Origin of the sequence: Streptomyces coelicoflavus, assembly GCF_003112555.1 — a bacterium.
Taxonomy (GTDB): domain Bacteria; phylum Actinomycetota; class Actinomycetes; order Streptomycetales; family Streptomycetaceae; genus Streptomyces; species Streptomyces coelicoflavus.
Genome location: NZ_BEWB01000016.1, coordinates 1 through 110,956 on the forward strand (window position 1 = coordinate 1; position 110,956 = coordinate 110,956).

110 protein-coding genes and 4 pseudogenes (1 of these 114 cut by a window edge) are annotated in these 110,956 nt (G+C 71.3%); 64 read left to right on the top strand and 50 right to left on the bottom strand.

All coding sequences use genetic code 11. From position 1 onward, the window contains the following. The first annotated feature begins 110 nt into the window (after positions 1-110). The 3 genes from Sco07f_RS32960 (at position 111) to Sco07f_RS32970 (ending at position 3,256) form a co-directional block, all read left to right on the top strand. Positions 111-692 (top strand): 2'-5' RNA ligase family protein, encoded by a 582-nt coding sequence (locus tag Sco07f_RS32960; RefSeq protein ID WP_007446233.1) that lies wholly within the window; start codon positions 111-113, stop codon positions 690-692. Between the two features lie 168 nt (positions 693-860). After that, complete coding sequence (locus tag Sco07f_RS32965) at positions 861-2,618, top strand: lysyl oxidase family protein (RefSeq protein ID WP_108990004.1); 1,758 nt, start codon at positions 861-863, stop codon at positions 2,616-2,618. Between the two features lie 119 nt (positions 2,619-2,737). After that, a complete protein-coding gene (locus Sco07f_RS32970; RefSeq protein WP_369695803.1) occupies positions 2,738-3,256 on the top strand; it encodes a hypothetical protein in 519 nt (172 codons plus the stop codon). 213 nt (positions 3,257-3,469) lie between these two features. On the opposite strand, the gene Sco07f_RS32975 is transcribed toward Sco07f_RS32970, so the two are convergent. Continuing rightward, on the bottom strand, positions 3,470-4,324 hold the full coding sequence (locus Sco07f_RS32975; protein WP_108990005.1) for an NAD(P)H-binding protein: 855 nt from the start codon (positions 4,322-4,324) through the stop codon (positions 3,470-3,472). 159 nt (positions 4,325-4,483) lie between these two features. Here Sco07f_RS32975 and Sco07f_RS32980 point away from each other — a divergent pair, with 159 nt between their 5' ends. Then, positions 4,484-5,101: a TetR/AcrR family transcriptional regulator gene (locus tag Sco07f_RS32980; protein WP_218030754.1), complete on the top strand. Its 618-nt coding sequence runs from the start codon at positions 4,484-4,486 to the stop codon at positions 5,099-5,101. Between the two features lie 795 nt (positions 5,102-5,896). Here Sco07f_RS32980 and Sco07f_RS39860 read toward each other — a convergent pair. After that, on the bottom strand, positions 5,897-6,184 hold the full coding sequence (locus Sco07f_RS39860) for a DUF6355 family natural product biosynthesis protein (protein WP_007388475.1): 288 nt from the start codon (positions 6,182-6,184) through the stop codon (positions 5,897-5,899). Between the two features lie 416 nt (positions 6,185-6,600). On the opposite strand from Sco07f_RS39860, the gene Sco07f_RS32990 reads away from it, so the two are divergent. The 4 genes from Sco07f_RS32990 to Sco07f_RS33010 all read left to right on the top strand — a co-directional run bounded on the left by Sco07f_RS32990 (position 6,601) and on the right by Sco07f_RS33010 (position 9,329). Further along, on the top strand, positions 6,601-7,149 hold the full coding sequence (locus tag Sco07f_RS32990; RefSeq protein ID WP_108990128.1) for an EF-hand domain-containing protein: 549 nt from the start codon (positions 6,601-6,603) through the stop codon (positions 7,147-7,149). A gap of 100 nt (positions 7,150-7,249) precedes the next feature. Further along, a complete protein-coding gene (locus Sco07f_RS32995) occupies positions 7,250-7,687 on the top strand; it encodes an OsmC family protein (protein ID WP_087793127.1) in 438 nt (145 codons plus the stop codon). Between the two features lie 289 nt (positions 7,688-7,976). Beyond that, entirely contained in the window at positions 7,977-8,291 is a 315-nt protein-coding gene (locus Sco07f_RS33005; RefSeq protein WP_087792572.1) for a YrhK family protein, read from the top strand. A 126-nt stretch (positions 8,292-8,417) separates the two neighbouring features. Then, positions 8,418-9,329: an SDR family oxidoreductase gene (locus Sco07f_RS33010; RefSeq protein WP_108990008.1), complete on the top strand. Its 912-nt coding sequence runs from the start codon at positions 8,418-8,420 to the stop codon at positions 9,327-9,329. Between the two features lie 135 nt (positions 9,330-9,464). Here the strand turns inward: Sco07f_RS33010 and Sco07f_RS33015 are convergent, their stop codons facing one another. From Sco07f_RS33015 to Sco07f_RS33035, 4 genes are all read right to left on the bottom strand, one after another. Beyond that, positions 9,465-9,737 carry a hypothetical protein gene (locus tag Sco07f_RS33015; protein ID WP_159107007.1) on the bottom strand — a complete coding sequence of 91 codons (273 nt, stop codon included), beginning with the start codon at positions 9,735-9,737 and terminating at the stop codon, positions 9,465-9,467. Positions 9,738-10,172: 435 nt separating this feature from the next. Further along, positions 10,173-10,457: an MGMT family protein gene (locus Sco07f_RS33025; protein ID WP_087792575.1), complete on the bottom strand. Its 285-nt coding sequence runs from the start codon at positions 10,455-10,457 to the stop codon at positions 10,173-10,175. After that, positions 10,454-10,996 carry a DUF488 domain-containing protein gene (locus Sco07f_RS33030; protein WP_108990011.1) on the bottom strand — a complete coding sequence of 181 codons (543 nt, stop codon included), beginning with the start codon at positions 10,994-10,996 and terminating at the stop codon, positions 10,454-10,456. Before Sco07f_RS33030 ends, Sco07f_RS33025 begins: the two co-directional genes overlap by 4 nt. A gap of 7 nt (positions 10,997-11,003) precedes the next feature. After that, positions 11,004-11,213, bottom strand: coding sequence for a hypervirulence associated TUDOR domain-containing protein (locus Sco07f_RS33035; protein ID WP_007388479.1), 210 nt, complete (start codon positions 11,211-11,213; stop codon positions 11,004-11,006). A 434-nt stretch (positions 11,214-11,647) separates the two neighbouring features. On the opposite strand from Sco07f_RS33035, the gene Sco07f_RS33040 reads away from it, so the two are divergent. The 3 genes from Sco07f_RS33040 to Sco07f_RS33050 all read left to right on the top strand — a co-directional run bounded on the left by Sco07f_RS33040 (position 11,648) and on the right by Sco07f_RS33050 (position 14,042). Beyond that, entirely contained in the window at positions 11,648-12,394 is a 747-nt protein-coding gene (locus Sco07f_RS33040) for an SAM-dependent methyltransferase (RefSeq protein ID WP_108990012.1), read from the top strand. Between the two features lie 187 nt (positions 12,395-12,581). Continuing rightward, entirely contained in the window at positions 12,582-13,280 is a 699-nt protein-coding gene (locus Sco07f_RS33045; RefSeq protein ID WP_108990013.1) for a DUF2249 domain-containing protein, read from the top strand. A 51-nt stretch (positions 13,281-13,331) separates the two neighbouring features. After that, positions 13,332-14,042 carry a helix-turn-helix transcriptional regulator gene (locus Sco07f_RS33050; protein WP_108990014.1) on the top strand — a complete coding sequence of 237 codons (711 nt, stop codon included), beginning with the start codon at positions 13,332-13,334 and terminating at the stop codon, positions 14,040-14,042. A 63-nt stretch (positions 14,043-14,105) separates the two neighbouring features. On the opposite strand, the gene Sco07f_RS33055 is transcribed toward Sco07f_RS33050, so the two are convergent. Next, positions 14,106-15,308, bottom strand: a complete 1,203-nt coding sequence (locus tag Sco07f_RS33055) for a PP2C family protein-serine/threonine phosphatase (protein WP_108990015.1) — start codon at positions 15,306-15,308, stop codon at positions 14,106-14,108. A 198-nt stretch (positions 15,309-15,506) separates the two neighbouring features. On the opposite strand from Sco07f_RS33055, the pseudogene Sco07f_RS40875 reads away from it, so the two are divergent. Together Sco07f_RS40875 and Sco07f_RS33065 are read left to right on the top strand one after the other, a co-directional pair. Next, a pseudogene (locus tag Sco07f_RS40875) lies at positions 15,507-15,853 on the top strand (DNA-binding protein); the annotation flags it as partial. Between the two features lie 28 nt (positions 15,854-15,881). Next, positions 15,882-16,490: a hypothetical protein gene (locus Sco07f_RS33065; protein ID WP_108990016.1), complete on the top strand. Its 609-nt coding sequence runs from the start codon at positions 15,882-15,884 to the stop codon at positions 16,488-16,490. 45 nt (positions 16,491-16,535) lie between these two features. Here Sco07f_RS33065 and Sco07f_RS33070 read toward each other — a convergent pair whose 3' ends face one another. The 3 genes from Sco07f_RS33070 to Sco07f_RS33080 form a co-directional block, all read right to left on the bottom strand. Then, on the bottom strand, positions 16,536-17,969 hold the full coding sequence (locus Sco07f_RS33070) for an amidase (RefSeq protein ID WP_108990017.1): 1,434 nt from the start codon (positions 17,967-17,969) through the stop codon (positions 16,536-16,538). A gap of 354 nt (positions 17,970-18,323) precedes the next feature. Next, the gene (locus tag Sco07f_RS33075; RefSeq protein WP_369695805.1) at positions 18,324-19,292 is read right to left on the bottom strand and encodes a tetratricopeptide repeat protein; all 969 of its coding nucleotides are present in this window, start codon (positions 19,290-19,292) and stop codon (positions 18,324-18,326) included. A gap of 81 nt (positions 19,293-19,373) precedes the next feature. Continuing rightward, complete coding sequence (locus Sco07f_RS33080) at positions 19,374-20,177, bottom strand: helix-turn-helix domain-containing protein (protein WP_108990019.1); 804 nt, start codon at positions 20,175-20,177, stop codon at positions 19,374-19,376. Positions 20,178-20,298: 121 nt separating this feature from the next. Here Sco07f_RS33080 and Sco07f_RS33085 point away from each other — a divergent pair, with 121 nt between their 5' ends. Continuing rightward, a complete protein-coding gene (locus Sco07f_RS33085; RefSeq protein WP_108990020.1) occupies positions 20,299-20,721 on the top strand; it encodes a hypothetical protein in 423 nt (140 codons plus the stop codon). A 57-nt stretch (positions 20,722-20,778) separates the two neighbouring features. On the opposite strand, the gene Sco07f_RS33090 is transcribed toward Sco07f_RS33085, so the two are convergent. Continuing rightward, a complete protein-coding gene (locus Sco07f_RS33090) occupies positions 20,779-21,567 on the bottom strand; it encodes a class I SAM-dependent methyltransferase (RefSeq protein ID WP_108990021.1) in 789 nt (262 codons plus the stop codon). Between the two features lie 281 nt (positions 21,568-21,848). After that, on the bottom strand, positions 21,849-23,405 hold the full coding sequence (locus Sco07f_RS33100; protein WP_108990023.1) for an FMN-binding glutamate synthase family protein: 1,557 nt from the start codon (positions 23,403-23,405) through the stop codon (positions 21,849-21,851). Between the two features lie 631 nt (positions 23,406-24,036). Between Sco07f_RS33100 and Sco07f_RS33105 the strand changes: the two genes are divergently transcribed. After that, positions 24,037-24,765 (top strand): SDR family oxidoreductase, encoded by a 729-nt coding sequence (locus tag Sco07f_RS33105; RefSeq protein ID WP_108990024.1) that lies wholly within the window; start codon positions 24,037-24,039, stop codon positions 24,763-24,765. A gap of 84 nt (positions 24,766-24,849) precedes the next feature. Here the strand turns inward: Sco07f_RS33105 and Sco07f_RS33110 are convergent, their stop codons facing one another. Both Sco07f_RS33110 and Sco07f_RS33115 read right to left on the bottom strand, forming a co-directional pair. Next, the gene (locus Sco07f_RS33110; protein ID WP_244942187.1) at positions 24,850-25,491 is read right to left on the bottom strand and encodes a fumarylacetoacetate hydrolase family protein; all 642 of its coding nucleotides are present in this window, start codon (positions 25,489-25,491) and stop codon (positions 24,850-24,852) included. A gap of 68 nt (positions 25,492-25,559) precedes the next feature. Next, complete coding sequence (locus Sco07f_RS33115; protein ID WP_007388486.1) at positions 25,560-25,931, bottom strand: winged helix-turn-helix transcriptional regulator; 372 nt, start codon at positions 25,929-25,931, stop codon at positions 25,560-25,562. Positions 25,932-26,008: 77 nt separating this feature from the next. Here Sco07f_RS33115 and Sco07f_RS33120 point away from each other — a divergent pair, with 77 nt between their 5' ends. Both Sco07f_RS33120 and Sco07f_RS33125 read left to right on the top strand, forming a co-directional pair. After that, entirely contained in the window at positions 26,009-26,419 is a 411-nt protein-coding gene (locus Sco07f_RS33120) for a Rid family hydrolase (protein ID WP_108990026.1), read from the top strand. A 182-nt stretch (positions 26,420-26,601) separates the two neighbouring features. After that, positions 26,602-27,558, top strand: coding sequence for a nitrilase-related carbon-nitrogen hydrolase (locus tag Sco07f_RS33125; protein ID WP_007388517.1), 957 nt, complete (start codon positions 26,602-26,604; stop codon positions 27,556-27,558). 71 nt (positions 27,559-27,629) lie between these two features. Here the strand turns inward: Sco07f_RS33125 and Sco07f_RS33130 are convergent, their stop codons facing one another. Next, positions 27,630-28,847: an MFS transporter gene (locus tag Sco07f_RS33130; protein WP_108990027.1), complete on the bottom strand. Its 1,218-nt coding sequence runs from the start codon at positions 28,845-28,847 to the stop codon at positions 27,630-27,632. A 54-nt stretch (positions 28,848-28,901) separates the two neighbouring features. Here Sco07f_RS33130 and Sco07f_RS33135 point away from each other — a divergent pair, with 54 nt between their 5' ends. Next, positions 28,902-29,645, top strand: coding sequence for an AraC family transcriptional regulator (locus Sco07f_RS33135; RefSeq protein WP_087792591.1), 744 nt, complete (start codon positions 28,902-28,904; stop codon positions 29,643-29,645). A 63-nt stretch (positions 29,646-29,708) separates the two neighbouring features. On the opposite strand, the gene Sco07f_RS33140 is transcribed toward Sco07f_RS33135, so the two are convergent. The 3 genes from Sco07f_RS33140 to Sco07f_RS33150 form a co-directional block, all read right to left on the bottom strand. Beyond that, entirely contained in the window at positions 29,709-31,217 is a 1,509-nt protein-coding gene (locus Sco07f_RS33140) for an FG-GAP repeat protein (RefSeq protein ID WP_108990028.1), read from the bottom strand. Between the two features lie 355 nt (positions 31,218-31,572). Continuing rightward, on the bottom strand, positions 31,573-32,844 hold the full coding sequence (locus Sco07f_RS33145) for an alpha-L-fucosidase (RefSeq protein WP_108990029.1): 1,272 nt from the start codon (positions 32,842-32,844) through the stop codon (positions 31,573-31,575). A gap of 177 nt (positions 32,845-33,021) precedes the next feature. Next, a complete protein-coding gene (locus tag Sco07f_RS33150; RefSeq protein ID WP_108990030.1) occupies positions 33,022-33,759 on the bottom strand; it encodes an HAD family hydrolase in 738 nt (245 codons plus the stop codon). A 503-nt stretch (positions 33,760-34,262) separates the two neighbouring features. On the opposite strand from Sco07f_RS33150, the gene Sco07f_RS33155 reads away from it, so the two are divergent. After that, complete coding sequence (locus tag Sco07f_RS33155) at positions 34,263-34,889, top strand: ScbR family autoregulator-binding transcription factor (protein WP_174855454.1); 627 nt, start codon at positions 34,263-34,265, stop codon at positions 34,887-34,889. Positions 34,890-34,898: 9 nt separating this feature from the next. Here Sco07f_RS33155 and Sco07f_RS33160 read toward each other — a convergent pair whose 3' ends face one another. Beyond that, complete coding sequence (locus Sco07f_RS33160) at positions 34,899-35,747, bottom strand: helix-turn-helix transcriptional regulator (protein ID WP_108990032.1); 849 nt, start codon at positions 35,745-35,747, stop codon at positions 34,899-34,901. 136 nt (positions 35,748-35,883) lie between these two features. Here Sco07f_RS33160 and Sco07f_RS33165 point away from each other — a divergent pair, with 136 nt between their 5' ends. After that, positions 35,884-36,738 (top strand): NAD-dependent epimerase/dehydratase family protein, encoded by an 855-nt coding sequence (locus tag Sco07f_RS33165; RefSeq protein WP_108990033.1) that lies wholly within the window; start codon positions 35,884-35,886, stop codon positions 36,736-36,738. A 128-nt stretch (positions 36,739-36,866) separates the two neighbouring features. On the opposite strand, the gene Sco07f_RS33170 is transcribed toward Sco07f_RS33165, so the two are convergent. Beyond that, positions 36,867-37,769, bottom strand: a complete 903-nt coding sequence (locus Sco07f_RS33170; RefSeq protein ID WP_108990034.1) for an aldo/keto reductase family oxidoreductase — start codon at positions 37,767-37,769, stop codon at positions 36,867-36,869. A gap of 92 nt (positions 37,770-37,861) precedes the next feature. Here Sco07f_RS33170 and Sco07f_RS33175 point away from each other — a divergent pair, with 92 nt between their 5' ends. The 3 genes from Sco07f_RS33175 (at position 37,862) to Sco07f_RS33185 (ending at position 41,921) form a co-directional block, all read left to right on the top strand. Continuing rightward, positions 37,862-38,725 (top strand): LysR family transcriptional regulator, encoded by an 864-nt coding sequence (locus Sco07f_RS33175; protein ID WP_108990035.1) that lies wholly within the window; start codon positions 37,862-37,864, stop codon positions 38,723-38,725. A 460-nt stretch (positions 38,726-39,185) separates the two neighbouring features. Continuing rightward, positions 39,186-40,496 carry a phytase gene (locus Sco07f_RS33180; protein ID WP_108990036.1) on the top strand — a complete coding sequence of 437 codons (1,311 nt, stop codon included), beginning with the start codon at positions 39,186-39,188 and terminating at the stop codon, positions 40,494-40,496. Positions 40,497-40,688: 192 nt separating this feature from the next. After that, complete coding sequence (locus Sco07f_RS33185; RefSeq protein WP_167468297.1) at positions 40,689-41,921, top strand: phospholipase D-like domain-containing protein; 1,233 nt, start codon at positions 40,689-40,691, stop codon at positions 41,919-41,921. 360 nt (positions 41,922-42,281) lie between these two features. On the opposite strand, the gene Sco07f_RS33190 is transcribed toward Sco07f_RS33185, so the two are convergent. Next, a complete protein-coding gene (locus Sco07f_RS33190) occupies positions 42,282-43,805 on the bottom strand; it encodes a glycoside hydrolase family 43 protein (protein ID WP_167468299.1) in 1,524 nt (507 codons plus the stop codon). A gap of 409 nt (positions 43,806-44,214) precedes the next feature. Next, entirely contained in the window at positions 44,215-44,511 is a 297-nt protein-coding gene (locus Sco07f_RS33200; RefSeq protein WP_159107008.1) for a hypothetical protein, read from the bottom strand. Between the two features lie 328 nt (positions 44,512-44,839). On the opposite strand from Sco07f_RS33200, the gene Sco07f_RS33205 reads away from it, so the two are divergent. Both Sco07f_RS33205 and xynA read left to right on the top strand, forming a co-directional pair. Further along, positions 44,840-45,217, top strand: a complete 378-nt coding sequence (locus tag Sco07f_RS33205; RefSeq protein WP_007388525.1) for a hypothetical protein — start codon at positions 44,840-44,842, stop codon at positions 45,215-45,217. Positions 45,218-45,767: 550 nt separating this feature from the next. Further along, entirely contained in the window at positions 45,768-46,493 is a 726-nt protein-coding gene (gene xynA / locus Sco07f_RS33210) for an endo-1,4-beta-xylanase XynA (RefSeq protein ID WP_087792604.1), read from the top strand. 230 nt (positions 46,494-46,723) lie between these two features. Here the strand turns inward: xynA and Sco07f_RS33215 are convergent, their stop codons facing one another. Continuing rightward, on the bottom strand, positions 46,724-47,584 hold the full coding sequence (locus Sco07f_RS33215; protein ID WP_108990038.1) for an enoyl-CoA hydratase/isomerase family protein: 861 nt from the start codon (positions 47,582-47,584) through the stop codon (positions 46,724-46,726). A gap of 152 nt (positions 47,585-47,736) precedes the next feature. Between Sco07f_RS33215 and Sco07f_RS33220 the strand changes: the two genes are divergently transcribed. Beyond that, positions 47,737-48,336 carry a TetR family transcriptional regulator gene (locus Sco07f_RS33220; RefSeq protein ID WP_108990039.1) on the top strand — a complete coding sequence of 200 codons (600 nt, stop codon included), beginning with the start codon at positions 47,737-47,739 and terminating at the stop codon, positions 48,334-48,336. Between the two features lie 72 nt (positions 48,337-48,408). Here the strand turns inward: Sco07f_RS33220 and Sco07f_RS33225 are convergent, their stop codons facing one another. Beyond that, complete coding sequence (locus tag Sco07f_RS33225) at positions 48,409-49,677, bottom strand: MFS transporter (protein WP_218030755.1); 1,269 nt, start codon at positions 49,675-49,677, stop codon at positions 48,409-48,411. Between Sco07f_RS33225 and Sco07f_RS33230 the strand changes: the two genes are divergently transcribed. Continuing rightward, positions 49,676-50,131: a winged helix-turn-helix transcriptional regulator gene (locus Sco07f_RS33230; RefSeq protein ID WP_007388528.1), complete on the top strand. Its 456-nt coding sequence runs from the start codon at positions 49,676-49,678 to the stop codon at positions 50,129-50,131. The genes Sco07f_RS33225 and Sco07f_RS33230 overlap by 2 nt on opposite strands. A gap of 107 nt (positions 50,132-50,238) precedes the next feature. Here the strand turns inward: Sco07f_RS33230 and Sco07f_RS33235 are convergent, their stop codons facing one another. The 3 genes from Sco07f_RS33235 to Sco07f_RS33245 form a co-directional block, all read right to left on the bottom strand. Next, the gene (locus Sco07f_RS33235) at positions 50,239-50,967 is read right to left on the bottom strand and encodes a response regulator transcription factor (RefSeq protein ID WP_108990041.1); all 729 of its coding nucleotides are present in this window, start codon (positions 50,965-50,967) and stop codon (positions 50,239-50,241) included. Continuing rightward, on the bottom strand, positions 50,964-52,211 hold the full coding sequence (locus Sco07f_RS33240) for a sensor histidine kinase (protein WP_054099988.1): 1,248 nt from the start codon (positions 52,209-52,211) through the stop codon (positions 50,964-50,966). The genes Sco07f_RS33235 and Sco07f_RS33240 overlap by 4 nt, the downstream gene beginning before the upstream one ends. A 96-nt stretch (positions 52,212-52,307) precedes the next feature. After that, the gene (locus Sco07f_RS33245; RefSeq protein WP_108990042.1) at positions 52,308-54,521 is read right to left on the bottom strand and encodes an MMPL family transporter; all 2,214 of its coding nucleotides are present in this window, start codon (positions 54,519-54,521) and stop codon (positions 52,308-52,310) included. Positions 54,522-54,764: 243 nt separating this feature from the next. Between Sco07f_RS33245 and Sco07f_RS41370 the strand changes: the two are divergent. From Sco07f_RS41370 to Sco07f_RS40885, 3 genes and pseudogenes are all read left to right on the top strand, one after another. After that, positions 54,765-55,323 (top strand): annotated as a pseudogene (locus Sco07f_RS41370) (transposase). Between the two features lie 10 nt (positions 55,324-55,333). Beyond that, complete coding sequence (locus Sco07f_RS33255; RefSeq protein ID WP_159107009.1) at positions 55,334-55,663, top strand: hypothetical protein; 330 nt, start codon at positions 55,334-55,336, stop codon at positions 55,661-55,663. A gap of 168 nt (positions 55,664-55,831) precedes the next feature. Beyond that, positions 55,832-56,491, top strand: coding sequence for a DUF6461 domain-containing protein (locus tag Sco07f_RS40885; protein ID WP_244942188.1), 660 nt, complete (start codon positions 55,832-55,834; stop codon positions 56,489-56,491). A gap of 109 nt (positions 56,492-56,600) precedes the next feature. On the opposite strand, the gene Sco07f_RS33265 is transcribed toward Sco07f_RS40885, so the two are convergent. Both Sco07f_RS33265 and Sco07f_RS33270 read right to left on the bottom strand, forming a co-directional pair. Then, positions 56,601-57,530, bottom strand: coding sequence for an alpha/beta fold hydrolase (locus Sco07f_RS33265; RefSeq protein WP_108990044.1), 930 nt, complete (start codon positions 57,528-57,530; stop codon positions 56,601-56,603). A 298-nt stretch (positions 57,531-57,828) separates the two neighbouring features. Next, positions 57,829-58,554 carry an SDR family NAD(P)-dependent oxidoreductase gene (locus Sco07f_RS33270; RefSeq protein WP_108990045.1) on the bottom strand — a complete coding sequence of 242 codons (726 nt, stop codon included), beginning with the start codon at positions 58,552-58,554 and terminating at the stop codon, positions 57,829-57,831. A gap of 141 nt (positions 58,555-58,695) precedes the next feature. Between Sco07f_RS33270 and Sco07f_RS33275 the strand changes: the two genes are divergently transcribed. Beyond that, on the top strand, positions 58,696-59,637 hold the full coding sequence (locus tag Sco07f_RS33275) for a helix-turn-helix domain-containing protein (protein ID WP_054099981.1): 942 nt from the start codon (positions 58,696-58,698) through the stop codon (positions 59,635-59,637). Between the two features lie 144 nt (positions 59,638-59,781). After that, positions 59,782-60,159 (top strand): DUF6009 family protein, encoded by a 378-nt coding sequence (locus Sco07f_RS40890; RefSeq protein WP_244942189.1) that lies wholly within the window; start codon positions 59,782-59,784, stop codon positions 60,157-60,159. 157 nt (positions 60,160-60,316) lie between these two features. Here Sco07f_RS40890 and Sco07f_RS33285 read toward each other — a convergent pair whose 3' ends face one another. Further along, positions 60,317-61,219: a LysR family transcriptional regulator gene (locus Sco07f_RS33285; protein WP_108990046.1), complete on the bottom strand. Its 903-nt coding sequence runs from the start codon at positions 61,217-61,219 to the stop codon at positions 60,317-60,319. Between the two features lie 179 nt (positions 61,220-61,398). On the opposite strand from Sco07f_RS33285, the gene Sco07f_RS33290 reads away from it, so the two are divergent. Together Sco07f_RS33290 and Sco07f_RS39865 are read left to right on the top strand one after the other, a co-directional pair. Next, the gene (locus tag Sco07f_RS33290; protein WP_108990047.1) at positions 61,399-62,496 is read left to right on the top strand and encodes a YeiH family protein; all 1,098 of its coding nucleotides are present in this window, start codon (positions 61,399-61,401) and stop codon (positions 62,494-62,496) included. Between the two features lie 265 nt (positions 62,497-62,761). Continuing rightward, complete coding sequence (locus tag Sco07f_RS39865; protein WP_159107010.1) at positions 62,762-62,926, top strand: hypothetical protein; 165 nt, start codon at positions 62,762-62,764, stop codon at positions 62,924-62,926. A gap of 309 nt (positions 62,927-63,235) precedes the next feature. On the opposite strand, the gene Sco07f_RS33295 is transcribed toward Sco07f_RS39865, so the two are convergent. Then, entirely contained in the window at positions 63,236-63,802 is a 567-nt protein-coding gene (locus tag Sco07f_RS33295) for a sigma-70 family RNA polymerase sigma factor (RefSeq protein WP_007446105.1), read from the bottom strand. Positions 63,803-63,954: 152 nt separating this feature from the next. Between Sco07f_RS33295 and Sco07f_RS33300 the strand changes: the two genes are divergently transcribed. Further along, positions 63,955-64,860 carry a LysR family transcriptional regulator gene (locus Sco07f_RS33300; RefSeq protein ID WP_007446095.1) on the top strand — a complete coding sequence of 302 codons (906 nt, stop codon included), beginning with the start codon at positions 63,955-63,957 and terminating at the stop codon, positions 64,858-64,860. Between the two features lie 123 nt (positions 64,861-64,983). On the opposite strand, the gene cuyB is transcribed toward Sco07f_RS33300, so the two are convergent. After that, a complete protein-coding gene (gene cuyB, locus Sco07f_RS33305) occupies positions 64,984-65,721 on the bottom strand; it encodes a cysteate racemase (RefSeq protein ID WP_244942190.1) in 738 nt (245 codons plus the stop codon). Continuing rightward, a complete protein-coding gene (cuyA, locus tag Sco07f_RS33310) occupies positions 65,718-66,725 on the bottom strand; it encodes a D-cysteate sulfo-lyase (RefSeq protein WP_108990048.1) in 1,008 nt (335 codons plus the stop codon). Before cuyA ends, cuyB begins: the two co-directional genes overlap by 4 nt. A 186-nt stretch (positions 66,726-66,911) precedes the next feature. Here cuyA and Sco07f_RS33315 point away from each other — a divergent pair, with 186 nt between their 5' ends. The 6 genes from Sco07f_RS33315 (at position 66,912) to Sco07f_RS33340 (ending at position 72,775) form a co-directional block, all read left to right on the top strand. Then, positions 66,912-68,213: a dicarboxylate/amino acid:cation symporter gene (locus Sco07f_RS33315; RefSeq protein WP_108990049.1), complete on the top strand. Its 1,302-nt coding sequence runs from the start codon at positions 66,912-66,914 to the stop codon at positions 68,211-68,213. 311 nt (positions 68,214-68,524) lie between these two features. Beyond that, the gene (locus Sco07f_RS33320; protein WP_244942191.1) at positions 68,525-69,106 is read left to right on the top strand and encodes a sigma-70 family RNA polymerase sigma factor; all 582 of its coding nucleotides are present in this window, start codon (positions 68,525-68,527) and stop codon (positions 69,104-69,106) included. Then, on the top strand, positions 69,091-69,795 hold the full coding sequence (locus Sco07f_RS33325; RefSeq protein ID WP_007446092.1) for a hypothetical protein: 705 nt from the start codon (positions 69,091-69,093) through the stop codon (positions 69,793-69,795). The genes Sco07f_RS33320 and Sco07f_RS33325 overlap by 16 nt, the downstream gene beginning before the upstream one ends. Positions 69,796-69,929: 134 nt before the next feature. After that, positions 69,930-71,477 carry a YncE family protein gene (locus Sco07f_RS33330; RefSeq protein ID WP_108990050.1) on the top strand — a complete coding sequence of 516 codons (1,548 nt, stop codon included), beginning with the start codon at positions 69,930-69,932 and terminating at the stop codon, positions 71,475-71,477. A 41-nt stretch (positions 71,478-71,518) separates the two neighbouring features. Then, positions 71,519-72,262 (top strand): DUF1775 domain-containing protein, encoded by a 744-nt coding sequence (locus Sco07f_RS33335; protein WP_108990051.1) that lies wholly within the window; start codon positions 71,519-71,521, stop codon positions 72,260-72,262. A 63-nt stretch (positions 72,263-72,325) separates the two neighbouring features. Next, on the top strand, positions 72,326-72,775 hold the full coding sequence (locus Sco07f_RS33340) for an ATP-binding protein (RefSeq protein ID WP_108990052.1): 450 nt from the start codon (positions 72,326-72,328) through the stop codon (positions 72,773-72,775). A 22-nt stretch (positions 72,776-72,797) separates the two neighbouring features. Here Sco07f_RS33340 and Sco07f_RS33345 read toward each other — a convergent pair whose 3' ends face one another. Then, a complete protein-coding gene (locus tag Sco07f_RS33345) occupies positions 72,798-73,454 on the bottom strand; it encodes a response regulator (RefSeq protein ID WP_108990053.1) in 657 nt (218 codons plus the stop codon). Continuing rightward, the gene (locus tag Sco07f_RS33350) at positions 73,442-74,647 is read right to left on the bottom strand and encodes a sensor histidine kinase (protein WP_087793134.1); all 1,206 of its coding nucleotides are present in this window, start codon (positions 74,645-74,647) and stop codon (positions 73,442-73,444) included. The genes Sco07f_RS33345 and Sco07f_RS33350 overlap by 13 nt, the downstream gene beginning before the upstream one ends. A 275-nt stretch (positions 74,648-74,922) precedes the next feature. Between Sco07f_RS33350 and Sco07f_RS33355 the strand changes: the two genes are divergently transcribed. Next, on the top strand, positions 74,923-75,162 hold the full coding sequence (locus Sco07f_RS33355; RefSeq protein WP_087792624.1) for a hypothetical protein: 240 nt from the start codon (positions 74,923-74,925) through the stop codon (positions 75,160-75,162). Between the two features lie 32 nt (positions 75,163-75,194). On the opposite strand, the gene Sco07f_RS33360 is transcribed toward Sco07f_RS33355, so the two are convergent. From Sco07f_RS33360 to Sco07f_RS33370, 3 genes are read right to left on the bottom strand one after another with little or no spacing between them, the layout of a single operon-like run. Continuing rightward, on the bottom strand, positions 75,195-75,722 hold the full coding sequence (locus tag Sco07f_RS33360) for a copper chaperone PCu(A)C (RefSeq protein WP_087792625.1): 528 nt from the start codon (positions 75,720-75,722) through the stop codon (positions 75,195-75,197). Next, positions 75,719-78,013, bottom strand: a complete 2,295-nt coding sequence (locus Sco07f_RS33365; RefSeq protein ID WP_108990054.1) for a heavy metal translocating P-type ATPase — start codon at positions 78,011-78,013, stop codon at positions 75,719-75,721. The genes Sco07f_RS33360 and Sco07f_RS33365 overlap by 4 nt, the downstream gene beginning before the upstream one ends. Positions 78,014-78,023: 10 nt before the next feature. Continuing rightward, complete coding sequence (locus Sco07f_RS33370; protein WP_108990055.1) at positions 78,024-78,287, bottom strand: hypothetical protein; 264 nt, start codon at positions 78,285-78,287, stop codon at positions 78,024-78,026. 260 nt (positions 78,288-78,547) lie between these two features. On the opposite strand from Sco07f_RS33370, the gene Sco07f_RS33375 reads away from it, so the two are divergent. From Sco07f_RS33375 to Sco07f_RS33390, 4 genes are all read left to right on the top strand, one after another. Further along, positions 78,548-79,204, top strand: coding sequence for a sigma-70 family RNA polymerase sigma factor (locus Sco07f_RS33375; protein ID WP_108990056.1), 657 nt, complete (start codon positions 78,548-78,550; stop codon positions 79,202-79,204). A 134-nt stretch (positions 79,205-79,338) separates the two neighbouring features. After that, entirely contained in the window at positions 79,339-80,385 is a 1,047-nt protein-coding gene (locus tag Sco07f_RS33380; protein ID WP_167468300.1) for an ABC transporter substrate-binding protein, read from the top strand. Continuing rightward, positions 80,386-81,492 carry a FecCD family ABC transporter permease gene (locus Sco07f_RS33385; protein WP_108990058.1) on the top strand — a complete coding sequence of 369 codons (1,107 nt, stop codon included), beginning with the start codon at positions 80,386-80,388 and terminating at the stop codon, positions 81,490-81,492. It abuts the gene before it with no gap. Next, the gene (locus tag Sco07f_RS33390; RefSeq protein ID WP_108990059.1) at positions 81,489-82,277 is read left to right on the top strand and encodes an ABC transporter ATP-binding protein; all 789 of its coding nucleotides are present in this window, start codon (positions 81,489-81,491) and stop codon (positions 82,275-82,277) included. Before Sco07f_RS33385 ends, Sco07f_RS33390 begins: the two co-directional genes overlap by 4 nt. Positions 82,278-82,458: 181 nt before the next feature. Here the strand turns inward: Sco07f_RS33390 and Sco07f_RS33395 are convergent, their stop codons facing one another. The 3 genes from Sco07f_RS33395 to Sco07f_RS33405 form a co-directional block, all read right to left on the bottom strand. After that, positions 82,459-83,541 carry an alpha/beta hydrolase family protein gene (locus Sco07f_RS33395; protein WP_108990060.1) on the bottom strand — a complete coding sequence of 361 codons (1,083 nt, stop codon included), beginning with the start codon at positions 83,539-83,541 and terminating at the stop codon, positions 82,459-82,461. 113 nt (positions 83,542-83,654) lie between these two features. Further along, positions 83,655-84,410: a cytochrome b/b6 domain-containing protein gene (locus Sco07f_RS33400; RefSeq protein WP_108990061.1), complete on the bottom strand. Its 756-nt coding sequence runs from the start codon at positions 84,408-84,410 to the stop codon at positions 83,655-83,657. Continuing rightward, positions 84,394-85,149 (bottom strand): molybdopterin-dependent oxidoreductase, encoded by a 756-nt coding sequence (locus Sco07f_RS33405; protein WP_108990062.1) that lies wholly within the window; start codon positions 85,147-85,149, stop codon positions 84,394-84,396. The genes Sco07f_RS33400 and Sco07f_RS33405 overlap by 17 nt, the downstream gene beginning before the upstream one ends. 313 nt (positions 85,150-85,462) lie before the next feature. On the opposite strand from Sco07f_RS33405, the gene Sco07f_RS33410 reads away from it, so the two are divergent. Continuing rightward, positions 85,463-86,566, top strand: coding sequence for a catalase family peroxidase (locus tag Sco07f_RS33410; RefSeq protein ID WP_218030756.1), 1,104 nt, complete (start codon positions 85,463-85,465; stop codon positions 86,564-86,566). Beyond that, positions 86,559-87,209: a cytochrome b gene (locus tag Sco07f_RS33415; protein WP_108990063.1), complete on the top strand. Its 651-nt coding sequence runs from the start codon at positions 86,559-86,561 to the stop codon at positions 87,207-87,209. The genes Sco07f_RS33410 and Sco07f_RS33415 overlap by 8 nt, the downstream gene beginning before the upstream one ends. Before the next feature lie 566 nt (positions 87,210-87,775). On the opposite strand, the gene Sco07f_RS33420 is transcribed toward Sco07f_RS33415, so the two are convergent. Beyond that, positions 87,776-88,897 (bottom strand): YncE family protein, encoded by a 1,122-nt coding sequence (locus Sco07f_RS33420; RefSeq protein WP_108990064.1) that lies wholly within the window; start codon positions 88,895-88,897, stop codon positions 87,776-87,778. A gap of 347 nt (positions 88,898-89,244) precedes the next feature. Between Sco07f_RS33420 and Sco07f_RS33425 the strand changes: the two genes are divergently transcribed. Together Sco07f_RS33425 and Sco07f_RS33430 are read left to right on the top strand one after the other, a co-directional pair. Further along, positions 89,245-90,420 (top strand): serine hydrolase domain-containing protein, encoded by a 1,176-nt coding sequence (locus Sco07f_RS33425; RefSeq protein ID WP_108990065.1) that lies wholly within the window; start codon positions 89,245-89,247, stop codon positions 90,418-90,420. Positions 90,421-90,488: 68 nt separating this feature from the next. Beyond that, the gene (locus Sco07f_RS33430; RefSeq protein WP_108990134.1) at positions 90,489-91,709 is read left to right on the top strand and encodes a serine hydrolase domain-containing protein; all 1,221 of its coding nucleotides are present in this window, start codon (positions 90,489-90,491) and stop codon (positions 91,707-91,709) included. A gap of 26 nt (positions 91,710-91,735) precedes the next feature. Here the strand turns inward: Sco07f_RS33430 and Sco07f_RS33435 are convergent, their stop codons facing one another. Continuing rightward, positions 91,736-92,344 (bottom strand): DJ-1/PfpI family protein, encoded by a 609-nt coding sequence (locus Sco07f_RS33435; RefSeq protein WP_108990066.1) that lies wholly within the window; start codon positions 92,342-92,344, stop codon positions 91,736-91,738. Between the two features lie 288 nt (positions 92,345-92,632). On the opposite strand from Sco07f_RS33435, the gene Sco07f_RS33440 reads away from it, so the two are divergent. From Sco07f_RS33440 to Sco07f_RS33465, 6 genes are all read left to right on the top strand, one after another. Next, positions 92,633-93,664, top strand: a complete 1,032-nt coding sequence (locus Sco07f_RS33440; protein ID WP_108990067.1) for an ABC transporter substrate-binding protein — start codon at positions 92,633-92,635, stop codon at positions 93,662-93,664. A 56-nt stretch (positions 93,665-93,720) separates the two neighbouring features. Next, positions 93,721-94,686 (top strand): FecCD family ABC transporter permease, encoded by a 966-nt coding sequence (locus Sco07f_RS33445; protein WP_108990068.1) that lies wholly within the window; start codon positions 93,721-93,723, stop codon positions 94,684-94,686. A gap of 3 nt (positions 94,687-94,689) precedes the next feature. Further along, entirely contained in the window at positions 94,690-95,487 is a 798-nt protein-coding gene (locus Sco07f_RS33450; protein ID WP_108990069.1) for an ABC transporter ATP-binding protein, read from the top strand. A gap of 130 nt (positions 95,488-95,617) precedes the next feature. Further along, positions 95,618-95,833, top strand: coding sequence for a heavy-metal-associated domain-containing protein (locus Sco07f_RS33455; protein WP_007446194.1), 216 nt, complete (start codon positions 95,618-95,620; stop codon positions 95,831-95,833). 146 nt (positions 95,834-95,979) lie between these two features. Continuing rightward, positions 95,980-96,723 (top strand): hypothetical protein, encoded by a 744-nt coding sequence (locus Sco07f_RS33460; RefSeq protein ID WP_244942192.1) that lies wholly within the window; start codon positions 95,980-95,982, stop codon positions 96,721-96,723. Between the two features lie 151 nt (positions 96,724-96,874). Beyond that, positions 96,875-97,471 (top strand): sigma-70 family RNA polymerase sigma factor, encoded by a 597-nt coding sequence (locus Sco07f_RS33465; RefSeq protein ID WP_108990070.1) that lies wholly within the window; start codon positions 96,875-96,877, stop codon positions 97,469-97,471. Positions 97,472-97,549: 78 nt separating this feature from the next. Here Sco07f_RS33465 and Sco07f_RS33470 read toward each other — a convergent pair whose 3' ends face one another. Beyond that, complete coding sequence (locus Sco07f_RS33470) at positions 97,550-97,981, bottom strand: oxidoreductase C-terminal domain-containing protein (protein ID WP_244942193.1); 432 nt, start codon at positions 97,979-97,981, stop codon at positions 97,550-97,552. 62 nt (positions 97,982-98,043) lie between these two features. On the opposite strand from Sco07f_RS33470, the pseudogene Sco07f_RS33475 reads away from it, so the two are divergent. Together Sco07f_RS33475 and Sco07f_RS33480 are read left to right on the top strand one after the other, a co-directional pair. Then, a pseudogene (locus Sco07f_RS33475) lies at positions 98,044-98,541 on the top strand (beta-galactosidase); the annotation flags it as partial. Between the two features lie 133 nt (positions 98,542-98,674). Further along, positions 98,675-99,766, top strand: a complete 1,092-nt coding sequence (locus Sco07f_RS33480; protein ID WP_108990071.1) for an FAD-dependent oxidoreductase — start codon at positions 98,675-98,677, stop codon at positions 99,764-99,766. Positions 99,767-99,893: 127 nt separating this feature from the next. On the opposite strand, the gene Sco07f_RS33485 is transcribed toward Sco07f_RS33480, so the two are convergent. After that, entirely contained in the window at positions 99,894-101,183 is a 1,290-nt protein-coding gene (locus tag Sco07f_RS33485; protein WP_108990072.1) for an MFS transporter, read from the bottom strand. Between the two features lie 70 nt (positions 101,184-101,253). Between Sco07f_RS33485 and Sco07f_RS33490 the strand changes: the two genes are divergently transcribed. Beyond that, complete coding sequence (locus Sco07f_RS33490) at positions 101,254-102,216, top strand: GlxA family transcriptional regulator (protein WP_108990073.1); 963 nt, start codon at positions 101,254-101,256, stop codon at positions 102,214-102,216. 24 nt (positions 102,217-102,240) lie between these two features. Here Sco07f_RS33490 and Sco07f_RS33495 read toward each other — a convergent pair whose 3' ends face one another. Beyond that, positions 102,241-102,780 carry a hypothetical protein gene (locus Sco07f_RS33495; RefSeq protein ID WP_108990137.1) on the bottom strand — a complete coding sequence of 180 codons (540 nt, stop codon included), beginning with the start codon at positions 102,778-102,780 and terminating at the stop codon, positions 102,241-102,243. Positions 102,781-102,859: 79 nt separating this feature from the next. On the opposite strand from Sco07f_RS33495, the gene Sco07f_RS33500 reads away from it, so the two are divergent. The 4 genes and pseudogenes from Sco07f_RS33500 to Sco07f_RS39870 all read left to right on the top strand — a co-directional run bounded on the left by Sco07f_RS33500 (position 102,860) and on the right by Sco07f_RS39870 (position 106,047). Further along, positions 102,860-103,765 carry a LysR family transcriptional regulator gene (locus Sco07f_RS33500; RefSeq protein WP_087793137.1) on the top strand — a complete coding sequence of 302 codons (906 nt, stop codon included), beginning with the start codon at positions 102,860-102,862 and terminating at the stop codon, positions 103,763-103,765. A gap of 132 nt (positions 103,766-103,897) precedes the next feature. Continuing rightward, positions 103,898-104,536 carry a cysteine dioxygenase family protein gene (locus Sco07f_RS33505; protein ID WP_244942194.1) on the top strand — a complete coding sequence of 213 codons (639 nt, stop codon included), beginning with the start codon at positions 103,898-103,900 and terminating at the stop codon, positions 104,534-104,536. Between the two features lie 272 nt (positions 104,537-104,808). Next, positions 104,809-105,768 (top strand): annotated as a pseudogene (locus Sco07f_RS33510) (MFS transporter); the annotation flags it as partial. Between the two features lie 138 nt (positions 105,769-105,906). Next, a complete protein-coding gene (locus Sco07f_RS39870; protein ID WP_159107011.1) occupies positions 105,907-106,047 on the top strand; it encodes a ricin-type beta-trefoil lectin domain protein in 141 nt (46 codons plus the stop codon). A gap of 198 nt (positions 106,048-106,245) precedes the next feature. Here the strand turns inward: Sco07f_RS39870 and Sco07f_RS33520 are convergent, their stop codons facing one another. From Sco07f_RS33520 to cseB, 4 genes are all read right to left on the bottom strand, one after another. Further along, positions 106,246-107,100: an endonuclease/exonuclease/phosphatase family protein gene (locus tag Sco07f_RS33520; RefSeq protein WP_167468301.1), complete on the bottom strand. Its 855-nt coding sequence runs from the start codon at positions 107,098-107,100 to the stop codon at positions 106,246-106,248. 139 nt (positions 107,101-107,239) lie between these two features. Next, the gene (locus Sco07f_RS33525) at positions 107,240-108,313 is read right to left on the bottom strand and encodes a D-alanyl-D-alanine carboxypeptidase family protein (protein ID WP_108990077.1); all 1,074 of its coding nucleotides are present in this window, start codon (positions 108,311-108,313) and stop codon (positions 107,240-107,242) included. 108 nt (positions 108,314-108,421) lie between these two features. Next, on the bottom strand, positions 108,422-109,702 hold the full coding sequence (locus Sco07f_RS33530; protein ID WP_108990078.1) for a sensor histidine kinase: 1,281 nt from the start codon (positions 109,700-109,702) through the stop codon (positions 108,422-108,424). Between the two features lies 1 nt (position 109,703). Then, on the bottom strand, positions 109,704-110,411 hold the full coding sequence (gene cseB / locus Sco07f_RS33535) for a two-component system response regulator CseB (RefSeq protein WP_167468302.1): 708 nt from the start codon (positions 110,409-110,411) through the stop codon (positions 109,704-109,706). 222 nt (positions 110,412-110,633) lie between these two features. On the opposite strand from cseB, the gene Sco07f_RS33540 reads away from it, so the two are divergent. Then, positions 110,634-110,956, top strand: partial view of a LysR substrate-binding domain-containing protein gene (locus Sco07f_RS33540; RefSeq protein WP_108990079.1) — the 5' portion only. 637 nt of this gene lie beyond the right edge of the window; only the first 323 of its 960 coding nucleotides appear in the window; the start codon lies at positions 110,634-110,636; its stop codon lies off the right edge, out of view.

Below are 110,956 nucleotides of genomic sequence, written 5' to 3' on the forward strand. Positions count from 1 at the left end.
CGGCTGGGCCGGCCGCATCCACCAGGGAGACGGGACACTTACCTCGAAGCAGTGACAATCGGTTGGATACGGTTTATAGGACGGCGAAGCCCGAGGAGAGGAAGTGCCGGGTGCCCCGGACCGGAACGACAGCCGTGCTGGCGCTGTTGCCGGACGCCGAGCCGCTGTTGCGGCCGGCCGCCGCCGTGGAGGCGTCGGCGGTGCGACCCGGCGTGCCGGCACACGCCACGCTGCTCTTTCCCTGGCTGCCCTCCCACGAGGTCGACGAGCCGGCACTGCGCCGACTGCGGGCGGCCCTACCGGTCGGCCCGGTTCCCATCAGGCTGGCCGCGGTCGAACGAACCGACGGATTCGTCGGCGTCCCGGTGCCCGAACTGGACCTCGTGGCGAATGCCGTGCGCAGCGCGTTTCCGGCGCAGGTCCCCTACGGCGGCCGTTTCGGCCCCCGGCCGCCCGTGCACGTCACCGTGGCTCTGGAGGCGACCCCGGGGGCGGCAGCCGACATCGCGCGCCGAACCGCCGCCACCCTGCCGATCACCACGGAGGTCGACGCCCTGCAGGTGGTCGCCCTCACCCGCACCGGCTGGCGGCGTCTCGCCGAGCTGTCGCTGGGTCGCCGGCCCGGCCTACGGCACCTGCGGCCGCCACGCCGTCTACCAAACGATCCGGCACCGAGCGGCCCGTACGCGTGACTTCAGCCTGATTTCATCCACTGCACAGCGATTCGGCCAAGCTCCCCCGGATTCCCGCCCGCTGAACAACCGGGCATCCGGTCGCTCCCTCTCACAGCGCGGGCACAGCAACGTGCCCGCCTGTTTCCTTCCCACCGCACCCCCCAGCACCTGAAGGACGAGGGACAGATGAACAGAACGCGCACGAGCCGATTGCGGCGTCCACTGCTCGCAGGCACCACGGCCGTCGCGGCCATGGCCGTGACCGCCTCACTCGTGGCCGCCACCGCGGAACCGGCGAAGGCGGCGACAGCGCCCAGGCTGAGCCTCATCGCCGCGACCGACTCGCTCACGCTCACCTCCTGGAAGGAGGACCCGGGCGTCTACCTCGACCTCGGCACCTACCTCACCGCGGACGGCAGGCCGCTGGAGCTGAAGGTGACCCGGAAGTCCTACAAGGACCCGGTGACCATCACCCAGACCGTGTACGAGGGCGGCAAGGCCAAGGCCAAGACGCTGCCCAAGGGCACGGTGAAGGACTTCTCGGGGCTTCCCGGCTTCGCGGAGATCACGATCACCGACAAGACGGGCAGGAAGGTCCTGAGCCGGACCGAGGACTTCTGCCCGAACAACGCCAGCGGCCGCGTACGCCCCGACGCGCCGGCCACCTCCAAGTATCCGGAGAGCTGCCCGACCAACCCGTTCACCCTCGGTTCGGTCTGGGGTGTCGAGAAGGGCTGGGCGGCCAACACCTACGCGGGTTCCTACACCGAGCCCGTCGCCCTGGCGGCCGGGACCTACACCGCCAAGGTCGGGGTCGCCAAGAAGTACCGCGACCTGTTCGGCATCGCGAACAAGCCCGCAACCGTCAAGATCACCGTGGTGGAGCGCAGTTACGACGACGACCAGGGTGCCGCCGGGCTGTCCGCGTCCCGGTCCGCGGCGGCAGGCGAGCACGCCGGCCACGGGGCCGGCCACCAGGCCCCGGACGCGCACGCGGGCCACGGGCCGGGGCACGCCCCGACACCCGCGCAGGCCGCCGCGCCGGTCACGAGCGGGGCGGGACCCTCGTACAACGTGGGCCACGGTCCGCTCAGGGCGGCGCCCCCCGCCCTGCCATGGGCGCTGAAGAAGAAGCAGGCCCTGCGTTCCCTGCCGCTCGGCGACAAGGGAGGCCAGACCGACGGATCGCGCAAGGCCCTGGCGCTCCAGCCCCTGGCGAAGCGCCCGGCCGGCAAGCCCTCCGTCCCGGACGTCCCCAAACCCGACCTGCGCTCGCTGCCGGCCTACGGCATCGTCGTCAGCGACGGGGAGCAGGACGTCCCCGGCAAGGACTACCTGGCCTTCAGCGCCAACGTGTGGAACGCCGGTCCGGCGCAACTGGTGGTGGACGGCTTCCGGTCGCCCGGCAAGGCCAAGATGGACGCCTACCAGTACTTCTACGACTCCAAGGGCAAGCAGGTCGGCTACACCCCGACCGGCACCATGGAATGGGACCCCCGCCCGGGGCACGTGCACTGGCACTTCACGGACTTCGCCAGCTACCGGCTGCTGAAGGCGGACAAGAAGGAGGCCGTGCGCAGCGGCAAGGAGGCCTTCTGCCTGGCCAACACCGACGCGATCGACTACACGGTCAAGAACGCCAACTGGCACCCGTTCAACACCGATCTGTCCACCGCCTGCGGGGAGGAGAACTCCATCTCCGTCCGCGAGGTGCTCGACGTCGGCTCCGGCGACACGTACTCCCAGGACCTGCCCGGCCAGTCCTTCGACATCACGGACGTACCCAACGGCACGTACTACATCCAGGTACTGGCCAACCCCGAGAAGCGGCTCAAGGAGACCAACCTCGGCAACAACAGCGCACTCCGGAAGATCGTGCTCGGCGGCAAGCCGGACGCACGGACCGTGACCGTGCCGCCGCACGACCTGGTGAACGCCAACTGACCTGACGTCAGGGGGCCGGGCACCCCGTCCCGAAGGGCCGACGGCCACACCTGGTGGTGGCCGTCGGCACGCTATGCTCTCCGTCTGCATTGGATCATGGTCATGACCTTGGGGGGTCCATGGGAAGGATCGTGGCCGTCGCCACGGCCATGGCGGCCTGTCTGACGCTCGGCGTCACGGCGACCGGCTGTTCGAACGACGAGGCGTCGGACGAGCGCTCCGCCGATCAGCTGCTCGAGGACGCGTACGAGACCATGAAGTCGCTCACCTCGGTGACCATCGATGCGAAGACCACGGGCGCCGGCAAGGAACGCTCCACCAGCGTGCTGGTGACCGACCTCAAGAGCACCTGCACGTTCAGGTCGTCCTCGGAGTCGGGAGCCACGCTCGAACAGATACGGATCGAAGAGACGGACTACATCCGGCCGAACCGCGCCTACCTCGATCAGTGGGCAGGTCTCGAGGCACCGAGTGCGGCGGAGCAGGACCGCTGGGTCAAGATGCCGTCCAGCGATTCTGCGCCCGGCGACGGGCTTTCCGACTGCACCTGGCCGTTCGCCGCGTTCGGCAAGGCGGAGAAGGGCGAACCGGCGGAGGTCGACGGCCGCCAGGCCGTCGCGCTGGTGGTGACCGACTAAGAGGACCAGGGCGGCACCTACACGTTCCACGTCGCCACAGAGGGCAGGCCCTACCTGCTCAAGGTCGACTACAAGGGCACCGACTTCCGCACCACCACCACGTTCAGCGCCTTCGAGAAGCCCCTGAAGGTGGAGGCGCCGGACGACGACGAGCTGCTGGACCTGAGCGGCATCGGGGGCTGAACTCTCCGAGCCGTGCCACGCCTCCCGGCGTCAGGCGGAGATGCGGGCCGCGAGGCGGTCGGCGACGGTGCGGGGCTCGCGGCCGAGAAGTTCGGCGAGCAGGGGGCCGGTTTCGGCGAACCAGCCCGCGCGTGCCGCCTGGTACCAGGTGAGCATGAGCCGGGCCATCGGCTCCGGCACACCGGTCGTGATCTGGTCGGCGACCCACTGTTCGTCGTCCGGGACCACGCGCTTGACCGAGCGACCGGTGAGGCCGGAGGCGATCCTGCTGAGGTCGTCGAAGGTGACGGCGGACGGCGCGGTGAGGGTGACGGGGCCGTCGAAGGAGCGGTCGCCGGCGAGGACGACCGCCGTGGCCTCGGCCACATCGGCACGGTCGGTGTACGGCACCGGCCCGTCTTCCGGCTGGGCGATCACGCCGGTCCGCTGCCACGGGCCGAGGACCTGGTCGAGCGGCCCGTAGGCGCCGTTGCGCAGTGCGGTCCAGGGGACCCCGGCGTCGCCGAGGATCGCCTCGGTGGCGATGTGGATGTCCGACGGGCGGTACGGGTTGCCGGGGACGGCGCCGTGCTGGCTCGTGTAGAGGATCCGCCGGGCGCCGGCCGCGACCGCGGCTTCGACGGCATTGCGGTGCAGGCCGACCATGTCGGCGGCCGGGTCGTTGCCGGACACCAGAAGCACCTGCTCGGCACCGTCGAACGAGTCGCGCAGCGCGGCCGGGTCCTCGTAGGAGCCCTGCCGCACCCGCACGCCGCGATCGGCAAGGTGCTGTGCCTTGGCCGCGTCGCGGACACTGACCCCGATCCGGTCGGCGGGTATGCGCTCGAGCAGGTGCTCGACGGTGGCGCCGCCCAGCCCGCCGGTGGCTCCGGTGACAACGATCATGATTCCGACCTTCCTGACCCTTCCCGACCGCCCAGGACGTCCGTCCTGGTGGCGGGCGCAACCGTAAGTTGACCATGCTGGTCAATTTCTCGTCTGCCTCGACTGTAGGTAACCTGACCTGGCGGGTCAAATTAGGTCGCTGAGTATCAGGAAGAGACGGTGAGGGTCGTGGCCGGTGCGGTGCCTTCGGAGTCCCGGCTGCGTGCCGACGCCCGGCGCAATTCCGAGCAGATCCGCTCCGCCGCCGTCGGCGCCTTTCAGGGGCAGGGCCTGACGGTGCCGCTGGAGGAGGTCGCCAAGGCGGCGGGGGTGAGCAAGGCCACGATCTTCAACCGGTTCGGCGGGCGGATCGGCCTCATCGAGGCCGTCATCGAAGAGGTCGTCGCGAGCGCGCTGTTCGCCGTCATCGACCACGCTCGGACCATCGACGACGCCGGCGAGCGGATCGCGTACTACCTCACCGCGATCCGCGACCTCCAGTACCGCCAGCCAGCCTTCAACGACGTCCTGTTGCAGACCTATGCGGACTCGGAGCAGCTCATGAGGATATGCCGGGTCGGGACCGAGGCCAACGAAGAGATCGTCACGGCGGCGCGGGCCCGCGGCGCACTGCGGCCGGAGTTCACGGCGGGCGACCTCCACGCCCTCGTCGTCGACAACGCCCTCGCCCTGAAGCACGGCAAGCGGCCTCCCCGGGACGACTACGACCGCCGCACCAGGTATGTCCTGGACGGAATCCTCGGGTCTTCCTCCTCCGCCGCCGCCGGCGGCCGATGACCGCCTCCTCACCCCGGTGTCCCGCACTGGACAGGAGTACCTGAACCTCAGTGTTCGCCGCCGGCCGCGCGGCCGCTGTCATCGGACGGTCTCCCGGATGTGGCAGACCCACCGGAATCCCCGGGGGAGGGGGAAGCGCCACCGTCCTCCAGGCATGTCATCGATACGAGGACGAATGCCTGACCGTGCTGGGGAGGCTGGACGGGGAGGCCCGCGAGCACCGTCCAGTTGCCCTTCGTGAGGGCCAGCGCTCCGGTCCCCGTGTCAGGCCCTCGCTGCCAGCCGTACTCGGCACGGGCCCGGGCGAAGGCCTTCTTCAACGCGGACTCCACCGTCTGCGGCGCGTGTTGTCCGGAGAGCCGTTCGGAGCAGCTGCCCAGGGAGTTCGAAGGTTCCCTGTCGACCTCGACGCCCTCCGCCGCCAGCGCCGCCCTGATCTCGGACACCGCCGTGTCCGCCGACAGAGCCGGGCCGGAAAAGCGCGGGGGGAGTGGGCCGAGGTCCGGAGGGGCACAGGCTGCCCCGGACATCAGTGTCCCGATGACGATGCACCCCAGGGCCGAGCGTCTCAGTCGCTGCCGAACGATGATGTCCGTCCCCTCCCAGTGTCGAGCGACTGACCATTCTGCCCTGACCGTCCTCGGCGTCGTTCTGCCGCCCGTGGCTACCGGAGCCTGCGATCCTGTCGGCTGCGTCGCCCTCCTCGCCCGACTGATCGCATGCTTGGGACGCCGACCGTGAGCAGCGCGGACGGCCCGCCCCGGGACGACGGCACCCCGGGGCGGACCGTGCGGATCAGCAGGTGCGGCCGGTGTACCAGGCGCCGTCGATGTCGGAGCTGGAGCCGATCCAGGTCACGCCGGGCACCACACACCGTTCGCTGTTGGGCCCCCAGTCGTCGATCTCGATGACGATGTGCGAGCCGTCCGAGGTGCAGTGGTTGTAGTAGGCGTCGGAGGCGGTCTCGTAGAAGCCGCACGGGTTCGCTGCGGCCGGACCGGCGCTCAGGGTGACGGCGCCGGCGGAGGCCAGGGCCAGGGCGAAGGACGCGAGGGCGCTGGTCACGATGCGACGGAGGGACAAGGAGAGCTCCAGAAAGTAGGGGATCGCCGGCTCGGAGTGCCCGTGCCCGCCGATCCGTTGTCGATGCGACGCCCAGATTCACAGCCCCGGGGAGGCCGCTTCGGTCAACTGCCGCACCGATCACCCGGCGAAACGATTCGTTGCTGCGCCGATCAGTTGATCTCCGCCGGTTCCCCGTGTGTCGGGCAGGAGGAGGAAACAAGGCACGCCGGGGCGGTGAGAACGTCGTGCGGCGCCTCGCAAGCGGCGATTTCCCGCACGGTGCCCTGGCTGTGCCGGATGCCTTCAAACAGGCGCACGGCGCGTTGGTGCGGCGCTCGGTGGTGTGGCGGCGACCCCTCGTGCTCTTACCCGCTGTTGGGCGGCCGACGTGCGCGGACAACATCCACTCAGTGCCGCGTGCGAAGGGGTTTGTGATGGCCAGTGAGTTTCAGCGGACCAAGCTGCAGGACATGTTCAACGCGTTCGACGTGAACGGCGACGGCTGCCTGGAGGAGGACTTCGCCGCCCTCGCGAGCCGGTGGAGCCGTCTGCCGCGAGTGAGAGCGGACGCGGAGCTGGCGGCGCGGGTCGAGGACGTGCTCCTGGGGTGGTGGCAGCACCTCTCGTCGGCTGTCGACTCGGACAACGACGGCAGGATCGACATGAACGACCTCCTCGCCATGGTCGACCGCTTGCCCTCCATGCGGGAGACCGTCGCCGCCACCGCCGACACGGTCTTCGACGCGGTGGACGCGAATGGCGACGGCCGCATCTCCCGGGGCGAGCACCAGCAGCTGATCGACCTGTGGCACGGGCGAGGGGTCACGACTGGGGACGTGTTCGACCGGCTCGACCAGGATGCCGACGGTCACCTCAGCCGACCCGAATTCACCGTGCTGTGGACCCAGTTCTGGATCAGCGACGACCCTGCCGAACCGGGCAACTACCTCTGCGGACCCGTCGCAGGTCGTTCGTTCCGCTGAGGGGTGGAGGAGCAGCACCGGGGAAGCCCGGACGCCCTTTCTCGAAGTGAGCCGGACCGGCGCCGTGGGTCGCTGCGGCGATGTGACTACTGTGAACGGCATGAGCGAACACTCGAAGCGTTCCGTCGTCGTCGAACGCACCGGCAGCGGCCAGTTTGTGGCGACCAACACCCGTGGCGGATCGATCAGTTTCGGTACGGCGGACGGCGATCAGGACACCGGGTTCACCCCCGTCGAGTTGTTCCTGGCCGCGATCGGCGGCTGCACGGCCGTGGACGTGGACATCGCCACCGGCCGGCACGCTGAGCCCACCCGCTTCTCCGTGACGGTCGCGGGGGACAAGGTCAGCGACGACCTCGGCAACCGCATGACGAACCTCGAGGTCGTGTTCACCGTGACCTTCCCGGACGGCGAGGGAGCGGAGCGAGCCCGCGCCATCCTGCCCCGCGCGGTCAGGACGTCCCACGACCGCCTCTGCACCGTGAGCAGGACCGTCGAGGTCGGGACACCGGTGACCACGACGGTCGCCGACGCCTGACACCCCCGCCGCGTCCGCCCCGCGGCGAGCCGGCCGCGGCGCGGGCATTGTTGTCCTACGACGCATTCGCCGAACTCGCAGCCGCCGACTCAGCCGTGGTAGGCCTCGTCCTCAAGAGGCATTCCGCAACGCCAGGCGGCGGCCCGCGAGGCCGGACATGGCGACGTACTCGACGCATGGGGCGAGGACCTGTACTTCATGCGCAGGCAATAGGAGACGGAGACACTCCCCGCGGCCGGTGACTGCGTCGCCTTCGCGTCCCGGCCCGCGGCGTCCGTAACGTGGAGGGATGAGGAACACTGCGAAAAGCACGTCCCTGGTCATCCACCTGGGTGGGGAGGAGCTCGTCATCGGGCGGCGCTACGAGGCCGCCAGTATCGCCAACGACGTGCTCATCGCGTTGTGGTTCATCGCCGGCAGCATCATGTTCTTCTCCGAGCAGTGGACCACGACCGGCACCTGGTGCTTCCTGATCGGCAGCATCGAGCTGCTCATCCGGCCGGCCATCCGCCTCACCCGCCACCTGCATCTGCAACGCGTTCACTCCCGCGCCCCGGAGCCCCACTCTCCCGCCGCGCCCCCCGACGGTTCGCAGGACTACTGAACGGGTGACGGAGCTGCCGCATCGCCGCCAGTTGCGCGTGCACCTGTTTGCTCAGTGCATTGCCGGTTACGCGTTCACGCGCGACACCGAGCCAATGGCTTCCCACGAGTGCAGGAGGATCTCGCCATGCGCGACAGCGGCAACACCCGTGATACGAACCCGCAGGTCGTCTCGGAGCCGACGCCGCCCTATCCCCATCAGAGCCAGCAGCCCCCGGGGCTGGAGCGGGACATGGACCCGGAGCCGCGCTACCGGGCCACGCGCTACCGGGCGGCCGACAAGCTCCGCGGCAAGGTCGCCCTGATCACCGGCGGGGACTCGGGCATCGGTCGCGCGGTGGCCGTCCTGTATGCCCGCGAGGGTGCCGATGTCGCAGTCGTACACCTGCCGGAGGAGCAGGCGGACGCGGAAGAGACGCGGCGCGCGGTGACGGCGGAGGGCCGGCGGTGCCTGCTCCTCGCCGGTGACCTGGCCGAGGCGCCGTTCTGCCGGGAGGTCGTCGAGCAGACCGTGCGTGAGCTCGGCGGGCTGAACATCCTGGTGAACAACGCCGCCCACCTGAACAGTCAGCTGGACCTGTCGGAGCTGTCGTACGAGGACTGGGACCGGTCCTTCAAAGTCAACGTGTATGCGTACTACCACCTGGTACAGGCCGCGCGTCCGCACCTCAAAGCCGGTGACGCGATCATCGCCACCGCCTCGGAAGAAGCCCTCAAGGGCAGCGATACGATGATCGACTACGCGGCGGCCAAGGCAGCACTGGTCAATTTCACGAAGTCGATCGCCGCCCACCTGGCCAAGGACGGCATCCGGGCCAACGTAGTCGCGCCCGGCCCGACCTGGACGGTACTCAACGTAGCCGACCCGAACATGCCCCAAGAGGGCCTCGCCCAGCTCGGCAGCGAGGGCCCCGCGGGCCGGGTCGCTCAGCCCGAGGAGATCGCCCCGGTGTACGTCTACCTGGCTTCCGACGCCGACTCGAGCTACACCATCGGAGAGGTCATCGCCGTCACCGGTGGGCTGACCAACACTCGTTGACCCCGGCCGCCCGCGAAACGCCCCTGGTCGCCGAACAGGGGCGTCGGCCGGGCCGGGCCAGCCTTCGGGGCGGAGCACGCCGCGTTCGTACGCCTGGGCCGGCCACTGGGGGAGTCGTGCCCCGGCTGGCGGGGCTCACCAGTCGAAGGTGGCCTGCGGCTCGACGGTGCAGTGAGTGGTCTTGTCCACGTGTCCGGTACCGGCGACGCCGAGGCGGACGGTGGCTGTGTCCTTCGCCGTGACGGGCTCCTGTGCACCGGCCTCGGCCACGGTGCGGCCGGCCGAGTCCTGGAGGCTGACGGTGACGGAGAAGACGCCGTCGCGTGCGTTGGGGTTGTGCACCTGGAGAGTCACGAAGGGGTCGTCCATGGTCGCGCAGCGCGTGAGTACGGCGGTGCCATCCTTCATCGGCGGGGCGCTGGAGCGGGAGGGAGACGCTGCGGTGGCTGTGGGACTGGCGTCGTGGGCAGGCCGCGAGTCGTCGGTGCCGCTGCCGCCCGCCCTCGTCGCCGACGAACGGTCGTCCTCGCCGGAGGCGCTGCAATTGCTTGCGGCATCGCCGTTTCGGTCGCACCCGGCCTTGTCCTGGCCGAGGGAACACCCGCTCAATACGGGCACGATCACCATGGCTGCCACTACGGCCCTGTGGGCCCACCCCCGCATGTACATGGCGCAAGGGTAACCGTCGCGGTCGGCCCGAGCCCGCGGCCGTCCTTGGACCGGTCGGGCCGGCACGACTGCGCGGTCAGCGAGACGTCACGCGGCGGCGGCGCCCGCTGGAGGATCCGCGTCGCGGGCCGCTCGCCTCGAGCGGCGCTGTTCGACGTCGAGGCCCCGCCAGGGTCACGGCGTCCAGCGATGGCGAGCGCGGGTCATGTCCACTCGCGTTCCGCGCATCGGCGTTCCCTCGTCCCGCAGAAGGACCGGCGCCCGCCCGCCGTGGCAGGAGGGCGGCGTCCCGTCCGCGTACACGACACGCCACCACGGCACGTTCTCGTCGAGCAGACTCATGGCCCGCCCCACTTGGCGCGCACCCACACCGACCCGTTCGCCGACGTCCCCGTAGGAGGCCACCGCACCCGCGGGGATCGAGCGCACCGCTTCCCGGACGTCGTCGACGAAAGTCACGGCTCCTCCGAGTCCGAGTCCGGGGCGGGGTAGACGAGGTGGCCGTCGCGGACCCGTGCGTGCTCGTTCAGGACCGCCGGCCTCGTGGCCGTCCGCGACATGATGTGCACGACCTCCACGCCGGCGACCAGCAACGCGTCGGTGATCAGCCGACGGTGGCACCGCCACGGCACCGCCTCGCTGCACATGATCGCAGGCCGCTCTTGGCGCGCCAGTCCGATCAACTGGTCCAGGCCTTCCGCGAATTCGTCTCCCGCCATGTAATCGGCGTAGTCGCGGAACGCCTTCACCCGCCACGCGCCGTTCTCGCTGGGGACCCCCTTGGGGGTGTGCCGCCGGCCGCCGAGCCGAGCGATCCAGCGGTACTCGATGTCGGACGGCAAATGCTCCACGACAGCGGACCGGTTCCATTGGGGATGTTTTCTCGACGAGGGGTAGGAGCGCACATCCACCAGGCAGGTGATGTCATGGCCGCGCAGCATCTCCAGCACCTCGTCGAATCCACGCGTCGAATGCCCGAGCGTGTGGACCAGGCTCACAGCGCCCCTACGCCTTCTTCAGTGCTCCACCCTTGTGCATGGCGACATGGTCGGTCTTGTCGCTCTTGATTTCGTATTGCGGGTCGTCCGCCGAGCAGTGGCGCGTACGGCCCTTGAATTCCACATCACGGGTGTGCTTCTTGACGATGACGCCTTCGACGTGTCCGGCCTCGGAGTTCCAGCGCACGTGGTCTCCCACGGAAAAGTCGCCCGCCATGTGAAGTCTCTCCGTTCCGCTTCGTCCGACGAGATGCGCAGGGCTCGGCATCTCGAATTCGATACGCCCTCCAGCGTCTCACGTGGCCAGGAGGCAAGCTATCCGGTGCACCGGTCGTGCAGTCGGATGCTAGGCTGCGCAGCGGTGTGATGATCATTCGGCTTACGGAGATCCGAGGAGGTGTGTTGATGACTGTCGTGGAAACGCCCGCTGCGCGCGGCGCCCGAGTCGTCCTCACCTCCCAGGCCTCGTCCTGACCTCTGCCTGCCTCCCTCCCGCGTAGGAGCGGATTCGGCACGCCTGTCGTCCGACGGGGCCCCGATCCAAGGGTCTCCACGTTGTCCCGTCAACCCGAGCCACACCCACCCGCTCTCACCTCTCCCGCACACGTTCCGACTCCGGCCGACCGCGGCCTGACGGAAAGGAACCCGGTCATGGACCTTCCCCGCATCTTCACCATCCGCGAGAGCGGCCACCGCATCCACAACCCGCTGACCCCGGCGAAACTCGCCGCGCTGGGAGAGTCGCTCCACCTCGCCCCCGGGACCCGGGTGCTCGATCTGGCCAGCGGATCCGGCGAGATGCTGTGCACCTGGGCCCGCGACCACGGAGTCACGGGCAGCGGGGTGGACATCAGCACGGTCTTCACCGAGCGGGCCCGGGCCCGTGCCGACGAACTCGGTGTCGCCGACCGGGTCCGGTTCATCCACGGAGACGCCTCGAGCCATGTGGCGGACCAGCCCGTCGACCTGGCCGCCTGTGTGGGCGCCACCTGGATCGGGAACGGCGTCGCCGGAACGGCCGAACTGCTCGATCGCAGTCTCCGCCCCGGTGGCCTGATGGTGATCGGCGAGCCCTACTGGCGGCGGACCCCACTGGACGAGGAGACCGCCACCGCCTGCCACGCCACCTCCGTCGCCGACTTCCTGGAACTTCCGGACCTGATCGGGCAGTTCCAGGGCCTCGGCTACGACGTCGTGGAAATGACGCTGGCCGACCAGGAGAGCTGGGACCGCTATGCCGCGGCCCAGTGGCTCACCATGCGCCGATGGCTCGACCGGAATCCGGACGACGAACTGGCCGACGAGGTACGGAAGGCCCTCGACACCGAGCCCGTCCGCTACGCGCGCGGCACGCGTGAGTATCTCGGCTGGGGAGTCTTCGCCCTGATGAAGCGCTGACCCTGGCGTCCCGTGCGCGGCCCGGACGCCACACCGCCCGAGCCGCGCACGGGTCCGCTCCGGATCCGTCGTCACCATGGCAGCATCGGTGCTTCACGCGGAGTCATTGTTACGAATCCACATGTAATAATCGGCGACGGCAGCCGCCGTGGCAGACGGCCCCGGCCGGGACGAAGAGGGATCACACATGGCACCCGCCGCAGACGTGTACATCCAGGCGACCGACACCGACCCGGACATCCAGGCCCAGGCGGTCGTCGAGGAAGCCCACCGGAAGGTTCTGGAAGCGCTGGCCGCGCTGACCGGGTCCGAGCCCGCTGCCGAGACCGGCACCGGGTTCGCCGTACAGCTGCGCGACCTCCTGACCGCCACCGACCAGACCCTGTACGCCGCCGCGTCCGGTGCCGCCGAGACCCGGCTGCTGGTCCGGGCGCTCCGTGCCGCGGCCGACACGATCGGCCGGCACGCCGACTCCCTGACCGCCGCGACTGACGGGGGTGAACACGCTGGCACGGTCCGCGTCCTCGAAGGGATGCTCACGGTCCATGTCGGCATGGAGCGTGCCGTGCTGCTGCCCGCCCTGGCGGCACTGCCCGGAGTGGACCTGTCCGCACTCGTCGGCGACTTCACCACCGTCCTGGAGGGCGGCCGGCTGGAGGATCCGGAGATCGTCGACGTCCGCGAGATCCCGCACGGCCAACGCCACCCGCGCATCTTCACCCGCTTCGCCCGCCTGGCGGCCGAAGAGAGCTTCGTCCTGGTCAACAATCACGATCCCAAGCCGCTGCGCCGCGAATTCGAGGCCACCCACCCCGGCCGTTTCACCTGGGAGTACGTCGAGTCCGGGCCCGAGCGGTGGCAGGTGCGCATCACACGGGTGGGGTAGGCGGCAGGTTTCTCCTCGTTGCTACGGTCCGCGCTGGGTAAAATCGGCGAAATGAGCGAACGGACGCTGCACGATCCGACCGGCCCTCCCGTCGTGGGGGAGAGCCGCGCCCATGTACTCGACGTGCTGCGTGCCGCACCCGACGCGGTCGGTGTACGGGAGATCGCCGAGCAGACCGGCCTGCACTCCAACACGGTCCGTTTCCACCTCGACACTCTCGTCAAGGACGGGTTCGCCGAGCGCGCCACCGAGGGGAGCGGCCGCCCCGGCAGGCCCCGCGTCGTCTACCGCGCCGTCGCCTGCTCCCCGGTACGGGAAGGCCACCGCAGCTACCAGCTGCTCGCCCGGATGCTCACCGGCCTCGTCACCGAGGCCCTGGCACAGCCGGCCCGGGCCGCCGTCGGCGCGGGGGAGGCGTGGGGCCGCTACCTCGTCGACACCCCCTCGCCCGCCCGGCGCATCGACACCGAGGAGGCCGTCCGCCGGCTGACCCGGGTCCTCACGGACGTCGGCTTCGCCCCCGACCCCGTCCAGGACCTTCCGAACCCGGTCGTCCCGCTGCGCCACTGCCCGTTCCGGGAGGTCGCCGAAGAGCACCGCGACACGGTGTGTTCGCTGCACCTGGGCCTCATGCGCGGCGCCCTGAAGGAAGTACGCGCCCCGCTCCGCGTCGAACGCCTCGACCCCTTCGTCGAGCCGTCCCTGTGCCTGGCCCATCTCGCACCCGCGGAAGAGCACCGGACACCGGACCAGGCTGCCTGAGCGCCCACCCGGGGACCGCGACCAGTACGGACGACTCCGTGGCACCGCGAGCGGGCCGCGTGGTCAGGCGGGCGGGTACGTGGGGTCGGGAAGGTGGTCGATGTTGCCGTGCCACTGGCAGAGCAGGACGGTGGCGTCGTCGTCGAGCTTGCCGTCGTGGTAGTCCAGGACAGCGCGGATGAGCCGGCGCAGCGTCTCGGGCACGGGCAGGCCGTCGCTCTGGTGGCGGATGACGAAGTCGACGAAGCGTTCCCGTCCGAACTCCTGGCCGTCGGCGTCGCGTGCCTCCGTGATGCCGTCGGTGTACAGCAGAACCCGGTCACCCGGTTCCAGCTGGACGTCGCACACGCTGGCCGGGAGACCGAGGTCGGTGCCCAGGGGGTGCGAGGGCGAACACGGCAGGTCCGACGTCCAGCGGCCGCCGCGGACCAGGACCGGCGGGTGGTGGCCGCAGTTGACCCAGGTCAGTACCCCCGTGGTCATGTCGAGTTCGGCCAGGATCGCGGTGGCGTAGCGGGTGTGGGCGTAGTGAGTGATGAGCAACCGCTCGATGACCGCGCAGATTTCGGGCAGGGCGGCGTCCTGGCGCCGTTGGTTGCGGAAGGCGGCCATGGCCAGGTTGGCCGTCAGGCCGGCGCCGGTGTCGTGGCCCATGGCGTCCAGGATCGCCAGGTAGGTGACATCGCCGGCGACGCCGTAGTCGAAGGCGTCCCCTGCGGCGGCGTAGGCGGGTTCCATGGCCGCGGCGAGGGTGACCCGGTCGTTGGAGAAGGTCCGGGGCGGCATGACGGGCCACTGCATCTCCGCGGACACGGTCATCCGCGTGGTCCGGATCAGCCGGGCGAAGGCGTCGCTGTTGGTGCGCTTGCTCGCCAGGAGCAGCGCCACCAGTGAGGCCAGGTCCAAGGCCGCGTCGAGGACCGCGTCGTCGTCGTGGTCGGTGTCCACGCGCAGCACTCCCAGGCGCTCGGCGCCGTCCAGCAGGGGGAGCCAGTGCCGGAGACGCCCCTGCTCCACGGCACGGACCGTGATCGGCCGGGACTCGGTGTACGCGCTCCCGGCCACGGTGGCCATGATCCGCAGCTGCTGTCCCTCCCGGCCCGCGTCGGGACCGTTCCCGGTGACCTCCCGCAGCACGTCTCCCTGGAGATCGCTCACGAAGATCCTCGCTCGGTGCAGGCCGACGGTCTCGGCGTGCCGGGCTACCAGGAGGGGCATCTGTTCGAAGGTGGCCAGATGGCCCGCACGCAGAAGTGAGCGTTGCATTCGCGCCGTCGGCTGGGAAACCAAGGCGACACCCCAGGGGGAAGGGGACAGCCCGCGTCCGTCCACCCGCCGCCTCCCGCAGGGACGAGAGACCGCACGCTTGTTGCCGGACAGACGAAAACGAGGAGCCCGAGCGGCCATTACATCTCCCAGGGTACGGATCGTAGGTCCCGGAGGGCCGATGACGACGTACGCGACGCCCAGGTCGCCGCCGTGGCGCTGCTCGTCGGCCACGGCGTCACGGCGGCCGTCCGGGTGTCGGCCGGCACCAACGCGCTGATCTCACTCGCCCACCTTGGCCGGCCACGGCTGGACGGGACCGGACCATCTCCAGTTGCCGGTGTCCGTGGTGGGTGATCGTGCTGCTGGGATACGAGAACCTGCGCGGGGTGCGCGAAGCCGGCCGGGTGTTCGCGCTGCCCGCCCTTGTCTTCATCACCTCGACGGGCCCGGTCCTCCTCGTCGCGGCGGTGCGCGGACTGACGGGCGAACTGCCGTACGCCGACCTCGATGCCCCGGGTGCGGCGCCGCTCGGCCGAAGCGGCCCATCGGACAGGTTGTTAGGGTGCCGACATGCTTCCGTACCCTCCCGGGGCGTCGCTTGCCGCCGGGCGGCGGGAATGGCGGCAGGCGCTGGTCACCCTGGGCTGCCAGTTGGCCGCTGTGGGGCCCCGGCGGCACGAGGACTGGCTGGTGGACGCCGCTGCGGTGCTCCAGTTCCGCACCCGCGATCCGCGCGGCTGGCTGCCCGACGCCCACACCGAATGGCCCGAGCGCACCAGGCACTCCCCGTACTACCCCTTCGACCGGCTGGACCCGCATCACCTCGACCATCATCTGGAACTGCTGACCCACGAGGCCGCGGTGGAACTGACCGCGCTGCACTGGACCGCCACGCCCTACGGCGGTGCCGAACCGCCCGGCGCGTGCGACCCGGTGCGACGGCGCCGGCTGTGGTCGGCGGCCGGCACCCTGCTGGCGCGGTTCGGCCCGGACGCGGACTACGCCACCAACGCCGAGGACCTCAGCGGTGGCACGGACCCTCACTGGTACCGCGACGGCTTCTCCCTCTCGTGCTTCGCGGGGGTCGACGCCCAGCGGGACGGTCTCATCACGGATTTCGGCGTCCTGGCGGCCTCGGACACGGAGGTCGGTGCGTTCTGGAACTTCTTCGTCGACTGACCCGGGCGTGCCCGCCGGGCAGCGGACCGAGGGTGCCGGCGCGGCTCAGCCGATCCTCCGCTCGAGCAGTTCGGCCAACCGCAGCGGGGTGCGGTCCTCGAACATCGGGCCGATGAGTTGCACTCCCACCGGCAGGCCGTCGGGGGACAGGCCCGCAGGTACGGCGGTGGCCGGCAGGCCGGGCATGGTGGCCAGACCGGCCCACACGAGCTGGTCCAAGTACGGGTACTCGACGCCGTCGACGTCGATCCGGCGTGCCAGCAGATCAGGGCTGTGGTCGTGCGGGAACGCGGGAGTCGGCGTGATCGGACACACCACGGCGTCGAACTCGGCGAACAGTCGCCGCCAGCCGTGACGGTGGAGCTCGCGACGGTCGTTCGCCTCGATCCAGTCGCGGTGACTGAACACCATCCCGCGCAGTCGCGCCGCGTCAAGACTCCGGTCGTCCGCGCTCAGTGCGGCGGCGCGGGCCCGGAACTGCTCGTACACCTCGACGGGAAAGCGCGCCGCGGAGCCCGAGAACAGCAACTGCATGTAGAGCGTCGCGGCTTCGGCCAGGTCGGGCAGCAGCGCAGTGTGCCGTTCGATGTGGGCGCCACCGTCGGCAAGTGCCTCGGCCACCCGGCCCACACCGGCCCGCACAGCGGACCCGGTCGCAATGAAGGGATGTTCGTCGAGGACCAGGACCCGGAAGTCACTCAGCCGCTGGTGGCGTGCGGGAGGCAGCGTCAGGTCGTGCGCCACGCCGAGCGTCAACGGGTCCGGTCCGGCCATGACATCGAGCAGGAGCGTGAGGTCGCGGGCGGTGCGTGCCATCGGACCGACGACGGCGAGGTCGAGGTCCACCGGCAAGGCCGGCGCGGACGGTGGGACCATGCCGCGGTTCGCCACCAGCCCAAGCGTCGGCTTGTGCGCGTAGACGCCGCAGAAGTGCGCGGGGGTGCGCAACGAACCGCCGATGTCGGAGCCGATGGACAGCGCGCCGAATCCGGAGACAAGGGCCGCCGCCGACCCACCGGACGATCCGCCCGACGTGCGAGCGCGGTCCCACGGGTTGTTGGTGGTGCCGTAGATCTCGTTGAAGCTCTGAAGATCCTGGAGCCCCAGGGGCACATTGGTCTTACCGAGCACCACCGCGCCGGCGGCCCGGAGCCGTGACACCTGTACCGCATCCTCGGCGGGCACATACTCCCGGTACTGCGGCATGCCCCAGGTCGTGGGCAGCCCGGCGACGTCGTAGGACTCCTTGACCGTCACCGGAACACCGAGCAGCGGCCGCTCCTCGCCGCGGGCGCGAGCCCGGTCCGCATCGCGTGCGGCGGCCCGCGCCCGGTCGAAGTCCGGCACGCAGATCGCGTTGATCACCTTGTCGTCCCGCTCGATACGAGCGATTGCCTCGTCGGTCAGCTGCACCGACGTCACTTCACCGGCACGCAACGCGGCCACGAGGTCTTCCGCAGGCTGAAGGCTCCACTCCATGAAGCAGACCGTACTGACCTCGACAAGAGGCCATAAAATGCCAATGCGCGCAACGGGACGGAGGCATGGGACTCTCCAGGCCCGGCACGTCGCGCAGCGGACGGCGAAGAGCTGAGTGGATGCCAGAGCCATGGAGACGGCGGCCAGGACGAACGCCCCGGCCGGTGCGGCGGTGAACGGCACGCGGTACTTCGGAAGCCGGGGTGTCGTACTGACAACGGGCGACTACTCCGCCCTCCAGGGAGCTGAAGGCGAAGCACGTGCCTCGCGATCGACATCGTCCACCGGAACGTCGCGGCCTTCCCGCACCGCACCGACGTGCGTGTCGCCGCTGCGGGACCCGCGCCGGCCCTCTCAGTTCCTGCGGACGCGGCGGGCCTTGGCAACGAGCCTCCGGGGCAACTCCGGACCTGCACACGCGTAGTCGATCAGGAGGTTCCGGTAGCTGGTGTTCGCGAGTTCCGGCGCAAGGGCGATCAGGGCTCTCAGCTCGTCGGACGATCCGGTGAGCCGTGCGCGGTAGGCGGCGCCCGCCGCGCGCAGGGTGACTTCGCGAGGTTCGTGTTCCAGTCCCTGCTCGACGAGAATCACGGCGGCGGCGAAGTCGCCCTGCTCGGCACGCACGTCCGCCAGATCGAGGTAGAGGGACCAGTTGGCGGGGTCCAGGAGCAGGGCGCGCTCGAATGCGGCGGCGGCCTGATCCAGGTCGCCCATCACTCGCCAGGTGACCGCTCGAGCGACGGCGGTCCACATGACCCGGTCGACCGAATCGGCCCGGTCGCACAGAGCGAAGGACAGTTCGTACCGGCCGCAGGCCCGGGGCAGCCGCGCCATGGCGGCCAGCGACTCCGGGACGGGATCCCGTTCGGACACCACATCGAGGGCACGGAACCAGGGTTCGAACCGCTCCCGCATATCGCCGGTGTTGAGGTCGTGACCGTGGTCCAGTACCCGCAGACAAGCCTCAGCCAGCGCCGCGGCACTCACGGTGCCGAGAAAGCGCGCATCGCCGAACCAGGGAGCGGAGCCCCATGCCACGTCCGGCCGCACACCCGTGACCGAACCAAGAGCCATCACCGCGTCGTCCATGTCCCCATCGAGGAACAAGAAGTAAGCCTGCGCCAGCACGGCGTTCAAGGAACGGTCCTCTGCGAGGCTTCCCTCCACGTCAGAGCGTCGATCCGTCCACAACGAGGCGAGGGCCGCATAGGGTTCCGGAGCCGCAGGTGCCGAGGCTATGGCCCCCACCAGGAGCTCCACGGCGCCCACCGGGCTTCCGCCGCAGTGCGCCATCACACCGGCGAGATCGACACTCGCCGCAATTGACTGATTCTGCATCGCGAGAGAATACCCGTGGCCGGGTTGGCGGTCTGGTCGCTGCGCGGAGCTGTGCCGGGCGGCCGGTCACCTCTCGAGGAGTTCGGCCAGCATGGCACTGGTTGCCTGGTCGGCCGGTAGGAACGCCTCAAGTCGTAGTTCGGCGATGGTGACGTCGACAGCGGTGCCGAAATGGGTGAGCGTGGTGATGAGCGTCAGCTCCCTGCCGTCGGCCGGATCGGGTGTGCGCAGGCGCAGCGGTACGGCGAAGCCAAGGTGATGCGGAGACTCGCGTGGACGTGGCGGTGCCAGGTCGGTGAGTTCGGAAGCCAGGCGTTGGAGTCGGTCGTCCGGGTTGCGCACGCTCTCGGCCCTGATGCGGTCGATGATGTGCCACGCCCACTCGTCGAGGTTGACGATGCGTGGCGCGAGGCCCTGCGGATGCAGCAGCACCCAGGGAACGCTCACCGGCGGTGCGAGCAGATGTGGGGCCACACCGGCGGTGAGCGAGTGGAAGGCGACGTTGGCCGAGACGAGGTCACCGTGCCGGTCGACGACCACCGCCGGGTACGGCAGGTGGCCGTGCAGAATCCGTTCGAGGGCGGTGCGTATCGGTTCGAGCTGGGGGTCGTCCAGGCGGGTCTGCGGGTAGACCGGTGCGAATCCGGCCTGAAGGAGCAGTTCATTGCGTTCGCGGATCGGCACCTCCAGGGATTCGGCCAGCCGGATGATCATTGATCGGCCGGGGGCCGACCGTCCGCTCTCGACGAAGCTGATGTGCCGCTGCGTGGTTCCGGCACGCATGGCCAGTTCGAGCTGGCTGACGCGCCGCCGAGTGCGCCACTCACGCAACGCGCCGGCGAGCCCGCCTCTGGTCGATTCGGTGAACACCCCCCATGTGTAACCCGTTTGGCTGCTGATCCGCGATTCCCCGCGAGGAATTGCCGCGCGACGGCCGGGGACGGCACCGTCGTTGCCGCACGCCGACCATTCGCAAGCGAGGGGAACAGCCATGGCCGACCTTGACATCCACAACCTCACCGACCGCTACGTTGCCGTGTGGAACGAACCCGATGCGGACCGACGCCGCGCCGCGATTCGCGAGCTGTGGTCCGCCGATGCGGTCCATGTGCTGCAGCCTCCGCAGGAGCTCCGGCAGTCCGCCGAAGGGCTGGGATTCGATCGTCTCGTTCTGGAGGCGCGCGGGCACCGGGCGTTGGAGTTCCGGGTGACGCGCGCCCACGAGGAGTTCGTGGCGCCGGGCACCTTCGTCTTCCGGTCGCGCGGCAACGCCGACAGGCTCCACGACGTCGTCAAGTTCAACTGGGAGATGGCGCCCCGGGACGGCAGTGAGGGCGCCGGCGTCGGGTTGGAGATCCTCACGCTCGGCCCCGACGGCCGCATCGTCAGCGACTACCAGTTCATCGAAGGATGACCGCAATGATGAAAATACGGCCGAGGTAGCTGGACGGCCCGCTGGATCCGGTACAGATCAGCGCGCCGGCTCAGACGTGCCTTCCGCCTGGTCGCGGCCGGCGACGACCAGGTATCCATCGCTCTCAGGGTCGAAGGTGGTGGACTGCACCGTGAGCCCGACACTGCGCAACTGCGCCACGAGATCCTCGTACCGGTAGGGCCAGATGGACAACCGCTCCGAGCAGGCTCGCACTGCCCCATCCGGCCCGATCTGGGCGACCACGATCTCGAGGAAGTGTTCCTGCTCCCAGCGCTGCTCGATCTGCCAGTAGTAGCTGACGACCGCATCGCGGCCGTAGCGGCGGATGAGGCGATCGCGGACGTCTACCCGTGAGCCGGCGGAGCGCACGAGCTCCCAGTTGCGTGAATGGAGCACAAGGCGTCCGCCCGGATTCAGCAGCCGCGACATCGCTTCCAGCGCGGTCAGGCGCCCGGTTGCGCCCTCAGCGTGCCCGAGCGAGTTGCCGACGCAGAACACCAGATCGAACGTGGAGTCCTCCAGGTGGTCGGGCAGTTCGTCCCAGCTCGCGCGGAGGGTTCGAAGCGGGACACCCTGCTCGTCGGCGGCCTTCTCGGTCCGGCGAACCATGCCACTGCTGGCGTCTGCGGCGACCACGTCAAGGCCGAGACTCGCGAGACCGACGGCGAGCTGGCCGGTTCCACACGCGCAGTCGAGGACGTGCGCGTTGGGCGGCAGAGAGCCCACGACATCGCTGTAGTACACCGCAGCCGCCTTGGCGGGGGTCAACCTGTCGTCCCCGATCAGCCACTCGTACACCTCGGAAAGCGCCCCGTAACCAGCCACCGCGACAACCTCCGTCACTCGACGACACGCGCGCTCGACCGCGCCTGCGACACGGACCGTGCGCCTCGCACTGTGTTGGGCCGTGTCAGCGAAGCATTGAGCAGGACCCAACCACTTCGGGCCGCTGAGACGCCACCGGATTTCGTGGGAACCCGGGGCACGCCGCACCGACACAGGTCCCCACTCCACCGGCGCCCCAACGGCCCCGATGGGGGACCGCGGTCGGCAAGCGCGCGTTCGCGGCGGAGCGCTTTGGGCACCACCACCGACGGGAGGGCCTGTCAGGCCTGCAGAGTGTCCCGGGCCGTGCCCGGCTCGGCCGCGAGCAGCGCGGTGATCTCGTGGGCGAGACGCGGGCCGAGTTCGCCCCAGCCGTCCTTGTAGCCGTAGGCGGCGGCCAGGGTACGGGCGTCGTAGTCACCGTTGAGTATCTCGATGTCCGTGGCCGTGATGAGCCCCGGGTGGGCCACGCCGACGGCCGCCGAGAGCTTCGTCAGCTCCTTGCGCAGGGTGCGCAGGTACACGGCGGCCCGGGTGGCCTTCGACTCCGGGTCGAGGCCGCGGGCCAGCCACGGGTTCTGGGTGGCGACACCCGTGGGGCACTTGTCCGTGTGGCACTTCTGCGACTGGATGCAGCCGATGGACAGCATCGCCTCCCGGCCCACGTTGACCATGTCGGCGCCGAGGGCGAAGGCGACCGCGGCGTTGTCGGGCAGACCGAGCTTGCCGGAGCCGATGAACGTCAGTTCGTCGGTCAGACCCCGCTCGGCGAAGGTGCCGTAGACCCGGGAGAAGCCCATCCGGAAGGGCAGCGACACGGAGTCCGTGAAGGTGAGCGGTGCCGCCCCGGTGCCGCCCTCGCCACCGTCGACGGTCACGAAGTCGACCCCGCGGTCGCCACGCGCCATCAGCGTGGCCAGCTCGTCCCAGAAGTCCATCTCACCCACCGCGCTCTTGATGCCGACCGGCACCCCGGTCTCGGCGGCGATCAGTTCGACGAAGTCCAGCATCGAGTCGACGTCGCCGAACGCGGTGTGGCGGGACGGCGAGGCGCAGTCCTTGCCCTGGGGGATGCCGCGGATCTCTGCGATCTCCGGCGTCACCTTCGCACCGGGCAGCATCCCGCCCAGCCCGGGCTTGGCACCCTGGGACAGCTTGATCTCTATCGCCCTGACCGGGGCGCCCGCGACCACTTCCTTGAGCCTGGCGAGGTTGAAGCTGCCGTCCTCGTTGCGGCAGCCGAAGTACGCCGTACCGATCTGGAGGACGAGGTCGGCGCCGTTGCGATGGTAGGGAGACAGGCCGCCCTCGCCCGTGTTGTGCATCGTCCCGGCCAGCGCAGCCCCCTTGTTGAGGGCCGTGACCGCGGCGCCGGAGAGCGATCCGAAGCTCATCGCCGAGATGTTCACGACGCTGTTCGGGCGGAACGCCTTGGCCCGGCCGCGCGGTCCCCCCAGCACCTTGGCGGACGGCACGGCATCGGGGAGGTCCGGCCGGCCGTGCGACTCGGGCAGGCTGTCGGCGAACGTGCGCTGCTTCACGTACGCGCGTCCCTGCACGTGCTCGACGTCGACGTCGGTGCCGAATCCGAAGTAGTTGTTCTCCTCCTTCGCCGACGCGTAGATCCACGTCCGCTGATCACGGCTGAAGGGCCGCTCCTCCTCGTTGGACGTCACGATGTACTGCCGCAACTCCGGCCCGATGGTCTCCAGGAGGTACCGGGCGTGCCCGACCAGCGGGAAGTTCCTCAGCAGTGCGTGCTTCTTCTGGAGGAGGTCGCGGGCGGCCACCAGGGCCAGTGCCGCTGCGGTCGCAGTGCCGATGCTCCGGGCGCGCATGAGTCTTCCCCTTCTCGATGGCCGGCTTCGTCGCCCCGTCGGTGGACGTCGTCGGGTCAGGAGGGGCGGCGGGCACGGCCGAACCGGTGTCAGTGTCCGCCGAAGAACGCAGTGCGATGGTAGGGGGACCGCGGAAGGAGGCATGCGGCCGGGGTGACCGTCGATGAAGGGAGGGGGAGGCCCGCCGCTCCCCAAGGCCCCGGCAGTCTCGTCCGTGCGCGACACCGTCGATGCCGGACAGGTCCGCGTCACCGACGCCTACCCGGACTGCGTCCGCCGCCTGCCCCACGCGAGCGTGACCGTCGGCAGCCCGCGGACCACACCGTCGACCTGGATGACGGACACTCCGGCCTGGACCGCTGCCGCGGGAGTCTCCGAACGAAACGGCCCGGGGCGTCCTCTAGGGTTGTCAGCAGGGCGACCGGCACGGGGAGAGTCACCGGCTCGCTCTTCGCGTCCCTCCGGCGGACGCCCTCACCAGCCCGGCCCAGCTCCGCGACCCGTACCCGCAGCCGACCCCGATCCCGTCGGGAAACCGCCGGTCATGGCGCGCGGCCACGCCTGGCGACCGGAGCGGCGGGTGCCTGCCGGCGCCCGGCCGACGCCACTCACCAGTACCAGGAGCGACACCATGAGATGGGACAATCGCCGCGTCGTCATCACGGCCGCCGGCCGTGACTTCGGGCGAACCCTGGCCATCACCCTCGCGGACCTCGGTGCCGAGATCTTCCTCTCGGCACGCGAACTCACCGCCGCCCAGCGAGTCCGCGACGAGATTCGCCACCGAGGCCATCAGCGGGTGCACGCCTTCGCCTGCGACCTGACCAGTCCCGCCTCGATCCGCGACTTCGCTTCCGGCGTCGCGGAACACACGGACCGCGTCGACGTGCTCGTCAACAACGGTTCTCGCTACCTCGCCGGGCCGGACCTGCTGTCCGCAACCGACGCCGACGTCGTCGACACCATCGCCTCCGGTGCCACCGGCACGGTCCTGACCACGAAGAGCTTCCTCCCTCTCCTGCTCAACTCGGAGGTACCCGATGTCGTGACGATGGTCTCCGCCTGCGGAACTCCGGGCCATCACCGCTCCGACGCGCACGACGCCTTCTATGCGGCCAAGAGCGCCCAGGCGGGGTTCGCCGAGATCCTCTCCAAGCGCCTGCGTCCTCAAGGCGTCAGGGTGATCTCGCTCTACCCGCCCGACTTCGACAACGCCGACCCGCTCTCCGGAGAGTGGGCGACCACCTCGCGCGAGGCCGAGGACGTCCTCTCCGCGCACTCGCTCGTCGAGTGCATCCTCTTCGCCGTCGCCCAGCCCCGCGACTGCTTCATCAAATCCTTCCACTTCGAACAGGTCTAGAAGCCCGGAGGGCTCGCGTTCCACGAACTCCTCGGCCCTCGTGCGGCAGGTCGCCGACGACGACCACCGCGCCCTCGGCGCCGCTCACGGCCGTTCCCGGCCGCGTCGCCGGGCGGACGGCAGGCACACGGGCTCCGTGCCTGGTACAACCGTGTTCGTGAGGGTGCCGATGCCCTCGACGGTGAGGGTGACGGTGTCACCGGGCTTCAGCGGCGGCGGGGTCTGCTCGCCGCGCCGGCCCCACAGTTCGGCCAGGCAGCCGCCGTTGCCGCAGGTGCCCGACCCCAGAACGTCACCCGGTACGACGCGGGTGCCGCGCGAGGCGTAGGCGGTCATCTCCTCGAAGGTCCAGCTCATGTTGGACAGCAAATCCTCGCCGACCTTCTCCCCGTTGACCTCGGCGGTGAGGGCCAGGCGCAGGCCGTGGATCGCGTGAGGGTTGGTGAAGTAGAAGGCCGGCGCCGCGTACCACTGCTCGGGGACCCCGGCGACGCCGTCGACCGAGCGGCGTACGCCCTCGACGTGCTCCTCGAAGGTGGCGAAGTCCCGTACCGACGTGGGCCGCAGCGGGGGCAGCAGCCGTACGCGGGAGACGTGGGGGCCGGGCGGGACGTCCAGGGCGGCCCGGCCGGCGGCGAGCAGTCCGGGCAGCCCGCCGGCCTCGGAGAGCAGGTCGGTGAGCGAGGTGATGCCGGGCAGCGGGTAGAGGGTGCCGTCGTCCTCCAACCGGAGCGGCGGGGCCTCGAACCCGGGCGGGCGGACGAGGGACGGGCGGGGACGCGTGGAGGGAAGCGTCAGCGGCCGGCTTCTTCCCGTACGTCGAAGGCTTCGCGCGCGGCGGCGATGGCGGACATGTTCTGCGTGGCCCATGCCAGCAGTACGTCGATGGGGTGGCGAAGGGTCTTGCCGAGGGGCGTGATCCGATACCTGACCGCCACGGGGCGGGTGGAGACGACCTCGCGCTCGATCACGCCGTTGCGTTCGAGCCGTCGAAGCGTGGAGGTCAGCGACTTCTGCGTGACCTGTGGGACGGCCCGGCGCAGTTCGTTGAAGCGGCACGGGCGTTCGCACAGTTCGTTCAGGACGCTGAGCGACCACTTGTCGAGAATCTGGTCGAGCAGTTCGCGGTGCGGGGCGTCGATGCGGAGTTCGGCGGCGGTATCCATGGCGAAACCTGGTCTCGTTGAAGTGTCCTTCTTCAACTAGGTAGCGTACAGATACCTGATGTGAGGAGAGAACAGCCATGGCAGTTCAGCGTTTCACCCCGGACGGCATGCTGCAGCCGACCCCGTACCACCACGTCGCCGTGGGTACGGGAACGAAGCACGTCCACGTCAGTGGTCAGATCGCACGACGAGCCGACGGAACTCCGGTCGCACCCGGTGATCTGGCCGGCCAGGTCGCCCAGGCGCTGCGCAACACGTCCATCGGTCTGACGGGTGCGGGTGCGTCGTTCGAGGACGTACTGCGCCTGACGTTCTACGTGACCCGCTGGAGCCCGGAGAAGATCGGCGAATTCATGGCAGGGGTCGAGTCCGTCGCCGACGAGATCGGGCTCCCCCTTCCCCTGCCTCCGGCCTCCCTCATCGGCGTCGACTACCTCTTCGAGCCGGACGTCCTCGTCGAGGTCGAAGCGACCGCGCTCCTCGGCTGAAACAGTCGTGGCGGCGCGCAACGGCGACGAGGAGACCGGAAGCCTCGCGTCCCACGAGGCCCTCGTGGCAGTCGGCGTACCGGCGCTGGACGGCATCGGGACGGTCGGTCGGGCACGGCGCCCACGTCCGCTACCGTCGACGGACGGCGCACACGACGACCATCTGCTCCCCAGGAGGAACGGTGTTCCGCACGGCCGGGGCCGAGCCCGCCCCCACGTCTTCCAGCACGCTCGTCGCCGCCGTGGTCCAGGCCGGTGCGCACCTTTTCGACACCCCCGCAGGACTCGCCGCGGCGGAGCAGTGGATCCGGGACGCGGCCGGCCGGGGCGCCCAGCTGATCGTGCTGCCCGAGGCGTACCTCGGCGGCTACCCCAAAGGCCTGGACTTCGGCGTGACCGTCGGCAGCCGCACCCCTGAAGGCCGCGAACTCTTCCGCCGCTACTTCGAGTCGGCCGTCGAGGTGTCCGGTCCCGAGGTGCGGCACCTGGCGGGCGTCACCCGGGAACTCGGCGTGCACGCCGTGGTCGGCGCCGTCGAGCGAGCGGGCGCGACCCTGTACTGCGTGGCCCTCTACTTCGGCCCGCAGGGATACCTCGGCAAGCACCGCAAACTGATGCCGACCGCGGCGGAGCGGATCATCTGGGGGAGCGGCGACGGCTCGACCATGCCCGTGCTGCGCGCCGGGCGGGCGGCCTTCACGGCGGCGATCTGCTGGGAGAACTACATGCCCCTGTTCCGCACCGCGTTGTACGGCAAGGGCGTGGACGTCTGGTGCGCGCCCACGGTCGACGACCGCGAGAGCTGGCAGGCGACCATGAGGCACATCGCGCTGGAAGGCCGCTGCTTCGTACTGAGCGCCAACCAGTACCTGCTGCGCTCCGCGCTGCCCGCCGACGTCCACCCGGTCCAGGGCGACGACCCGGACACCGTGCTCATCGGCGGCGGATCCACCATCGTCTCCCCGCTCGGGGAGGTTCTGGCGGGCCCGTTGCGGGACGCCGAGGGCATCCTCACCGTCGAACTCGACCTCGGTGAACTCGCACGCTCACGCTTCGACTTCGACCCCGTCGGCCATTACGCCCGCCCGGACGTCTTCACCCTGGGCGTCGACGAGACGGCACGCGGCGCACACCCCTGACCGGGCGCACCGCCGACGGCGCCACCCGCCCGTCCGGAGGGGCGTCCGCGTGCTCCCTGGGTGGTGCGGGACTACGCGTCTTGTCGTGCGGTTGCGGTTGCGGATGCGGATGCGGACGCGGATGCGGATGAGGGCATCGCGGTCCGGGTGCCGGGGGCGACGGGTTCGGGCAGGGTGCGCAAGAGGAGCCAGCTCAGGGCGGGCATGGCGATCAGGGGGGTGAGGGCGGTCCGGAGGGTCGTCGTGTCGGCGAGGTGTCCCAGCAGGGGGCTGATGAGGCCACCGATGCTGACGGTGAGGCCGAGGGTGATGCCGCTGGCGGTGCCGATGCGAGAGGGGAGATAGTCCTGGCCGAGGGTGACCTGGAGGGAGAAGGGGACGTACAGGCCGGCGGAGGTGAGCGCGATGAAGAGGAACATGACCGCGCCGGGCGCGTAGATCACACCGGTGACGGCGGCGGCGGAGAGCAGGTAGGACCAGCGGGAGACGCGGACGCGGTCGTAGCGGCCTGCCAGGGATCCGCCCAGGACCGAGCCGACGGCGCCGCCCAGGAAGAGCACGAACAGGGCGGCGGTGCCCGCGGTGGTGCTGCCCTGCATGCGTTGCTGGGCGTAGAGGGAGATGAAGGTGCTCAGGCCGGTGAAGACGATGGAGCGGAAGACGACCGCCAGCGACAGCTTCACGAACGAGGCCACGTCGTCCGCGCTGCGGGGCGCCTGCGTCCCGGCCGTGCCGGACTGGGGACGGGCGAGCATCCGGAGTACGGGTACGCACAGGGCGGCGCCGGCGAGCGCGGGCAGTACGAGGACGGGTGTCCAGCGCAGGGAGCCGTGTCCGATCGCGGCCGACACCACGAGCGGGGCGAGTGCGAAGCCGATGTTGCCGCCGAGGGAGAACCAGCTCATCGCGCTGTGGCTGCCTCCGCTGGCCAGCCGGGCCACGCGGGCGGATTCCGGGTGGTAGGCGGCCACCCCGATGCCGGAGACGGCGACGAAGAACAGGGTGAGTCCGTAGGAGCCGCTGAGGCCGCTGAGCGCGATGCCCACGCCGCCCAGCAGGGTGCTGACCGGCAGCAGCCAGGGCATCGCCCACCGGTCGGTGAGCGCGCCGAACACAGGCTGGGCCACCGAGGACAGCAAGGACGCGGCCAGCACGATGCCGGAGGCTACCGCGTAGGTGTAGTCGCGTTCGGCCACGAAGAACGGGATCAGCGCCGCGACGGCGCCTTGGTAGATGTCGACGCAGGCGTGGCCCACGGCCAGCAGCAGGATCGATGTTTTCCTTCGCACCCTCCCATGCTGGGAGAAGCGCCTGGTGTCGCGCTTTCGGTAGATTGACAAGCAATGCAGAAAATCCGCCACACGCCTGTCGCGCCGACCCGGACCCAGCGTCTGGCGTCCGGCGGCGAGATCGACGCGCACCGCCACGACGACCACCAGATCGCCTACGCCAGCAAGGGCACCATCGCGGTGACCACCGGCGCCGGCTCCTGGGTCGCTCCCGCCACCCGCGCGATCTGGATTCCGGCCGGCACCGTCCACCAGCACCAGGCCCACGGCGAACTCGACCTCCATCTCGTCGGCCTGCCCGCCACGGAGAACCCCCTAGGCCTCGGTGAACCGGCCGTCCTTGCCGTCAGTCCCCTGCTGCGCGAACTCATCGTCGCCTACACCCGCGATCCCGAGGACGACAGCCCACCCCACCTGCGTCTGCGCGCCGTCATGCTCGACCGGCTCAAGCTCTCCCCCGAGCAGCCGCTGCACCTGCCGGCCCCCACCGACCCTCTGCTCCGGGAACTGCACGACATCCTGCGCGCCGATCCGTCCGACAACCGTTCCCTCGACGACCTCGGACGGCAGATCGGCGCCGGCGCCCGCACCCTCTCCCGCCGCCTCCGTGACGATCTCGGCCTCACCTACCCCCAGTGGCGCACCCAGATCAGGCTCCACCACTCCCTGATCCTCCTGGCCGACGACACCCCTGTCACCGCTGTCGCTCACCGCTGCGGCTGGTCGTCCCCCAGCACCTTCATCGACGTCTTCCGCCGCACCTTCGGCCACACCCCCGGCGCGCGCCCCACCGCCTGACCGAGGGGAGGGACACGGCGAGGCCGCCGTCCCGCAGGACGGCGGCCTCCGGCCCGGCGCCTGTCACTCGTCGACGGCCGCGCCGAACCGTGCGTCGGTCGCCGGCGCTCCGAGGCGTGTGCCGTCGTAGGTCCAGGTGCCGGGGCCGACCAGGCCCGACGGCGACGCGGGCACCACCCAGATGAAGCCGTCATCGGTGTTCTCACCCGGTGCCGCCGCCAGGAGTCCGAAGAGACCGTCCTTGTTGGCGTCGATCAGCCGGACCTGACCGCCCCAGCGGTCGGACCTCTCCGCCGTTCCGGGGATGGCGGCGAGCTGCTGGTCGAAGCTCCTCACTCCGGTGCCGCTGAAGCCGGTCCGGTCGCCGCGCAGCACCCACACGGCGCCCGCGTCGGGCACGCTGCCGATGTCCTCGCCGGGTGCCCCGACGGCGAGGTCGGGGTGGCCGTCGCCGTCGGTGTCCCCGGCCGACAGTTCGGCGCCCCACTGGTCGCCGGCCTCCGAGGTCCCGGGCACACCGGGGGAGTCCTGGGTCCAGTACTGCGCCGGCTCGGGCTCGAGCCCGGAGAGGTCGCCCCGGCCGAGGTACAGCGTGATGCCGCCTCCCGTCGGTGCGCCGGCCCCGGTGTCGCCGATGACGAGGTCGTCCTGTCCCGTGCCGTCCCAGTCGCCGGAGACCACGGCCGGACCACCCGGGAAGGTGCCCCCGTCGCCGAGAGCGCCGGCGTCGGGTGCGCCGTGCAGGACACGCACCGTGCCGACGCCCGGCTGCTCGCCGCCGGTGACGCCGGAGACGGCCAGGTCGGCCCAGGAGTCCTCGTTGTAGTTGCCGTGGGAGAGGTTGCGGAATTCGAAACCGGCGTCCGACGGCGCGAGGTCGCCCGCCCGCACACGCTGCTCCGCCAGGGCCGGCTGCCGTGCCGTCGAACCGGGCGGGAGGGTGAAGAACAGCAGGGTGTCGTTCTCCAGGACGGCGAGGGAATCACGCGGGTCGGCGTCCGGGTCCGCCGGATCGGGGGCGAAGTACCGAGCGGCCTCGACGGCCCGTCCGAAGCGGGCACCGGCCCGCGGGGCGTCGTTCTCCAGCCAGGTGCTGTCGGATCCGTGCAGTCCGGTGGGTGACCCCCAGAACACGACGGCGCCGCCCGTGTCGGGCAGACCGACGAGGTCCTCACCCGGGATTCCGACGACGGCGTCGTCGTACCCGTCGTTGTCCAGGTCACCGGAGGCGACGGCCCCGCCGAATCGGTCGCCGGCCTCGGCGCCGCCGGGTACCCCGGAGACGTTCTGGTGGAGCACGCTCTTCCGCGCCGTGCTCAGACCACCCGAGGAGCTGTACTGGACGGTGACGTAGCCGGCGCCGGAGGCGCCGCCCACCGTGGCGCCGGGGGCACCGGTCAGCACGTCGTCGTAACCGTTGCCGTCGTAGTCGCAGTTGCGCTGCTGCCACCCGATGGACGGGAAGGGCACAGGGGCCGGGGCCGGGGCGGCCGAGGGGGCCGCGACGACCGCGCCGCCGCCGAGGGTGAGGAGCACGGCGGCCGTGACGGCCGCTCGTCCGAGGTGACGCACAGGAAGACCTCCCTGGTCTCCGGGACCGCCCGCGGCTCCATGCCGGCCGCGGCGGGTGCGGGCGAAGGTGTGCCGCTACCCCGCGCGCCGGGGCGGGGACCGGGGCGTTGCCGTACGGCACCGGTTCCTCGTCGTCGCTTCCAGCACGTGAAGGGCGTACGACCGTGTGCGTCTCCCGCAGTCGGGCGGTGCGGTGAGGGCACGGACCTTGCTGCGTTCACCGAGTAGACATCCGCGCTTCGGCGAAGGTTGTACGCGCGTCGGCTCGGACTCCGGGATGCGAGCGGTGGGCGCGGTGCGAGGAGCCGCGGGATCGACGGCGCGCCCTGTGCTCGGGCGTGGCCGCGCGCTGCGCTCAGTCGCGGCCCTGACCGGTGTACAACTCCAGTTCTCCGTCGAGTTCGAGGGCGAGGACGGTGCCGTGCGCAGCGAGGTCCTCCGTCGCGGGCGCGTCGATCCACAGGTCCCCCGGGACGTCGTGCAGACCTCCGGTGCGCCGGTGGGCGAGTTCCGTCCCGGTCCCGAGGACGCTGATCCGGCGTACCGCGTTGCGCAGGCCCCGGACGCAGACCGTTTCACTCGGAGGGTCGAAGCAGACCAGGTACAGCGTTCGGCGGTCGGCGGACAGCGTGCTCGGTCCGTAGTGGTGCCCCGGCGGCAGACCCGCGACGCTGCCGTGCACGGCAGGGGAGTGGCGTCGTATCCACTCGCCCAGTCCTTCGAGCCGTTCCGCCTGTTCCGCCACGACGGTGCCGTCGGCGCGCGGGCCCACACCGAGCAGGAGGTTACCGCCCATGCCGATGGTCTGCGCGAAGTAGCGCACGAGTTGGCCCACGGTCTTGTGGTTCACGTCGTGCGGCCGGAACCCCCAGGAGTCGTTGACGGTGAGGCACAACTCCCAGGGCGCCTGCGGCGCCGAGACCGGCAGCCCCTGTTCCGGCGTGGCGTAGTCACCGTGGCCGAGCAGCCGGGAGTTGCACACCGCGTCCGGCGCCAGGTCGCGGATGGTCCGCGCCAGTTCCGGCATCCGCCACTGGTCCGCGGAGCGTTCCCACTCACCGTCGAACCAGAGCAGATCCGGCCCGAACCGGGTGAGCAACTCGCCCACCTGACCGTCCCGGTAGTCGAGGTAGCGGTCCCAGGCGCGCGTGTCCTCGGCGCCCGGCGCGGGAGAGACGTAGGTGCTGTCGACCAGCTCGGGGTGCGGCGGCCGCGGATGCCGTACCGATGCGTAGTCCGGGTGGTTCCAGTCGGAGAGCGAGTAGTACAGACCGGCTCTCAGGCCCTCGTCACGCATCGCCGCCACGTACTCGGCGACCAGGTCACGGCCGGCCGGGGTGCGACGGACCACGCTCAGGTCGCTCAACCGCGTGTCCCACAGGGCCACTCCGTCGTGGTGCCGTGCCGTCAGGACGGCGTAACCGGCCCCGGCGCGGGCGAAGAGCCGGGCCCAGGCGGCGGCGTCGAAGCGGGACGCGGTGAAGCCGTCGAGTTGGCGCATGTACCGTTCGTGCGGCATGACGTGGTCGAACAGTGCCCAGGACTCGGGCACGCCCTCGACCGAGTAGATGCCGTAGTGCACGAAAATGCCGAGCTTGGCTTCGGTGAACCAGGGTTGCATGGTCATGGTGGACCGTCCTCGCCTCTCTCGTGACGGACACGTGCCGACGGGCCCGGGCCTCGGACACGACGGCCTCCGCGGCTCCCTCGTCACACGAGCCGCAGCACTTTCGCGCTGACACCGTAGCCCTCCCGACCTCATCCCTCGCCCCTGCCCTCGACGGTTGCGTCCCGTCACACGCGGTCACCCGCTGCGTACCCAGGCCCGCGCCTCATCGCAGTCCAGCCCCGGAACCCATTCGTCGGCCCGGCCGCGGTCGCCGCCGTGGGGCAGCGGTCCCACGCCCAGCACTCGCAGGCCCGCGCGTGCCGCCGACTCGACTCCCGTGAGGGAGTCCTCGACGGCGAGAGTCGCCCGTGGCGGAACCCCGCACAGGCGGGCCGCCGTGCTGTACACGTCGGGCCACGGTTTGGGCCGTACAGCCGGCTCCGCCCCGTCCTCCCCCTCCGCCGCCGGGCTCGGCCCGCGGGAGTGCTCCGGCTGCACCGTGGGCACGACGACGTGCCGGAAGTAGCGTCGCAGTCCGGCGCGGAGGAGGCTCTCGTCCACGACCTCCAGCGGGCAGTTGCTGGCGACGGCCAAGGGAAGCCGGCGCGAGCACAGCCGTACGAACTCGGGAGCGCCCGGCATGGTCAGCGGGTCTTCCGTGACGAGCGAGAGGAAGTGCCGGAGCAGGGCGGCGGAGAGGTCGGCGGCCAGGTCGGGCTTGTTCGTCTCCTGTGCCATCAGGCGGCCGCAGTCGAGGTAGTGCACTCCCTTGGCCCGCTCGGCGAATCCCGGCGGAGTCGGCAGTCCGAACTCGCGGAAGGCCCGTGTGCGGGCGTCCTGCCAATGCCGTTCGGTGTCCATCAGGGTTCCGTCGCAGTCAAAGACGATGGCCTCGGGTGACCAGTCGGCCAGGGTGCGTGAGATCGGCGCCACGGTGTCTCCTCGGGTGGGCGGTCCCGCGCGTGGCAGGACCGCGATTCGTGGTGATGCCGCATGGCACGGCGAACGGTCAGGACCGTCGGCGTTCCCGCCCGGGATCCGGCCAGGGGGTGCGCATTTACGGGCATCAACCGCAAAAGGAAAACATTGCGACGGCTACGTTATTTCTCACCCGAAACGAGACGCAATCACCATTTCGAGTGCTCGCCCGCAAGGCGTTCGTGGTGTATGCGCTGCGCAGACGCGGGAATCGCTCGAATAGCTGACTGGTAGTCATGGGCGGGACAACCCGGGTGACTTGCTGCATCCCGGACGCACCGGACATCGACTGCCGGGACGCGGTGACGGTGCGGCGCGTTGGCCAGGAATCGCGCCCGGTGAGGTCGGGGTCCACCCGCACGCGTGCATATTCGAAAGGAATGTGGAACAACCGCGCACGGTTGACGCTCGATTGCTCCAGGCGTACGCGGGCGCACTACATTTCCGTCATTCATTCCATGACGAGCGGAAAGCACGGAACCTTGCAGGAACGGGCCAGAGCAACCCGCAGATCACTTCTCGAGGCGGCCGCCTGCCTCTTCGCCCAGCACGGATACGCGGGGACCAGCGTCAATGACATAAGCGCCCGGTCCGGACGCACCAGCGGGTCCGTCTACTTCCACTACACCAGCAAGGAGGGCATCGCGCTGGCCGTCGTCCAGGGCGGCTTCGCCACCTGGCCCGGCCTCGCGGCCTGCTACGTCGACCACACCGTGCCGCCGCTGAAACGCCTCGTCGTACTGAGCCACGAGGTCGCCCGCGCCCTCTCCGAAGATCCCCTGACCCGAGCCGGCGCCCGTCTGTGGGCGGAGCGCGACACGATCAACCTGCATCTCCCCGACCCGTTCGTTCTCTGGACGACCGCGGTGACACGTCTGCTGGCCCAGGCCCGGATCACGGGGCACCTGGCCGCCCACGTACGGCCGGCCGCCACGGCACGGACCCTGGTGCGTGCCTTCTTCGGCTTCTGCACCCTCACCGAGGCCCTGGAAGGTCCCCACGCCGTCAGCGTTCGCGTCGCCGACTGGTGGGACCTGACGCTGCCTGCCCTCCTGCCGGACTCACGCCCGGCCGACGGCGCCTGAGCCACACGGTTACGTGTCCGTAGGCGCCAGGTTCTGCAGGCCCACCACACGCAGCAACCGCAAGCGCTCGTACGACTCCGTGCCCGGGCGGGCCGTGTGGATGACGAGCTGCTGATTGTGGTCGGAGTTGACCAGGACCTCGCAGTCGAGTTCGAGGGTGCCGATCGCAGGGTGCCGGAAGCGTTTCGTGGAAGCGCGACGTACAGCGACGTCGTGTTCGTCCCAGAGATGAGCGAATTCCGTGCTCGCGGCGCGTAGCTCGGCGGCGAGGGCGGCGGGCTCGGGGTCCGCGGGGCGGGACGCGGCCACCGCTCGCAGGCAGGCCACCTGCTCGCGGGCGCGCTGCGGGCGGTCCTCGGGCGGGAACAGCTCCTGGGCCGTCGGATCCAGAAAGAAGCGGCGGATCATGTTGCGCCCTCGAGGCGGGCGGGAGAGGAGGTCTCCGCTCAGCGCCCGCGACAACGCGTTCTGGGCCAGGACCTCACCGCAGTCGGTCGCCACCATCGCCGGGGTGTCGTGCAGCCGGTCCAGTACCAGGAGCAAGCCCGGGCGCACATGCGTGCTGGTCGCCTCACTGCGCGGCGGTTCCTCACCGGTGAGGTGGAAGAGGTGGTCGCGTTCGACCTCCGTCAGGCGCAGGGCGCGGGCCAGCGCGGTGAGCATCTGGCGGGACGGGCGCGGACCCCGTGACTGTTCCAGCCGCGTGTAGTAGTCCACGGACATGCCGGCCAGCTGGGCGACCTCCTCGCGGCGCAGCCCTGGTGTGCGACGGCGTGCTCCGGCCGTGAGCCCCACGTCGGAGGGGTTGAGGCGGGCGCGGGCACGGCGCAGGAAGTCGGCGATTTCGGCGCGATTCACCTTTCCAGGGTGCGGCAGGCCGGCCGGCTTATCCAGGGACTCGCGATCCCCTGATGAAGAAGTCTCTCCCCCCTCGCCCCGCACCGGCCCAGGCTGGTCCTCAACGACAGGTGAGACGGAGCGTGAGGAGCACGTCATGCTGACTTTGGTGACCGGTACGACGGGACAGATCGGACGTCGTTTCGTGCCGCGGCTGCTGGCCCAGCGCCGGCCGGACGAGCAGGTGCGAGTCCTGGTGCGGGATGCGGCCCGCGGCGAGCGGTTCACGGAGCTGGGCGCCCAGGTCGCCGTGGGAGACATGCGCGACGATGAGACACTCCGTAAGGCGCTCGTCGGCGTGGACGCCGTAGTGAACGTTGCCGCCTCCTTCCGCGGGGTGCCGGACGAGGAGGCCTGGGCCGTCAACCGGGACGCGGCGGTGGCCCTGGGCCGCGCCGCGCAGGTCTCGGGCGTGGAGCGGTTCGTGCAGGTCAGCACGAACAATGTGTACGGCCTCGGACGTGGCCGCCCGCTGACCGAGGACGACGCGAGCCGGCCGGGCGGCGCGTTGTGGGGCGCCTATCCCGAGTCCAAGGCCGAGGCCGAGCGCGAACTGCTCGCGCTCAGGGGTCTGGACGTACGCATCGGGCGGCTTCCCTTCGTCTACGGCGAGGGCGACCCGCACCTCGCCAACGTGATGCCCTGGGCGTCCGGTTGGGCGCCGCACCAGCGCCTGCAGATGGCCCACCACGCGGACGTCGCCCAGGGCCTGATGCGTCTGCTGTACGCACCGGGCATCGCCGGCCGGATCTACAACATCGCCGATGACGCTCCTGTCACGACGGTGGAGCTGTATCAGCTCAACGGTGCCGAGGTGCCCGGCGAGCTGTACGAGCTCACGGACCCCGACCCCTGGTTCGGCATCATGTCCAGCCAGCGGATCCGCCGGGAACTCGGCTACCGGCCGATCTATCCGAGCGTCTGGACGGCCCGGGACGCCGGAGCCCTGTGACCGTACTCGGCCCGTCCGGAGGACGCACCCGGGACCGTGCGGCGCGGCCGGCGGGGGAGGCATGAGGCCCGTGGTGCGTCCTTCGACCGGTTCCGCACCGTCGCCGCACGGTTCGGCAAGCCGGGTGACTATTCCGCGGGCGCGCCCCCGCGGCCGATCTTGTCCAACTCGGCGAGATCCTCGCCGGAGAGCGAGAGCCCCGCGCCGGTGACGTTCTCGCGCAGGTGCGCCACCGACGATGTGCCGGGAATGAGCAGGATGTTCGGCGACCGCCGCAGCAGCCAGGCCAGGGCCACTGACATCGGCGTCGCGGCCAGCCGCGTGGCCACGGCGGAGAGCGCCGTGGACTGCAGCGGGGTGAAGCCGCCGAGCGGGAAGAAGGGCACGTAGGCGATGCCCTTGCCGGCGAGTTCGTCGATCAGCTCGTCGTCCTGACGGTAGGCGAGGTTGTACATGTTCTGCACGCACACGATCGGCGCGATCGCCTGCGCCTCGGCGACCTGCTCCGCGGTCGCGTTGCTCACTCCGAGGTGCCGGATCAGGCCCTGCCGCTGGAGCTCGACGAGGGTTTCGAAGGGCTCGGCGAGCGAGCCGGGCCGGGGCCCCCGGGCGTCGCCGAGCCGGAGGTTGACCACGTCGAGCGATTCGAGGCCGAGATCCTCGAGGTCCTCGCGGACGGCACGGCGCAGGTCCTCGGGCCGCCGGGCAGGGGGCCAGCCGCCCTGCTGATCGCGGACCGCACCGACCTTGGTCACGATGTGCAACGACGCGGCGTAGGGGTGCAGCGCTTCACGGATCAGCCGGTTGGTGACGCGCGGCCCGTAGGCACCGGAGGTGTCGATGTGGGTGATCCCGAGGGCGGCGGCCTCGCGCAGGACGGCGAGCGCGCCGTCGTGGTCGGCGGGCGGGCCCATGACCCCGGGGCCGGCGAGCTGCATGGCGCCGTACCCGAAGCGGGTGACGGTCAGATCGCCCAGGTCCCAGGTGCCGCCGGCGAGTGACGCGGATGGTGTGTTCAGGGTTTCGCTCATGCCGTCGATGCTCGCCCGCGGACGACCTGCCCAGCCAATACCGATGCGGTGCTCTGTCATACCCGGTGGGTATCACCGGGGTACGCTGTGGCATGGACACCTTGGAGACCCGTGAGCTGAGGTACTTCGTGGCCGTCGCGGAGGAACTCCACTTCGGTCGTGCCGCCGAGCGCCTCGGCATGGCCCAGCCACCGCTGTCCCGGGCGATCCAGCAGCTGGAGCGGCGCCTCGGCGTACGTCTGCTGATGCGCAACCGCCGCGGAGTCGCCCTGACCGGCGCCGGAGAAATGCTGCTGCACGAGGGCCGCGCAGCACTCGACGCGACCACCGCCGCCGCTCGCCGCACCCGTCGCGCCGGTGGCGCCGACCGTCCGGACGGCTCCCGCAACCGCCTGGTACTGGCCGTGAAAGCAGGTGCGTCCCACGAACTGCTGCACAAGCTCCTCGACGCCTACGCTGCCGAGCCCGGAGCCGCCGAGGTCGAGGTGCTGCCGAGCGGCACGTGCGAGCAGGAAGGGATGCTGCGCGACGGCCGAGCCGACGTGGCGCTCATGCACGCGCCGTTCAACTCCCTCGCCGGGTTCGACAGCGAGGAACTGATGACCGAGGGGCAGATCGCCGTCCTGCCCGCCGGGCACCCGCTCGCCGCGCAGAAGACCTTGTCCCTGTCCGACGTCAGTGACATCCCCGACCTTCCCCTCGCCCGGTGGTCCCGCCACGGCACGTACCCACCGGGCCCGGGCCCCGAGATCCACGACCAGACGCAGCTGGCCCAGCTGATCGCCCTCGGACGCACCGTGGCCGTCTTCCCCGACTCGGCCCGCGCCTGGCTGTGGGCCGAGCACGCCGCGGTTCCCCTGACCGATGCACCTCCCGTCGTCACCCACATCGCCTGGCCCGCGCACAGCCGCTCCCTCGCCCTCGCCGGGCTGATCCGCACGGCCACCCGGTTGTGACCGCCGCAGGTACCGAGGACCGGTTCACCCCGCATCCGGAACGGCTCGTCGCTCGACCCGCGGTCACCTCCCCGGCGTTCGTGAAGTGCCGGCCACCACGACAGCCCCCGCGTCAAGTCGGCCGGCCGCGGCCGCGGCCCCGCCCCCGGTCGGCGGAGGCAACCCCTCGGCGCGCCGAGGCCGCCGGGACGAGCACGGTGAGTTCGTGCTCGTGAAGCCGCGCGAGGCCGCCGCCGCGAGCACCTCGTCCGTCTGCGGTGTCGCTCCCGGGCCAAGTGGCGGGCAAGGCGGGCTCATTCACCGCTCGGCCATGCAACCGTCGCGGGCGGGTCGCCGGGGCGACGCGTGGTCTCCGCCCGAGTTCTCGATCATGTGACGTCGTCCCAGTGGCGGGTGCGGTCGCGGTCCCGGCGTCGGATGCGCGTCGGCCTCGCCCGCTCCCTGACGAAGGAGAGAGTCCGTGCACGCGTTCACAAGACGCCGTTCCCGTGTCGTCGCGGCAGTGGCGACCCTGATGTTCACCGCCGCCGTCGCGGCCGTACCCTCGGCGCAGGCCTCTGCGCCCGCCGTGCCACCCGGGGTCGTTCCCCGGGCGGAGACCGCCGCGCTGTTCGACGACGACCAGGGCGGGAACGCGAACGCCGACGACCCGGCGATCTGGCGCAACTCCGCCGACCCGGACGCCAGTCTCGTCATCGCCACGGCCAAGGAGGGTGGCCTGCGGGTCTACGACCTCGACGCCCGGCAGGTGCAGTCGGTCCCCGCACCCGCGGCGCCGGGAGCGGACGACGCTCCCGGCCGCTTCAACAACGTCGACCTGGTGCACCGGACGTCCTCGGTCTCCGGCGCCACGGACCTGGCGGTCGTCAGCGACCGCGGCAGCGACAAGCTGCGCATCTACCGCGTGGAGGGTGACCGGCCGGACGCCCCGCTCACCGATGTGACGGACGCCTCGGCCCCGTGGATCTTCTCCGGCTCCCAGGAGGAGGTCAACGAGGAGAGCACCGCCTACGGCCTGGCGACGTACACCGACTCTGCGACCGGCAGGTCCTACGCGCTCGTCAGCCAGAACGCGACCACCCGCATCGCGCTGCTGGAGCTGATCACGACGCGCGACGGCAAGGTGTCCTACCGGAAGGTCCGCACCCTGGACCTGCCCGCCGCCTTCACGATGCCCGACGGCACGAAGTGGTCCCCCTGCGGCGACCCCGGCGAAGGCCCGCAGGTCGAGGGCATGGTCGTCGACCCGGAGACGGGCATACTCTTCGCCGGGCAGGAAGACGTGGGCATCTGGCGGCTGCGGGCCGACCTCAAGGGCGCCCCCGTCCTGCAGGACAAGGTCCGCGAGTACGGCGTGCCGGCCACGTACGACGAGGCGTCCGACGAGTGCGTGGCGGGCGACGACCCCGGCTTCGGGGGTGTCAGGGTGTCGGCGGACGTCGAGGGCCTGACCCTGCTGAAGCAGGACGACGGGGACGGCTACCTGCTCACCTCCAGCCAGGGCGACGACACCTTCGTCGCCTACGACCGTGAAAGGTCCGACGACTACGAGTACGAGGGCGGCTTCCGGGTGAGTGCCGCGTCCGAGTCGCTGGACGGTTCCGAGGAGTGCGACGGCGCGGACGTGCTCGCCGAACCGCTCGGCAGCAGGTACCCGAACGGCCTGCTCGTCGTCCAGGACGGGCACATGGCTCCTGAGGACGGCGACCGTGAAGCCACGGGCTTCAAGTTCGTCGACCTCGCCGACGTCCTGGAGGCGCTCGACGACTGACGAGTGTGCCGGCGCCGGCACAGGGCGTAGACCGACGCGTCCGCAGGCACTCGGACGAGGTGCGCCGATGCCGGTTGCCGACCGCTCCAGTGTCCTCTGTCCTCTGCGAGTGACGGACGTCGATACCCTGCTGGTCGTCTGTTCACGGGCGGGCGAGGTGCTCGCCCGCCCTCAGTTGTCGGAAGGCGCCGTATGAGCATCCTGGAGAACGCCGAACCCGCCGAGGACTCCGGCGATGCGCGGGAGGCCGATGCGGGGGAGGCCGATGCGCGGGCCCGTAAACAGCGGCTGCGCCGGCGGCTGGAGCGCCTGATCGGCATTGCGGCCACCGAAGGCAACGAGCTCATACCCCTGCGTAACGGTGATGCGATCTTCCCGGCCATGCTCGACGCGGTGCGCGCCGCCGAGCGCACCATCGACATGATGACCTTCGTGTACTGGCGAGGTCAGATCGCCCGGGACTTCGCCGCCGCACTCGCCGACCGGGCCCGGGCGGGGGTGCGGGTACGGCTGCTGCTCGACGGGTTCGGCGCCAAGGAGATCGAGCAGGAGCTGCTCGATGCCATGGAGGACGCCGGCGTCCAGGTGGCCTGGTTCCGCAAACCGCTGAGGCTGTCGCCGTTCAAGCAGAACCACCGTTGCCACCGCAAGGCCCTCGTCATCGACGAGCACACCGCTTTCACCGGCGGCGTAGGCATCGCCGAGGAGTGGTGCGGTGACGCCCGCAACCCCGGTGAGTGGCGCGACACCCATGTGCAGGTCCGGGGCCCGGCCGTGGACGGGATCGCCGCAGCCTTCGCACAGAACTGGGCCGAATGCCACGACGAACTCTTCGACGACCGTGACCGCTTCACCGGACACGACCAGGTCGGGACCTCGACCGTGCAGGTCGTGCGAGGTTCGGCCAGCTTCGGCTGGCAGGACATGCAGACCCTCATCCGCGTCATGCTCACCTCCGCCGAGGTGCGCTTCCGGCTGGCCACGGCCTACTTCGCCCCGGACCGCTACTTCATCGACCTGCTGTGCGCGACCGCCCGCCGCGGGGTCACCGTGGAGATACTGCTGCCCGGCCCCCACACCGACCAGCGTGCCTGCCAGCTCGCGGGCCAGCACCACTACGCCCGTCTGCTCGAGGCGGGTGTGGCCATCCGCCAGTACCAGCCCACCATGATGCACGCGAAGATCATGACCGTGGACGGGGTGGCGTCGCTGATCGGCTCGACCAACTTCAACCGCCGTTCCATGGACCACGACGAAGAGATCATGCTCGCCGTGCTGGACGAAACGTTCACCGCCGTGCTCGACCGGGACTACGACGCGGACCTGGAACGCAGTGTCACCATCGATCCGGGCCGCTGGAGACGGCGGGCGGCCGTTCAACGGCTTCGGGAGGCCGCGGTCGTCCCCGTCAGACGGTTCCTGTAGGTCGCGGAGCGAGACCGGGGTTCAGGACGGCGCGCCCAGCGACCGGCCGGAGATGCCGCAGTCCCGTCCGCACCCGCTGCCGCCGGGTGAGCCGGTGACTGACACCCGCCGTCAGGATCGCCCCTCCGGCCATCTCCCCGGCGCTCCTGATCGTCTGCCGGGACGGTGGAGCCTTGCCGTCGACACGGTTGGCGTCGCTGAACAGGCGACGGAAGTCGGTGCCGTACGAAGCGCCGGACGGTGCGAGGCGTCGACGTAGTCCTCGTGAGGAACAGTTCCTCGGGCTCGGCCGGCTGCGCGCTTCCCGGCCTGCGTGGTACCCAGGACACGTCGGGACGGATTGACGGCCGCTCACGGGCGTCACGCGGACGATGCCGGGGCGTACTCGTACCAGTCGAAGGCGACCGTGCCCTCGGTGGCGTACATGCCGATCACACGGCCGGTGAAGCCACAGGCGACCTCGGTGGACAGATAGCGCCCGTCCAGTTCGGCGAGCTGCCGGGTGTCCGGAGCGTCGGGATCGCCGAACCCGAAGGCGATGGTGTCGGGCCCCGTGGTCCCGCCGTCGGTGAGTTCGGGGGACGCGGGGACGAGGTCTGAGGTCCGGATCGTGACGGTGAGATACAGCGGCCCGGCCGGGACCGGTCGGCGGGCCACGGTCTGGCGCAGCGGCCCGATCCGGGCGACGACACGGACCTCCCCGCCCCCGGCCTCCACCTCGTAGTGGTGGGCCTCGTCGAGACGTACGCAGAGACCGCCGCGTCCCGTACCCGGGTCGATCAGGGCGGTGACGCGGCAGTCGTGATGCTGCTGGCGCCGCCCGACAAAGGTGTACCCGGGGCGGTCGAGCGCGGGGCCGGTGGCGCTGAGGAGCAGCCAGCCCGGCCGCTCGGCGAGCGACCAGGAGCCTTCCCGGCGGGCGAACGGCGAGATCCAGTGCGGTGCGAGGGAGGACCCGTCGAAGTCGTCCCGGGCGGGCGGGGCCGGAAGGGGGTGCCAGGCACCGCCCGGGGCCGCATGGCTCACGGGAACGGGCGCGACGACGGGCCATCCGTCCCGGTCCCACTCCACGGGTGTCAGGAACGTCTCGCGACCGAGCACGTGCACGTCGGGCGTGAAGCCGCGGGGGCGGACACCGAGCAGTACCATCCACCAGCTGCCGTCGGGAGCCTCCACCAGGTCGGCGTGGCCCGTGTTCTGGATGGGGCGCGCGGTACCGCTGTGGGACAGCACGGGGTTGGCGGGCGCGCCTTCCCAGGGGCCGCGCGGCGAGCGGCTGCGGGCCACGGACACGCTGTGCCCGCGTTCCGTGCCGCCTTCCGCGACCAGCAGGTACCACCAGTCGCCGATGCGGTAGAGGTGCGGCGCCTCGGGGTACTTGAGGCCGCTGCCCGACCACGTGGCGAAGGGCTCCTCCAGCACCTCGCCCTTGACCGGGTCGATCCTGGCCATGTTGACGCCCCCTTCGGGGCCGGAGAAGGCACACCAGCAGGTGCCGTCCTCCTCCCACGCCAGGTCGGGATCGATTCCGGTCAGGTCGATCCACACGGGGTCGCTCCAGGGCCCTTCCGGCCGCTCGGCCGAGACGACGAAGTTGCCGCCACCGTCGATGTTGGTGTTGATGACCCAGTAGCGGCCGTCGTGGTGACGGATGGTCGGGGCGTAAAGGCCTCCGGACGCCTTGGCGCCGGGGAGAGGCAGCGGCAGTTGCCCGGGACGGTCGAGGACGTTGCCGATCTGCTCCCAGTGCACGAGGTCCTTGCTGTGGAAGAGCGGCAGCCCGGGAAAGTACTCGAAGCTGGAACACACCAGGTAGTAGTCGTCACCGACCCGGCACACGCTCGGATCAGGATGAAACCCACTGATCACCGGATTGTCGTACATATGCACGGAAGTGTCTTCCCTTCGAGCCGCCCGGGTGCCGAGAGTCTAACCAGGCCGTGTATCGAAAGTGGATCTTGAGCGATGAATGATCGCGGTTCATGGCGCGGGGAGACCTCACGGACGAACAGTGGGCGATGTTGGGGCAGTTGTTCAGTTGTTGCCACAGGGGATGAATGCGGGACGGCCGGGGCCGGACGGGCGGTGTGCCGCGCCCATCGGCATGCGGCCGGGGCCAGGAATCAGAGCGACCTGCACCCGGCCGACTACCGTGAGCATCACGCTGTCGAATGCGGCATCAATCGCCCCAAGAGGCACCGGGCCGTGGCCACGAGGTACGACAAGCCGGCTGTGCGCTACGAGGCGACCGTACTGGTGGCTGCGATCAACGAGTGGCTGTGACCTGACGGCGTCAGGTCAGGCTGCGGCGTGCCAGGGCGAGAAACTCCGCCTTGAACGGCTCCAGGCGCTCAACCAGGTTCCCCCCGTCACGCTCCTGCCAGACCGCTTGATTCAGGGCGTGGGCGTAGGCGGTCGTCGGTGAGTGAAGGTCAGGGGCACACAGCAACTCGATGCTCTTCTCGGCTATTCGAAGACCGTCCATCGCCGGTCTGGCCGTCGCATACCAGTCATCGCCGACCTCCCATCGAGGCGGCCTCGCATGCGCCACGCCCTCAGCCTCCAGTGCACACCGGATGAACTCCAGCACGGTCCTGATCTGCTCGGCACGTCGCTCCTCCACCCGTGCCGCAGCCCGCCTTTGTCCGTCAGCCCGGTCGGCTGCCCGCTGCGTCGTGCGCTGGGTCAGATACGTCAGCACACCACCTACAGCCACACCGGCTATCGAAATCACTGGGGTCCACAGGTCTCCTGCCACAGCCGATTACTACCAGTACTTGCCCATCGACCGCTGCCGATCTTGGGAGACAAGCTTGTATGCCCACTGCCCCAAGCCGCTCCAAGACCCGGGACGGTTGACCGTGACCGGAGGGGGCCTCGTAGGACGATGCGCGCGAAACGGCTGGTATTACTGGGGCATGCATGAAGAGATTGCACGCTCCGCGATCGACACGTTCATCTCCGCGTTCAACGCCTCGGACGACAACTATGTGACCGTCCTGCTCTCCCAGGCGCTCACCTCGGACGTGGTCTTCTGGGGACCGTTGGGTCGCAGCGAAGGAATCGCGGAGGTCGAGCGATTCGTGCTGGACATCCGGCGCCACCCGGCGGGGACCGGCACCATGGTGCGCTGCTCGGCGGTGGACATGCCCGACGAATGGGCTCGGTACCAGTGGGTCTTCACCACACCTGACGGAGGCCCCCGCCTCGCGGGAACGGACGTCGTCCATCTGCGACGGAGCCTCATCGACCAGGTCATCGTCTTCGCTGGGGAGATCGAGCCGTCCACCTCCTGAGCCGTCCTTCTGTCGCTGTCCTTCTCTTGGACGTGCCGGGCGGCGTTCGGGGGCTGTGCTGTCAGCGGTTGGTCAGGCCGCGGTGTTGAGGGGCGTCCGCGTTGTACGTGAGGGGCCCACGCTGCATGAGAGGGCGACAGTGCTGCTGCGCTCCGTTGCCCGTTGATCTCCGCTGCCGAGCCGACTCTCAGGTCATCGAAAGTTTCGCACGGCGTGCACGCGATTGCGCGCTATCCCTCTCGTCTCTCCTCTCCTCTCTCGCGACGTTTCGGAAACGAGGTGGTGTGAGCTGGGAGTTAGTGTTCGCGAGGGCTTCTATCCGTGAAGGGGAAGTTTCCGAAAGTAGGTCGAAACTATTGACAGTGCCATGGCAACTCGCGAAAGCTGTGGCCACTGAACGACAGGGCGGCCGTCGGCCCGTTCGCGTCATGTGGCCGGGCACGGCGACCGGTTGTCACGGCGTGACGACCGGGAGGCCCCGTAGTGGTTCGTGCAAGGCAGCGGGCGGCAGAAGTCGCTCGCCCCCCACCCGCCTTCATCGGGAGAACGCATGCAGCAGGACGGCACTCAGCAGGACCGGACCAAGCAGAATCCCGCCCCCCTCAACGGAGTGAGCCGACGAGGCTTCCTCGGTGGCGCCGGCACCCTCGCGCTCGCAACCGCGTCCGGGCTGCTGCTGCCCGGCACCGCCCACGCCGCCACCACCATCACCACCAACCAGACCGGCACCGACGGCATGTACTACTCGTTCTGGACCGACGGCGGCGGCTCCGTCTCCATGACGCTCAACGGTGGCGGCAGCTACAGCACCCAGTGGACCAACTGCGGCAACTTCGTCGCCGGCAAGGGCTGGAGCACCGGCGGACGCAGGACGGTCCGCTACAACGGCTACTTCAACCCGTCGGGCAACGGCTACGGCTGCCTCTACGGCTGGACCTCGAACCCGCTGGTGGAGTACTACATCGTCGACAACTGGGGCAGCTACCGGCCCACCGGTACGTACAAGGGCACCGTCTCCAGCGACGGCGGCACCTATGACATCTACCAGACGACCCGGTACAACGCCCCCTCCGTGGAAGGCACCAAGACGTTCCAGCAGTACTGGAGCGTCCGGCAGTCGAAGGTGACCAGCGGCTCCGGCACCATCACCACCGGCAACCACTTCGACGCCTGGGCACGCGCGGGCATGAACATGGGCCAGTTCAAGTACTACATGATCATGGCCACCGAGGGCTATCAGAGCAGTGGCAGCTCGAACATCACGGTCAGCGGTTGACCTCTGTCCGGTGGACAGCGGGTTGTGGGCCCCGCCCCGTCTACGGGGCGGGGCCCACAACCGTCGTCGACTGCGGGATCGGCAGGGCTTCCGTCTGCCGGTCGGTGTCGGAACCGCCGAACTGTTCCGGCCGCCACTAGGACCTGACCACTCGACACTCGCACGTGTCGGCCATGGCCGAGGAACTCTTCCCAGAAGCCCCTGCGCACCGACGACGACAGCTCGGGTATTCAGATGCTGTTGGCGATGCTCTCGTGGTTCCGTTCCCCCTCGCGGGTCTGGATGCCGGCGGCGAGCAACTTGTGGGCGCGTTCGGTGACATCGTCGCCGAACGCGGCGTACAGGCCCTCGTTCTCCACGGCGTAAGCCGTGCGGGGGATCGGAGGAGCGATCGCGTCGACCGCGGCCTTGGTGATGGAGAGGACCTCCGGTCGCAGGCCGGCGATCCGCCGGGCCAGGGCGCTCACGAACGCGTCGAGTTCCTCGGCGGGCAGCGCACGGTTGATCAGGCCGTAGCGTTCCGCGAGTTCCGCGCCCACGAGTTCGGCGCCGAGGATGAGCTCCAGTGCCCGGGCTCGGCCCGTCAGGCGGGTCATGTTCACCGTGCCGCCGCCTCCGGGGAGTATCCCCAGCAAGGACTCCGGCTGTCCCTGCCCCGACTTGCCGATCGCCGCGAAGCGCATGTCCAGGTACATGAAGAACTCGTTGCCCGCGCCGCGCGCGAAACCCGCGAGCTTGCCGATGGTGAGCTGGGGCAGCGAGCGGACCTCCTCGCTCAGCGCCTGGAGGATGTTCAGGCCCTCGGGCAGGGGTGCGTCCGGTGCGGCCGCGATCGCGGCGCGGGTGGCTGCGGGCAGCGCGTCCGGGTCGGTGAGGTAGGCCATGTCACCGTGCGCGATGAAGAACTCCGGGTCGGCGCTTTCGAAGACGATGACGCGGACGTCGGCGTCGTCACGCACCCGCGCGACGAACGCCCGCAGGGACGGCAGCAGAACCGCGTCCATCAGATTGAGCGGCGGGTGATCGATAGTCACCGTCGCGACACCGCCCGAGACGTCGATCGTCAGGGCGGAGAGGTCGTCGTAGCTCATGGGTGGCTCCACTTCGTATGAGGGCCTGGTGCCGTGACTGTGCCGCCACCGGGTAGGAGTTGCGACTCTTAGCATCACGGCTGACACTGAGTATCAAGTTACGAATCAAGTCGCACAAAAGCAAACGGGTGTTGCCGAGTACACTTGGCGCCATGAGTGCAGCACCCGTCGGTACCCGTGAGATCGGCCGTCACGCGGTACGAGCAGAGCTGGCCCGCGTGGCGTTCAACCGGTTCTGCCTCACCGGTTTCGACCAGGTCACCTTCGCCGACCTCGCCGAGGCGGCCGGAGTGTCGCGGAGCACCTTCCTGCGCTACTTCGGCACCAAGGAGGACGTGGTCCTGTTCGTCTTCGACCCCGTCGGTGACGTCATCGCCGACGCGCTCGACGCGGACCGGGGCAACGAGGACGACTGGAGCAGGCTGCGCAACGCCCTGGAATCAGCCGCGGACTTCCTCGTACGCGATGTCCAGCACCTCGTGACGATCCTCGGCCTCGTCGACCAGACCCCGGCCCTGTGCGCACGGCTCCGCGAGAAGCAGACCGAATGGCGACCCAAGATCGTCGCCCGGCTGCGGGGGACCGCCTCCCCGGCCGACGGTTCACCGGTCATCGCCGACGTGCGCGCCGCGGCAGCACTCGAATGCCTGTGGATCGTCCTCGGGCAGTGGAGCGCGAACGGCGGCCGAGAAGACCTCGGCGAGCTGCTGGACGCCGCGTTCGCCGCCTTCTCCACCCCCGCACGCGCGTAGACGGATGCTCCGCCGTATAAGGCCGATGACGGCTCGGCGAGGGCACCCACGGCGCGGGACAGACGGAGGCAGTCACACGAGCGCGTCTCGTCGCGTGTCGGCGGCTGCGTGCCGGTTGACGGCCCAGGCAAGGAGTGCGCAGAGGGCGAAGGCGGCGCCGAGAAGGCTGGATCCGGCCCACCCCGCGGCCGAGTACACCGCGGTGGTGCTGGTTGCTCCGACGGCAGAGCCGAAGGAGTAGAAAATCATGTAGCCGCCGATGACACTGCTGGTCCGGTGTGAGTATGCGGCCGTGAGCAGGTGTTGGTTGCTGACGTGTACTGCCTGAACCGCGAAGTCGAGAACGATCACGCCGACGACGACCGGCCAGAGTGACCACGATGCTTGTCCCGTCGCCAGCCATGAGGCGGCCAGGAGGGCGAGTGCACCGCCGGTGATGGCGTTGGCGCGGCCGGCGTCGGCCCCCTGTCCGGCTCGGAAGGCGCCCAGCGCACCGGCGAGTCCCGCGATCCCGAAGAGACCGATCTGAGCCGTGTTCAGATGCCATGGTTCGGCCGCGAGTGGCAGGGCCAGGCCGCTCCACAGCGTGCCGAAGGAAGCGAACAGGAAGAACGTGATCAGTCCGCGCGAAACGAACAGGCGCTCACGGAACAGGCGCCTCAGCGAGATCAGCACCGCGACATACGTGGTCTGGCCGTCGCGCGGGTCGAACGGCAGGAGCCTCAGCACGCAGCCGGAGAGCGCGAGGAGGAGCACGGCAAGTACCACGTAGATGCTTCGCCAGCCCCAGAGGGCAGCGAGACCGCCGGCGAGCAGGCGCGCTCCGAGAATGCCGATGACGACACCGGAGGTCACGGCGCCGAGTGTGCGGCCGCGTTCCCCCGCCATGGACAGGTCGGCGGCGAAGGCGACCGTGGTCTGAACGACGACCGAGAACAGCCCGGCGAGAGCCACCCCGGCAAGCAGGAGCCATGCCTGGGCGGCGACTGCCGCCAGAGCCATGCCGACCGCGGCGAGGAGAAGGTGTCCGGCAATGAGCTTGCGCCGGTCGAACATGTCCCCCAGAGGGACGAGAAGGGCCAAGCCGATCAGGTAGCCGAGCTGCCCCGTGGTGACGATCCATCCCAGGTCGGCTTCCGACAGGCCCAGGTCACCGCCGATCTGGGCCAGTACGGGCTGTGCCACATAGATCGTCGCGACCGCGACCGCGCAGATCACGGCGAACAGCGTCCTCCGGCCAGACGTGAGACCCACCGACCCACCCCCAATGAGTAGCAAAGTGCAACCAAAATGAAGGTACGGCAGAATGGTCTCGATCAGCAACTCTTCAGGAGGAGTCATGGCTCGCACCGCGCCCGGTGCCGAAGGGATCTGGACCGACGCCTCCTGCCCCGTCGCGCGCACGCTCGACCTGGTAGGAGACCGCTGGAGCCTGCTGGTCGTTCGCGACGCGATGGACGGTGCGCGAGCGTTCACCGACTTCCAGCACCGCACCGGAATCGCGCGGAACATCCTCACCGACCGCCTGCGCCGCTTGGTCGAACGCGGAATCCTCGAGCGGCAGACCGCCCCGACGGGGCGGCGACAGCACTACGTCCTCACAGAGGCGGGCCGAGACCTCTTCACCGTCATCGTGGCTGCGCGCCAGTGGGGCGAGCGGCACGCCTTCGCACCGTCCGAAGCCCACTCGGTTCTCGTTGACGAAAGCGGTCTCCCGCTCCCCGAGCTCCGTCCTACCGACGCGCACGGCAAGCCTGTGGACGTCGATACGACCTCTGTGCTGCACGAGCGCTGACCGCAGCGGAAGCCTTCTGGCTCTCCTGGCGGGTGGCGACATTGCGGACCCGCACCACCGCCGTCAACGGGCTTCTGAACCGCAGCAGTTCCGGTGCCGACGTTCCGTCAGCCGGGAATCCCATCAGGTGTATGGGAGCCCCTGTGCCTCGGCGGGGCCCCGTTGTCCCCTCCCGCCCTCACCAGCCCCGTCTGGTACGCGATGACCACGAGCTGCGCCCGGTCGCGGGCGTTGAGTTTCGTCATCGCGCGGTGGATGTGCGTCCGTACCGTCAGCGGGCTGACCACCAGCAACTCGGCGATCTCCGCGTTGGACCCGCCCTCGGCCGCCAGCGCCATCACTTCCCGTTCCCTTCCGGTGAGGTCGGCGAGCCGTTCCGGGGGCACCAGATGGGTGCCGGGCGCCGGGGAGGTGAGGAAGCGGGTGATCAGGGTGCGGGTGGCGCCGGGGGAGAGCAGCGCCTCCCCGGAGGCCACCGTGCGGATGCCGGCCAGCAGGGCGTCCGCGGTGACGTCCTTGCCGAGGAAGCCGCTGGCCCCGGCCCGCAGCGCCTGAGCGACGTAGTCCTCGGTCTCGAAGGTGGTCAGGATCAGCACCCGGGTGCTCGCCAGTTCCGGATCGGCGCAGATCCCCGCAGTGCCGGACAGGCCGTCCGTCCCGGGCATACGGATGTCCATGAGCACGACGTCCGGGTGGTGGGTACGGGCCAACTCCAGCGCCTCCGCCCCGTCGGACGCCTCCCCGACGACCTCCAGGTCCGGGCAGGAGTCGATCAGGATGCGGAACGTGGCCCGCAGCAGGGCCTGGTCGTCCGCGAGCAGCACCTTCACGGTCATGGAGACTCTCCTTCGACGGCGGCGGACGCCTGCAGCGGCAGCGCGGTGGTGACCTCGAAGCCGCCCTCGGGGCGGGGGCCCGCGCACAGGTCGCCGCCGATGGACTGGGCGCGCTCCCGCATGCCGCGCAACCCGAAACCGCCGGACGTCCCGCTGTCGGCGGTGGCGCCGGCCGTGGCCGGGCCGTCATTGCTGACGGTGATGAGCAGCCGGGAGTCGGCGTAGGTGAAGCCGACACGGGTGGCGCGTTCGGGGGCGTGTTTGGCGACGTTGGTGAGGGCTTCCTGCACGATCCGGTACGCGGTCAGGTCCACACCCGGTGTCAGCGGGCGGCGCACGCCCTGCTGGTGGACGACGACTTCCAGACCCGCCGAGCGGTAGGAGTCGATCAGCTCGGGAAGGCGGGCGAGCCCCGGCGCCGGTTCCAGGCCCTCGCCCTCGGGCCGGTCGTCCTGGCGCAGCAGGCCCAGGGTGGCCTTGAGCTCGCGCAACGCCGCGGAGGTGGTGCCGGTGAGGTCGTCGAGGATCTTCCGGCTCTGCTCGGGGTTGCTGCGCGAGAGGTGGGCGGCGGTGCCGGCCTGGGCGTTGGCGAGGGCCAGGTGGTGGGCCACGACGTCGTGCAACTCGCGGGCGATGCGCATGCGTTCCTCGGTGACCCGCAGCCGGGCCTCCTCCTCCCGGGTGCGTTCGGCGTGCTCGGCGCGGGACTTGACCGCTTCCAGATAGTCGCCGCGCAGCCGGGTCAGGCTGCCGCCGACGAGCGGCAGGGCCATCCAGAACACCGGGCCGACCACGGTCAGGACGGGGGAGAGGTCGCGCATGCCGTCGGAGAACAGGTTCACGGTCAGCAGGGCCACCGTGGCGACGAGCGCGTACAGGCGGACGGTCCGGCGGTCGCACAGGACGGCCAGCCAGTACATCGCGGCGAGCAGCGGGGCCAGCAGCATCGGGGTGAGCAGGTAGCCGCGCGCGATCGCGGCGATGGTGACCCCGGCGACCACGACCACGACCGTGCGGGTGTGCGTGCGGTACTTCAGCAGGACGAAGCAGGACAGGCCGAGCAGGACCTCCAGCGACTTCCCCGTGTCCGGGCGGTTGTCGCCGGGGAGGCTGAGCTGCGTGCCGAAGAAGGCGCAGCCGATGAGGGCCAGCACCATCGTCACGTCCACGAAGCGGGGAAAGCGCGGGAAGCGCGACGCGTACTGTTCCACGCGCTCGGTGTAGCGCTCCAGGCTGCTGTTCATGGTGGGCTCTCTCGGTGAGGGGCTGGCATCCATGGTGGACGATGCGAAGCCGCCCGGATCGCTGGGACGACGCCGGGCGGCTCCTGCGCACCCGGGTCAGGTGCGGGCGAGGTCCTTTTCGGCCGGTTCCGCCTCGGGACCGGCCGGGCGGGTCAGGGCCTCGCCCTCCACGTCGACCCGGGGCAGGATCCGGTCCAGCCACTTCGGCAGCCACCAGGCCCGCTCGCCGAGCAGGGCGAGGACGGCCGGGACGATCGCCATCCGGACCACGAAGGCGTCGAGCAGGACGGCCGAGGCGAGGCCGAAGCCGATCATCTTGATCATGGCGTCGCTGTCCCCGATGAACCCGGAGAACACCGCGATCATGATCAGCGCGGCGGCCACGACGACCCGGGCGCTGTGCTGGAACCCGGAGGTCACGGCCTGGGCGGGCCGCTCGCCGTGGACGTACGCCTCGCGCATCCGCGAGACCAGGAAGACCTCGTAGTCCATGGCGAGGCCGAAGACGATGCCGACCAGGAAGATCGGCATCAGGCTCATGATGGGACCGGTGGTCTCCACGCCCAGCAGATCGGCGCCGTGGCCCTGCTGGAAGACCACGACCACCGCGCCGAGCGCGGCGAGCACCGAGAGCAGGAAGCCGGCGGCCGCCTTCAGCGGGACCAGGATCGAGCGGAAGACCACCAGCAGCAGGATCACGGCGAGCCCGACCACCACGAGCAGGTACGGCACCAGCGCGGACTGCACCTTCTCGGAGACGTCGATGTTCATCGCGGTAGTGCCGGTGACCTCGAAGGTCGCCCCGGCCTCGGACTCGATGCCGGGCCGGTCGCCGCGGATGGTGTTGACCAGGTCCTTGGTCTCCTGGCCGGTCGGCGCGGTGGTGGGGACGACGGAGAAGACGGCCGTGTCGCCGGATTCGTTGAACTGCGCCGGGGACACCGACACCACGCCCTCGGTGCCGCCGATCCGCCCGGAGACGGTCTCGGCCGCGGCCTTCGGGTCGTCGGCGTCCCTGGCGTCCACGACCACGGTCAACGGTCCGTTGAAGCCGGGCCCGAAGCCCTCGGCGAGCGCGTCGTAGGCCCGCCGCTGGGTGGTCTCCGTGGACATGGCCTCGTCGCCGGGCATCCCGAGCTGAAGGTCGGTCATCGGCAACGCCAGGGCGCCGAGGCCCGCGACGGCCGCGAGCAGCACGGGCAGCGGGCGGCGCAGCACGAAGCTCGCCCAGCGGGTGCCGCCGTTGACCTTGCGCGTCTCCCGCGGCGCACCGCCCGCTCGGCGGGCCTTGCGGTCCTTGCGGGTCAGGATGGCGTTGGGCCAGAAACCGAGGAGGGCCGGCACCAGGGTCAGCGCGATGAGCACGCCGATGACGACCGCGCCCGCCGCGCCCAGACCCATCTCCGTCAGCATCGGGATACCGACGACGGAGAGACCGGCGAGCGCGATGACGACGGTGAGCCCGGCGAAGACCACGGCGGAGCCCGCGGTGCCGGTGGCGAGGGCGACGGCCTCCTGGGCGGTCCGCCCCTTGGCGCGCTCCTCGCGGTAGCGGGAGACGATGAACAGGGCGTAGTCGATGCCGACGGCCAGGCCCAGCATGATCGCCACGGTGCTGGTGCTGTCGGCCAGGCCCAGCGGACCGGCCAGGGCCGTGATGGCGAACAGACTGATGCCGACGCCGATGAGCGCGGTGAGCAGCGGGAGCCCGGCGGCGGCCAGTGAACCGAAGGTGATCAGCAGGACGACGGCGGCGACGGAGACGCCGATCGCCTCGGCGGTGCCGCTGGGTCCGCCCATGTCCTCCATGGCGTCGCCGCCTGCCTCGACGGTGAGCCCGGAGTCGCGGGCGTGCTCGAGCGACTCGTCCAGATGGCTGCGGCTGGCGTCGGTGAGGCCGGCGGCGTCGACCTTGTAGGTCACGGTCGTGTACGCGGTGGAGCCGTCCTCGCTGACCGCGCCGGACTCGTACGGATCGACGGTGCTCGCGACCTGGGTGCCGTCCCCGAGTTCGGCTATCGCGGCCTCGACGGCCTCCTTGTTCTCGGAGGCGGTGACCTTCTCGCCGTTCGGCGAGACGAAGACGACGCGGGCGGTGGCGCCGTCGGCGGCGGCGCCGGGGAACCGCTCCTCCATCAGGTCGAAGGCTTCCTGCGACTCGATCCCCGGCATGGAGAAGGGTTCCTCCTCCGCCTCCGGCGCGGTCATGCCGGCAAGTCCTACGGCGGTGAGCACGGCGGCCCAGACAAGGGCGACGGTCCAGCGTCGCCTGAAGGCCAAGCGGCCTATTCGATACAGAAAAGCAGCCACGGGGAGGTCTCCACATCCGGGTCTCGAAGGTGCCTCCAGACTCCTGAAGAGGGCGGTGTCCTGTCGTCGTCCCGCTGCCGACACTGCGCGGTACTGAATCCGCAGTACTACGCCCTTCGCGGGTCCCACCCGGGGACGAGAGCGGGTCGGCCTCAGGTCGCGGGGCAGGCCGGCGGGTCGCCCGACTCGGAGGAGTCCTCCAGCCGCTGATTCACCGCCTCCCGAACTCTGCTCGTAGATGGCCTGGGTAAGGGAAACCGTCAATCGCGGCCGTGGATCGAGTCGGACGAACTGTGGTCGCCGATCAAGCCGTTGCTGCCGAACCCGGGTCGGAAGAGGACCCGGGGCAGACCGTAGGCGCCGGACCGCCAGGCCCTGTGCGCGATCCTCTTCGTCCTGCACACGCATCCAGTGGGAGCACCTTTCCCCGGGAACTCGGCTTCGGCTCGGGCATCCGGCTCGCGGTGTCGCTGACCGGCGGAGATCGTGGGCGAGGTCACCAGGCCCCGTCGACTCCCCGACGCGCTGCTGGCCGACCGCGGCTACGACCACGACAGGTACCGCCGCCTGCTTCAACAGCGAGGCCTCCGCCCCGTGGTCGCGAAGCGAGGCGAGCCACACGGCACCGTTCTGGGCATCTTCCACCGCGTCGTCGAGCGCACGATCGCCTGGCGCCACGGCTTCCGCGGCCTGCGCAGCCGCTGGGAGCGACGCGACGACATCCACGGAAGCATTCCTCGGCCTCGCCGAAGGCCTGACCACCCACCGCGCCACGTCCAACGCCCTTGTCAGGACCTCTTAGAGTGAGCGCCATGTCTGTGAACATACGCATCGAGTTGGACGTCAGCGGCCTTTCCTCTCGCGAGCAGGCCGACGAGGCGAGGCGAGCAGTGCAGGACGTCATCGACGACGACGGCCTTCAGCACGAGGTAACGGTCTCGACGTCGGAACGTGACGGGAGATTCATGGTGTTGGGGCGGACGGGAAGCTTCCCGGTCGTCATCTCGGGCGTCTCACGTTGGGAGCCGGAGTTCCGGGCGCGGGTCGAGGCGGCCGCGGAGCAGGTGACGGTGTCGGCGAAGGTACGGCTCTCCTGCACCGACGTCGACTTGGAGAGGGCCTTGGAGGAGGGCACGCTCTGAGGAGGCGCTGCCGCGAGGCAGGCCCTTCCTTCCCCCGACCGCCGGTGCCGGCCGGCAGGAGGTGAATCACGACGGCGACAGCGGGCGTTTCCGGCCCGGGACGAACCGACTCAAGCACTTTCCTCGTCCTCCGTACTGCCTCGCTCGCAGCCACAAGGGGACGTGCTCATGAAGGAATTCACCACGGAAGCCGATTACACCGACGTCTTCGGCACTGACGACGACTTCGAGGAGTCGCACTGTTTCACCTACGTGCAGGCTGTCCCCCCGGAGGCACTCCTGGAGGAGCTGAGGGCTTCGCGGGTCGCCACCGGGACGGCGGTGACTGGGCTGAGCGCGCTGCGCGAGTGGACGATCGAGCTGTACCGCCTGAAGGACCACGCCTTCGAGGAGGTCCAGCCGGTGGGAGTGGTTCCGGTCGGTGACTGGACGCTCATGGTCGAGTACAACGGCTTCATGGGCACCGAGCCGGAGGTCATGCTTCCCGTGACACAAGGGCGGACCGCGGTCTCCCACATGGCCAACGTCTCCCCCGTGGGGCTCTTCTGCTGGTACGTGGACGGGTCCGTCCGGATGTCGTACGGCGAGGACCCCTACTGCCGTGGAGGCAGCCACCCGGACGAGCTGCTCGACGTCATGCGCAGGGTGGGATTCGGGCCGATGGAAGATCCGGACGCGGACGAGGGCGAGGTGAAGAGCCTCACCCCGGCCAAGTTCGCCCTGGCGCACCACGTCACCGGGGTCCGGCTGACACGTCGGCTCCTGGAGACGGCGGAGTTCACCTGCGGGCTGGTGACGAAACCCGTCCCCTCATGGCTGCGGGCCTGAGACCCAGGCAGAGCGGCGGCCCGCTCGATCACGCGCACCCGCCCACCGGCCGGTCGGCCGTGGAGCTCAGGGGCTCGGGCCCGACCGCGCCCGCCCGCGCGGCGCCCGGTCACGGGGCCAGTGCGGCCGCCCACCGCGTGAAGATCTCGACGTACCGCGCCGGGGCGGACTGGTGCATCATGTGTGACGCGTCCGGCACCGATTCGTAGTCGACCGTCACCCCCGCCGAATCCATCAACCGCCTGGCGCGCGCGGCCTGTTCGTCGGACAGCGCCCCGAGCAGGTTCCCGGTCTCCGGGTCGATGCCGCGCATGTGGTGCGTGAGGAGCACCGGCGTTTTGACCTGGCCCAGCATGCGTTCGTGCGGGCAGCTCAGCCCGACGGTCCCCTCGTAGAAGGCCCGGGCCCATTCCGGGTCGTACTCCTTCAGGTGCTGCGGGATCCCGTCCGCCACGAAGGACCGCGCCATCGGCGACGCCGAGGCGCCGGCCGCGCGGCAGAACCCCTCCCAGTCACCCACGCTCCACTGGTCGCCGAGATACGTGCGGAACAGCTCGAACACCGGGCCCGCTCCCTGCCGGACCGAGTGACCGTGTGCGGGGACGAGTTCGGACGCGAAGAACGGCGGGTCCTCGCACAGAACGCCGCGAAGCTGACCGGGCATGGAGTACGCCGACAGCCACGCCGCGAGGACGCCGCCGGAGGAATTGCCCGCGACGACGACGGGCCGCTTCACCACCAGGGCGATGAACCGGACCAGGTCGTTGCCGAAGTTGTCGAGGCTGTACCGCTTCGGGGTCCAACTGCTGCGCCCCTGGCCCCGCAGGTCGACGGCGTAGACGTGGAAGTGCTCCGAGAGGAGGCCCATCGCCTCCTCGTACGACCACCAGGATCCCGTCTGCTCGGGGATCAGCAGTACGGCGGGCCGGTCCGGGTCACCGGCCTCGGCGTAGTTCATGGTGATCTCGCCGAGATCGACCTGCTCTTCGGGGTAGGCGTGCGGGACGTGGACGTCGCGCAGCGCGGGACTGGTCACCATTGTGGTCTCCTCGGTCTGTGCTGCCCGTTCGTACGGGCGGACGGCGCTTCCCGCGGCCCGGCGCCGGTGATCAGCCGAACTGGGGCCGCCGACGCGCACCGACGCTTCCAATGAAGCGGAACACACGTACAAGTCTTGTGCTCGGGCAGGCCGTTGTGCGGCGAAACGCTTCTGGAGCGGGCTCTCCGAAGAGCACCACGTCCCCGACAGTGTTTCGGCCGTCCACGGCACCACCACCGTGGACGGCCGGAACGGCACAGCGGCCTCCGTCTGCTTCGGCCGCGCAGCCGCCGGCGACTCACGACTCGACGAACTTGTCGGCCAGCCCCCGGTCCAGGTAGTCGTCCGGCAGATCCTGGACGACCAGCTCGGCTTCGGTGCGCCCGGTGTGCAGCCGCCAGTAGGCGTGGGCGATCGTCTGCGGCTGGGAGTCGTGGCCCCCTTGGCCGATGTAGGCGGCGATCGCCACGTGCGCGGCGTAGACGCCGGTACCCGAGAGCGCCGCGTGCAGGTTGAGGATCCAGTTGCGCATCCCGCCGGTGGCGATCTGGACGTTCGCCACGTGCGGGGCGATCACCGGCCCCGATCCCGCCCCGCTGCTGACCAGGATCGTCCCCGTGCCGCGCTCCAGCATGCCTGGCAGGACGTGCTGCACCGCCGCCACGCCCCCGAGCAGATAGAGGTCCAGCTGGGCCAGAACCGAGTCGACGGTGACCTTCGTGGCCTCGACCAGCGGCGCCCGGCGCAGATCGGCCGGGGACGGCGCGGGCGAGTACTCGAGTATGTCGATCGGTCCCAGCCGCTCCTCGGCTGCGGTGAGCGCGGCGTGCAGAGCGGGACGGTCGGTCACGTCGGCGGGGAACGCCTCGGCCCGCACGCCCGTGTCGGACAACTCGTCGGCCACTGCCTGCAGCGTCGTGCGGCTGCGGGCGATCAGCGCCACGTCGACCCCCTCGGCGGCGAACCGCCGGCCGATCGCGCGCCCCAGTTGCGGGCCTGCGCCCACGATCGCGAGCGTGCTCAATTCGCCACCTCGTTACCCTCGTATCGACATTCCGGACCACGGATGTCGGATCTTCGTCGTATGCCGGAACAACGGTAGGAAGCGTGCGGTCTCGGTACCTCGGACCGGTGCGTCAGCCCGAACGGGAGATTTGCGACAACGATGAGCGGCACTTTCTCGGCAGACGTGAGCGGCGCGAACGCCTTCAGCGTCTTCGCACACGAGTGGCGGAGCCGGATGGGCGAGCCCTTCGCGCTGGCTCCGTTCCGCCGGACGACCGTGTCCGGCTTCTCGGTGCGGTCCCGCGGGTTCCGGGTGCGGGACATGATGTTCAACCGCTTCGAGACCGCGGCCGCCCTGCGGACGGCGGGCCGACGGGTCGGGGCCGACGATCACGTACGCCTGTGGATCGTGCACCGAGGGGCCTGGCGGTTCGGCGAACAGGGAGGAGCCGAGCACACGGCACCGGCCGGCCGCCTGCTGGTACAGACGGGAAGGCTGTCCCACTTCTCCGCGGCGCCACACACCGTCGTGCAGGTACTCGTGCTGCCCGCCGCAGAGGTGCGGCCCCAACGGGGCCGGCCGGCTTCCGGTCCGGCCGGCACCGCCGAGGTGCGGCTGCTGACGGCGCACGCCGCCATGGTGGGCCGGACCTTGGACCGTCTCGGGCCGGCCGGGGTCGACGCCGCCCGCAGCACCCTGGCCGAGTTGGCCCGGGCCGCCGCGGGGGGCGGCCTGGACGACGTGGAGCCCCTGTTGTCGCCGGCCCTGGCCCAAGCCGCGCGAGACCTGGCCGACCGCCGGCTCACCGACCCCGCCCTGTCCGCCGCGGCTGTCGCCCGGGAGCTGAACGTCTCCCCGCGCACCCTCCAACGGGCCTTCGCCAGGGAAGGCCAACCGCTGAGCACCTACATCCGGCGCCGCCGCCTCGAGGAGGCATGCCGCGCGCTCGTCGCTCCGCACCGACGCATGACCGTCACGGAGATAGCCGCCCGCTGGCAGTTCGCCGACAGCGGCCACTTCGCGCGCGCCTTCCGCGGGCACTACGGCCGGACCCCGACCGACTATGCCGCGACCGCTGCTCGTGAAACGGATGCCGCATAGCCGTGCGGGACCGCTGCCGCCACCCGCCCACGGCAGGAACGCCCGGGGCAGCCGAGGCATACCACCAGCAGGGAGCCATGCACGTGGCCTGCGTACCGGCCTGATCAAGCAGCCCGACCCGACCACGGCCCCGCGCCGCGCTGGGTGCGCTTCCTCACCGACACCTTCGGCGACGACGCCGAGGGCCGGGAAGTGATCGCCTACCTGCAACTGCTGCTCGGCTACTCCATCACCGGAGACGTCGGCGGCCAGATCCTGCCGTTCCTCTTCGGCTACGGCAAGAACGGCAAGAGCGTTCTGCTGGACGTCCTGATGAAGCTCCTCGGCGACTACGCCGACGCCGCTCCGCCCGGATTCCTCATGGCCCGCCCCTACGAGGGCCTTTACACCAAGGGCGCACCGGCCGAAGCCGTCGACCCCCGTACCCTCGACGCCCGGGTCAGGGGATACAAGACCGAGCGTTCGGAGGGCGGGCCCCCGTCGATCGCGATGAGGGAGCTGGGCATAACCCTGCCGTTGTGAGGCGATCGCCTTCAACACACGGCGGGGCAGGTGCGTATCCCTCTGCGTGGGTGTCGCGTTTGCCCGCAGTGGCACGCCCCTACTCCCCCCAGGGGGCTGTGCCGCCCGGGTACGGTTCGTCCCGACCGGACGGGCCGTACCCGGTCACGCGCACCGCTCACGCCCGCCGCCGTGCCGCGACGGCGAGCAGGTCGGCGGCAGGGCCTATCAGAGACCGGCCCGAGGGCCACACGGCCCTCAGCACACGCCGCAGTTCGACCCCGTCGACGTCCACCCGGACGAGCCGGCCGTCGGTGAGATCGGTGCCCACCGCGAGTTCGCTGATCACCGCCGGCGCGGTGCCCGCGATCACGGCCCCCCGCACGGCCGCCGCCGAACCAAGTTCCAGCAGCGGGCGGGTCTCCTCCGCCCCGGCGCGGCGCAGGGCCCGCTCCAGGGCGACCCGGGTGCCCGAGCCGCGTTCGCGGACGACCAGGGGAGTGGCGGCGAGCTCGGCCGCCAGCAGGGGTCTGCGGCGCCGGGCCCACGGGTGGGCGGGTGCCACGACGACGATCAGCCGGTCGGTGGCCACCGTCTTGCAGGTCAGGTCGCGGGGCACGTGCGGCGACTCGATGAACCCGATCTCCACCGCGCCGCTGCGCAGCAGTTCCGGGACGTGCTCGCTGTTGGTGACCTGAAGGCCGACGTGCAGATGCGGGTGCTCCTGGCACAGCTCGCCGATCCAGGGCGGCACCAGGTACTCCGCGACCGTCATGCTGGCCGCCACCCGCAGGGTGCCGTTGAGCCGGCCGCGCTGGGCCTCCACGTCCGCCATGAGCGCCGCGAGTTCGTCCAGAACGCGCTGCGCCCGGCCGGCCACCGCCTGACCGTCCGTCGTCAGGGTGGAGCCGCGCCGGGTGCGTTCGATGAGCGCCAGACCCAGCCTGCGTTCCAGGGTCGCCACCCGCTTGCTCGCCGACGGCTGGGCGATGCCGAGCTCGGCGGCGGCCTTGCCCAGGCTGCCCAGTTCTCCGACGAGCACCAGCAGCCGCAGCGCTTCCACATCCGGCAGACCACTCATGCCGCAAGCGTAGGAACGGCTGACCGGCGAGTCAGCCCGTGCACTCATTCCCCTTGTTTATGACCTCCCCACCATGAGAGGGCTACCGGCCTGGTCAGAGGGCTGCCCACAGTGTCGCCATGAGTGATGACAGCGGCAGTGCGAACCCCGGCCGGAGCGGGAGGGCGACGGAACGGACCATGGGTGCACCGGTCGCGGCGGCCCCCGCAGGCCCGTGGTCGCGGCGCCTCGTGGACCGGCTGCCGGGCCTGGCCGTCGCGGTGGCCGTCGCTTCGGTGGCCACCGTGGTGGGCGGCTGGTTCCCCCTGGTCGGGGGCCCGGTCGCGGGCATCGTCATCGGCGTCGCCCTGGCGGCCGTGCGGCGTCCGGCGGAGCGGCTCAAGCCGGGCATCACCACCGCGAGCAAGTTCGTCCTTCAGCTGTCGGTCGTCCTGCTCGGGTGCCAGCTCTCGCTCACCCAGGTCGTGCGGGTCGGGGGCAGTTCGCTTCCGGTCATGCTGGGGTCCCTGGTGGCCTGTCTGGCGGCCGCGTACTTCGTCGGCCGCAGGCTGGGCATCGGACGCGACCTGCGCACCCTGATCGGCGTCGGCACCAGCATCTGCGGTGCCTCCGCCATCGCGGCGGTCACTCCGGTCATCGGCGCCGCGAGCGCCGAGGTCGCCTACGCGGTGTCGACGATCTTCCTGTTCAACATCGCCGCGGTGCTCGTCTTCCCGGTCCTGGGGCATCTGCTGGACATGAGCCAGCAGGCCTTCGGGCTCTTCGCCGGAACCGCAGTCAACGACACGTCCTCGGTCGTCGCCGCCGCCGCGACCTACGGCGACGAGGCCGGGCAGTACGCGGTCGTCGTCAAGCTCACGCGGACCCTCCTGATCATCCCGATCTGCCTGTGGCTGGCCGCGCTGACCAAGCGCCGGGCCCTCGCCGCGGGCACCGGCGGTCCGGGTGCCGGTGACCCGGGTGCCGGTGGGCCAGGTGCCGGTGGGCCGGGCGCCGGACCGCGTCTGAACGTCCTGAAGCTGGTCCCCTGGTTCCTCGTCGGGTTCCTGCTGACCGCGCTGGTCAACACCCTCGGACTCATCCCGGACCGGGCCCACCCCGGCCTGACCACCCTGTGCGTCTTCATGATCACGGTGGCGCTCTCGGCGATCGGCCTGACGACCGACCTGCGGGGACTGCGCCGGGCCGGTCCCAGACCCCTGCTGCTGGGAGCCTGTCTGTGGGTCGTGGTCTCGGTCACCAGTCTTGCCCTCCAGTACCTGACCTCCTCCTTGTGATGCGCCGGTCCCTCAAACCGTGTGTACCGAGGGACGGTTCCCACCGTTGAGGCGATGACGGTCCGGGCGGTACTGCACCGCTGCCCGGGCCGTCATCGCCGCGAGAGGGAGACCGGACAAGTGCATATCGCGTTGACGGCCGTGACCGTGCTGTACGGAGGGGTGTTCGTGGTCAGCGGCACGGGGCAGCTCGCCGGCGGCGTGCCAGGGCATCGGTGCTCTCGAACTGCTGGGGGGTGCAGGGCTGCTGACGGCCGGTTACGTGATGGTGGCCGGGGCCGTCGCCGCCGCGGGGCTCTTCCTGCTCGCGGCTGCCTTCCTCTACCACGACGGCCAGGAGGACCGGGGGCTTCGTCTGTGGGCGCCCGCCGTGACGGCCGCGGTCATGCTGTGCGTCGCCGTGGCACTGCCGCTGACCGGCGTCGGCTGAGCCGACGGGACGTACCGACAGGCGTTCCGGCACGCCGGGAAGGTGTGTTGGCTGAGCCGGCCCGGAACACCCACTCCGTCGGTGCTCCCACCGGCCGGCTCAGCCGGCCCCCGGCCCTGGCGGATGCGGCAAGGAATCCGCCAGAGCCGTGCCACGCGCGGCCGGGGAACCGTGCGCGGCGTCACCGCCGAAAGCGCCGCCCCCCACAGGCGAGAGCGACATCCGGCTTCCCACACCCCGCACAACGGGCTGGTCAGTGGTTCGGTTCACCGGACGGGACGGAAATCTCGGTCCGTGCCGGGCGCCGCGTCAGACGTCGAGTACCCCCTGGTCCTCCAGCGCCTTGCGCAGCGCCCGTATGGCGTAGAAGGCGCGGCTCTTGACCGTGCCGGACGGGATGCCGAGGTACTCCGCGGCCTGGTCCACCGTGTACTCCAGGTAGTACACGAGCCCGATCACGGTGCGCTGCTGTTCATTGAGGTCCAGCACCGCGTTGTGCACCACGTGGAGGGTGAGCTCGTGGTCCGGACGCTCCCAGACGGCGTCGAGCTCCTCGGCGGGCACCAGTTTCAGGGGCCTGAGTCCCGCGGCCCGGTGATGATCGGTGACCAGGTTCCTGACCACGGTGAACAGCCACCGCCGCAGGTGCTGGTCATGACCGCGAAAGACGTCCGCGTGCGTCCAGGCGCGGGCCGCGGCCTCCTGGAGGACGTCCTCCGCCTTGTGCGAGTCCCCTCCCAGCAGCCGTGCCGCGTAGCGCAGGAGCGAGGGGCCGTACTCGTCGTAGACGCCCCGGACGAAGCCGTCGCGGTCGGCGTCCGGGGTGGGACGCCGGGGTCGGGCGGGGCGGATGCCCGCCTCCGTGATCCCGTGCATGGGTGGTACCCAATCTTGTGCCGCCGGTCGTGTGGGGGTCACTCCCGTCCCGGACCGGGAGATTGGAACCCATACTCTTCGCACGCCCTTGGCCGGACGTTGTCGTTCGCTTGCCTGCGGCTGTCCGCACACGGTCTCGCTAGACTCCGTTCGTGGACATCGGCTGGCTGGAAAGCTTCCTCGCACTCGTCGAGCACGGCAGCTTCACGCGCGCCGCGGAGGCGCAGCACGTGAGCCAGCCCGCCTTCAGCCGCCGGATCCGCGCGCTGGAGATCTGGTTCGGCGAACCGCTGGTGGACCGCTCGACCTACCCCGTGAGCCTGACTCCGGCGGGCGTCAAGGTCCGCGCCGGCGCGATCGAGACCGTGGCCGCCATCGGCGCGGTCCGCGACGAGATCCGCGGCCGGCAACGGGCACCGCGGGGTGCCGTGCGGGTCGCGGTCACCCACACGCTGGCGACGACGTTCTTCGCCCAGTGGTGGGCGCGCTGCGGCGAACAGGGGCCCGTGCCCTGCGTCCTGCTGCCGTCCAACACGCTCGACGCCTACGACGCGCTGTTCCACGGTGGCTGCGACCTGCTGCTCGCCTACGCGGATCCGTCCCTGCCGCTGAGCATCCCGGTCGCCGACGTCGAGTGGATGGTGCTGGCGGACGACGTGCTCGCCCCGTACACCTCGGTGCGGGACGGGCAGCCCGGCTTCGCGCTGCCCGGCACCGCGGCCCGTCCGGTCCCCGTGGTCACGCACAGCCAGGGTGCCTTCCTCGGCCGGGTGACCGAGCGGGTTCTGGCGGACCGGGATCTGCACCTCGCACCCGTCGCGCAGAGCGACTTCACCTCCGGGCTGGCGGCGCTGATCGGCGCGGGGCTGGGCGTGGGCTGGCTGCCCGCCCGGCTGGTGAGCGCCGAACTGGCCGCGGGGACACTGCGGCAGACCGGTGACGCGTCGCTGACGGCGCGACTGGAGATCCGGCTGTACCGGGTGCCGAGCGACAAGGTGCCCTCGCGTGCGGCGGCCATCTGGCACCGGGCCGCCGAACTCGCGATGACCGATTCCTGACCGGGGCAGGTCCTCGACCGGCCCGGGTGCCGTCCTGCGTGTCAGGTCGCCGGACGGCACCCGGGCCGGCCCCTCCCGGCCCCTCCCGGCCGGTCCCCCGCCCCGGCCGGGACCCCGGCGTCCCTAGCCGGCCCTGTACCCGCCCGTCGCGGGCGGCGTGCCTCGGCACTCCCGGATCACCGCGTCGGCCAGCAGATCGGTGGGGTCGAGGAGTTCCGGGCCGCCCGCCGGGGTCAGGTGGCGTGCCGCCAGGGGGAGTTCGGTGCAGGCCAGGACGATCGTGCTCGCGTCGGTGCGGGCCATCGCGCGTACCGCGTTGTCGAGGTGCTGGCCGGCTGCCCTGGGGTTGCCCTGCTTGACCTTCTTGATCGCGAGGTCGACCTGCCACTGCGTCGTCTCCTGCGGCAGCACGACGTCGAAGCGTTCCGCGCGCAACCGGTTCTGGTAGAGACCCGAGGCCAGCGTGGCGCGCGTGCCGAGCAGGCCGATACCGCCCGCCGCGCCGTCCCGCCGCTCCAGTTCGGCCACCGTCTCGCCGACCATGTCCAGGAACCGCAGCCCCGAGTCCCCGACGAGGGCCGGCAGGAAGACGTGCGCGGTGTGGCACGGCATCACGGCGACGGTCGCACCGACGTCGCGCAGCCGCCGCGCGCCTTCCAGCATGGCCGGGTAGGGGTCGGTGGTGCCGCCCAGTACGGCCCCGACCCGGTCGGGGACGGTCGGGTCGGCCCAGATCGCGACCCGGAGGTGGTCCTGGTCGCGGGTGACCGGTGTGCGCCGGATCAGCTTGGCGTAGAACTCGGCGGTGGCGGCCGGTCCCATGCCGCCGAGGATGCCGACCAGGTGCTCGGGCCCGCTCACGGCGTCTGGAACGTGGACCGGTAGCCGAACAGCGCCGCGCTCCCGCCGGTGTGCAGGAAGACGACGTTGTCGTCGGTGGCGAAGCGGCCCTCGGCTATGTTGCCCAGCAGACCGGCGAAGCCCTTGCCCGAGTAGACCGGGTCGAGCAGGACACCCTCGGTGGAGGCGACGAGGCGGACCGCCTCGATCATGGAGTCCGTCGGCACGCCGTAGCCGCCGCCGACCCAGCGGTCGTCGACCAGGACGTCGTCCCGCGTGACCACGCCCTCGGCCCCGATCAGGGCCGCGGTGCGTTCCGCCAGACCCAGGACGGCGGAGATCTGCTTCTCCTCCGGCTGCCGCACACTGACGCCGAGCACCTTCGCCGGGCTGTGCATCGCCCGCAGCCCGGCGACGAGGCCGGCCTGGGTGCCCGTGCTCCCGGTGCCGTGCACGATCCAGTCGACGGGCACGGGGGCGGCCTCCAGTTCCTGGGCGCACAGGACGTAGCCCACCGCGCCCAGCGGGTTGGAACCGCCGCCGGGAATCACGTACGGGCGCCTGCCCGCCGCGCGCAGTTCGTCGGCCAGCATCTCCATGGCCTCCTGCATGTCGGTCCCGGCCGGTACGCGGTCGACGACCTCCGCCCCGAGCAGTTCGTCCAGGAGCACGTTGCCGGAGAGTTCGTACTCCTCGTCGCGTGACTGGCGCTTCTCGAGGAACAGCTTGCACTCCATGCCGGCGCGGACGGCCGCCGCGGCGGTCTGCCGGGCGTGGTTGGACTGGGTGGCGCCCTGGGTGATGAGGACGTCGGCGCCCTGCTGGATGGCCTCACCGACCAGGAACTCCAGCTTCCGCGTCTTGTTGCCGCCGGTGGCGAGCCCCGTGCAGTCGTCGCGCTTGATCCACAGGTTGGGCACCGAGGCATGGCTCTGCCGCAGATGGTCGGTCAGCCGCTCCATCGGTTCGAGGGCGGTCGGGAACTGTCCCAGAGGAAACCGCGCGAAACGTGCCGTCTGGACCATGGAATGCTCCTCTACAGGTGACCTCGGGCGAATGTGCCAACAGTTAAGCCGCCGGGTGAACCGCTGTCCAATGTCTGTTTCGGCACCGGTCATGCGCAGAACGCATGACACGTTCCTTCTTCTTGACCTGAGGGGTTCGGTCCCGCCAAATGTCTCCTCACCGGCAAGGGAAAGGACCTGTTGCTCATGTCGAATTCAGGAACGGTCGTCGCGGAGAATGCTCCGCCCGCCGAGAGCCGCCGACGACGGATCACGCTGCCGCCCCTCGGCGTGCAGGTCCTGATCGCGCTCGTGGTCGGCGCCCTGCTGGGCGTGGCCGCGCCGGCCTTCTCCGACGAGCTGAAGATCGTGGGAGACGGCTTCATCCGGCTGATCAAGATGACCATCGTTCCGCTGATCTTCCCGCTCATCGTCGTGTCCGTGGCGCGCATGGAGTCGGCGAAGACCGTGGGGCGCATGGCCACCAAGGCGCTGCTCTACTTCGAGATCGTCACGACGGTGATTCTGGCGTTCACATTGTTCGCCGCCTTTGTCTCCGGAATTGGAAAGGGTGCGAATCTGGGATCGGTCGACCCTGCCGACACCGAGGGAATAGGCCGGAGCGTCGATCTGAAGAACCTGTTCCTGCACATCATTCCCGAGAACGTTTTCGCGTCGGCGGGCGAGGGGGAACTGCTGTCGATCCTCTTCTTCGCGGTCTTCCTCGGGATGGCACTGACCAAGATCGGCGACAAGGCCAAGCCCGTGGTCGCGGTCTTCGACGCCGTCGCCGACGCGATGTTCCAGATGATCACGTGGATCATCAAGCTGACCCCGCTGGCCGTCGTCGCGTTCGTCGCGTACAACACCGCTCACTACGGCTGGGACCTGGTGGTGAAGCTGGCGGTGTTCGTCCTCGTCTTCTACGCCGCCGTCCTCGTGGTCCTCGTCGTGCTGTTCCCGCTCATCGCCGTCGTGTTCCGGGTGCCGTACGTCCGGATGCTGCGCGCGGTCGGGGACCTGCTGTTCCTGTCGTTCGTGACGCGCAGCTCCGAGGTGGTCCTCGCGCCGCTGATCGAGCGCCTCGACAAGTTCGGCGTGGACCGGAAGGTGTCCTCGTTCACCCTGCCCCTCGGCTATTCCTTCAACGCCGACGGCGCCACGATGTACGAGGGCCTCGCGGTGGTCTTCCTCGCCCACGCCTACGGCGTGGAGCTGACGGTGCCGCGTCTGATCACCACCCTGCTGGTGCTGATGCTGCTGACCAAGGGAATCGCGGGCGTTCCCTCGGCCTCGATCGTCGTGCTCTTCTCCGCCGGCGCGACCATCGGGCTGCCCGCCGAGGGGATCGCCATCCTGCTGGCCGTCGACTTCGTGGTCGACATGGCACGGACCGGTCTGAACGTCACCGGCAACTCGCTCGCCGCTCTCGTGATCGCGAAGTCGGAGGGCCGGTTCACGGACCGGACCAAGGCCGCCGACCCCGCCGCCGAGAAGGTGGAGGTCTGACCGCGGCCGACGACTCTCGTCGGCGCCCTTGACGCCCCCGTGACCGTGGCGTCGGCGCCGCCGCACCCCTGTGACTGTGACCGGGCCCGTGCCACCGCTTCCCGCGGTGCTCGGGCCTCTCACGTGTCCCGGTGCACCCGGGATCAGCGAATGCAAGGATGTGACCTGCGTGTTTTCCGCCGTACCAACAAATTTTCAAGCTCTTTCAACACGGATGTCGAAGGCCGCGTATCCCCTGGTGACCACATCGTCTGCGGAAATGGACGGCATCATGGCCCCCTGGCACGGATCGGACGCGGACGGCCGTGTCGGTGAGCGGTAGCCCCGTGAAATGGCTGCGCGGACGGTTCGCGTCGAAGGACACGGAGCCGACCGCACTGCGCACCGACCGTGAGGTGCAGGCCGCCTACGATCTCTACGGCGGTGAACTCTTAGGGTTCGCGTTCAAGGCACTGGACGACCGGCAGCTCGCCGAGGACGTCGTCCAGGAGACCTTCGTCCGCGCCTGGAAGTCGCCCCGCGGCTACGACCCGAGTCAGGGATCCATGCGTACCTGGCTGTTCGCCATCGCCCGGAACGCGGTGGTGGACGCCATCCGGCGGCGCAAGGTCCGCGAAGGGACCGGCTTCTCCTCGTGGGACGCCGTGTCCGAGTCGTCCTCGGCGTTCGACCCCGTCGATCAGCTCCTGGAGCGGATCCAGCTGGGGGAGGCGCTGGAGCGGCTGAGCCCGCAGCACAGGGAGGCGGTGGTGGAGGTGTACTTCGGCGGTCGTACCTGCGCCGAACTGGGGGAGGAGCTGGGAGTCCCGGCGTCCACCATGCGCAGCCGGCTGTACTACGGCGTGCGGTCGTTGCGGCTCATCCTCGAGGAGAACGGGTGGCTGGCACCATGAACAAGGAATGCGTACCCTTCCGGCCGCTCCTGACCGAACACCTGCTGCTCGGGACGCCTCTGCCGGAGGAACTGTCCCGGCACGTCGACCAGTGTCCCGACTGCGCCCGCGAGGCCGCCGAGGCCGAGGACGTGGTCCGCACGATGCGGCGGGTCGACCCCTTCGCCGACTGGACGGGGGCGCGGACACCGGGGGCGCGCACCGGGCCCTCCAGCGACCTGGGTGACCGTATCCGCCGGATCGTGGCCGAGCCGGAGCCCGCCCCCAGGCCCCGCTACCGGCGCCGTATCGCCCTCGGTGTGTCCGCCGCCTTCGTCACGGCGGCCGCGGCGGTCGTCCCGCTCACGCTGGACCAGGACCAGCCGCCGCCCGCGACGACGGCGTCCGTGGAGCTCGTCCGTGACGGAGGGATGGTCGAGCGCCCCGGAGGCACCGAGGTGCCGGTGGTGCTGTCCGGGCTCAAGAAGGGCGAGACCTACCGGATGGTGACCGTCAACGCCGAGGGCACGCGCATGCCGGGCGGCAGCGTACGAGCCGATTCCGACGACGAGGTGTCCACCCGCATGATGACGGCCATGCGCCGGGACACCATCACCGCGCTGCTGGTCGAGGACGAGTCGGGGCGCGTGGTGACCCACGTCCGCGTGTCGCCGCCCGACCCCTCCCCGTCCGCCTCCCGGCAGGCCTGACCACCCGGCCGGGACCGCACCCACAGACCAACTGACGCCGCGTTCACCGGGCGCTCGGGCGACTCGTCGTACCCGGAGCCCCCGGCGGTTCGCCCTGCCCGAAATCAACAGTCGACAGACAACGGAGACCACAGATGTCTACTGCGCGTCGCGCAACATGGATGCTCATCGCCACGCTGGGAGTGGGCGGCGGCGGTGTCGCGGCCGCCTCCATGGCGCAGGCAAGCCCCGAGCAGACGATGGCCAAGGCCGGTGCCACGGACAAGCACCGCCCGATCCCGGTCTCGGGCCGGGACCGGCTCTACACCGCCGACCAGTCGTCCAACACGGTGACGGTGATCGACCCCTCGACCAACAAGACGCTGGGCACCATCGCCCTGGGCGACCAGCGCGTCGGCAGCACCTTCAGCCCGCAGTACAGCGGTGACTCCGGCGTGCACGGCCTGGCCTACTCGCCGGACCGCCGGCTGCTGGCCGTGGTGAGCGTCACGAGCAACACCGTCCACATGGTCGACACCCGGACCAACAAGGTCCTCAACACCACCGACGTGGGCCGCGCCGCGCACGAGGGCAGCTTCACCGCCGACGGCAAGGAGTTCTGGGTCGCCAACCGCGGCCGCGACACGGTCTCCATCGTCGACACCAGGCACGGCGGCGTCACCGGCACCGTCCGCGTCGGCGACGGCCCCTCGAAGGTGCTCATGAGCCCCGACGGCCAGTACGCGTACGTCAACTTCACCAGCAAGGCCGAAGTCGACGTGATCGACGTGCGCTCCCGCAAGATCACCAAGCGCATCACCGGGCTCGGCGCCACCTTCTCCTCGGACCAGGCCATCTCCCCCGACGGCAAGCGGATCTGGGTGTCGCACAAGCGTGACGGCAAGATCACCGTGCTCGACCTCGAGCGCAACGAGGTCGTCACGGTGCTCAACACCGGCCCCGACACCAACCACCCGCAGTTCGTCGACAACCGCAAGGGGAAGTTCGTCTACCTGACGATGGGCGGGCTCGACGAGACCTGGGTCTACAAGCGGACCCACGGCGCCCCGCAGCTCATCACCAAGATCAAGAATGGCGGGCATGCCCCGCACGGCGCCTGGGCCAGCGGTGACGGCTCCCGCCTCTACGTCGGCCTGGAGAAGTCCGACGCGGTGGACGTCATCGACACGGTCACCAACAAGGTGGTCGACACCATCGCGTCCGGCCAGGAACCGCAGGCCATCGTCTACGCCCCCCGGGCCACCAACCGGGCCGGCAGCGCTCCCAACCTCGGCCGGCAGGGACTGGGCCAGCAGGCCCACAACGTGCCGACCACCCTGCCCGACGGCAAGCGCGGCGACACCCTGGACCCGGTCAAGGGACGTGTCCTGGAGGCCACCGTCCGCCCCGTGGCCGGACTGGACATGATCCAGCTCCAGGCGCGCGGGCTCAAGGCGGACACCGTCTACCAGGCCTACTCCGTGGCCGCCGACGGCAAGAAGACCCTCCTGCGGACGTTCCCCACCGACAAGGAGGGCAAGACGCCCATGGCGCTGTCCTTCGGCAGCTTCAACGGCGAGAGCATCGCCGTGGAGGTCAAGGGCGCGGTGAGCCCCGTCCAGAAGGCGGCCTTCGCCTCCCAGGCCAGCGGCCACAGCCACGGCGTGAAGACCGCCGACCTCCTGTACTGCGACTGCTGCTGACCCCGCTCCCGACACCGACACCGACCTGAGAGGACGTTGCCATGTCCCGCCGCACTCGACGGCGCATCACCCCACTGATCACTGTCGCCGGGGCGGCGGGCGCGGTCCTGCTCTCGGCCGGCGCCGCCACGGCCCACGTCCGGGTCATCGGCGACGTCATCCCCGGCAAGCCCGCCACCCTTCAGTTCCGCGTGCCCAGCGAACTCGCCGAAGCCACCACCGTCCGCATCACGGTCGAGGTCCCCACGGACCTGATGATCACCTCGGTGCCGAAGCTCGACGGCTGGAACCAGGAGACGCTCCCGGGGACGGGCGGCAAGGGCACGCAGCTGGTCTGGACGGCGGAGCAGGGGCACGAGATCCAGCCCGCCCAGAGCGAGACCTTCCGGGCGAACGTCGGCCCCGTTCCGGACCGGTACTCCCTGACCTTCAACACCGAACAGACCTACTCCAACGGCACCTCCGTCGCGTGGAACCAGCCCAAGACCGGCGACGAGGAACCGGAGTTCCCCGCACCGGTCCTTGTCGTGGACCCCGAGGCCAGCCCGCCGCCCGGCTCCGCCGACGGCGCCCAGCAGCCGGGCACCTCCGCATCCGTCCCGGCTCCCTCCGTCGGTGCTCCTTCCGTCGACGCGGCGACACCCGCACCGGCCGCCGCCGAGGAGTCCGACTCCGGCTCGTCCGGCCCGCTGATCGCGGTGATCGCAGCGGGAGTCGCCGTGGCCGCCGGGCTCGCCGTCGCTGTACTGCGACGGCGCGGCGCGCGGGACGGCTCGCACGCGTAACACCCCGTCCGGCCACCAGGACACTCGGCCACGGTCTTGCCCCGACTCCGAGAAGGCGACCCGATGTCCCACCCGGCACTGTTACCGAAGAGCGGCGACGCCGACCCGCCGTCCACCCCGGTCCCCGGGCGGGCCGTGGTGGACATGCGGGCACGCGAGCAGGGCGTCCGCGCCGCCCGCCGCTTCACCGCGGCCGTCCTGGCCCGCTGGGGAGTGCACGGGGAGCACGGCGAGGCGGCCGTGCTCATCGTGAGCGAACTCGCCACCAACGCGGTGCGCCACGGCCGGTCCGACCTGACGGTCGCACTCGCCCTGGCCGGGGACACCCTGCGCATCGACGTCACCGACCACGGCGCGCCGTCCGCGCCGCCCCGGCCGCCCGCGCCCGGCGAATGCGGGCGCGGCCTGGACATCGTCGGCTGCCTGGCCGACCGGACCGAGACGGTCCGGCATCCCTGGGGACGACGGGTGAGCGCCGTGATCGGTGTCGGCGGCCCGGGTCCGGCCGGATGACGCCCCGAGGGCGGCGGACGGGTCAGGGGCGGCGGGCGTTCTCCAGGTAGTGCAGGATCGCGGCGACCCGCCGGTCGACCTGCTGGTTGGGCGCCAGGTCCAGCTTGGCGAAGATGTTGCGGATGTGCTTGTGCACGGCCCCGTCCGTGACGACGAGGCGCTGCGCGATGGCGATGTTGCCGAGCCCCTCCGCCATCAGCGCCAGCACGTCCCGCTCACGCGGCGTCAGACGCTCCAGACGCACGTCCTGACGCGAGCGGGTGAACAGCTGCGAGACGACCTCGGGGTCGATGGCGGTACCGCCGGCGGCCACCCGGTGCAGCGCGTCGAGGAACTCCTCCACCCGCCCGACCCGCTCCTTGAGGAGATAGCCGATGCCGCCGACGCCGTCGGTGAGCAGATCGGTGGCGAAGCTCTGCTCCACGTACGCGGACAGGACGAGCACGGCGAGCCCCGGGTGACGGCGGCGCGCCTCGACGGCCGCCCGGATGCCCTCGTCGGTGTGGGTGGGCGGCATCCGCACGTCGAGGATCGCGACGTCGGGCCGGTGGGCGTCGATGGCGTCCAGCACCTCGTCGGCCGAGCCCACCTTGGCGACCACGTCCAGCGACTCCGCGCGCAGCAGCAGCGCCAGCCCCTCCCGCAGCAGGGGGTCGTCCTCCGCCATCACGATCCGCATGGGAAATCCACCTCGAGAACAGTCGGTCCGCCGCGCGGACTGGTCAGGCGCAGCACACCGTCGTGTGCCGCGATACGGCGCCGGATGCCGGTCAGCCCGGACCCGCCCGCCTCGTCGGCGCCGCCGTGGCCGTCGTCCTCGACGCGCAGCAGGAGCCGTCCGCCCCGGCTGCGCACGGTGACGGCGACGTCGGTGGCGCCACTGTGCTTGGCGACGTTGGTGAGGGCCTCGGCCACCACGAAGTAGGCGCTGGCCTCGACCGAGGCGGGGCACCGCTCCGGGAGGTCGACGTCGGTGCGGCAGGGCACCCCGCTGTTCGCCGCGAGACCGGAGAGCGCTCCGGCCAGGCCCCGGTCGGCGAGGACGGGCGGCAGGATGCCGCGTGCGACGGCCCGCAGCTCGGACAGTGCCTGTTCGGCGGCCGACTGGGCGCGTTCGAGGAGCTCCTCCGCGCCCGCCGCGTCGCGGGCCACCATGCGGCGGGCCGCTCCGAGCAGCACGGTGACGCTGACCAGGCGGTTCTGCGTGCCGTCGTGCAGGGACCGCTCGATCCGGCGCAGTTCGACGGCGTGGGCGTCCAGCGCGGCGGCCCGGGTCGCGGTCAGCTCGGCGATCCGCAGGGAGAGGTCGGTGCCCGGACCGGCCGCCAGGAGGCGCACCGCGGGCCGGGCCTGAAGCCGGGCCAGCCCGGGGCCCAGCCCCAGGATGATGGCGATCCACCCCACACCCAGCAGGGACACCACACTGGCCTGCGCCCACGAGTCGGCGGTGCCGAACCCCAGCGACGTGCTCGTGGCACCCGACGGGGCGAGCGGCCACACCAGCGGGAAGAGGGTGTCGCGGACGGCGAAGACCGGCAGCAGCAGCCCGAGCAGACCGGCGAGCAGACCGAACGTGGCGTGGACCGCCAGCCAGCGCAGCTCACGCCGGGTGGTGTCGTCGGCCAGGGCGAGCCGCAGCCGCACGGGCGCCGGATCCGGGGCGACGATCTCGACGCCGTGGCGGGACAGGCGCCCGCGTTCGCGGCGGGCGAGCGCGTGCACGGCACGCAGCAGGGCGGGCGCGAGCAGCAGCCCGACGCCCGCCAGAGAGGCGACGGCCGTCAGCGCGAGCAGGCCGAGGAGCGCCAGGGCGAGGACGGCCGTGCCGAAGCCGCCCACGAGCTGCCTGAGCGCGGCGAGCGCGGCGGACAGACTGCCGAGGACGGCCGACTTCCAGGACTGATCCGGGCCGGTCCCGCTCGGGGCCGCCGGTTCGTGTGTATGCCGGGCGGTCACGTTTCGCCTTTCACCGGCCCTCCAAGTACGCCGTCACCCTATGTGCCGTCATGGCCTGTGCGGAGGGGCGGCGGGAAAAGGTACAGCCTGCTGTACCACCGATCCGGCGGCCTGAGGGATCGGCACGGGATGTGACGGTCCGTAGCGTCGAAGACCTCGCACTGTTTCTCCTCACCCCTCACGGAGCAGCCATGACCTACCCGGACCCCGCACAGCTTCCGCCGGTCTCCGTCCGTGGCGGGACACCGCAGGAGGGCGCCGACGGGGGAGTGGCCCGCACCGTGCTCTGGGTGGTCCTCGTGGTCAGCGTCGGGGGCAACACGGTGGCCTCCTACGCCGGGGCCGGCACCTGGGTGCACCTGGTCGCGGGTGTCGTGACCGCGGTGTGCGCCACCGTGCTGGCGGTGCGTCGGCTGCGCGGCGGACGCTGAGGGGTCGGAACACACCTGTGGCTGACGGCGGTTCATGCCGGTGAGGCTCCCGGCGGCGTGACCACCGCGAGGGCGTCGACCTTGCCGCGGCGTTCGAAGCGCAGGGTGAAGCGCACGAGGTCGCCGGTGCGCCAGCCGGGCCGTGCCGTCAGGGTCACGTCCACACCGTGCGGGGACATGGACAGCCGGTCGCCGGCCGGGACGCCGACGGAATCCAGGGACTCCTTGGACGCGGCGCCACTGGGCGTCATGAAGTGCCGGCTGAGGCCGGCCTCCCGGCCGGAGTAGGTCACCGCGACCAGCCGGTCGTCGGTGTCACCGGTGTTGGTGACGTCGAAGTACGCGGACGTCTCCGTCGTCTCGCCGAACGGCAGGAAGACCCGGCCGTAGGCGACGTCGATCCGCACGGTGGGACGGCCCGCCCCGCCCGCGCCGGCCCAGGCGGTCAGGCCGCCGAGGGCGACGCCGCACGCTACGACGGGGGCGAGGGCGGCCAGCGCGGTGTCGGTCAGCCGGCGCCGGGACAGGCGCCGCAGGAGTGTGTTCATCGGGACGGTCATCGGATCCTCCTGCGTGCGGGCGCGGGCTGCCAGGCGCGCAGCCGCAGACTGTTGCCGACCACCAGCAGGGAGCTGAGCGACATCGCCGCGGCGGCCAGCATGGGGTTCAGCAGGCCGACCATGGCCAGCGGCACGGTCACCACGTTGTAGCCGAAGGCCCACACCAGGTTGGTCCGGATGGTGCGCAGGGTGCGCCGCGCGAGTTGCACCGCGTCGGCCAGGGCGTCGATGCTGCCGCGGGACAGGGTCACGTCGGCGGCGCCGATGGCCACGTCCGTGCCGCTGCCCATGGCGATGCCGAGGTCGGCGCCGACGAGTGCGGCGGCGTCGTTCACACCGTCGCCGACGACCGCGACCCGGTAACCCTGCTCCCGCAGCTCCCGCACCAGGTCCGCCTTGTCCTCGGGGCTGCGGCGCGCGTACACGTCGGTGACACCGAGAGCGTCGGCGACGGCCTGTGCGGGCGCCTCGCGGTCCCCGGTGGCGAGCACCGGGCGCACTCCCAGCCGCCGCAGCCGTTCCACGGCCCGGTAGCTGCCGGGCCGTACGACGTCACCGACCTCGATCAGGGCCTGCTCCACCCCGTCCACGCACACCAGGACCGGGGTGTGCGCGGCCTTCTCGGCCGCCGCCAGCGCCTCGGCGAGCGGGCCGGACAGGTCGTCCCCGGGTGCCAGGACCTCCACCCGCCGGTCCTCCACCCGCCCGGACACCCCGCGCCCGGTCAGCGCCCGGAAGTCGTGGACCTCGGGCAGGTCCTCGCCGGGCAGTTCCCGGCGCGCGTGCGCGGCGACGGCGCGGCCCAGCGGATGCTCCGAGCCCTGCTCCACCGCACCGGCCAGCCGCAGTACGGCGTCCTCGTCCAGCCCGCCGGGGACCGCCGTCACCCGGGCGACGCTCATGTGCCCGGAGGTGAGGGTGCCGGTCTTGTCCAGGACGACCGCGTCGAGGTGCTGGAGGCCCTCCAGGGACTGCGGCCCCTTCACGAGCACGCCGATCTGGGCGCCGCGGCCGGTGGCGGCCATGAGCGCGGTGGGCGTGGCCAGACCGAGGGCGCAGGGGCAGGCGACGACCAGGACGGCGACGCACGCGGTGACGGCCGGCTGCGCGTCGGCTCCCGCGCCCAGCCAGAAGCCCAGCGTGGTCACGGCCAGCGCCAGCACCACCGGAACGAAGAACCCGGCGACCCGGTCCGCCAGCCGCTGCGCCTTCGCCTTGCCGGCCTGGGCGTCGGTCACCAGCTGCGCGATCCGGGCGAGTTGGGTGTCGGCGCCGACGGCGGTCGCTCGCACGAGCAGCAGCCCGCCGGCGTTGACCGCTCCGCCGACCACGGCCGAGCCCGGGCCCACCTCGACCGGCTCGCTCTCGCCGGTGACCAGGGACAGGTCCACGGCGGAACTGCCCTTCACGACCTGGCCGTCGGTGGCCGCCCGTTCACCGGGGCGGACCACGAAGACCTGTCCGACGGTCAGTTCCTCCACGGGGACGAGCCGTTCGGTGCCGTTCTCGCGGACCGCCACTTCCTTGGCCGTCAGCCGTGCCAGCGAGCGCAGTGCCTCCCCGGTCCCGCGCCTGGCCCGAGCCTCCAGGTAGCGGCCCGCGAGCACGAACAGCGGGACGCTGACGGTCGCCTCGAGGTAGATCGCCGGGGCGTCGGTGGCCGCGCCGGGCAGCAGCGAGAAGGCCATCTCCATGCCCGGTTCGCCCGCACCGCCCAGGAACAGCGCGTACGTGGACCACGCGAAGGAGGCGACCACACCCAGGGACACCAGGGTGTCCATGGTCGCGGCCGAGTGCCGCAGTCCGCGCAGGGCCCGCACGTGGAACGGCCACGCGCTCCAGAAGACGACGGGGGCGGTGAGGGTGAAGCACAGCCACTGCCAGTTCACGAACTGCAGCGCGGGCACCATGGACACGGCGAGCACGGGCAGCGAGAGCAGGGCGGTGACCACGAGCCGGTGGCGTTCTTCCCGGTCGGCCCCGCCCTCGCTCCCGCCGCCCGGTCCTGCGGTCTCGCCCGCGTCGTCCGCGGGCCGCGCCCCGCCGGGCGGCTCGGGGACGGCGGCGGTGTAACCGGCCCGCTCCACGGCCGCGACGAGTTCCTCGGCGCCGATGTCCGCGGGGTGTTCCACGCGGGCCCGGCCGGTCGCCAGGTTGACGCTGGCCGTGACCCCTTCCAGCTTGCCGAGCTTCTTCTCGACGCGGTTCACACAGGCCGCGCAGGTCATGCCGCCGACGGTCAGGTCGGTCGTCACCGTGAGCGGGCCGGTGGCAGTGGGTTCGGTGTCCATCGGTGCCTCCTCAGCTCATTCCGCCCATGTCCATGTCCTGACCCCCGCTGCCGCCGCCGTCCCCGCCCGCGCCGCCGTTGCCGGGAGCCTCGACGCCGGTGTCCGACGAGCCCGACATCCCGGGTGCGACCGGGCCGGCGACCGACCCGACGGCGTACGACACCGCGAACATCAGCGCCAGCAGCAGGAGGAAGCCGTACAGCACCGGGGGCGGAGCGAGCGCTCGGGCCGACGTGCCCGCCTCCGGGGACTTGGGTCGGGATTCGGCCGTCACGGGTTCTCCAGGTCGCTCGTGGTGCGCGGCGTCGAAGGGATCGAGCCGCGTTTCCTGAGGAGTCGGGGAGCTCGCGGCGTGAGTTCCTGGGCGGGCGCGTGGCGCGCGTCACAGGGGCGGCGTACGGGCGTCACGCACGCCGGTCCGCTTCAACGTTTCGCCGCAAGGGCGCGTAAACCCGAACGACACCCGGGGCCGCGCTCCCGGGCGGGAGGAGACCCCCGCAGACAGCAGGTGCCCGGTGCGAGGAGCTGGTGGCGATGACCCCTGAACGGCCCCACCCAGGCCGGTGTTCCGCCGTCGGCCGCTCCGGGAGGCGGCACTCGGCGGCCTCCGACGCGGAGGCGACCCGGCTCGCGCTGGCCGCCAGGGACGGCGACGCCCGCACGGCCGACCTGTTCGTCCGGGCGCTCCACCACGACGTGCGCACCTTCGTGGCCCACCTCAGCCCCGACCCGCAGGAGGTCGACGACCTCACCCAGGAGGTCTTCGTACGGGCCCTGGTCGGCCTTCCCCGGTTCGAGGGACGGTCGGCCGCCCGCGTCTGGCTGCTGACCATCGCCCGGCGCACCGTGGTGGACAGCTTCCGGTACGCCGCGGCCCGGCCCCGGCGCGCCGACCGGGAGGACTGGTGCCGTGCGGCCGAGGAGGCCCAGCCCCGTGACCTGCCCGGCTTCGAGGAGGGCGTCGCGCTCCGGGAGTTGCTGGCGACCATCCGCGCGGACGGACGCGACGCCTTCGTCGTCACCCAGCTCCTCGGCTTCCCCTACGCCGAGGCCGCCACCATCCTCGGCTGTCGCGTCGGCACGGTCCGCTCCCGCGTCGCGCGGGCCCGGACCGCGCTGGCCGGACTGGTCGGGGAGGCGGAGGCGGAGGCGGAGTCGGAGTCGGGGGCGTCGGCGCTCGCCGGTGCCTGAGTGCCGGGCCCCCACGGGTGTCAGAAATCCCGAACGGCCGGGAACCCGGCGCCCCGCCACCACGACCCCTTGTGCGGAGCCGGCTGGCAGGGCTTCTCGATCGCACCCGACCATGGAGGTTGAACGTGTCCGGAATGTGGCGCCCGGTCAGTGGTGCCGTGCTCGCCGCGGGGCTGCTCACCACCGCCTGCGGCGGGGGCGGCGGCGGAAGCGCGTCACCGGCCGCGCAGGGCGCCGGCCCCCGGGTGTCGGTGGAGAACTGCGACGGCGAGAAGGCCACCTTCGACTCGCCCCCCGGCAGGATCGTCACGAGCAACGCGTCGGCACTGGAAATGCTGCTGCGGCTCGGGGCGGGCCCCAAGGTGATCGGCACCGGATTCCCGCCGGGCAAGGGGGCGTTGCCCGACGAGCTCGCCGGTCAGGCCGCCGACGTGCCGGTTCTCGGCCGGACGGTCATCCCCAAGGAGAAGCTGCTCGGTTCGGGCGCGGACGTCTACGTGCAGACGTTCCGGCCTGCGAACGGCACCTCCACCGGCCCCCGCCCCGAGGAGTTCGACGCGGCCGGTATCAAGGTGGTGGAGCTGCTCTCGACCGCCTGTGCCGCCGAACACCCCGGACCCCAGAAGGACCTGTCCGCGGTCATGGGCGACATCGAGCGGCTCGGAACCCTCACCGGGACGTCCGGGCGGGCCGACGAGATCGTGGCCGGGATGCGCGCGAAGGTGGACGCGGTGGGGGAGCGGGTGGCGGCCGTGCCGGAGGCGGAACGGCCCACGTACTTCGTCTTCGACTTCGACGCGGGTACCAGACAGCCCAGCGCGGTGTGCGGCGGGCAGGTGGCCAACGCGGTGATCACCCTCGCCGGGGCCCGCAACGTCTTCCGCGACTGCGACGGCACCTTCGAGAAGACCGGCTGGGAGGACGTCGTCGCCAAGAACCCCGACTGGATCCAGCTGACCGTACGCAACCGGGGCAGCGCCGAAGCGGACGAGAAGGCCTTCGACGAGGCCGAGCGGTTCCTCACCACCTTCCCCGCCACCCGAGGGCTGACCGCCGTCAAGAAGGAACGGTTCCTGCGGATCCGGTCGGAACGGATGACGACCCCGTCCGTCGCCAACGCGGAAACGGTCGAGCGGATCGCCCGCACCCTGTACCCGGACGAGTTCCAGGACGTGCGGTAGATGCGGACGGCTCCGTCGGCGGACGTCGACGAGGCACGCGGGAAAGCACCAAGGGCGGCGGAGTCCGGCGACCGGGACGCCAGGACCGTCCCCGTCGGCCTGCTGCTCTCCGGCCTCGCCGTGACGCTGCTGCTGGCGCTCACCGCGGCCGTGTCCTGGGGCTCCTCCGGCGTCCCGTTCACCGACGTGTGGTCCACGGTGCTGCACCGGCTGACCGGCGGGCAGCCGCGGCCGGGTACCCAGGACCTGATCGTCTGGCAGCTGCGGGTGCCCCGCGCGCTGCTCGCCGCCGTCGTCGGGGCCGGACTCGGCGTCGTCGGCACCGCCGTCCAGGCCCTGGTGCGCAATCCGCTGGCCGACCCCTACCTGCTGGGCATCTCCAACGGGGCCTCACTGGGAGCCGTCGCCGCCATCGTGCTCGGCGCCGGCACCGGGGGCCTGCTCGGGCTCGGAGTCTCCGGCGCCGCCTTCCTCGGCGCCCTGCTCTCCTTCGCCCTGGTCTGGGCAGTGGCCCGGCGCGGCGGCGCGTTCTCCCCGCTGAGACTCGTGCTGGCCGGGGTGGCGATCGGCCAGTTCCTGTCCGGGTTCACCAGCTACCTCGTCCTGCGGGTGGGCGACGAACAGCAGACCCAGGGCGTGCTGTTCTGGCTGCTGGGCAGCCTCGGCGGGGCCCAGTGGAGCACCCTCGCCCTGCCGGCCGCCGCCGTGCTCCTCGGACTGCTCGCCCTCCAGGCACGGGCCAGGGCCCTGAACGCCCTGCTGCTGGGCGACGAGACCGCCGCGGGCCTGGGCGTGGACGTGGCCGCGCTGCGCCGGGAACTGTTCGTCGTGACCAGTGTCCTGACGGGCGTCCTGGTGTCGGTGTCCGGTGCCGTCGGCTTCGTGGGGCTGATGGTGCCGCACCTGTGCCGGCTCGTCGTCGGCGGCGACCACCGCAGGCTGCTGCCCGTCTCCGCGCTGACCGGTGCCGTCCTGCTGGTCGTCGTCGACATCGTCTGCCGTACGGCACTGCCGTCGACGGAGCTGCCGGTGGGCGTGGTCACCGCCTTCGTCGGTGCTCCCGTGCTGCTGTTCCTGCTGGACCGCCGACTGGAGCGCGCCCGATGAGGATCGAGGTGGAGGGCCTGCGGGTCGCCTACGACGGCCGTACGGTGGTGTGCGGGGTGGATCTGTTCGCCGCACCCGGGGAGATCACCGGGCTGATCGGCCCGAACGGCAGCGGCAAGTCGAGTGTGCTGCGCACGGTCTACCGCCATCTGCGTCCCGCCTCCGGGCGGGTCCTGCTCGACGGCACCGACCTGGCGACGCTGTCCCCGGCACGGTCCGCCCGCCATGTCGCCGCGCTGCCCCAGGAGCGGGGCGGCGACTTCGAGTTGACCGTGCACGAGGTGGTGGCGATGGGCCGTACCCCGTACAAGCGGGCCTTCGCCGGTGAGGACGACGGGGACCGGGCGATCGTCGCCGACGCCCTGGACCGGGTGGGCATGGCGCGGTACGGCACCCGCGCGTTCTCGGCCCTGTCGGGCGGGGAACGGCAACGGGTGCTGCTGGCCCGCACCCTGGCCCAGGACCCGGACGTGCTCGTCCTGGACGAGCCCACCAACCACCTCGACGTACGCCACCAGGTGGAACTGCTGGCCCTGCTGCGCGCGCAGCACCGCACGACGCTGGTGTCCCTGCACGACCTGAACGCGGCCGCCTCGGTCTGCGACCGGCTCCATGTGCTGCGCGCCGGTGAGGTCGTCGCCTCCGGCACCCCGCTGGAGGTACTTACCCCCACACTGATCGCGGACGTCTTCGGAGTGCGGGCGGCGGTGATCGGACATCCCCTGACCGGCGACCCGCTGATCGCCTTCGACCACACGGCCACTGTGGCCGCACCACCGCCGTAGCCAGGGCCGATTCGCCCGTCGGCCGGCGTGCGGCGGCCGGCGTGCGACGGCCGCTCGTGGTGGCACAGGCTGTACCGGGAAACGTCACGCAGGCGTCATCGTGACGCGTCGTCGGTTCGCCTAGCCTGATGATGCGGTGGTGTGCGGGGGCCCGCACACCACCGCATCGCCCGTGGGCGAGTCACCGCACGGCCGGTACCACCCGAGTCGTCGACGGTCCGCCCGGCAGCGGCTGTACGCCGGTGAGGACCGCCAGCCCCTGCCGGTCGCCCTGGAGTTGGCTGCCGAAGAAGGCGGTCGCGTAGGCGGTGAGCGCGCCCTGCTGCCGGGCGGGAGTCACCTGCCGGTCCGGGCAGGTGCTGTCGTCCTCGCCGAACAGGAAGGGCGGCGTCCACGTCGTGTTGAAGAAGTTGTGGTTCGCGTCGTGGAGCGACACGGAGTAGTCGGTCGCCCGGTTCCGCCCCGTGACGTCGTCCAGGTACTCCTGGCCGGCCTCGCGGACCGCTCCGTCGCAGCCACTGGTGACCACGGCGAACGGGAGCCGGGTGACGAGTGTGTCGCTGTTGTCGCCCTCGGGGTCGTCGAACTTGACCGGCGCGAGTGCCAGGACGGCACGCACACGCACCCCCGCGGGCCATTCGCCGCGGTGCTTGTCGGACGCCTGCCACATCACGCCCTTGCCGCCGCGCGAGTGGCCCAAGGTGCCCACGCGGGTCATGTCGACGTGTCCGGCGAAGCGCGGTGCGACCGGGTGCCCCGCCCGGTCGACGAGCCGGTCGGCCAGGGGTCCGCCCCGGCCCGCGGCCAACCGCTGCCACAGACGCAGGTGTTCGTTGACGAGCCGGGCACGGTCGCCGTAGTCGAAGGACGTCTGGTTGATGCCGTCGACACTGATCGACGCGACCACGAAGCCGCGGGCGGCCAGCGCCGCGCCGAGGTAGTCGTACCCGCGGTGGCTCGGGAACGGGCGGGAGCCGGACGGACAGGGCCAGGTGGCGGCGTCCATGCGGTCGCAGGCCCACCACGAACCGTGCGCCATGACGATCAGCGGGGCCCGGCCGGTGAGGTGCCGCGGGTAGTGCACCACCGCGCGCACCTCGCTCACCGTGCCGGTCTGCGGGTCCCGGAAGGCCGTGTCGCCCAAGTCGTACTCGGCGACGGCGACGGCGACCGGATCCCGGTTCTCCTGCGCGGTGGCGGAGGCCTGAGCCCCTGTCGTCAGGATGCCGGTGAGGAGTAACAGCCCTGTCAGCAGTCGGAACAAGGATCGGAGGGAAGTTCTCATGCCGGCTAAGAGCGGGCGGACGTCCTGGGCGTTGCCCGGCGGTCGCGCCCCTCTCCGGGGACCGTCCGCAGTGCGACGTCGCCGGGCCGAGGTCAAGAGGGTGGTGCGCCGGCCGGGTCGCGGGGATTCCTGCCCGTCTCGGTGCGCGACGCGTCCGTGCGCAGATCCGTGAGCGTGTCCGACAGTGGATCCCGGTCGTTGTGGCCGTCCATCTCCTGCCGCCACAGGCGGTGTTCCCGGTTGGCCCAGGTCCGCGAGACCGTGCCCCGCCACATGCCCTCCCGGGCCCCGGGGTCACCCGCCGCCTTCCAGATGTGACCGGCCAGCACCACCGCGATCGTCAGGGCGAGCCAGTCGTGCACGAAGGTCGCGCCCATGCGCACGGACAGGGAGGCCAGTTCGGGGAACCAGAGCAGCAGTCCCGTCCCCACCATGACCAGGCCCGCGCCCGCCGTCCAGGAGGCGTAGAGCTTCTGGCCGGCGTTGAACTTGCCGGAAGGGATGTTCGAGGTGCCGGTGCGGCGGAGTGCCGCCCGCAGCCAGCGGCGGTCGTGGGGCGCGAAACGGCCGAGCAGCCGCAGGTCCGAGCGCAGTGCCCGGGACACCATGCCCACCAGCACCGGCACGGGAAGCGCGAGGCCGGTCCACTCGTGCACGACGGTCACCAGCGGTCGGCGGCCGACGAGTTGGGAGAGGGGCGAGATGTACAGGCACGCGGCCGTGAAGATGCACACCCCCGCCAGGAGCGCGGTGGCGTGATGGGCCCAGCGTGCCGAGGCGGTGAAGCGCAGCAGCCGGCCGGTCCGGGACAGGGGCGCGTCTTTGGCGGAGTCAGACCGTGGGGGCATCGTCACGTCCGTTCGAGCGTCCCACCCACGCGTCCACGTCGTAGCCCCGTTGTTCCCAGTAGCCGGGGACCACCTCGTCGGTGACGGTGATGCCGGACAGCCACTTCGCGGACTTGTAGAAGTACATCGGCGCCACGTAGAGCCGGACCGGGCCGCCGTGCGCGTGGGTGACCGGCTTGTCCTCCATGCTGGTGGCGACCAGCACGTCGGGTCGGCGGGCCTGTTCGAGGGTGAGGCTCTCGGTGTAGGCGCCGTCGAAACAGCGGAACCGGATGGCCTTGGCCTCGGGCGACACGCCCGCGGCATCGAGGAGTGCGGACAGGCGCACTCCGGCGAACGGGGTCTTTGGCACCCGCCAGCCGGTCACGCACTGCACGTCCTGCACCAGCCGGGTCTGGGGCAGCGCCGCCAGGTCGGACAGCCGGTAGGTCTTCTCCCTGTCCACCATGCCGTCGACGCGGAGACGGTAGGTCGTCTCGTCCATCTCGGGGGTGTTGGAGGTGACCGTGTAGTACCGGAACCGGTTGCCCGGCAGGAGGTCCGACAGACCCGTCGGATCGTTCTGTGCCACGGTGTCGACGCCCTTGGCGACCACATCCTGAATCGGGCCCCCGGCCGCGACGCCGAGGGCGCCCAGCCCGAGCATGCCCAGCAGCACACGCCGGCCCACCGGCGCACCGCCGGGGTCGCCCTTGGGGCCCGGGAGTGGGGACGGCACCTTGGAAGGAGAGTCGCTCATGCCTGGTATACGCACGTGGGCGGCACGGTGTTGAACGGACCGTGGGCGGAGTGCCGACGCCTCCGGACAAGGGCCGGCGAACCGGAGAAGTGCCGGTGACGGCCGGCGTTGAGATGTGGCCATTCCTCAGACGATTGTGAACGGCTTCCAGGCCCGGACCGTAGTCAAAGCATGGTAAATCGCCTCAGTCCTGAATTGTCCAGAGGGACAGCCGAGAATCCTTCAACACCGGCGCGCCCGGCGGCGTATCCCCTGACGACGCCATTGTCCGGCGCCCCCACGCGCCGCCTTACGGAACGTTGAAGGAGTCATCTTGGAGCATGAGGATTTAAAGCCGCCGGCGGCACCCGCTCGTGAGCTGCGCCGCAGGAGCGCGCTGCTCGGCATCGGGGCGGTGGCCTGCGTCGGGGCGGTGGACGTCGGGGCGTTCGCGTACGTGAGCGGACGGGCGACGCCGGACAGACTGACGCCGGGACGGCTGGCGGACGGGTTCGAGACCGTGTTCGGCAAGCATCCGGGGTTCAGACGCAACCACGCCAAGGGGGTCAGTGTCGCCGGGGAGTTCGTCGCGAGCGGGGCCGGAACCGCGGTCTCCGAGGCCACGGTGTTCGAGGACGGCCGGCGGACTCCGGTGACCGGAAGGTTCTCGCTGTCCGGGGGAGTCCCGGACGTCGCCGACGCCACCAAGACGGTGCGGGGACTCGCGCTGCGTTTCGACCTCCCCGACGGCGAGCAGTGGCGCACCGCGATGGTCAACCTGCCCGTGTTCCAGGACCGCACCCCCCAGGGCTTCTACGACCGGATGCTCGCCTTCAAGGCACTGCCGGACACCGGGCAGCCGGACCCCGAGAAGAAGGCCGCGTTCCTGGCCGAGCACCCCGAGACAGTGCGCGCGATGGAACTGGCCAAGAAGCACCCGCCCACCTCGGGCTTCGCCGACAGCACGTTCAACGGTCTCAACGCCTTCCACTTCACCAACAGTTCGGGCGGCAGCGTGCCGGTGCGCTGGTCGATGGTCCCGCTCCAGCCGGTGCGTGCGGCGGCCAAGGGGCCGATCGGCCGGAACGAGTTGTTCGAGACGCTGATCGACACGTTCGACGGCGGTCCGCTGCGGTGGCGGCTGGTGCTCACCATCGGCGGGCCCGAGGACCCGCTCGACGACGCCACGCTCCCGTGGCCCGACAGCCGCCGCACACTGGACGCCGGTGTCCTGACGCTCACCTCGGTGCACACCGAGGCGTCGGGCAACGCGCGGGACGTCAACTTCGACCCCACGGTGCTGCCACGTGGCATCGCCGTGTCCGACGACCCACTGCTGAGCGCCCGTTCGTCGGTGTACGCGCGGTCCTTCGCGCGGCGCACCGGGGAGCCGGACACGAAGGGGACCGTGAAGGTGACGGGGAAGCACGATGACTGATGCCGGGGCCGGGGCCGGGGCCGGGGCGGGGGCGCCGGTCGCCGAAAGCCCCCCGGACCCGCAGGGTCCGGGCACGGACGTTCCGGACCGGTTCACGCTCTTCTCCCGCTGGCTGCACTGGGTGATGGCGGCCCTCGTGGTGGCCATGATCTTCATCGGCGCGGCCATGGTGGCCTCCCTGGCCGACTACCGTCTGCTGGTGTCGGTACACAAACCCCTGGGCATGGCCGTTCTCCTGCTCGCGGTGGTCCGGCTGGTGAACAGGTTCCTCCACCGGGCGCCCCCGCACCCGAGGGCGATGGGCACGGGCGAACGCAGGGCGGCGCTGGCGTCCGAGTGTCTGATGTACGGGCTGATGGTGTCCCAGCCGCTGGTGGGGTGGGCCATGGTGTCGGCGTCCGACACACCGTTCACCGTGCTCGGCGTGCGGGTACCGCCCATCGCGCCGGCCGGCCCCGGGATCTATTCCGCCCTGCACGAGACTCATCTGGTGCTCGGTTACGCGCTGTTCATCCTCTTCACCCTGCACATGCTGGCCATTCTGGTCCATGTCCTGGTGCTGCGGGACGGGCTCCTCGGCCGGATGGCACTGTGGCGGACTTCCCGGCAGGAGCCGGTGGCGGTGCGGAGGGGCGGCCCCTGACCTTCGGCTCTCCTCCGCACCGGTCGCGCCTCCCTCCGGCCCGGGTCACCAGGGCCGGAGGAAGGCGCGGACCCGTCGGAGCCCTTCGGGACAGCCCGGCCCGGACGAGCAGGGCGAGTTCGTCGTGGACGCTGGTGCCGTGTGTGACCCCGCCGTGGCTGGGCACGGGGAGGTAGGCGTCGGTGCCGGCGAGCAGGTCGACGCCCGCCGCGTGCAGGGCGGCGACGCTGTCCAGGACGTGCTGGAACGTGCCCTGGGGATAGGAGTTGAACGAGCCGCGCAGTGTGTCGAGCCACGGCTGCGACAGACGGCCGGCCACGCGGGGGGTCGTCGGCGAGGTGAGCCGCGGTGCGGCCCATGAGCGAGAAACTGACGGCCAGGCAGGGCGTGACGAAGACGTCGGCGTCGCGCAGGGCTTCGACGACGGAGCCGTCCGCGCGCTGGTCGACGAAGAGGTCGGCCAGGCCGTCGACGCCGACGTTGCGTCGCTTCGGCACGGGGCAACGCGGAAGCGGTCCGCCGGCCGGGCCGGCGGACCGCTTCGGTGCGTGGGGCGTGCGGGTCTGTCAGTCGCCCAGGATGTCGGTCACCTTGAGGTTCTCCACGTCGACTTCGGCGATGGTGAGGTCGTCGTTGAGCACCCATGCCGTCTTCGAGTCGGCGCTGAAGCTGATCGCCTGGCGGGGGCCCTTCAGCCCGCCCTTCGGGCCGCTCTCGACGGTGCCGATCACCGAGTTGTCCGCAGTGTTCACGGCGGTCAGGGTGTCGTCCGCCATGTTCCCGGACAGCAGGACCGAACCGTCGGGGGACAGCGCCGCACCGTAGGGCTTGTCGCCCACGTGGACGCTGGTCCTCTTGCCGGAGACCAGGTTGACGACGGAGATCTCGTCGGACTCGCTGTTGGCCGCGTACAGCCGGTCGCCCGCGCGGTTGACGGACACCGCACGCAGGCCCTTGAATCCGCCGATCGTCTCCGGATCGGCGTCCTTGTTCTCGAGGTCGACGACCGAGACCTCGCCCGTGCCGTAGTTGGTGACGAACAGCGTGTCACCCGAGTGCGAGAGCTTGGTCCCCTGCCGCGGCTCGTGGAAGCCGGTGAGAACGTCCGTCGGCCTGTTGTGGGCGAGATCGACGATGGTGACGGTGTCCGCCGCCGCGTTGTTGGCGTACAGCCACTTGCCGTCCGCGCTCTGCGCGGTGCCGAACACACCGGCCCCGAGCGGCAGACGCTGCGTGACACGGAAGCCGAACACGGAGATGCGGTCCACGACTCCGCGCGCGCTGTCGGACACGGTGAAGCTCTTGCTGTCCGGGGCGAACAGGATGTTGCGCGGGCTGACGTACCCCTTGATCTCCGCGACCTTTTTGCCGCTGGGTACGTCAATCACTACCAGATGGTTCGAGTAGGAGTTCGTCGCCACGGCGAACTTCTCGTTCGGGCTGACCGCGAGCGTGTTGTTGGTGGCGTTGACGGTGGGGTCGCGGTCCTCGGGCTCCTTGGGATCCGCGACCTCGACCTTGCTGGTGTAGGCGCCGAAGTCCACCACGGTGGTGGTGAACCCCTTCGACGACGACTTCTTCTCCGGCGCGTCCGCGCTGGCCGTGGTCACCGCCGCACCGGACAGGGCGAGCGCGGCGAGCGCGGTGGTGGCGATCATCGTCCGGCGCGTGGTCCTGAGGCGTTTCACCTGGGCTGTCTCCTTGATTTGAGTGTCCCCCCGCCGCGCACGACCGGTCTCCGGGCGCTTGTGGCGCCGGATGCTCCTCGAGGGACCGGTTCGCGTGCTCCGTCGGCTCTGCAACCGTTGTCATAAGGGGTACGCCGCTGCGCCACGTGGTGTTGAAGGAGAAGTGGATCAATTCGGGACGCCGTCGCCGGCCCGGCGGCCCTCCGGAACACCCCACCCGGCGGGGTGGTGCCTGCGCTACCGGGGCTCGGCAGTGGACGGGATCGAGACGTGGCGGGCTCCGGAGGAGGCTGATCCATGTCAGCAGGAGCGTTCAGCCGCCCGACCGTCCAGCAGGGAGTCCCCCCGTGTCTCAGCACCGTGCCTCGAAGTCCCGCCTGCGCCGGCGGTCCGCCGTCGCGGTCTCCGCCCTCGCGGTCCTGGGCGGCGCCGTGGCGGTGTGGCTGCCCTCGGCGAGCGCCGACCAGCCCGCCGCCCGTCCGAACGCGACGAAGGTGCAGCGGAGCCTGGACGGCCTGACGCGCGACCACGGCTTCCCGGCCGCGCTCGCCTCGGTGCGCGACGAGAAGGGGCACACCCGCAACTACACCGCCGGGGTGGGTGACCGTCGGAAGAAGCGCTCCCGCGTCCCGGCCGACGGACAGGTCCGGATCGCGAGCACCACCAAGCTGTACACGGCGACCGTGGTCCTCCAGCTTGTGGGCGAGGGCAAGGTCGGTCTGGACACCACGGTGGAGACCTACCTGCCGGGCCTGGTGCGCGGGCACGGCATCGACGGCCGGAACATCACCGTAAGGCAGCTGCTCCAGCACACCAGCGGACTGCCCAACTACACGGAGACGATGCCGAAGTTCTCCGAGTGGCGGCACACCTTCGTCGACGACTACGACCTGCTCGACATGGCCTTCAAGGAGAAGGCGTCCTTCGCCCCGGGCAAGGGCTGGGAGTACAGCAACACCAACTACACCCTCGCGGGTCTGATCGTGCAGAAGGTCACCGGCCGTCCCATCGGCGAGGAGATCACCGACCGGATCATCGAGCCCCTCCACCTGCGCCACACCTACTGGCCCCGGGAGGGCGAGCAGACCATCCGTGAACGCCACCCGCACGGCTACGCGTCCGACGAGCCCGGCGGCCCCCTCATGGACGCCACCGAGGTCGACCCCTCCTGGGGCGGCGCGGCCGGGCAGCTCGTCGCCCGCCCCAGCGACGTCAACCGTTTCCTGACCGCGCTGATGGACGGCAGGCTCCTCGAGCCCGCGCAGCTCGAGGAGATGCGGACCACGGTCGAGGCCAAGGGCCTGCACGACGGCTGGCGCTACGGCCTGGGCATCGTCGAGATGCCGCTGAGCTGCGGCGGCGTCGCCTGGGGCCACGGCGGCGACTTCGACGGCTACGAGAACCGCAACGGCGTCACGGACCGGGGCCGGGCAGCCACCGTCGCCGTGACGGCGCTGCCCTCCACCCTGGAGGGCGCCGAAGCCGTCAACAAGGCCCTCGACACCGCCCTGTGCACGCGCTGACCCCAACCCCGCTGGCCCCGACCCCGCTCACCCCGCAGACCACTTCCGCGTTCCGCAAGGAGACCGTCATGTCCGTCATGTCCAAGCCCAGCCTCCGCCGCACCCTGACCGCCCTGAGCGGGGTCGCCGCGGCCCTCGCCCTGTCCGTGCCCGCGGCGGGCGCGCTGACGAGCGGCACGACGAGCGGCACGACGACCGCCACCCCGGCCGCGCACAGTCAGGACGCCTTCAGGGGCCGGACCGACGCCGCCGTCCGCAAGAGCCTCAAGGCACTGGTGAAGGAGGACGGCTTCCCCGGCGCGCTCGCCTCCCTCAGCGACCCGGGCGGCCGCGTCCGCAACTACACGGCCGGCGTGGGCGACCTCAAGACCGGGTCCAAGGTGCCCACCGACGGCCAGGTGCGCATCGCCAGCAACACCAAGATGTTCACCGCGACCGTGGTCCTGCAACTGGTCGGCGAGGGCAGGATCGACCTCGACGCGCCGATCGAGACGTACCTGCCGGGTCTGGTGCGCGGCGACGGCATCGACGGCCACGACATCACCGTGCGGCAGCTGCTCCAGCACACCAGCGGACTGGCCGACTACGACGAGGAGGTCGTGAAGGACTACCTGACCAAGCAGCAGCACCGCTATTTCGAACCCCGCGAGCTCGTCGAGTTCGGGCTCGGCAAGAAGGCGCTGTTCGCCCCCGGCACCGGCTGGAGCTACAGCAACACCAACTACGTCCTGGCCGGCCTGCTCGTGCAGAAGGTCACCGGCCGCCCCATCGGCGAGGAGATCACCCACCGCATCATCGAGCCGCTGGGCCTGCGCCACACCTACTGGCCCGGCGTCGGCGACCAGACCATCAAGGGCCACCACCCCCACGGCTACTTCGCCACCGCGCCCGACACCCCCTACACCGACGTCACCGAGCAGGACCCGTCCGCCGCGTGGGCCGCGGGAGGGCTCATCGGCACTCCCAGCGACCTCAACCGGTTCCTCACCGCGCTCCTCGACGGCAGGCTCCTCGAGCCGGAGCAGCTCAAGGAGATGAAGACCACCGTCGACGCCCCCGACCTCGACACCGTCGGTGACGGCCACTACGGCCTCGGCCTGGCCACCTTTAAGCTCAGCTGCGGCGGCTACGCCTGGACCCACGGCGGCAACGCCCCCGGCTACACCACCCGCAACGCCGTGACCGAGGACGGCCGGGCGGCCACCATCGCCGTCACCGCGCTGCCCACGACCCTCCCCGCCGCCGAGCACATCGAGGCCGCCCTCGACACCGCGCTCTGCACCCGCTGACCCGGCTGCCGCACCAACCCCCCGGCCTACTCCGGGGGGTTGGTGTCGTCGGCCCACGCGTACTCCAGCACGTGTGCCACCTCCCGGGCCCTTTCCGCCCCCTCGACGCGGGCGACGAGGTGCAGTGCCATGTCGATGCCGGCCGAGATGCCCGCGCTGGTCACGATGTGCCCCGCGTCGACCCACCGCTGCTTGGTGCGCACCTCGACGTCCGGGAACGAGGCGAGGTCGTCCAGCACGCTCCAGTGGCTGGTCGCGGGCAGCCCGGCGAGGAGCCCGGCCGCCGCGAGGACCAGGGCGCCGTTGCAGACGGACGCCAGGAGGGTGCCCGCGTCCGCGAAGGACCGCATCCGTGCCAGATGCGTCTGGTCGTTTCGGAGGTGGTCGATCCCCGAACCGCCGGGATGGATGAGGAGGTCGGGCCTCGGGCCGTCGTCGACGGCACCGTCGGGGGTGACGGCCAGCCCCAGGCTGCACCGCACGGGGCCCCCGTCGAGGCTCGCGGTGCGGACGACCACGTCCCGGTCGGTCAGCTCCTGCCAGAAGCGGAGGGTCTCCCACGGGCCGAAGGCGTCCAGCTCCTCCACGCCCTCGAACAACAGCACGGTGACTCGGTACGGAACGGTGTCGGGCATGACGGACCGACCTTTCTCGGAAGCGTGCGGGGCGGGCGAACAAGCTAATGCGATTCCGGGCCGCCGGAGCTGCCGCGGCCCGGTGACGAGTACGACACCGACGAAATGGCCGGCCCCGGGAACTCACGGCGGTCCCGCGGCGACTACTGCACCGAAACCACTCGGCCCGAACCGCTCGGCCCGAACCGCTCGGCCCGAACCACTCGGCCGAGCCGCTCGGGCCCATGAGGCACACGGCCCGAACCACTCGGCCCGTGAGCGAGTACGGTGCGCACCACTAGGAGTTCCATGTCGATGAAACGGCCGGCCGCCGCCGCCCTGGCCGCGGCCTTCTGTCTGCTCGCGGCGGCGTGCGGCTCCTCGTCCGGCACGGCGGAGGACACCGCCGGCAAGGCCGTCGGACAGGCGTCCGGCTACCCGGTCACGCTCGACAACTGCGGCCGGAAGCTGACGTTCGAGAAGGCTCCCGAACGGGTCGTCGTGATGAACGGCGCGTCCGTCGCCGAGGTCTCCACACTGCTCGCCCTCGGCCTCGAGGACAAGATCGTCGCGAACCAGCAGGGCTACGGCAGGTCCGAGGTGCCCGGTCGGGCCGACGCGATCAAGAAGCTGTCCACCGGCGGCATCACGCTCAACGGCGCCGGTGACATCCCCCGCGAGGCCATGCTCGGACTGCGCCCCGACCTCGTCCTGTCCGTCACCTCGTACGGCTACGAGCAGAAGAACGGCTTCGCCACCCGCGAGCAGCTCCAGCAGGTGGGCGCCAACAGCTACATCTCCCCGCAGGGCTGCGACGACGACCCGTCGAAGATGACCGTCGCCGACAGCTACCGACTGCTGCGCGACATGGGGAAGATCTTCCACGTCGGTGACCGGGCCGAGAAACTGATCGCCGCGTCCGAGAAGAAGATCGCGGCCGTCAGCGGGAAGACCGGGACGGACCAGCCCCCGAAGGTCATGGTGCTCTTCGCCAGCCCGACGGGCAAAACCGACTTCAGCCTGGTCTTCGCCAAGGGCATCGTCAACGACATCCTCGCCGGGGCCGGTTGCGTCAACGCCTTCGAGGACTCCTCCGAGACGCTCTTCGCCAACGTGAGCAAGGAGAAGGCGGCCACCACCGACGTCGACGCCCTCGTCGTGATCGACGCCAGCGGCACCGACGCGGCGGCATACGCCAAGCAACTGCTCAAGGAGTTCCCCCAGTGGCCGGCCGCCAGGACCAGCACGTACGTGACACTGTCCGACTCGATGTACCTCGGCCCCAGCAACGACCTGGCCGTGAAGAAGATCGCCGGGGTGCTGCACCCGGACGCCGGCTGAGCCGGCTCACGCTGCCCCTGGCGTTCGTCCTCCTGCCCGTCGCTCTGGCCATCACCATGATCGTGGCGATCGGCGTCGGCGCGGTCAACGTGCCCGTCGGGGACGTGTGGCACATCGTCGTCCACCACGTCACCGGATCCGGTACGGCACCCGCGGATCCCGCCCTCGACCAGATCGTGTGGAACTTCCGTGCTCCCCGTGTGGTCCTGGCGGCCCTGGCGGGCGCGGGCCTGGCCGTGTCCGGTGCCGTGTTGCAGAGCGCCGTCTCCAACCCTCTGGCCGATCCCACCGTGCTGGGCTTCTCGTACGGCGCCACCCTCGGCGCCGTCCTGGCCATCACCCTGGGCGGCTCGGTGGCCGCCGCCGGCCTCGGCGTCTCGACGGCGGCCTTCCTGGGGGCGATGGTGGCGGGAGCCCTGGTCTTCGTGCTGGGACAGCGACGCGGACGCATGGCCCCGACCCGACTCGTGCTGGCCGGGGTGGCCGTCGGCTACGTTTTCCTGTCGGCGACCAGCTTCGTGCAGCTCCACGCCTCCCCGAACGAACTGCGCACGGTGCTGTTCTGGACGCTGGGCAGCGTCGCGGGCGCCCAGTGGGACCAGCTCCCCACGGTCGCCGTCGTGGTGATCGCCACGACCGTCCTGCTGACCCTCTTCGGACGCCGGCTCAACGTCCTGCTGGCCGGCGACGAGTCCGCCACCGCGCTCGGCGTCGACGTCAACCGGCTCCGCCTCGTACTGCTGGTGCTCAGCGCCCTGCTGACCGGCACGGTCATCGCGGTCGCCGGCGGCATCGGCTTCGTCGGCCTGATGATCCCGCACCTGGTCCGGCTGAGCACCGGCGCCGACCACCGCCGCCTGCTGCCCCTGACCGCCCTGCTCGGCGCGGTCTACCTGGTCCTCGTCGACCTGCTCTCCCGCACCCTCGACCGCCCCAACGAGCTGCCCCTGGGCATCCTCACCGCACTCCTCGGCGCACCCTTCTTCCTCTGGCTGCTGCGCCGCAACAAGGCCATGGACTGACGCATGCACCTCACCGTCGAACGGCTCCACATCGCCCTGGACGGCAACCCGATCCTGCGTGACGTGAACCTGGAGGCACGCACGGGCGACATCGTGGGACTCGTCGGGCCCAACGGCAGCGGCAAGTCGACCCTGCTGCGCACCGTCTACCGCTCGCTGCGCCCGGCGGACGGCGTCGTGCGGGTCGGCGACGACGACGTGTGGCGGCTCTCCGCCCGCGCCGCCGCCCGGCGCACCGCGGCGGTGCTCCAGGACTCCGGCGGCAACACCACCGGCCTGACCGTCACCGAGATCGTCGCCCTGGGCCGCGCTCCGCACCACGGCCTGCTCGGACGCGACGGCGCCGAGGACCACCGGGCCGTCGAGGAGGCCATCGACCACTGCGGCGTACGGCCCTACGCGGAACGCGACTACGCCTCCCTGTCCGGCGGGGAACGCCAACGCGTCCTGCTGGCGCGGGCACTGGCGCAGGACCCGCGCCTGCTGGTGCTGGACGAACTCACCAACCACCTCGACATCCGGGCCCGCTTCGAGCTGCTGGAACTGGTCCGCGCCACCGGGACCACCACCCTGGCGGTCCTGCACGACCTCGACCTCGCCGCCCGGCTCTGCGACCACCTCGTCGTCCTGCACGAGGGCGTGGTGGTGGCCGCGGGCACGGTCCTGGAGGTGCTGACGCCGCAGGTCCTCGGGGAGGTCTTCGGCGTACGGGCGAGCACCCGCCGGCACGACGACGGCGTCATCCGCATCACCTACGCCGCCCAGCCGCTCGCCGCCGACGTGCCGGCCCCGCGCGGGTGACCCGCACGACACCGGGGAACTCCACCCGGGCGCACGGCGACCCACTGGGGGACGGCTCCACGTGAACGAGGGAGCCGGCGCACACCTCCCGGGGCGCACCCGCACCTCGGAGACCGTCAGGAGACGCACCATGGCACGTATCGGATACCTCGTCACCGGCATGACCTGTGAGCACTGCGCCGCGAGTGTCACCGAGGAGGTGTCCCAGGTGCCCGGCGTCACCGACGTCCACGTCGACGTGAGCGCGGGATCGGTCGCCGTCGACGGCACCGGCCTGGACGACGCGTCGCTGCGGGCGGCGATCGAGGAGGCGGGGTACCAGGTCACGGCACTGGTACTGGCCTGACCCGGGGCCGCGGTACGGCGGCCGCACTCCGGTGGAGTCCGGCGGGGAAGGCAGCCGGGTGTCCGCTGGGCAAGGCACCCGGGTGTCCGGCTTCTTCCGGTGGGTGCCAGGATGAGTTGCCATGGCTGCCGACGGGGCGTTGCGCGTTGCGGGCCGCGGTGTTCGCGGCCGTCTGCGTGGTGCTCGCCGGTCTGGGCCACGTGCTGATGTCCGGTCACGGGCTGCCCTGGTGGGTCCTGCTGTCCGGCCTCGCGGCGGTCGGCGCCGTGGGCTGGTCCTTCGGCGGCCGGGAGCGGCGCGGCGCCGCGGTGGCCGCACTGACCGTGGCCGTGCAGGCGGCCCTGCACGTCTGCTTCACCCTCGCGCAGTCCCCCGCCCGGCCGTCCACGGCGGCGGCCGGTGGCACGCAGAGCGTCCAGGAGTGGGCGCGGTACCTGCTCTGCGGCGCCGACCCGACCCCGGCCCAGGCGGCGCGGGCCTACGACATCGCGCAGCGGGCCGGTCTGACCGAGCACCTGCACCACGGGCCCGGTCACACCACGGGGGCCGTGCCCACGACGGGCACCACGGACATGTCGGGGCCGGCCGCCCTGCTCCACCTGGGACACATGACCGGCACCGCGTCCTGGGGCATGCTCGCCGCCCACCTGACCGCCGCCGTCCTGTGCGGACTGTGGCTGGCGCAGGGAGAGCGCGCGGCCTTCGCCCTCGTACGCGCCTGCGCCGACCGCGCCTTCGTGCCGCTGCGGCTGGTGCTCGTCGTCCTCGTGCCGCCCGCGGGACCGCCCGCCTTCCGGCCCGTCCGGCGGACCCGTAGGCGGCTGCGGCGGCTCCTGCTCGTGCACACCCTCGCCACCCGCGGCCCTCCCCGGGGGACCGCTGTCGTCTGACAGTCGGTGCACCGCCGTCGCACCCGATGCGCCCGGCGGTCCCCGTGCGCGCGTGCGCGCACGGGTCTCCCACCCGTGCGGCGGGCCCATGGCCCCCGGGCCCACCTCGGCGCCGCCGTACGGAATCCTGCCGAGGAAGGACCACGGGACCATGATCCCTGCCCTGCCCGCCGTGACCGACGAGACGGTCACGGCATGGGCGCTCGCCGCCGCCGGCGGCGACAGCGAAGCGGTCGACCGCTTCGTGCGCGCCCTCCAACGTGACGTACTGCGCTATGTGGCGTACCTCGCCGACGACACCCAGGCCGCCGACGACCTCGCCCAGGACACGTTCCTGCGGGCGCTGACCGCGCTGCACCGCTTCGAGGGCCGCTCCTCGGCCCGCGTGTGGCTGCTGTCCATCGCCCGCCGGGCGGTCGCCGACAACATCAGAGGGGCCGCCCGCCGGCCGAGGACGGACACCACCGCCGACTGGGAGGACGCGGTCGAGCGCGCCCGGCCGGCCGGTCTGCCGGGCTTCGACGACGGAGTCGCCCTGATGCACCTGGTCGAGGCCCTGCCCCGGGACCGGCGCGAGGCCTTCCTGCTGACGCAGGTGTACGGCCTGTCGTACGCGGACGCCGCGCAGGTGGCCCGGTGCCCGGTCGGCACCATCCGCTCCCGCGTCGCGCGGGCCAGGCTGAACCTGGCGGAAATGATGGCCGACGAACCCGACACCACACCCCGGTACGCACCGGCCGTGGCCTGACGGGACGTCATGGTCCGTGCCCACGCCCGCCCACGCCTCTGCCTGGGCACGCGAGCACGGACCATGGGCCCCGCGTGGTCAGGCATCCTCCATGTGGGTGGCCGGGACGGCGGTGTGCGGCGCGACGGACCTCGCGGAGGCCGTCGCGGCCGCGGTCGCCGTCCACGGGGTGTCGGTGGCGAGGGCTTCCCGCCAGGGGCGCAGCGTGCGCGGGGGCAGGCCGGCGGCCAGGACGGCGGACAGCCGGTCGCCGGTTCGGTAGGCGACGAGGAAGCGGCCCCGCGCCAGGTCCCCTTCGACGAGGACGTGCTGGTCGTGGCCGCGCGGGTGTCCGTAGGCCTGGAGCCTGACGTCGTACTGGTCGGTCCAGAAGTAGGGGACCGGTGCGAAGGGCCGGGGCCGGTCGGGGTGGAGGAGGTTGTGCGCGACGGTCAGGGCCTGCTCGGCGGCGTTGGTGCGGTGCTCGACGCGCATCGACGCGCCGAACAGGGGGTGGTGCCAGCGGGCCACGTCCCCGACCGCGTACCCGGACGGGCTGATGACCGCGCCCAGCGACGCCGACCTGGTCCGGGGTCGACACCTCCGGGTACGCGCACCGGATCACCGAGTCGGACGTCTTCGACAGCCACGACTACGAACAGGACCCGGACACGTTCGCGGCCAACCACGCCGCGCTCGGCGCCGGCGAGCCCTACGTGAACCGGGCGGACGGCACCGGCGAGTCCTGGTCCGTCGGCTACCGCGGCCAGCCCTTCTTCGTCAGCGAGTTCAGCGGCATCTGGTGGAACCCGGCTGAGGCGGACCGGCCCCAGTCGGAGGCCACCTCTTGGGGGTACGGCAACCGGGTGCGCGACGTCGAGGAGTTCCACACCCGCTTCGAGGGACTCGTCGGAGTACTGCTCGGTCACCCGGACATGTTCGGGTACTGCTACACGCAGTTGACCGACGTCTTCCAGGAACAGACCGGCGTCTACGCCTTCGACCGGTCGGAGAAGTTCGAGACCCGGCGCATCCGCGCGGCCCAGCTCCGCCCCGCGGCGATCGAAGCCGCCGAGCGTCCGGCGCGCTGAAGGACGGTCCCGGTACGGCGTCGGTGATCTGTCGGTGATCTGTCGGTGCGGTCGACCGGATGTCGGTGCGCCCCGGCATCGTCCGGATCACGGCCCCGGAGTCCACCCGGCGGCCCCTCCCGAAGGAGCCATCATGCACACCCCCGTCACGATCATCGGCGCCGGACTCGGCGGGCTCACCCTGGCCCGTGTCCTGCACGTCCACGGCATCCCGGTCACGGTCCACGAGGCGGAGTCCTCCCCGACGGCGCGCTCGCAGGGCGGACTGCTCGACATCCACGAGGGCACCGGGCAGCTCGCCCTCGGGGCGGCCGATCTGACGGACGCGGTCCGCGCCGCCGTCCTGGAGGGCCGCCAGGCGATGCGGATCCTCGCGCCGGACGGGACCGTGGTGCTGGACCAGGCCGACGACGGCACCGGCGAACGCCCCGAGGTGGACCGCGGTGACCTGCGGCGGATCCTGCTCGACTCCCTCCCGGCGGGCACCGTCCGGTGGGGCCGCAAGGCCGACCGCGTCCGCCCCCTCGGCGGAGGCCGCCACGAAGTGGCCTTCTCCGACGGCGACACCCTGGTCACCGACCTGCTGGTCGGCGCGGACGGCGCGTGGTCCCGGGTACGGCCCCTGCTGTCCGCCGCCACTCCCGAGTACCTCGGCAAGTCGGTCGTGGAGACCTGCCTGTACGACGCCGCCGTACGGCACCCGGCCGCGGCGAAGACGGTCGGCGCGGGGATGCTGGTCGCCACCGCACCGGGCAGGGAGATCTTCGCCCACCGCGAGAAGGACGACACCCTGCACGCCTACGTGGGGCTGGCCGAGCCGCAGGACTGGTTCGCCGCCGTCGATTTCACCGACCGTGCCGCGGCCACGGCACGCATCGCGCGGGAGTTCGACGGCTGGGCGCCGGAACTCACGGCACTGATCACCGACAGCGACGAAGCACCGGTCCTGCGCCCCCTGTTCGCCCTGCCGGCCGGACACCGGTGGGACCGGGTGCCGGGGGTGACCCTGCTCGGCGACGCCGCCCACCTCGCGGCGCCCAACGGCGAGGGGGCCAACCTGGCCATGCTCGACGGCGCCGAACTCGGTGCGGCCCTCGCCGCGCACCCCGGTGACCTCGAGCGGGCCCTGACCGAGTACGAGGAGGCCATGTTCCCCCGCGCTGCCGAGGCCGCCGCCAACGGGTTGCCCGAGATCGAGGCCTTCCGCGACGCGACCGGGGCCTGATCACGGGTGCCCGGGAGCCTTCGCTCCTCTCCCGAAGGGGGAGAGGAGCCGGGCGAAGGGGTCCTCGGCGGCGCAGGTCCAGCGTCACGGCGAACAGCTTCAACCGGACGTCGTCCGGCAGCGCCGGTCAACGGCACCCCGAGGACACGGCGGCCGCGTCCCGGTGGGCGGCGTCGCCGGGAGCGGAGGCTCGCCCGCCCCGTCCGGCGGTGGGCGACGTGCCGGCGGACCGTGGTGACCGGCTGGTCAGCAGCAGGCCGAGGAGGGCCGCGGCCGACAGCGCGAGGACGGCCCACATGTACAGGCGGGCGGTGGGGACGAGCCCTCCGCCGTGGACGACCAGGACGCCGGCGACGACCGAGGGCACTCCCATGCCGAGGTAGCTCACGACGTAGAGGACGGACATCAGACCGGCCCGCTCGCGGGGCTCCGCGCGGGAGACGACGGTGCGCAGGCCGCCCTGGAACCCGGCGCCGAAGCCGATGCCGGCGACGACCGTGCTGCCGAAGAACCCCGGCGCCGACCTGGCCCCGACCGCGGCCAGCGCGGCGAGTGTCGCCGCCATGAGCACGGCGATGCCGAGCACCATCGCCCCGCGCGGTGAGACGCGGCCGAGCACGGCGGCCGACACGGTGGCCGCCACCGTCAGCAGGAAGAGCCCGAGTCCCGCCACCACCGACGAGTCGGAACCGGACAACTGCCGCGCGAGCGCGGGGCCGAGAGAGCCATAGAAGCCGGCCAGCGCCCAGGTGGCGAAGAGGATCGGCGCCGCCGCCAGCACGGTGCCCCACAGTCCGGACGGCACGGCCATCCTGGGGACCAGTGCGGCGCGCGCACCCGGTGTACGGCGGACGGTTTCCGGCATCCGGAGCACGGCCGCGCCCTGGACGGCGAAGACACCGGCGAGCAGCAGGTACACCAGGTGCGTGGGGGCCGGCGCGTACTGCACCAGCACCCCGGACAGCAGGGCGCCGCTGCCCGTGCCGATGCCCGGTGCGGCCGCGTTGGTGACGGCACCGCGGTGCCGGTCGACGTCCAGCATCGCCGCGCCCAGCGCGCCGACGGCACCCCCGGTGGAGACGCCCTGGAGCACCCGTCCGAGCAGCAGCGCGTCCACGCCCTGCGCGGTGGCGAGCACGGCCAGCGCGACGGCCTGGAGGGCGAGCGCGGTCAGCAGCACGGGCCGTCGGCCGAGGTGGTCGGACACCCGCCCGAACACGAGCAGGGACACGAGTACGGCGATCGCGTAGACACCGAAGACGACGGTCGTGGTGATCGGTGAGAAGTGCCAGGCGTCCGCGTACGTCGCGTACAGGGGCGTGGGCGCGCTGGAGGCGGCCAGCAGGGACACGACGATCGAGCCCAGCAGGAACAGGCCACCGGGGTCGGCGCGCCGGGAAGCAGCGGATCCGTTCATGGCACAAGGGTTGCCGGACCGCACGGCCGCCACGAGTGGCAGAAATGCCCCCTCTCGCTAGGATGCTGCCATGTCCGTGCACCGAGTGGCCGTACTGGCGCTGGCGGGAATGGCTCCGCTCGACCTGGCCATCCCCTTGCAGATCTTCGCCCCGCGTCCGGAGACCCCGTACGAGATCCGCGTGTGCGGGCCCGACGGTCCCGTGCCCACGGCGAACGGCTTCGCGATGGCCGTGACGAGCGGCCTGGAGGGTCTCGATACGGCCGACACGCTGATCGTGCCGGGGTTCGCGCCCGGGCCACCGCCGACGCCGTTCCCCCGGGAGGTGCTCGACGCGCTGGTCACGGCCCACGCCCGGGGCAGGCGTGTGGTGTCCATCTGCACCGGAGCCTTCGTGCTGGCCGAGGCCGGCCTGCTCGACGGGCTGCACGCCACCACGCACTGGCAGTACACCGACCGGCTGGAACGGGAGTACCCGACCGTCCACGTCGACCGCGACGTGCTCTACGTCGACGAGGGATCCGTCCTGACCTCGGCCGGCATGTGCTGCGGCATCGACCTGTGCCTGCACATCGTCCGCGGCGACCTGGGCGCCGCCGTGGCCAACGGGATCGCCAGGGGGATCGTCGCCGCTCCTCACCGCGAGGGCGGCCAGGCGCAGTTCGTGCCCGCGCCCGTCGCGGACCGCGGCGACACCGCGCTGGCCGGGACCCGGGCCTGGGCGCTGGAACACCTGGGGGAGACGCTCACCGTGCCCCGGCTGGCCCGGCACGCCGGCATGTCCGAGCGCACCTTCATGCGCAGGTTCGCCGGGGAGACGGGCACGACGCCCCTGCGGTGGCTGGTGGGCGCGCGGCTCGGGCTGGCGCGCGAACTGCTGGAGACCACCGACCGCCCGATCGACGTGGTGGCCCGTGACTGCGGCCTCGGCTCGGCCACCAACCTCCGGCTGCACTTCCGGCGCGCACTCGACACCACGCCCACCGCGTACCGCAGGGCCTTCGGCCGCGGGGCACCGTACGACCACGCCTGACGCGCTGCCGGGGAGGGGCGCCGTTCAGCCGTCGGAGACACGTGCGTCGAGGTGGACCAGCCCGGCCACCCCGAACTGGAGCGTGACGGGGAGCGTGCGCTGCCCGCCGGTGTCGCGGGCGGTCCGGGGCAGCTTCACACTCGGCCCGCCGCCCCCGCCGAAGGCGACGGTGGTGCCGGGCCGGAGCAGAATGCCCGCGGTGGTCAGGGCTCCGCTGCCCTCCGTGCCCTCGGCGCCGACCAGTTCGCCCCGGCCACCCGCGGACGTGCCGACCATGCCGAGGTGTTCGGGCACCGTGCCGTTGTTCCGCACGGTCATGCTCAGCGTGCCGCCGGACGGGCCGAGGTGCGCCACCGCGTCGGTCACGGCCAAGTCGATGCCGGCGACGCGTACGGCGACACTGCCGGGGGCGGAGGCGATGCCGGGGGTCTGCCCGGCGGACGCGGTGGCCCCGGAGGGCCGGGCGTCGTCCCCGGGACCGGCACAGCCGGCGGTGAGGAGGGCGAGTGCCGCGGACAGGGACATGGCCAGTACGGCTCGGGCGTTGGGCGTCGTGCCTCTCATGTCCCGCATCCTGTCAAGGGCGTTCGCGGGGCGGTCCGTCACCCCCGGGACACCCCAACTTCCGCTTATGATGGGATGCGTGTTCGATTCCCGGCACATCAGAACCTTCCACGCGGTGGTGGACGTCGGCACGTACTCCGGGGCGGCCGCACTGCTCGGTTACACCCAGCCCGCGGTCACCCAGCAGATGAAGGCACTGGAGCGGTCGCTGGGCAGCCCGCTGTTCGTCCGGGTGGGGCGGCGGATGCGGCTGACCGAGGCCGGCGAGACCCTGGCCCGGCACGCCGAGAGCATCCTGGAAAGCCTGTCCGTGGCCGAGGAGCAGGTCACGGCGATCGCCCGGCTGCGCAGCGGCACGGTCAGGCTCTGCGGCTTCCCCAGCGCCAACGCCACCCTCGTCCCCGAGACCCTGGCGGAACTGGCCGCCGGTCACCCCGGGATACGCGTCGACCTGCTCGACGACGAACCCCCCGACTCCCTCACGCGTCTGGCCCGCGGCGAGTGCGACGTCACGCTCGCCTTCACCTATCCGCGGCCGGCCGAGACGGTGCCCGACGACGTGGTGGAGATCCCGTTGCTGGAGGACCAGCTCACGGTCCTGATGCCGGTCGGCCATCCGCAGGCCCGGCGGCGCGCCGTGCGGCTCGCCGACTTCGCGGGGGAGCGCTGGATCGTCGGCTGCGCACGCTGCCGTACCAACTTCCTGCACGAGTGCGCCGAGTCGGGCTTCGCCCCCGACATCGCCTTCACCACCGACGACGGTCTGGTCACGCAGTCGCTGGTCGCCGAGGGGCTGGGGGTCGCCGTGGTGCCGAGCCTCGTGCTGTCCTTCCTCCGGCTCGACCGCGTCGCTGGCCGGGCCCTCCAGCCGGCCCTGCGCCGCCGGATCTCGGCGTACGTGCTGCGCGAGCACCTGCGGATTCCGGCCACTGCCCTGGTGGTCGACACGGTCCGGGAGGTCGCCGAGCGGAGGGTGGGCTGCTGACCCGGCGCCCGGCGCCCGGCTCCGGAAGGAGGGAGCAGGTGTCCGCCGTACACCGATCCATAAGAGCTCGTTGGGCGGGAGCGAAGAAACCGTCGTTGGACGCGGTCGGAGGCGAGCCGGACGCTGGGCGCCATGACCTCTTCCCGGAGCACCACCACCCGTACAGGGGTGCCCACGCGCCCCGGCTCCCAGGACCACCCCGGCCCCCAGGACCGCTCCGACCTCCAGGACCACCCCGGCCGTCAGGGCCGTCTCGACCACCTCGTGCACGAGATCCGGGCCGTCGTCCACCGGGGCCTGCCGCCCGACCGCACGGCCGGTCTGGTCGGAGACCGTCTGGCACCCCACCTCGGCGCCGCCGATCTGCTGACGTACCGTCAGTGCGAGGGCGACGCCGACCGGTACCGGCAGCACGTCCTGCACGCGGAGGAGGACGGCGGCTTCTCGATCGTCTCCCTCGTGTGGCTGCCCGGCCAGCGCACCGGCATCCACGACCACGTCTCCTGGTGTGTCACCGGTGTGCACCAGGGCCGTGAGCACGAGCGCCGGTACGAGCTGGTCCCCGGCGACCCCGCCGGGCGACTGGTCGCCACCCGGGACGTGGTCAACGAACAGGGCCAGGTGTGCGGCTTCGCGCCACCGGGCGACATCCACCGGGTCTGGAACGGCGGCACGGGCAAGGCGATCTCCCTGCACGTCTACGGTGCCGACATCACCCGCCTGGGCACCAGCATCCGCCGCGTCTACCGGGCGCCGGAGGGCGAGGTATGACATGACCGGCTCCGCGCGAGGATTGCTTCCACCTTGCTTCTCGCACGGTCCGGACAGGCGGGGCCCCGTCGCCGCCGCCCGGTCGACGCGCCGTGGCGCGCGGGGCGGAGCACGGGCGTGGCGCCTCCGACAGGGCCGCTGCCTGCGGTGTTGACCGGCGCGGTGACCTCGGAGGAACCGGCGGGACGCACGGCTCGCTCTCCGGAATCCGCCACATCGCCGCCATGTGGCCGCTGTCACACCGTTGGGGAGGATCCGGGCGTCTGGGTTCGGCCGGGGCAGGACGTAACTTCGAGGTGCTCGTCACCGGCCGCGCGCTGCAAGGCCTGTTCGGCGCGCTCCTCGCGCCGGCCGCCCTCTCGCTGCTGACCACCACGTTCACCGACGCCAAGGAACGGGCGAAGGCCTTCGGCATCGTCTACGGATTCTCCAACGCCGAGTCGCACGACTGGAGTTCGCCGCTGTCCTGGGGCTTCCTGGCCGCCGGCGCCGCGCTGCTGGCCGTGTTCGCGTGGTGGCAGACCAGGGCCGCGCATCCCCTGCTGCCGCTGCGCGTGCTCCTGGACCGCAACCGTGGCGCCGCCTTCGCGGCACTGCTGGTCGCCAGCGCCGGAATGTTCGGCGTGTTCCTGTTCCTCACCTACTACCTCCAGCTGACCCTGGGCCTCTCCGCGATCCAGACCGGTCTGGCGTTCCTGCCCATGGTCGCCACCCTGATGGTGTCGGCCACGATGTCCACCACCTTCCTGCTCTCGTTCGTCGGGCCGAAGATCGTGGTGCCCCTCGGTATGGCGCTCGGCGCCGTCGGCCTGTTCTGGCTGACCACCCTGGGACTGGACAGCTCGTACGCCGCCAACGTCCTGCCGCCCCTCCTGGTCACCGGCCTCGGCATCGGCCTGGTCATGGCCCCGTCCATGAGCGTCGGCACCAGTGGTGTGGCCACCGAGGACGCCGGTGTCGCGAGTGCCTCCCTCAACACGATGCAGCAGATCGGCGGCTCCATCGGCACCCCGCTGCTCAACACCCTCGCCGCGAGCGCCGCCACGTCCTACCTCGTCGGCAGGAATCCGGCCGACAAGCTCGTCCAGGCCCAGGCCGCGATGGACTCCTACACCACCGCCTTCATGTGGTCGGCCCTGCTCTTCGCCGCGGGCGCGCTGATCACGGCGCTGCTCTTCCGGCGCGGGATCGCGACGGCGGACCCGGACGCCGCCCCCACCGTCCACATGTAGGCGGCATGCGGCGGCTCGCACCCACCTGTGGGGACGGGGTGGGGTGCGCGTGACGGGCCCGGTACCGACGACGTCGTCGGCACCGGGCCCGTTCCCGTCGGCCGGAAGGACACCGGGCCGACCCTGAACGACACGGGTGTGCAGCAGTGGTACGTCGGCTCCCGAGGGGCGGTCGAGGCGCTGGGCAAGTGCCTCGAAGTGCCGGGCGGGGTCGCCGCGGACGGGACGCCGCTGAGGATCAGGGAGTGCGACGGCGGCGCCCACCAGGTCCCGCGGTGACGGCAGGTTAGCCGTCACCGTCACCAAGCCGCCGAAGGTGCGGGGCGACGCCTTCGTGACGCTGCGCGTCACCGCCCGGGACGGTGACGGCAACGAGGTCCGCCAGACCGTGACGAGGGCGTACCTGCACCGCGGCTGGGTCCCGTCCGGAGTTGCCCGTCGTCGCCCGCGCGGCGGACGGGCAACTCCGGAAAGCGCCTACAGCCGCAAGGACGCCGCCACCGGCAGGTGGTCGCTGTCGGTGGCCGGGAGGGTCCAGGCCGATCGCGCCTCCATGCCGCGCAGGAGGATGTGGTCGATCCGGGCCAGCGGGAACGCGGCCGGCCAGGTCAGGCCGAATCCGGCTCCGGCCGTTTCCTGGGCCGAGTGCATCGGGGAGGTGAGGGCGGAGAGGGCGCCGTCGTCCGTGGTGCCGTTGAGGTCGCCCACGAGCAGGGCGCGGGGCAGCGGTTCGGCGCGCAGGGCCGCCGCCAGACGGCCCGCCGCGCGGTCGCGGGCGTCCGTGCCGAAGCCCGACGCGGGGCTGAACCGGACGGAGAGCAGATGGGCGACGTACACGGCGACCGGCCCCTCGGGAGTGCGGACCGTGGCACGCAGGGCACGCGGCCAGGGGGCGATGTCGACCGTGCGGGCGTCGGTGAGCGGATAGCGGCTCCACAGGCCCACCGTGTCCCGCACCGAGTGGTACGGGTAGTGGGCGGCCAACTCCTCCTCGTACACGGACGGGTCGCCCAGCTCCTCCAGGGCCACCACGTCGGCGCCGGAGTCGGCCAGCGCCCGGGCGGTGTGCGCGGGGCGCGGATTGTGCTCGTTGACGTTGTGCGTCACCACGGTCAGGTCGCCGCCGCTCGTCCGTTTGTCGGTCAGCGCCCCGCCGTAGAGCGTGCCCCAGACGAGGGCGGGCAGCAGTATGGCAGCGGCGGCGGTCGCGGAACGGCGGATCGCGGCGCACACCAGGAGCAGCGGCACGACGAGGCCCGTCCAGGGCAGGAAGGTCTCGGTGAGACTGCCGAGATGTCCGGGCCGGTCGGGGATCAGGGAGTGGCCCAGCATCAGGAGCGTGGTCAGCAGCGCGACGATCGCGGCGGCCAGTCCGTCACGCCCGCCGGGGAAGAGGCGGCGACGCGGCGGCCGGGACCCGGCGGTTTCCGGCGCGGCGGAGGAGGTGCCGAGGACAGCGGTCAAGGTCGTCTCACCGGGTTCCGGACGGGGCGTCGGTGGTGGAGGCCGTCGCGGGGCCGGTCGCGGCCACGCGGTGCCGTACCGCCTCCACGAGCGCACGGCTGGCGTCGAAGACGGCGCGCAGGCCCTCCTGCGGGCTGGTGCCGGCGCGTTGGTGCAGCACCACGCCGAGGGCGAGATGCCGTCGGCCGCTCCGGTCCGCAACGTCGACCGCCCACATCAGCGCGCCCCCCGCAGGGGTACTGGAACCGGTCTTGATCCCGATCACACCCGGTGTGTTCAGCAGTTCGTTGCTGTTGGGAATCGTCCCGGAGCCCACTGCCGCGGCGGTGCGCGGCAGGGCGGCGACGGACCTGAAGACGTCGTCGCGCATGACCTGCCGCGCCAGCTTCAGCTGGTCCGCGGCGGTACTCGTGGTGGTGGACTCGATACCGCTGGCTCCCGTGTACGTGGTGTCGTCCATGCCGAGGTCGTCGGCGGCGCGGTTCATCCTGGCGACGAACGACTCCTGCGACCCGGCGTCCCAACGGGCCAGCAGCCGGGCGATGTTGTTGCCGGAAGGGACGAGCATCAGTTCCAGCAGGCGTCGTTGGCTCAGCCGCTGGCCCGGCCGGACCTCGACGGTGGACTCGGCGCCGGAGAAGGACTCGTTGGCGGCCTCGTCGTCCACGGTGATCAGGGGGCCGGACGCGTCGCCGCGCAGCGGGTGGTCACGCAGGATCACATAGGCCGTCATCACCTTGGTGACGCTCGCGATCGGCACCGGCCGCCCCGGTCCGTGGCCGCCCGGGGCACCGCGCGGCCCGAACCCCTCGACCAGGACGGCCGCCTGACCCTCGTCCGGCCAGGGCAGCGACCCGGTGAGGGATGTGCCCGGCCGCCCGCCGTCGACGCCCGCGCCGGACGGGGCGTCGTCCGCGGACCCACGGACCGAGAGAACGCTCCCGAGGGTGACCAGGGTGACCAGGGCGGTCGCGCCGGCGGCGAGGAGCGCCGGGCGTCGCCGCAGGCGGTGCGGCAGCCGGGAAGCGGACGGCGGCGCGGGGGATCCGTCCTGCTCGCCGCGTTCGGGGACTGGGCGCATGGGAGTACCTCCGGGGGACGCGGTGCGCGTCGTTCGCGCATCCCGGTCACTCTCGGCGAGGGGGATGTCCGCACGGCCGTGACCGGGTCGCGGCTCCCGCTCCGCCGGTCATCCGTTGTGTATCGGCCGTTTCGCGGCCGCGGGCAGCCGGAGGGTGGCGACGGCCCCGCCGTCGGGCGCGTTGGCGAACGACAGCGACGCACCGAGGACCTCGGCCTGGCCGAGCGCGATGGTGAGCCCCAGGCCGTGACCGCGGCCGCGTTCCGGTGCGCCGGTGCGGAACCGCTGGGGTCCCCCGGTCAGCAACGCGGCCGGAAAGCCGGGGCCGTGGTCCCGTACGGTCACCGTGGTGCCGGAGACCGTGACCTCGACGGGCGCTCGACCGTGCCGGTGGGCGTTGACGACGAGGTTGGTGACGATCCGGTCGAGCCGGCGCGGGTCGGTCTCGGCGGTCAGGGCGTCCCGCGCGGTGAACCGTGTGTGCAGTCCGGTGCGTTCCACGGACTCGGAGACCGCCTCGGCCAGCGGCACCCTTCTCGGCTCGGCACACTCGGCGCCCGCGTCGAGGCGGGAGATCTCCAGCAGGTTCTCGACCAGGGCCCGCATCACCCGCACCCGGTCCTGGACCAGGCCGGTCGCCTCCCCCTCGGGGAGCAGTTCGCTCGCGGTGACCAGGCCCATCAGCGGGGTCCGCAGTTCGTGGGCGACGTCCGCGGTGAAACGCTGCTCGGTCAGCAGCCGCTGGTGCAGGCTGTCGGCCATCGAGTCGACCGTGGCCGAGATGGCGGTGATCTCGTCGTTGCCGCGCCCGGCTCCGGTCCTGGCGGTCAGATCGCCGTCCGTGATCCGGCGGGTGGTGCGCGCCACCCTGCGCAGCCGGCGGTACGGCAGTTCGGCGGCGAGCGCCGACAGGGGGACGACGACGGCCAGGGCGAGAAGGGAGTACTTCCACATGTGCCGGTCCAGGGCACGGCGCGTGAGCAGGTCGGACGTCATGTCGATCTCGGTGGCGACGGGCTTGCCGCGGTAGATGCGTGCCGCCCACATCGAGGGGTGGTCCCCGGCGCCCGGACCCTCGTACCAGGTGACCGCGTCGTGGTGCGGCTCCGGTTCCCGCCGGTCGTCCAGCCGGCGCAGCAACTCGTCTGGGAGCTCCCCCGGCACCAGACGGAGCCCGGGAGGTGGGAAACCGTCCCGCTCGTAGGCCTCCACGTCCCTGAGGAGTGTCGCGGTGGCCTTGGCGGCCCCGTCGTTCATCGACCGGGCCCGGGTGCTGGAGTGCACCAGGGTCCCGATGGTCAGCGCGACGGCACAGCAGCACACGGTGACGAGCAGACAGGTCTTCCAACGCAGTGAACGCCAGTTGAGCAGGTCACGTACGGCGTCCACGTCAGCGCCGCAACTTGTAGCCGAACCCGCGGACGGTCTCGACCCGGTCGGCCCCGATCTTCTTCCGCAGCCGCTGCACGCACAGATCGACCACGCGGCTGTCGCCGTCCCAGCCGTAGTCCCACACGTTGCGCAGCAGGGTCTGCCGGTCGAGCACCGTGCCGGGATGCGCGGCGAACTCCAGCAGCAGCCGCAGTTCGGTCGGGGCCAGCGCGACGGGCCGGCCGGCCAGCGACACGACGAGGCCCGCGGTGTCGATGCTCAGGTCGCCGAAGACCAGCAGGTCACGACCGTCGGCACCGGACCGCTCCGGCCGTCCCCCGCCCGTGGCGGGCGGGGCGGCGGGGGTGTAGACCGCGCGCCGCAGCAGCGAGCGGATACGGGCCACCAGCACCGCGGTGTCGACGGGCTTGACGACGTAGTCGTCGGCGCCCGCCTCCAGACCGGAGACCACGTCCAGGGCGTCACCGCGCGCGGACATCATCAGCACCGGGTCCATGCTGGTCTCCCTGATCCGCCGGCACAGTCCGATGCCGTCGAGGCCGGGCAGCATCACGTCCAGGAGCAGCAGGTCGTGGCGGCCCTCCCGGAACAGCTCCAGTCCGGTCAGACCGTCACCGGCCGACACGACCCGGTAACCGTAGCGTTCCAGCGCGAGCGTAACGGACCTGCGGATGACCTCGTCGTCCTCGACCAGCAGGATCGTCACGGGCGCCGGGGCGTCCTCCTCGCTCACTGGACCCGACCCTTCTTCCCGCCGCCCACCGGGTGAATCCCGCACGGCGGCCCTGACCTCGTACCGTCCGCATTCTGCCTGTCGCGTGCGGCCCCGGGGCATCCGGCACGGCTCGGCCGTGTATCAGCCGCGTATCGGCCGGGGAGCGCGTGGCCGCCGGCCGTGGGAGCGGCAGGTGGTGGATAGAGTCACGGGGTGGAGATGCCCCGCCTGCTCGACGGCCGGCTCAAGTTCCGGCACCTGGTCCTGATCGACGCCCTCTCGCGCCAGGGGAGCGTCGTCGGCGCCGCCGGCGAACTCCATGTGACGCAGCCCGCGGCGACCCGGAGCCTGCACGAACTGGAGGACATCCTCGGCGTGCCGCTGTTCGAGCGCGGCCCCCGGGGCGTCACCCCCACCGTGTTCGGCGAGGCGTTCACCCGGCACGCACGGGCGGTGCTGGCGCAGTTGACGCAGGCGGGGCGGCATGTGGTGGAGCTCGCCGACGCCGACCGCGGCACCGTGGTCGTCGGCACCCA

Coding starts and splice junctions, on each gene's coding strand:
- Sco07f_RS32965 (WP_108990004.1), top strand. CDS start 861: ATGAACAGAACGCGCACGAGCCGATTGCGGCGTCCACTGCTCGCAGGC.
- Sco07f_RS32970 (WP_369695803.1), top strand. CDS start 2,738: ATGGGAAGGATCGTGGCCGTCGCCACGGCCATGGCGGCCTGTCTGACG.
- Sco07f_RS32975 (WP_108990005.1), bottom strand. CDS start 4,324: ATGATCGTTGTCACCGGAGCCACCGGCGGGCTGGGCGGCGCCACCGTC.
- Sco07f_RS32990 (WP_108990128.1), top strand. CDS start 6,601: ATGGCCAGTGAGTTTCAGCGGACCAAGCTGCAGGACATGTTCAACGCG.
- Sco07f_RS32995 (WP_087793127.1), top strand. CDS start 7,250: ATGAGCGAACACTCGAAGCGTTCCGTCGTCGTCGAACGCACCGGCAGC.
- Sco07f_RS33005 (WP_087792572.1), top strand. CDS start 7,977: ATGAGGAACACTGCGAAAAGCACGTCCCTGGTCATCCACCTGGGTGGG.
- Sco07f_RS33010 (WP_108990008.1), top strand. CDS start 8,418: ATGCGCGACAGCGGCAACACCCGTGATACGAACCCGCAGGTCGTCTCG.
- Sco07f_RS33015 (WP_159107007.1), bottom strand. CDS start 9,737: ATGAAGGATGGCACCGCCGTACTCACGCGCTGCGCGACCATGGACGAC.
- Sco07f_RS33035 (WP_007388479.1), bottom strand. CDS start 11,213: ATGGCGGGCGACTTTTCCGTGGGAGACCACGTGCGCTGGAACTCCGAG.
- Sco07f_RS33040 (WP_108990012.1), top strand. CDS start 11,648: ATGGACCTTCCCCGCATCTTCACCATCCGCGAGAGCGGCCACCGCATC.
- Sco07f_RS33045 (WP_108990013.1), top strand. CDS start 12,582: ATGGCACCCGCCGCAGACGTGTACATCCAGGCGACCGACACCGACCCG.
- Sco07f_RS33050 (WP_108990014.1), top strand. CDS start 13,332: ATGAGCGAACGGACGCTGCACGATCCGACCGGCCCTCCCGTCGTGGGG.
- Sco07f_RS33055 (WP_108990015.1), bottom strand. CDS start 15,308: ATGCAACGCTCACTTCTGCGTGCGGGCCATCTGGCCACCTTCGAACAG.
- Sco07f_RS33065 (WP_108990016.1), top strand. CDS start 15,882: ATGCTTCCGTACCCTCCCGGGGCGTCGCTTGCCGCCGGGCGGCGGGAA.
- Sco07f_RS33070 (WP_108990017.1), bottom strand. CDS start 17,969: ATGGAGTGGAGCCTTCAGCCTGCGGAAGACCTCGTGGCCGCGTTGCGT.
- Sco07f_RS33085 (WP_108990020.1), top strand. CDS start 20,299: ATGGCCGACCTTGACATCCACAACCTCACCGACCGCTACGTTGCCGTG.
- Sco07f_RS33100 (WP_108990023.1), bottom strand. CDS start 23,405: ATGCGCGCCCGGAGCATCGGCACTGCGACCGCAGCGGCACTGGCCCTG.
- Sco07f_RS33105 (WP_108990024.1), top strand. CDS start 24,037: ATGAGATGGGACAATCGCCGCGTCGTCATCACGGCCGCCGGCCGTGAC.
- Sco07f_RS33115 (WP_007388486.1), bottom strand. CDS start 25,931: ATGGATACCGCCGCCGAACTCCGCATCGACGCCCCGCACCGCGAACTG.
- Sco07f_RS33120 (WP_108990026.1), top strand. CDS start 26,009: ATGGCAGTTCAGCGTTTCACCCCGGACGGCATGCTGCAGCCGACCCCG.
- Sco07f_RS33135 (WP_087792591.1), top strand. CDS start 28,902: ATGCAGAAAATCCGCCACACGCCTGTCGCGCCGACCCGGACCCAGCGT.
- Sco07f_RS33145 (WP_108990029.1), bottom strand. CDS start 32,844: ATGACCATGCAACCCTGGTTCACCGAAGCCAAGCTCGGCATTTTCGTG.
- Sco07f_RS33155 (WP_174855454.1), top strand. CDS start 34,263: ATGACGAGCGGAAAGCACGGAACCTTGCAGGAACGGGCCAGAGCAACC.
- Sco07f_RS33165 (WP_108990033.1), top strand. CDS start 35,884: ATGCTGACTTTGGTGACCGGTACGACGGGACAGATCGGACGTCGTTTC.
- Sco07f_RS33170 (WP_108990034.1), bottom strand. CDS start 37,769: ATGAGCGAAACCCTGAACACACCATCCGCGTCACTCGCCGGCGGCACC.
- Sco07f_RS33175 (WP_108990035.1), top strand. CDS start 37,862: ATGGACACCTTGGAGACCCGTGAGCTGAGGTACTTCGTGGCCGTCGCG.
- Sco07f_RS33185 (WP_167468297.1), top strand. CDS start 40,689: ATGAGCATCCTGGAGAACGCCGAACCCGCCGAGGACTCCGGCGATGCG.
- Sco07f_RS33190 (WP_167468299.1), bottom strand. CDS start 43,805: ATGTACGACAATCCGGTGATCAGTGGGTTTCATCCTGATCCGAGCGTG.
- Sco07f_RS33205 (WP_007388525.1), top strand. CDS start 44,840: ATGCATGAAGAGATTGCACGCTCCGCGATCGACACGTTCATCTCCGCG.
- xynA (WP_087792604.1), top strand. CDS start 45,768: ATGCAGCAGGACGGCACTCAGCAGGACCGGACCAAGCAGAATCCCGCC.
- Sco07f_RS33215 (WP_108990038.1), bottom strand. CDS start 47,584: ATGAGCTACGACGACCTCTCCGCCCTGACGATCGACGTCTCGGGCGGT.
- Sco07f_RS33220 (WP_108990039.1), top strand. CDS start 47,737: ATGAGTGCAGCACCCGTCGGTACCCGTGAGATCGGCCGTCACGCGGTA.
- Sco07f_RS33230 (WP_007388528.1), top strand. CDS start 49,676: ATGGCTCGCACCGCGCCCGGTGCCGAAGGGATCTGGACCGACGCCTCC.
- Sco07f_RS33225 (WP_218030755.1), bottom strand. CDS start 49,677: ATGACTCCTCCTGAAGAGTTGCTGATCGAGACCATTCTGCCGTACCTT.
- Sco07f_RS33235 (WP_108990041.1), bottom strand. CDS start 50,967: ATGACCGTGAAGGTGCTGCTCGCGGACGACCAGGCCCTGCTGCGGGCC.
- Sco07f_RS33240 (WP_054099988.1), bottom strand. CDS start 52,211: ATGAACAGCAGCCTGGAGCGCTACACCGAGCGCGTGGAACAGTACGCG.
- Sco07f_RS33255 (WP_159107009.1), top strand. CDS start 55,334: ATGTCTGTGAACATACGCATCGAGTTGGACGTCAGCGGCCTTTCCTCT.
- Sco07f_RS40885 (WP_244942188.1), top strand. CDS start 55,832: ATGAAGGAATTCACCACGGAAGCCGATTACACCGACGTCTTCGGCACT.
- Sco07f_RS33265 (WP_108990044.1), bottom strand. CDS start 57,530: ATGGTGACCAGTCCCGCGCTGCGCGACGTCCACGTCCCGCACGCCTAC.
- Sco07f_RS33275 (WP_054099981.1), top strand. CDS start 58,696: ATGAGCGGCACTTTCTCGGCAGACGTGAGCGGCGCGAACGCCTTCAGC.
- Sco07f_RS33285 (WP_108990046.1), bottom strand. CDS start 61,219: ATGAGTGGTCTGCCGGATGTGGAAGCGCTGCGGCTGCTGGTGCTCGTC.
- Sco07f_RS33290 (WP_108990047.1), top strand. CDS start 61,399: ATGGGTGCACCGGTCGCGGCGGCCCCCGCAGGCCCGTGGTCGCGGCGC.
- Sco07f_RS39865 (WP_159107010.1), top strand. CDS start 62,762: ATGGTGGCCGGGGCCGTCGCCGCCGCGGGGCTCTTCCTGCTCGCGGCT.
- Sco07f_RS33295 (WP_007446105.1), bottom strand. CDS start 63,802: ATGCACGGGATCACGGAGGCGGGCATCCGCCCCGCCCGACCCCGGCGT.
- cuyA (WP_108990048.1), bottom strand. CDS start 66,725: ATGGTCCAGACGGCACGTTTCGCGCGGTTTCCTCTGGGACAGTTCCCG.
- Sco07f_RS33315 (WP_108990049.1), top strand. CDS start 66,912: ATGTCGAATTCAGGAACGGTCGTCGCGGAGAATGCTCCGCCCGCCGAG.
- Sco07f_RS33330 (WP_108990050.1), top strand. CDS start 69,930: ATGTCTACTGCGCGTCGCGCAACATGGATGCTCATCGCCACGCTGGGA.
- Sco07f_RS33335 (WP_108990051.1), top strand. CDS start 71,519: ATGTCCCGCCGCACTCGACGGCGCATCACCCCACTGATCACTGTCGCC.
- Sco07f_RS33340 (WP_108990052.1), top strand. CDS start 72,326: ATGTCCCACCCGGCACTGTTACCGAAGAGCGGCGACGCCGACCCGCCG.
- Sco07f_RS33345 (WP_108990053.1), bottom strand. CDS start 73,454: ATGCGGATCGTGATGGCGGAGGACGACCCCCTGCTGCGGGAGGGGCTG.
- Sco07f_RS33355 (WP_087792624.1), top strand. CDS start 74,923: ATGACCTACCCGGACCCCGCACAGCTTCCGCCGGTCTCCGTCCGTGGC.
- Sco07f_RS33360 (WP_087792625.1), bottom strand. CDS start 75,722: ATGACCGTCCCGATGAACACACTCCTGCGGCGCCTGTCCCGGCGCCGG.
- Sco07f_RS33365 (WP_108990054.1), bottom strand. CDS start 78,013: ATGGACACCGAACCCACTGCCACCGGCCCGCTCACGGTGACGACCGAC.
- Sco07f_RS33375 (WP_108990056.1), top strand. CDS start 78,548: ATGACCCCTGAACGGCCCCACCCAGGCCGGTGTTCCGCCGTCGGCCGC.
- Sco07f_RS33380 (WP_167468300.1), top strand. CDS start 79,339: ATGTGGCGCCCGGTCAGTGGTGCCGTGCTCGCCGCGGGGCTGCTCACC.
- Sco07f_RS33385 (WP_108990058.1), top strand. CDS start 80,386: ATGCGGACGGCTCCGTCGGCGGACGTCGACGAGGCACGCGGGAAAGCA.
- Sco07f_RS33390 (WP_108990059.1), top strand. CDS start 81,489: ATGAGGATCGAGGTGGAGGGCCTGCGGGTCGCCTACGACGGCCGTACG.
- Sco07f_RS33400 (WP_108990061.1), bottom strand. CDS start 84,410: ATGCCCCCACGGTCTGACTCCGCCAAAGACGCGCCCCTGTCCCGGACC.
- Sco07f_RS33405 (WP_108990062.1), bottom strand. CDS start 85,149: ATGAGCGACTCTCCTTCCAAGGTGCCGTCCCCACTCCCGGGCCCCAAG.
- Sco07f_RS33415 (WP_108990063.1), top strand. CDS start 86,559: ATGACTGATGCCGGGGCCGGGGCCGGGGCCGGGGCGGGGGCGCCGGTC.
- Sco07f_RS33430 (WP_108990134.1), top strand. CDS start 90,489: ATGTCCGTCATGTCCAAGCCCAGCCTCCGCCGCACCCTGACCGCCCTG.
- Sco07f_RS33435 (WP_108990066.1), bottom strand. CDS start 92,344: ATGCCCGACACCGTTCCGTACCGAGTCACCGTGCTGTTGTTCGAGGGC.
- Sco07f_RS33440 (WP_108990067.1), top strand. CDS start 92,633: ATGTCGATGAAACGGCCGGCCGCCGCCGCCCTGGCCGCGGCCTTCTGT.
- Sco07f_RS33445 (WP_108990068.1), top strand. CDS start 93,721: ATGATCGTGGCGATCGGCGTCGGCGCGGTCAACGTGCCCGTCGGGGAC.
- Sco07f_RS33450 (WP_108990069.1), top strand. CDS start 94,690: ATGCACCTCACCGTCGAACGGCTCCACATCGCCCTGGACGGCAACCCG.
- Sco07f_RS33455 (WP_007446194.1), top strand. CDS start 95,618: ATGGCACGTATCGGATACCTCGTCACCGGCATGACCTGTGAGCACTGC.
- Sco07f_RS33465 (WP_108990070.1), top strand. CDS start 96,875: ATGATCCCTGCCCTGCCCGCCGTGACCGACGAGACGGTCACGGCATGG.
- Sco07f_RS33480 (WP_108990071.1), top strand. CDS start 98,675: ATGCACACCCCCGTCACGATCATCGGCGCCGGACTCGGCGGGCTCACC.
- Sco07f_RS33485 (WP_108990072.1), bottom strand. CDS start 101,183: ATGAACGGATCCGCTGCTTCCCGGCGCGCCGACCCCGGTGGCCTGTTC.
- Sco07f_RS33490 (WP_108990073.1), top strand. CDS start 101,254: ATGTCCGTGCACCGAGTGGCCGTACTGGCGCTGGCGGGAATGGCTCCG.
- Sco07f_RS33495 (WP_108990137.1), bottom strand. CDS start 102,780: ATGAGAGGCACGACGCCCAACGCCCGAGCCGTACTGGCCATGTCCCTG.
- Sco07f_RS33505 (WP_244942194.1), top strand. CDS start 103,898: ATGACCTCTTCCCGGAGCACCACCACCCGTACAGGGGTGCCCACGCGC.
- Sco07f_RS33520 (WP_167468301.1), bottom strand. CDS start 107,100: ATGCTGGGCCACTCCCTGATCCCCGACCGGCCCGGACATCTCGGCAGT.
- Sco07f_RS33525 (WP_108990077.1), bottom strand. CDS start 108,313: ATGCGCCCAGTCCCCGAACGCGGCGAGCAGGACGGATCCCCCGCGCCG.